This window comes from Neobacillus mesonae (assembly GCF_023715155.1).
Lineage (GTDB): Bacteria > Bacillota > Bacilli > Bacillales > Cytobacillaceae > Neobacillus > Neobacillus mesonae_A.
The window spans coordinates 230,686-346,028 of record NZ_JAMBNQ010000001.1; the positions used below are offsets into that span (position 1 = coordinate 230,686).

The window sequence follows — 115,343 nt, forward strand, 5'->3', positions numbered from 1 at the left end:
CCGGACCATGCAGGATTGCTCGATTTTTTCCCTGATTCGATGGAGGTGTATGGCCACCCATTAAACGAGCGCTGGATTCACCCTAAAGAAGAATTCATTCGTGAACTAGAAAGCTTTTATTTTAGGCTGCTTCAAAAGTCAGGTCTGCCTAAAGAGTATCTTCTGTCTGCTTCAGATGCCAAGAAAATGTTTCAATATGCTTGCAGACGCTCATTGACTGGGAACCTTCTTGAAGGTATGACACCGCCAGGACTTTCTGATTGGAAGGTGATTGAAACGCCGGGACATGCCCAAAGTCAAATTGCGCTTTTTCGCGAAAGAGACGGGGTATTGATTGGCGGGGATGTCATTTTAGCTCATATCTCACCGAATCCCCTGATTGAGCCGCCCGTACCTGGTCAAAAAGAAAGACCCAAATCACAGCTTCAGCATAATCAATCAATGATAAAACTATTGTCCTATCCGATACATATAGCTTATACAGGACATGGGGGAGATGTCTTTCAACTAAAAGAACTTGTTGAAAAAAGAATTTCCAGCCAGCATGATCGAGCGATGAAGGTTAATCATTGGCTGAAGGAAGAGAAGCTAACTGTTTTTGAAATCTGCAAGCGGCTATTTCCGACGGTCTATAAGCGTGAATTAATCTTTACCATTTCGGAAACAATTGCCCAGCTTGACTATTTAGCCTCTATTGGGGAAATTATTAGTGAGGGTAACCAGCCCGTTCTTTTTCAAGCAAAGTAATAAGAAGAGGTGAATAAATGGCCAGACAGCAATTGAAAGAAAGAACGATCGTGATTACCGGTGCTTCTGGAGGAATTGGGGCAGAGATTGCCAAGCTTTGTGCAGCGAGCGGGGCCAATCTTGTTCTTCTTGCCCGCAGTATTGAGAAATTAAAACAGCTGAAAGCTGAATTAGAATCTGATCATCAGGTGAGAGTGGATGTTTTTCATCTTGATGTTTCCGATACTGACGAAGTAAAGAAAGTGTTTCAGCAAATTTTTGATATGACCGAAGACATTGATATTCTCGTCAACAATGCCGGTTTTGGGATATTCCGCGAAGCCCATGAAGCTTCAATTGATGAAATCAAAGGGATGTTTGAGGTAAACGTCGTCGGCTTAATGGCATGCACCAGCATGGTCCTGCCGAAAATGCGTGAACGGCGATTTGGTCAAATTATCAACATCGCTTCTCAAGCAGGGAAAATTGCCACTCCCAAATCAAGCGTATATTCGGCCACGAAGCATGCTGTATTAGGCTATTCCAATGCACTGAGGATGGAATTATCGGACTATAATATTCAAGTGACAACAGTAAATCCTGGACCGATTGCTACAAATTTTTTTACTATAGCAGATGAACAAGGAACATATGTGAAAAATGTTCAGCGGTTTATGCTCCAGCCAGAATTTGTTGCTCGTAAAATTGTAGACAGTATGCTGACGAAGAAACGAGAGATTAATCTGCCTCGCTGGATGAATTTGGGCAGTGTTGCCTTTGTTCTTTTTCCGCGGACGTTTGAGAAGATTGGTAAACGTATGCTTGGCAAAAAATAATGTACAAACTAAAACCGCGGTTCGCGGTTTTTTAGTTGGAGTCGTTAAAGGTTCACTTTGTTAAAAATTCGTATACCACATCATTTACAACCTCGAATAAATCTTCTTCTGCTTCTTTCTCTTTTGCTTTTAAAATCCGAGTCGCCAGTTCCTCTAAATCACTGTTACTAATCGGTATTAAATCCGATTCATGGTATTGTTTAAAACAATTTCTAATCATTTTCACCACAAGCTTTTTTTCCAATGGAATGCACCTCACCCACATTATACCCTGTTAATGCTTGGTTGAAAGATGAAAAAGGGGGGACCTAACCTAACTGGTCTGGTCCTTTTTTAATTAAATACAAGCTTCATATTCTCTCATAATATTATCTATGATGGTTTGAACTGGCAGAATGTCCTTGATTTCATGCACTCTGGCACCAGCAAAAACAAGGCCATTCTCACAATCTCCGTTCATAGAAGTAATTAATGAATCAAGTGTACAAAAACGATAGGAACAATCCTTTAGACAATCAGTGCATTTCTTAATTTTTACCTTTTTGTCATCAGAAATAAGGTCAATGAAATGGTTCTTAATCGCACGGCCTTGAAGCCCAACCGTAGTTTTTACTAAGACCGTATCTTCCTGCCGGGCTTTGACATATTTCTCTTTAAATGTTGATGGTGCATCACATTCTTCACTGGCAACAAACCTTGTTCCCATCTGTACTCCAGAGGCCCCAATCCGTAGGGCGCGGGCTAAATCTTCTCCAGTCAGGATCCCTCCAGCAGCAATTACTGGAATTTTAACCGCTGCAACCACCTCCGGCAATATATCAAACAAAGGCCGTTCGGTACCAAGGTGTCCGCCTGCTTCGAAGCCTTCTACCACAACAGCAGCAGCTCCTAGGCGTTCGGACATCTTGGCTAGCCTTGCTGAAGATACAATCGAGATGACGGGGATTCCGGCTTCCCTTCCCCAAGCGTACATATCTCTGGAAATACCGGCACCTGATATAATGAAATCAACTTTTTCCTCAATAGCTGCTTTCATTTTTTCAGCAAAGTCATTCATAGCAAAAAGAACATTTACTCCAATATACCCTGAATTCGTTATCCTTTTCTTTGCCTCCCTTATATGCATTCTCATCTCCTTAATAGTTATTCCTGTTCCTGATATGATTCCGATCCCTCCTGCATTAGCAACAGCAGATGCCAGTCCGCTTAAAGAAATACCGACACCCATCCCTCCTTGCATGATTGGAACCTTTGGCATCATGTGTCCGACTTTTAATTGTGGGAAATCCAAGAAAAAACCCCATTTCACTTTTTATTTTTGAGAAAAATTAACACCTTTTCATTGTAGCAAGATGGTTTCAATAACAAAGTGAGTAAATTAACACCTGCTCCTAAAAGTTGATAATATTTTTATTGAGAGTGAAGTCTTTCTGAGTATCAAAAATTTTCCATTGAATACGAACGAATATTCGTATAAGATAAAGAATAGAATAAAGAACAAGTGTTCTATAAAATATTTGTGAGGGAAAAGCGATGATTGATTACAGCACATTGCCACATAATAAAATCTTATGTGTAGACATAAAGAGTTTCTATGCCAGCTGTTCTGCTGTGATGCTGGGTTTGGATCCTTTGGAGTGCTATATCGCCATTGTTGGTGACAAAGAGCGGCAGGGGAGTGTGGTGCTGGCGGCTTCACCTCGGCTAAAAAAAGAATTTGGAATCAAAACAGGATCGAGATTGTTTGAAATTCCCAAAGACCCAAGGATTCAACTTGTGGAGCCCAAGATGGCTGCCTATTTACGTATTTCCACCGAGATTACCCGCGTCTTTAACCGCTATGTTCCAAAAGAAGCCATTCATGTTTACAGTGTTGATGAAAGCTTTATCAAAGTAGATGAGGTTCTGCATTTATGGGGGGATGCCCGTACCATTGCTGAAAAAATCAAGAAGGATATTGAACGGGAGTTTCAGCTCCCATGCACAATTGGAATTGGCCCCAATATGCTGATGGCAAAGCTTTGCCTTGATCTGGAGGCCAAAAAGAAGTGGATTGCCGAGTGGACATATGAAGATGTACAAACAAAGCTTTGGAAAGTATCGCCTTTGAGAGAAATGTGGGGTATTGGCCGCCGGGTGGAAAAAACATTAAACGGTATGGGAATTTTCACAGTCGGCCAGCTGGCCCGCTATGATTTAGAAATACTGGAAAAGAAATTCGGTATCATGGGCAATCAGCTTTATCATCATGCCTGGGGAGTGGATCTCTCCGACTTGGGTGCACCGATTATCGAAGGACAGATCAGTTTTGGCAAAAGTCAAATTCTCTTAAGAGACTATAAAGACGAGGAAGAAATCAAACATGTCATTTTAGAAATGTGTGAGGAAGTGGCACTCCGGGCAAGAACCTGCCGGAAAGCCGGGAGAACAGTAAGCCTTGGGGTCGGCTACAGCCAGGATGAATTTGGCGGCGGTTTTCATCGTTCCAGAACGGTTCAGCAGCCGACAAATGTTACGATGGATCTTTACAGGATTTGTATTGAGTTGTTTCGAGAGCATTATAATGGCAAAACAGTCAGGCAGATTTCGATTTCCCTTGGCAATATTGTGGACGATGGTGAACTTCAGCTGGATCTTTTTGACACGGGGGCATATAAGAGAAGAGAACTTGGTTATGTTGTTGATTCTGTCCGCCGGCGCTTCGGGCCGGGTTCTTTATTAAGGGCTGTTTCCTATACATCAGGGGGAACGGCAAGGCGCCGGGTCACGCTTGTCGGCGGGCACAAAATGTAAAAAAGAACAGCAGAAGCGCTGGTGTTATCCCGCCTTAAGATTATGAGTAAACAAAGAGGACAGGTGGGAGATCAACTGCCCGTAAAGGTGTCCGATTGTTCAACTAACCATTAGCAGCGGGAGATGAAGAAGCCCCCACTGATGGAAGTTTCACTTTATTAGATATGGAAAGAAGGAGTACGCATGATTCGCGACCGCGGAAGAATCAAATGGACTTCCATGATGCTTCCTGAGCATGTAAAATTGCTTAGGGATTGGGTCAAGGAAGACCAGTACGAACAAAAAAAGGAAATGGATGAGCAGCAGCTGGAACGGATGGGTGAAACCTTAACTGAGGCCATCGAATTCAATCAAGATGTAACGATTACCTATTATAGGAACTACAATTATGAGATTGTTATTGGAAAAGTCCATTACTGGGATGAACTAGGGCATAAGCTCCATATTGTGGACCGCTTTGAAGAAGTGCACCGGATTTCAATGGATGCTATTGCAGATATTCGGCTGACAGCAATGTAAACAAACAAGAGCGGATTCAAAGATTTTGAATTCCGCTCTATTTATCTTACTCTGTTTTAGGCACCCGAACCTGGGACTCAAAGTGTCCTTTATGGGAACCGTCACAAAATGGTTTGGTATTTGATCTGCCGCAGCGGCAAAGGGAAAAGGAAGGCTTTGTTGTATAAACATTACCTTCGCCGTCCAGCAATTCTACATCACCAGTGACTCTCAATGATCCATTATCGTTTACCTTAATTTGTACTTTTGACATACGAACCAGCACCCCTCGTAAGAAATTTTTGTGTTTGTTAAATTGAGATTAACTGGAATTGGAGGAAAATGCAAACAATATCCTGCGAGCAAAAAAGATTCATTCTAAAGGTACATATGCTAATATCGTCATATGTTGAATAAGGAGTGATTTAAACTGTGGAAATCTTCATTACAGAAGCGGCAGCAGCTAAAATTAATGAAAAAACCGCCGGCCGCAAAGGTTATCTGAAACTGAAATACGATACAGACGGCTGCGGCTGAGCAGTCAACGGTGTTGCAGCCTTGTGGTTCACAGGCGAATTAGATGTAGATGATATCGAAATTGAAACAAATGACAGGTCCGTGTATGCTGAAAAATCAAAGCTCGTGTTCTTTGATGAACAAATGAAAATTGACTTTTCAATAAGTACAAATTGTTTTCAGCTTAAAAGTCCGCAGCAAATTCTAAATGCACGAATGGGATTCATTATAAAAAATAAAACAGACTGATCCCTAAAGGAAAGGGACAGTCTGTTTTAACCTGGTAAAGAAGCCTGATGAACATATCTTTGTAAGAATTCATCCACTACCCGCTCATAATCCTCACGATTTTCATTATAAGACTGGGCATGCCGGCCCTTCTCTGCAATATAAAGCATTTTAGGCCCCTTTTTATGTTCAAACAATTCTTTAGTCATTGAGGGTAAAATAAAATCATCTTTGCGGCTGTGGATAAATAGAACAGGATGCTTGATATTCTCAATCGCTGAAATAGGCGAAACATGGCGTATCGAATATTTATCACGAAAACGGAGAATTGCATCCCCAAGAGGAAGCAGAAGTGCTGGGGTAATTTTAAAATCCTTTTTGATGACATGGGAGAGCTGCTGTTTAAAATCGGAAAATGGACAATCTGCAATGTAAAAATCAGCACCATCCTCAAGCAGTCCGGCATATAAAAGCATTGTTGCTGCTCCCATTGATTCTCCGTGAATCCCTAAAAACAAATCCCCGCCTTTCTCATTTTTGAGCCAATCTACAACCGCTTTTAAATCGAATTTTTCATAATGTCCAAAACTTGTTGTTTTTCCCCCGGATTCCCCGTGCCGGCGATGGTCATAAATCAAGGTATTAAAACCGCGTTCAAGAAAAAGATTTGCATATTTGATGGAGTTAACTTTGGTTTCTGTTACACCGTGTGCAATAATCACATAGCGGTTCGTTTGATGCGGCTCAGCAAGCACTGCTTTAATCATATAACCGAAAGGGGAAGGAATATCGATATATCGCCTGGGCAGAGATTTTAATTGCTCTGGATTCAGTCTGCCGGCTTCTTTCTCGCGTCTTAAAATGAAATCCTCGTCCTTTTTTTTCATATACATGAGACGATTTGTAAAATAAATGCCAAGTATGAGCCAGAAAAATAAGACAATAAATAAGGTGCGAAATGCCTTTTTCAAAAAATGGGCGCCTCCAAACTTACAGATTTTAGCAAAATTAATTTTACCATAAAAAAAGCCGCTTATACTAATGAGCGGCCTCCTGAAGCTAATTATTGTTCAGAGTTCTGACGCTTTGTAGGATGAATAGCTTTTTCAACTTCTTCAGCAGAAATCATCCGCTTGCCGGTGCCTCCTGTTTCAGCATAATTTTTGCCTGCAGAACTGTATCCTTTTTCACGCTTTCGACTCATAAAAAAAATCCCCCTTCAAGATAGTATCATCTAATAAGATGCATAGATGAAAGAACGATTATTCATGGGGGCAGGTGTTTTTGCTTGCAAGCGGATATTATAAACAGCCTGCTTTTTACATGATTTTCATTGCCGGTGGTTGTATAATATGAACAAAATCTTCTTTAAAGGAGAGCAGCGATATGAAAAAAAAACAGCATAAACCAACAACTAAAAAAGATGATTCCTCTTTGACACTGAAGGATATGATTAATCCGGATTTGATAAAGAAATTAAAAGATCAGCAAAATGAGCTGAAAGTGGAGGAAGAAAAAAGGAAGGAGCAGGAAGAACAGAGAAAGCGTGAGGAGAGAAGATTAAAGGAAAAGAACAAATCGTTTGAAGAACTGTTAAATGAAAGCAGCATGAATTGGAAGGAATTTAAATAAAATGAAACTTCAATCAGTGGAGGGTTTTTCCCATCCACTGATTGTTAGTCCTGTTGTACTAACGCTATTATCGCTGCTATCGCACTGATAAAGAGTTAGCGCAAACCCGATTGGCTCAGGTTAAACTTCTCTTATACACGGTTAAGTCTCGCTGTATCTCACCAATCGGCCTTTTACCCGCTTCTTTCTGCTGGCTGCTAAGTCTTGAACAGAGGGGCTGCGGCCCGTTTAAAAAGGTGCTTGGCTCACCCTTTAACGATGGTCCTTATAAACGTTTGCTTTAGTTATTTTTTTTATGAAAGCCATTTCTTCTTCTGTTAAAGGGGTGCTCCTTACTGCTTCGGCATTTCGATGAACCTGCCCGGGACTGCTCGCACCAGCAACAATGGATGAAACTGCCGGATTTGCTAAGTTGAATTGCAATGCCGCTTCAGTAAATGAACGGGAGCCGGCAGCCTTTTCTTTTAAGGAAGGCAGTATTTCTTTTAATTCCTCTAAACTATAATCCAGATATCCTTTTTCAGAAGCTTTTTCTAACAGCTTATCACTCAACAGACCCTTAGCGAGCGGTCCGCGCGTAACCACGCTAATCCCATGCTTATGCAACAGCGGCATAGCTTCTTCCTCAGGACGCCGGTCCAGCATGCTGTACTGCATCATCACGGAAACGATATTAGATTTGTTAATATATTCTCTGATCACGTTTGGCCGGATGGAAGAAATTCCATAATAGCGGATGATTCCCTCTGCTTTTAATTCTTCAAATGCCTCGATCGTTTCTTCAATCGGATCATCAAGTGTGCCGCCGTGCAGCTGATATAAATCAATATAATCGGTGCCAAGGCGCTTAAGGCTGTTTTTCACTTCTTCCTTGATATAGTCTTTTGATGGATCCCATGTCCAGCCAGTCTTATCATCCTTCCAGCGATTACCCACCTTTGTGGCAATGACCACTTGTTCTCGGTACTCTTTTAATGCCTTTCCAATCAAGCGTTCATTTTCACCAAATTCATATAAGTCAGCTGTATCAAAATAATTAATCCCCTCTTCAAGGGCCGCTTCAATGATTCTAAAAGCAGTCTTTTCTTCCGTTCCGATGGACATACAGCCAAGTCCTAGTTCAGTCACATATAAATCAGAATTTCCTAATCTTCTTTTTTTCAAAAAATCACCCCGCACTTTTCTTACAATTTTAGTAAAGAACGGGGCAAACTACAAATATCAAGTATTATTTTGGGAGAGTCTTTTGAACCCAATCAGAAAGAAAAGTATGTTCTTTATTATATTCCTTTAACTTTTGTACCACTTCCCAGCCTTTGCCGACAAGGATAATTCCCTTCTCATGGACGTATACCTTCATCCATACCCCTCCAATTAAAGTATGGTAAAATGTATGACGTAAAGAACGGATTAGAACAGGAGTTGACAGTAATGAACAGTCTTGAAGAAAAAACGCTTCACAGCGAAGAAATATTTTCGGGAAAAGTTATTAACCTCCAGCTGCATGATGTTGAACTGCCAAACGGCAAAAAAGGAAAACGTGAAATTGTAAGACATCCTGGTGCCGTTGCTATTTTGGCTTTAACCAGCGACAAAAAAATAGTCATGGTCGAACAATTTCGAAAAGCTTTAGAAAAGACGATTGTCGAAATCCCTGCAGGTAAGCTTGAAAAAGGAGAGGAACCAGCAGGCTGCGCCCGCCGGGAATTGGAGGAAGAGACAGGTTATGTCTGTGATACTCTTGATCTGTTGACATCCTTTTATACTTCACCGGGATTTTCCGACGAAATCGTTCATGTTTTTTTAGCAAAAGGTCTGACCAAAAAGGAAGATTCTGCAGCATTGGATGAAGATGAATTTGTCAATTTAGAGGAGCTTACCTTAGAAGAAGCCCTTCAATATATAAAGGAACAAAAGATTTATGACGCGAAAACCATTTATGCGGTCCAATACTTACAATTACAAGAGGCGTTGACAACTAGATGAATCACTGCTACGTAGATTTACATATACACATTGGAAGGACATGGACAGGAAAGCCTGTTAAAATTACTGGAGCCAAATCACTTACCTTCACAAATATCATTGAACATGCCAGGCATATTAAAGGGCTCAATATGATTGGAATTATTGACAGCCATTCACCTGAAGTCATTCTTGAAATGGAAAGCCTGATTGAAAGCGGCGAAGTTTATGAGCATCCGGATGGCGGTCTTGTTTTTGGCGATTTGACCATCATCCCGGGTTCGGAGTTGGAAATCTATGATGAGGGGACGAAGGGTCCGATCCATTTACTTTGCTTTATGCCGAATCTATCAGCAATGAAGGAATTTTCGAATTTCCTTTCCGGACATTTAAAAAATATCCAGTTAAGCTCGCAGCGTATATATATAACGGGCCGTGTTTTACAAAAAAAGGTCAAAGATATGGGCGGTATTTTTATCCCAGCCCATGTGTTCACTCCATTTAAAAGTTTATACGGGAAAGGTGTAATGCGTTCCTTGACGGAAGTGCTTGATCCGGAGCTGATTGATGGGATTGAATTAGGATTGAGCTCTGATACGAAGATGGCTGACCAAATCGGTGAAATCCATAGATACCCCTTTGTAACGAATTCTGATGCCCACTCACTAGCCAAGATTGCCCGGGAATATCAAGTTATGGCAATGGAGGAACCAACATTTGCTGAACTGGGAAAAGCATTAAGAGGGGAAGATGGAAGAAAAATCATTGCTAATTATGGGCTGGATCCACTGCTTGGCAAATATCACAAAACGGTTTGTGCCAAATGTCTGCACCCTGCGCGTGTTGGGGATCAAATTTGTGAACAGTGCGGAAGCAAGAAAATTGTTAAAGGGGTGGCTGACCGCATCCTTGAGTTGAAAACCAAGGATTCAAGCCCTCCAGGACGCCCGCCATATGTTCATCAAGTGCCATTAGAATATATTCCCGGTCTTGGCCCGCGCCTGCTGGAAAAATTGGTGAATCATTTCGGAAGTGAAATGGCTATCCTCCATGAGGTACCATTTGAAGCATTAAAAGAAGTGGTGCCTGAGAGAATAGCTGTCCTGATTATAAAAGCAAGAGAAGGGACCGTGCATCTTGCAGCCGGCGGCGGCGGCAAGTACGGAAAAGTCGCAGAGCAATAAAATAGTAGAACCCGGCAGTTTAAAAAATCTGCCGGGTTTTGTTTTCTACTTTTTTTAATCATAGAATTACTAGACTGGCATAGAATGTAGTAATTGACCCGAAAGGCAGGAGGAATTAGAGATGAAAAAACGATTTTACCAGTCCGATGCAGCAAATCTATTCCGTGAACATTCCTCAATATTTTTATTTATTGTCGTTTTATTTTTAATGGGTGTGATCTTTGGCGCAATTGTTGTAAATAGTATGAGCTATACACAAAAAGAGGATCTTTTTTACTATTTATCCCAATTTTTTGGTCAAGTATCAGATGGGAAGGTTGCCGAGCAGGGTGATATGTTTATCCAAAGCTTTCTCCACAATAGCAAATTTATTGGCCTGATTTGGATTCTTGGAATTTCAATCATAGGTCTTCCGGTTATTCTTATTCTACTTTTTGTGAAGGGAATGGTTGTCGGTTTTACGGTCGGTTTTTTAGTCAGTCAAATGGGCTGGAAAGGGTTTATGCTTGCTTTTGTCTCAATCCTGCCGCAAAACATCATTACTATTCCAGTGTTTATCATTATGGCATCATTATCCGTTATTATTTCATTGAAAATGATAAAAAAGCAATTTATGAAAAAATTTGCCCAGCCAGTCATGCCGTTATTTAAGGGGTATATTATTGCTCTAATTGCAGCTGTCATTTGTATCTCGGCAGCATCGGGTGTTGAAGCTTATTTCTCACCGTGGTTTATGAAAACAGCTATTAGCACTATAGGTTTAAAATAATTATTATATAATAATGTTTATTGTCACTTATTTATAATAATTTTATTTTGACTCTCCTCCATCATCTGCTATAATGAGAATTAACAGTGGCGAGGGAGGGACAAAAGGCATGGAAACTAGACTAGAGAGAATCAAAAAGCAGTTGCACTCAGCCAGCTACAAACTCACACCTCAGCGCGAAGCAACCGTTCGAGTTTTACTAGAAAATGAAGAGGATCATTTAAGTGCAGAAGATGTGTACCTCCTCGTAAAAGAAAAATCGCCTGAAATTGGTTTAGCAACTGTTTATCGAACCTTGGAATTATTAACAGAGTTAAAGATTGTCGATAAGATAAATTTTGGCGACGGTGTATCACGCTACGATCTTCGGCAGGAAGGTGCAGCTCACTTCCATCACCATCTTGTTTGCATTGAATGTGGTGCTGTAGATGAGATACAAGAAGATTTACTTGAAGACGTTGAAGCAATTGTAGAACGCAGATGGAATTTTAAAATAAAAGATCACCGGCTTACATTCCATGGCATCTGCCACAGGTGTCAGGATAAAGTAAAAGACGAAGATACAGAAGATTCATAACCAAGGTCCTTTTTTAATGAAAGGACTTTTTTATTTTCCATCCTCTTATTCTCATTTAAATAGGTATAAAACTTGTCCGATTTGGCATACCTTTTACTAGGATATTCTTTCTAAAAGTGTAAGAAGGCAGGTAAAAGGGGATTACCTTAGCAAATTAGATTATGGGGGATGGAAAATGGTTTCATTCATAAAGTTGATCATGCAGACCTTGAAGGTATTTATCATATTCACCGGGTGCACAGTGCTCTTTTATTATGGTATTATGTGGATATCTGAAGAATATCAAAACTATCATCGCTATGATGAACCTGAAGGATCGGCATTGCGGGTTTCTAATCCGGTGAAAGAGGATAGCCCTGCCTGGCTGGATCGGCTAAAATTGTTTTATTTAAATGGGGAGTAAGGCGATGGAAGAACAAATACAACCGTTTTTGCATTTTTTAGCAGTGGAAAAAGGACTTGCGCAAAATACTATTAAGTCCTATGAACGTGATTTAAAAAGCTATATTCATTATTTAAAAGAAGTTGAATCAATTGAGGTTTTAAATTATATTCAGCGAACCCATATTGTTCATTTTCTAAAGTTTTTAAAAGACCAGGGGAAATCTCCGAAAACAGTGGCAAGGCATATTGCATCTGTAAGGTCATTTCATCAATTTTTATTAAGAGAAAAAGAAACAGAGCAGGATCCAACCGTTCATCTTGAGGCTCCTAAATTAGAAAGGACGCTGCCTAAAGTTTTAAGTTTACAGGAAGTGGAGACCCTTTTAGATGCTCCAAAACCTCATGATCATTATGGGCTGCGGGATAAAGCCATGCTTGAACTTCTGTATGCAACAGGAATCCGTGTAAGTGAATTAATCGGAATGGATGTTGAGCACATAAATATACCAATGGGTTTTATTCGTTGTTTTGGTAAGGGAAATAGGGAAAGAATCATACCAATTGGAAGGACAGCTGTGGGGGCTGTTCAGCAATATTTAGATGCAGGAAGGCCGTTATTTAATTCAAAAAATCAAAATGAACAGGCCTTGTTTTTGAATCATCAAGGTAAAAGATTAACAAGACAGGGCTTCTGGAAAATTTTAAAAAAATTAGCCCGTGAAGCAGGGATAAACAAAGAATTGACGCCTCATACGCTTAGACATTCATTTGCCACGCACTTATTGGAAAACGGTGCTGATTTGAAAGCTGTTCAGGAAATGCTGGGACATGCAGATATTTCGACCACACAAATTTATACAAATGTCACCAAAACAAAAATAACGGATGTATATCGAAAATTTCATCCGCGAGCATAATAGATTCATAGCTTTAAGAAAATTAAAAAGTTAAACAAACTGCCTAAATTAAAAAAATGTAAAGGCAGTTTTTTTTCTTGTAATTTAACATGTATTTAGTTAAATTAAAGATGTCAGACTTCTGACGAATGAAGCGAACTTTTTAGGCTAATCTTTCTTTATAGGGGAAACATATAATGGTATTGAAGACTAATGAAGGTAAGCCTTTAATCAGCTAATGGTCAGCAGGACAAAAAGGAGGAAGAAAAGATGTCTTTGCATACATACAAACGTATTTTTATTATTGTAATGGATTCAGTAGGGATTGGAGAAGCACCGGATGCTAAAGAATTTGGCGATAAAGGTGCAGATACACTCGGCCATATTGCGGAGCAGATGAATGGTCTCCATATGCCAAATATGGGTAAACTGGGCTTAAGTAATATTAGAGAATTAAAAGGAATTGAAAAGGCAGAAAAACCGCTGGCTTTTTATACAAAAATGATGGAGGCTTCAAATGGAAAGGATACGATGACGGGTCACTGGGAAATTATGGGACTTAACATTAAAACTCCGTTTCAGGTTTTTCCTGATGGATTTCCAGAGGAATTGATTTCTGAATTAGAAAAACGTACCGGCAGGAAGGTAATTGGGAACAAACCAGCCAGTGGTACAGCCATCATTGAAGAACTCGGTGAAGAGCAAATGAGAACTGGAGCAATAATCGTATACACCTCAGCCGATTCTGTATTGCAAATTGCCGCCCATGAAGAAATTATTCCGCTTGAAGAATTATATAATATTTGTAAAATTGCCCGCGAGCTGACTCTTGATGAGAAATATATGGTAGGACGCGTAATAGCTCGTCCTTTTATCGGAGAACCAGGCAGCTTTACACGAACACCAAACCGTCATGATTACGCATTAAAACCATTTGACAGGACTGTTATGAGTGAGTTGAAGGATAACGGTTTTGATGTTATTGCCATCGGAAAAATTTCTGATATCTATGACGGGGAAGGTGTGACAAAATCGCTAAGAACTGTTTCTAATATGGACGGGATGGATAAACTGGTTGAAACCCTTGATATGGACTTTACCGGAATCAGCTTTTTAAATTTGGTGGATTTTGATGCATTATACGGACATCGACGCGACCCTGAAGGATACGGAAAAGCGCTTGAAGAATATGATGCCCGCCTGCCTGAAGTATTTGCAAAAATGAAGACGGGAGATTTATTGGTTATTACAGCTGATCATGGAAATGACCCAATTGCACCTGGAACAGACCATACAAGGGAGTATGTACCATTACTCGTCTATTCAAAAGAGATGACGGAAGGCAAAGAACTTCCTCTTCGCAAAACATTTGCGGATGTTGGCGCAACAGTTGCGGAAAATTTTAAGGTAAAACTGCCGCAATACGGCCAAAGCTTTTTAGGTGAATTAAACTAATCATTAAACTTTAAAAGAAAAAAGTACTATTCAAAGGGAATAAAGTATTATACGTCTAAAATACGTCTAAATCGTTCGTAAAGTGGTGAAATGATAATGAGAATGGTCGATTTAATTGAGAAAAAACGTGATGGTCATGAACTTACGGCAGAAGAAATACATTTTATCATTCACGGTTATACGGAAGGTTCCATTCCTGACTATCAGGTTAGTGCTTTGATGATGGCTATCGTTTTTCGCGGTATGACAGAAAGGGAACGCGCAGATTTAACCAAGGCAATGGTGGAATCAGGAGATCAAATTGATTTATCACAAATTGAAGGTATAAAGGTAGATAAGCATTCGACAGGCGGTGTGGGGGATACAACTACACTTGTTCTTGGTCCCTTGGCAGCGGCTGCTGGAGTGCCAATTGCTAAAATGTCAGGGCGCGGCTTAGGACATACAGGTGGAACAATTGACAAATTAGAATCTATTAAAGGTTTTCATGTGGAAATCGATAATGAGGAATTCATTGACTTGGTGAATAAAAATAAAATTGCTGTGATAGGGCAAAGCGGTAACTTAACACCGGCAGACAAAAAGCTTTATGCACTTCGTGATGTAACAGGTACAGTGGAAAGTATACCACTGATTGCAAGCTCCATTATGAGTAAAAAAATTGCAGCAGGCGCTGATGCCATTGTCCTGGATGTTAAAACCGGTGCAGGTGCATTTATGAAGACACTTGAGGATTCGCGCGAACTGGCTCAGGCAATGGTACAGATTGGAAATAGTGTCGGCCGAAAAACGATGGCTGTCATTTCTGATATGAATCAGCCGCTCGGCTTTGCGATTGGAAATGCCCTTGAAGTAAAGGAAGCGATTGATACTTTAAAAGGAAGAGGGCCTCAGGATTTAACAGAATTATGCCTTACACTTGGAAGCCATATGGTATATTTGGCGGAAAAGGCGGATTCTTTAGATGAAGCTCGAACAATGCTTGAAAATGCTATTAAGAATGGAACAGCGCTTGAAAAATTTAAAGAATTTCTAAGCTCTCAAGGTGGAGATGCATCGATTGTTGATCATCCGGAAAAACTGCCGCAGGCAAATTATATCTTTGAACTTGAAGCAAAAGAAGACGGCTATATAGCTGAAATAACTGCTGACGAGGTAGGAACAGCCGCGATGCTGTTAGGAGCCGGAAGAGCAACAAAAGAATCCGTCATTGACCTTGCGGTCGGCCTTATCCTAAGAAAAAAAATTGGGGATAAAGTCAAAAAAGGAGAACCCCTTGTCACCATCTACAGCAATTTTGAAAATATAAATGAGGTTAAACAAATGCTGTACGAAAATATCAAAATTACTTCGGAAAAGGTAACTGCACCAACTCTCATCTATGAAGAAATAATGGAATAGGGTGCTGGAAGCCATGTGAATTTTTCATATGGCATCCGGCATCCTATTTTTTTTATTTATTTCGGTGGAAATAATTGTATAAAGTAATTTATTTTGGAAAAAATGGTGGCTATAAAGATTGGAGGGTTAATGTGAATGAAACGATTGGTTTCTGTTACAGCAATATTAGTTATGCTTATGGGTTTACCGATTACTTCTGCCTTTGCTGCTGAAGAGAAGAAGAGTTCAGAAATTGTCACCGATGTCAGCTCAGCTATTTTAATGGAAAGAGATACAGGGAAAATCCTCTATGAAAAAAATAGTAACGAAAAACTTCCGCCTGCTAGTATGACGAAAATTATGACAATGTTACTCATCATGGAAGCCATTGATAAAGGAAAACTGTCTTGGGATGAAAAAATTCGAGCCAGTGAGTATGCAAGTTCAATGGGCGGTTCACAAATATTTCTTGAACCAGGAGAAGAAATGACAACAAAAGAAATGCTAAAAGGCATTGCTATTGCATCGGGAAATGATGCCTCTGTAGCAATGGCAGAAAGAATTGCTGGTTCAGAAGAAGCTTTTGTAGATATGATGAATAAGAAGGCAAAAGAATTGGGATTAAAGCATACCTTCTTTAAAAACCCAACAGGCTTACCAGAAAGCGGTCATTATAGTTCTGCGTATGATATGGCAATAATGGCAAAAGAACTATTAAAATATGAGGACATTACAAAGTTTACGGGATCGTATGAGGGATATTTACGAGAAAATACAGACAAAAAGTTCTGGCTCGTCAATACTAATAAATTAGTGAAATTCTATCCTGGGGTAGATGGTCTAAAAACGGGTTTTACAGCGGAAGCAAAATACTGTTTAACTGCTACAGCCCAAAAGGATGGCATGCGTGTTATTGCGGTTGTTTTTGGTGCACCGACAGCTAAAGTGCGGAATGCTCAGGTAACAAAAATGCTTGACTATGCCTATAGTCAATTCCAAACACACCCAATGTATGAACGTAACCAAGTGATTAGTCAAGCAAAAGTAAGTAAAGGACAAGAAAAAACAGTGCAGGCTGTTACGAGTGAATCACTTTCCTTACTGACAAAAAAAGGCGAAAAAACAAAAGATGTTAAGCAGAAAGTGAGCATTCAAAAACATTTAAAAGCTCCAATTCAAAAAGGGGATAAGATTGGTACCATTAAACTGATCAAAGATGGCAAGGTAGTATTGGAAAGCCCGCTTGTAGCCAAGAAAAGTGTTAAGGAAGCCAGCTGGTGGACGCTTTATAAACGTGCATTTGGAATGTTTACAAAGGCGGGGGAATAAGACATAAAAGTGTCGAAAGCCGAGGTTTAGACACTTCTTTTAGCGAAAAACGACTAGTTTTGTATTTGAGGAAGGAAATTTAAACACAAAAGTAGAATTGACTCACTAACCCAGAAAAGCTAAAAGCTCCTAAAGAAGGGCTGGGCATTTTTAGCTGGACAAATGAAGGAGGACAATGGATAGTGAGTCTAACGATTGAGTTTGAAACCAAACATGATGTTTTATGTATTCGTTTAGGCGGGGAACTGGATCATCACACAGCAGATGAACTTCGAGAAAAAGTGACAGCTGTCATTGAAAGAGATGAAATTCGCCATATTGTCTTGAACTTAGAACAACTCACCTTTATGGATAGTTCAGGTCTAGGCGTTATTTTAGGAAGATATAAGCAAATCAAGCAGGTTCACGGTGAAATGGTGGTTTGTGCCATTACCCCGGCAATTCAGCGTTTATTCGATATGTCTGGTCTCTTTAAAATTGTCAAAATGGAACCGACTGAAGAATTTGCGCTGCAAAAATTGGGGGTGGCCTAAAATGAAAAATGAAATGAGCCTGCAGTTCAGTGCCCTGAGTCAAAATGAATCGTTTGCCCGTGTTACGGTTGCTGCATTTATAGCTCAATTAGATCCGACCATGGATGAGCTTACAGAAATTAAAACGGTGGTTTCAGAAGCCGTCACGAATGCAATTATCCACGGATATGAGAACGATCCAGAAGGCATTGTTTATATCACTGTGACCATTGAGGACAATACAATTGATATGACGATTAAAGATGTTGGCGTAGGAATTGTTGATGTGGAAGAAGCTCGCCAGCCATTATTTACAACAAAGCCGGACCTGGAACGCTCCGGTATGGGTTTTACCATCATGGAAAATTTCATGGATGAGGTTGAGGTTCTCACACAGCCAGGCAGCGGAACCGAAGTTAGACTACGAAAGCATTTACAATCACACAAAATGCTTTGCAATTAAGGAGACTTGCCAATGGATGTGGAGGTCAAGAACAACAAAAATCAGACGTATTTAAAGGATCATGAAGTCAAGGAGCTAATCAAGAGAAGTCAAGATGGAGATCAGGAAGCAAGAGATGTCATTGTAGAAAAAAACATGCGGCTTGTTTGGTCGGTCGTTCAACGGTTCCTTAACCGGGGATATGACCCTGATGATCTTTTTCAAATTGGCTGTATTGGGTTATTAAAATCAGTTGATAAGTTCGACCTTTCCTATGATGTGAAGTTTTCCACCTATGCAGTTCCAATGATCATCGGGGAAATCCAGCGATTTATCCGTGATGATGGAACTGTTAAGGTCAGCCGGTCACTGAAAGAAATGGGCAATAGAATTCGTAAAGCAAAAGATGAATTATCGAAAACACTTGGAAGAGTGCCTACTGTTAATGAAATATCTGAATATCTTGAGCTATCACCAGAGGATGTAATCCTTGCCCAGGAAGCCAGCCGTACACCTTCATCGATTCACGAGACGGTCTATGAAAATGATGGAGATCCCATTACATTACTTGATCAAATCGATGATGGCAATGAGGGAAAATGGTTTGATAAAATTGCCTTAAAAGAAGCAATCCGTGAACTGGATGAACGAGAGCGGTTAATCGTCTATTTAAGGTATTATAAGGATCAAACGCAATCGGAAGTTGCCGGGAGGCTGGGGATTTCTCAAGTACAAGTGTCAAGGCTGGAAAAAAAGATTTTACAGCAAATGAAGGACCGTATGGATGTTTAATTCCATACGGTCTTTTTGTATGCTGCAGCAGCTAAATTTTCTTATAAAAAACCATTTTTTACACATACTAGTTTTAAGAGAATTTTGCTTGTGGGAAGTGAGAAATTTGGAAAGAACCATCTACATCCGCATGCGGAATCGTGTTCAAACCCGCCCTAATAAAACGATTTATTTAAAAGATGCTGCCCAAATCATTGCCGATGAAAGATTGCTTCCAAAACTGCAGCAAATGATCATACACCAGTTAACTGAAAAAGAAGGAAATATAGTAATAATTGATGTTATGAAGGTGATACAGATTATTACCAGCCAATTTGCTGACCTGGAAGTTCAAACAATTGGCCCTGCTCAAACAATTATTGAGGTGGCAGCGAAAAAAAAGGGAGTTTCTATTCCTTTTTTTCTTTTAATATGGTTTCTATTGTTTTTTGGATCAGCCTTGACTCTTATGAATTTTCACGATGATGTCAGTATGAGAAGTGTGCAGGAGAAAATTTATACAATTATTACCGGCAAAAAGGACGCGAAGCCGCTGCTTTTCCAAATACCTTATTCTATTGGACTTGGTCTAGGCATGATTTTGTTTTTTAATCATGTATTTAAAAAGAGGATTAATGATGAACCAAGTCCACTAGAAGTTGAGATGTTTAATTATCAAATGGATTTGGATAATTACGTCATCATTAATGAAAATAAAGAAAGTATGAAACGAATCAATGACGATTAAAGTGATTATGATTGTTTTTTTAGGACTAGCCAGCGGGCTGTCTGTTGGAGCTGGTTTTGTTGCTTTCTTGACTGTTATGGGAATCATCCCAAGGCTGACGCAGCTTACGAAAACAATGAAAATGATTCATTCTTATGAATGGTCGGTTGTTATTGGAGCTCTAGCCGGTGTGGCTTCCAGTTTAAGAGACCCGGCATTAAATATTTCTCCCTTATTTTTAATTCCGTTAGGACTTACAGGCGGAATTTTTGTTGGAATGTTAGCGGCAGGTCTTACAGAGGCTTTAAATGTCTTCCCAATTTTAGCAAAGAGAATTCGCTTAGACGGTGAAATTGTCATTCTAATTATGGCAATTGTATTTGGTAAAATTTTTGGCTCCATTTTTCAATGGCTGTACTTTGTTCATCGTTAAAGACTTTGGAAAGGATAATCCATATGAACACACGAAGGCGTGTTATTTTAGTGACAGATGGAGATGAATATACGAAAAGGGCGCTTGAGCATGTTGCAAAAGAAATTGGTGCAAGATGTATTTCAAAATCTCAAGCGAACCCATCAAAGCTCACAGGGCCTGAATTAATCGAATTAATTAAGCAGGCCCCCCATGACCCTGTATTAGTTATGTTTGATGACAGCGGTATGGTGGGGGAGGGGGCTGGTGAGAGTGCGCTTAAACATGTAGCATTGCATCAAGATATTGAAGTGTTAGGTGCAATTGCGGTGGCAGCTAAATCAAAGCATGAAGAATGGACACGGATTGATGTAAGTATTGATCGAGAAGGGAAGTTAACCCCATACGGTGTTGATAAATATGGTATACCAGAACTGGAAATAGGAAGAATAAATGGGGATACTGTTTATTCTCTCGATACCTTAAATATCCCTATTATTGTGGGAATTGGCGATATTGGAAAAATGGCAAGACGAGATTCCTATAAACTTGGAGCGCCAATTACTAAAAAAGCTGTCGAACTAATACTTGAAAGGAGTGGTTTTTTTGACTCATAAGCAGGTTCAAAAATGGCCAATCCCGATATCGGTAAATGAAGTTGAACACTATATGAAACAGCGTGTAGGCCTTGGCGTGAGTTTTGACCTTGGGATAAGAAAGTTAAAAATATTGAAAAAAGACGTCCATATCTATTACGTTAATGGTCTATGCGATACGATGTTTATCATTCAATTAATTAAAGAACTAGTGGAGATCAATTATCATGAAAAACTTTCAGGTGATCTCTTTAACCGCATTGAAAATATGCTCCTTAATCAGTCTGTTGAAAAAACACAGGAACTTGATACATTAGTTACCGAGGTGCTTTCCGGTCTGATTGGTATAGTTGTAGAGGGCGAAGATACCGCGTTTATTATTGATGTAAGAAGCTATCCTGGACGTGCTCCAATGGAACCAGATACGGAAAAGGTTGTTAGAGGAGCGAGAGATGGTTTTGTTGAAAACATTGTTTTAAATACTGCCTTAACAAGAAGAAGAATCCGTGATGAACGGCTTCGGTTTGAAATGCATAAAGTAGGAAAACGTTCAAAAACAGATGTTGCTCTTTGTTATTTACAAGATGTCGCAGACCCTGATTTATTAAATATTCTTCGGAAAGAGTTACAATCGATTAACATAGATGGAATTCCAATGGCTGATAAAACGCTGGAAGAATTTATTGTTAACCAAGGGATGAATCCATATCCAATCGTCAGATATACAGAAAGGGCAGACGTTGCAGCAGCACATGTATTAGAAGGACATGTCGTCATCTTCTGTGATACATCGCCAAGTGTCATTATCACACCTACTACCTTTTTTCATCACGTCCAGCATGCCGAGGAATTTCGTGAATCACCAGCAATGGGGACATTTGTCCGGTGGACCAGATTTTTAGGAGTATTTACCTCAATATTTTTATTGCCATTATGGCTTTTACTTGTATTAGAACCATCGTTATTACCTGATAAACTGTCATTTATTGGACCAAATGATCAGACGAATATTCCGATTTTGATTCAATTGTTTTTGGCTGACTTTGGGATTGAATTCTTAAGAATTGCAGCCATTCATACACCTACTCCGCTTTCAACAGCAATGGGTTTAATTGCAGCAGTATTAATCGGTCAGATTGCAATTGATGTGGGTTTATTCGTTCCTGAGGTAATTCTATATGTTGCCGTCGCGGGTATTGGCACCTTTACAACCCCAAGTTATGAATTAAGTGTTGCCAATAAAATTGCGAGATTGCTGTTATTACTGTGTACGGCATTTTTTCACCTTCCTGGATTTGTCATTGGCTCGACCATATGGTTTATCTTTTTGGTACATATGCGTGCGCTTAATACACCATATTTCTGGCCTTTCTTGCCATTTGAACCAAAGGGCTTTTTACAGATTATTTTCCGAAGGGCTATTCCCGGATCACTGCTCAGACCAAGTATTGTCCATCCAAGGAACCGCTATCGTCAGCCCCCTGGAGAGGAATAGAAAAAAGAAAAAAATTGCAGAATGGAACAACTTATGCTACAGTAATTTTACTTAAATAAAGTATTAATTAAAAATAGGCAGCATCTTTAGCGGATTCTGTCTATTTGTTTATTATCATTTAGGATTGTCTACATAAACTGTAGTGAGACGTAACGGAGAGAGGGAAGGGAATGTATTTTTACGGAACAACTGGAGTAAATAAAAGCGGACATTTGGAAATAGGGGGAGTTGACAGTGTTGAATTAGCAAAAAATTTCGGGACTCCCTTGTACGTTTATGATGTGGCCCTAATTAGAGAAAGGGCACGTGGATTTAAACATGCATTTGATGAACAAAATATCAGAGCTCAAGTAGCTTATGCCAGTAAAGCATTTTCGACAATTGCCATGGTACAGCTCGCCGAGGAGGAAGGTTTATCACTTGATGTCGTCTCTGGCGGTGAATTATACACAGCTGCAGCGGCAGGTTTTCCTGTCGAAAGAATTCATTTTCATGGTAATAATAAAAGCCGGGAAGAATTAGAGATGGCATTAGATTATCAAATTGGATGTATAGTCATTGATAACTTTCATGAAATAGAATTATTAAAATCAATATGTAAAGAACAAACAAAAAAAGTAAATATTCTTTTAAGGGTGACGCCTGGGATTGAGGCTCATACCCATGATTATATTTTAACAGGACAAGAAGATTCAAAATTTGGTTTTGGTTTGCAAAATGGCCAAGCGGAAGAAGCTCTTGCACAAACTCTTCCATTTAAGTATTTTAATGTTCTTGGACTGCATTGTCATATTGGTTCTCAAATTTTTGAAACCACAGGCTTTTTGCTTGCGGCCAAAAAGATTGTGGAAAAGATGGCTGAGTGGAAAGAAACAATTTCCTTTGAAGCAGATGTATTAAATTTAGGCGGAGGTTTCGGAATTCGCTATACAAATGAGGATGAGCCGATCCCACCATCACAATATGTAAGTGAAATAATTAAAGAGGTAAAACAGCTTATTGACCATTACTCTCTTAAAATGCCGGAAATTTGGATTGAGCCGGGCCGCTCTCTTGTAGGAGATGCAGGAATTACATTATACAAAATCGGCTCTTCAAAAGATGTCCCTGAAGTAAGAAAATATTTAGCCGTCGATGGCGGTATGAGTGATAATATAAGACCAGCCCTTTATCAGGCAAAGTATGAAGCGGTCCTTGCAAATAGACCTTTAGCACAAACAACTGAGACCGTTTCAATCGCTGGAAAATGCTGTGAATCAGGTGATATGCTGATTTGGGATTTGCCACTCCCAGAAACAGAGGAAGACGACCTGCTGGCTGTTTTTTGTACAGGTGCATATGGCTATTCTATGGCTAATAATTATAATCGTTTACCAAGACCTGCTGTTGTATTTGTCGAAGATGGCAAAGAGGTTCTTGTTGTAAAAAGAGAATCCTATGAAGATTTAATTAAATTGGACTTACCATTAAAATAAAAAAATAGGCTGCCGCGATTTTTATTGCGGCAGCTCCTTTTTTTTTAGAAAAGGCTATGTTAAACTTGGCTGTTGATTTTCGCTCCACAAGGAAGTCTTCGTCAGCATGGGCATCGCACGACTAAAAGCGATAGCTTTTAGAAGGAGGCACAAGCTGTTCGCGGGCGTTCCGTGGATTGTCCTCCGCTAACGCCTGCGGGGTCTTCCCCCTGGCACGTACTACCGCAGGACACTGAATTGACATCTTCGAATCTTCCCACGGACGAAGGACATGCGTTAGCATTTACGAGGAGTCTTCGTGCTTTCCGCTGCAATTAACAGGGGTTTAAAAATCAACACCACTCTTTAACTGAGCCTAAGAAAAGAATGATTTGATTGTATCAATTAACCAAATAAAAAATTGTTTGACTTTTTCAAGAAATCCTTGTCCTTCTTCAGAGTGCAGGAATTTCGAAATGCGGTCTTTGGCTTTATTCAATTGGTCGCTGACTTGATTCCAATCAATATCCAGGCTTTTGAGTTTATTGAATAAATCTATCAGTCTTTGCATTTCTTTTTCACTAAGCGTCACATTTAATTCTTTTGCCGCCTGCTCAATAATTCTTCGAAGTTCCTCATCATTTTTGGGTTTATTTTTGGCAATTTCCTCTTTTACTTTGGCAATTAATGCTGCGGCATTTTTATCGCCAATAGAGTCACCAAGTTTAGCTGTTTCAACCATTTCCTGATTTGCAGCTTGTTTTACATCTTCTGGAATCGTTTTATCTGCAGATATTTCATACGCTTTAATAATCCCTGTCAATGCAGCGGTACCTGATACCGAAATCGGTGCAGTAATGTAAATATCCGCATCCTTAACACCCGCGGTGATAAGGGCGTTGACATACATTTCATCCGTGACCCAATTGATATTTTTGGTTTTTACCGAAATTCCTGAACCCTTTGGAGCGATCGTAATGGCGGATGATGAAATAGCCCTGGTACCAATCAAAGATTTGGCAATATATTTTCCTAAGTATTGATGTTCTTCTTGATTGGATACTGTAACAATTTGTACATCTTTAGGTGCACCCATTTCATTTAATAAACTGGTCTTTTGACCTTCGGTTAGATTTTCACCCAAAGTAACAATCATATCACCCTCAGCCAAATCCGCAAAACTTCTTAAAGGGTAAATAAATATAAATAGACTCAATAGCAGAATAATTGTTTTTTTCATTAAAATCCTCCTTGATAAGAAATGGGCAGTTCTTTAATAATATAACCGATTCCATTATATTTAACGAAAAAAACAAATTACAAGTTTCATAGTCATAATATTAATTTTTTAAATGGAAAATGGATTATTTTTATTTTTTGTTGTAGAATGTACCCAAGCAGGGATGTTGTGGAGGATAAACTTTTATGGGAAAAAGCAGATGGGTTGTACTGGGGATTCTTATTTCTGCTTCTTTAATATGGGGAGTAATCTACTGGATTTTTATTGTTCCAAAGTAATAAAGAGTTTGAACAAATAATATAATTATTCAAATTTACCATTGAAACATTATTTTTTTACCTACATATTATAAATAACTGGTTTATCAATTTGCTTATTTGGGAAAAATATACTATTGCTAAACCGAATGTTTAGTCGGTTTATTTAATTTAATGAGGGATTAAAATGTTAATTCGTTACAAGAAGACGTTAGAAAAAATTGCGATGGGGCTGCTGTCTTTTATGCCGAATGAAAAGGATTTAAAAAAACTCCAGCAAACAATGAAGGAGTATGAAGAAGAAGAAAATAGACAGCTGTTTTTATGGAAAGAAGAGGACATTATTGGACTTCTTGGAGTTGTTGAGCATTCCGGCCAAGATTCCATTGAAATTCAACATATATCCGTTAACCCCTCACATCGATTCCAAGGGGTTGGTAAAAGAATGGTGAAAGCACTTAAAGATATGTATCCGGATAAAGAAATCATCTCCAACAAAGACACCGCAGCATTTGTTGAAAAATGTGATGTATGTTAAAAGGAATTCATAATATCTGGTACAGCCCTAGTTTAGGAATTTGAGGGTTAGACTTTGGAGATGAACAATTCTCAAAGCAAGTAAAAAAAGGCAGCGAAAAAATTATTTTTTGCTGCCTTTTTTCATAATAAGCATCTTTTTTCTTTCTTCGATAACATCAGTTCTATCACGTAATTTATGGCGATGAACGAGTTGTTCGTTCGCTAAATCACTTTCTTTTCCCCATACCAAACCCCGCTCTCGGCAGGTTTGTGAACATATTTCCACTAATGAAGAATCATTAAAGGGGAAAGAAAAGCTTGTATAGGTTTGTTTGTGTTCTATCATCTCCAAACGTTCTGTCAATAATGGTAAAAAAACTGCTTCATTAAGACCGATTTTGGGCAGAAGAGCGGAATGATTTTTAAAAATCATTATTGCTTTTTCTAATGTTCTTTTTGCACCAATTAAATTTTTTCTGCGGTGATGATAAGTTGATACTGCAAGTAAGATGAGTCCAACCCAAAGGGAATCTTTGTTTCCAAAGTCAACTTTTTTCCAATAGTCTTCAAGTATTTCATGGCATTCGAAATAGTCCCGGTCTCCATGAAAATGAATTAAATATTCGATATACTCCTGTGGGTACAATGGTTTCCCCCCCGTTTTTTTACATCCAGTTTAACATATTAAAGCTTATTGCTCCCAAAAAATTCAAATAAAAGACCCGTCAAATAGACGGGTCCTTCAAACTCCCTTTTTAAGGGGATGTTCATTTTATTTATCCAAGCGCAAGCACATGATATAGGCGCTTGCGCTTTTTTTATGTTGGCAGCATATGCTTCAATTCGTTTTTACCAGACCCAAGCCGCACCAACAATAATTAATAAAATAAACAATACTACGATTAACGCAAATCCGGATCCAAATCCGCCTGCTACTACGCCATCAGCCATATCTAATACCTCCTAATATTGTTTTAATCTTCCACTAAAGATATGGATATTGTTGATCCCTTTTAGCGGACCGCCAATCGGCGTGTTTTCTTTACTATCATATGTAGTTGATTTGTCCAGTGTTAAGGGCAAATATCATGATTTTGATAAATTACAAAGCTGCAGTGATTTTTTTCTATTGGATAACTTAATCGAATCCTCTATACTATAATAGGTTAAATGAATTAATTTTAGAATTTTGGTGAGAAGATTTATGCCATATCAGGTGAAAATTGATGCCTTTGAAGGACCATTAGATTTACTGCTTCATTTAATTAATCGGCTGGAAATTGATATTTATGATATACCGGTTGCCCAGATCACTGAGCAATACCTGTTATATATTCATACGATGAAAGAGTTGAGGCTTGATATCGCCAGTGAATTTCTGGTGATGGCAGCAACCTTGCTTGCCATTAAGAGTAAAATGCTGCTGCCTAAGCATGAGGAAGATTTACAAGATGTGGATCAAGAATTTGCTTATGAAGAAGACCCAAGGGACGAACTTGTGGAGCGCTTGATTGAATATAGGAAATTTAAAGAAGCGGCCCAGGATTTAAAAACGATGGAAGAAGAGAGGGGGCTCATGTTTACGAAACCGCCTAGCGACCTTTCTGATTTTATCCAGGATTCCGAGCCCGCTAAGACTGAATTGGATGTCACTCTATATGACATGCTGGCAGCCATTCAAAAATTACTCCGCAGGAAGAAGCTTCAGCGCCCTATGTCGACGAAAATTACCCGCCAGGAAATATCGATTGAATCGAGAATGAACGAAATATTAGATGAATTAAAGCAGTTTAAAGGACGGAAGAATTTTAATGATTTATTTGCAACACCAACGAAGGAACATATTGTGGTAACATTTTTGGCCATCTTAGAACTAATGAAGCGGAAAAAAATAGATACCATGCAGCAGGAAAACTTTGGTGAAATTTATGTAGAAGCTGTTAAGGAAGGAGCCGATGTAATTGGAAATTATTAATTGGACAGGCATCCTGGAAAGCCTCTTATTTGCTGCAGGTGATGAAGGACTAACATTAAAACAAATTGTTGAAGTACTCCAAGTAAATGAACCAGAAGCAAACGAAATCATTGAGGAGCTCAAGCAAGAATATGCAAAAAATGATAATAGGGGTCTTGTATTAATTCAATTGGCAGGGACTTATCAATTGGCTACTAAGAAAGAAAATGCTGATTATTTAAAAAAGCTAGTGGACTCTCCCAATACCTCTGCCTTATCGCAAGCTGCATTAGAAACATTGGCTATTGTTGCTTATAAGCAGCCAATTACTCGTGCGGAAATTGAGGAGATCCGCGGGGTGAAAACGGAAAGACCGCTTCATACGCTTATGGCCAAAGCGTTAATCAAAGAAGCAGGCCGCGCTGAAGGAACCGGCAGAGCGTATTTATATGGAACGACAAAGGAATTTCTTGATTATTTCGGTTTGAAAAGTCTTGAGGAGCTTCCAAAGCTGCCTGACAAAGTAGAAGATGATTATGTTCAAGAAGAAGCAGATTTGTTTTTTGAGAAATTTCAAGAAACATTAAATTCTTAACCCTTAGGTTGTTGCTGATTTATGCTAAAATATAGGATGATTGTATAACATGCAATTATAAGGAGAGGGATTAAGTTGCTAATTAAAGAATGTAAAGGCTACGAATTAGAAAAAGAAAAATCAAATACATCCGAGGATTTTTTTAACAGAAGTGAATTAACTTTTGTAGAAGATGGAGTGGAAAAAACACTGCATGTCCTTTATGTTAGATATTTTGATGAAATTTTTCCCGAATTCACCCCTTTTCAGCAGGATCCGGTTTTTTCTGGAGATGGATATGAAGTGAACTTTAAGGATATTGTGGCACTTGTTTGTCTGCTTAAAAACCCTGAATTAAGGGAGCGCAAGCGTCTTTATATTAATTCAAAAAATGAATTTGCTTCCTATTTCAAAGAAATTAATTTTGACAGATTCTCTGAAATTTTTTCCGCTCTTCAACAAGGAAAAGGATATGAGCTGCGTTCTTCTTTAGAATTTATCACACAGCCAAAATAAAAATGAATAATATGCAACAAGGCTGCCAAATTGAAGTGAACCCCTTAGGCTGGATTAATAATCCGCTTAAGGGGTTTTTGCTGTTCTTAAGAAATAATGATGTTCATAACATTAATACTGGATTGGACCTGAATAGGGGAGTGGTAAATAATGAACCGCTTTAACCGTTATGTTGATCAATTGTTTAAATGGAATGGGCAAATGAGAGAATTTCTTCAATCGGAGCAGGTGGCCAGGGAGTCTGAATTATGGGAAAAGCTTGATCAGTTTGCTGAATTGATTGAAAGTACAGACCATGATTTATCAAACGAGGAATTGTTGAACCTGCAAGTAAAAGCAGAGCATATTCATGAGGAGCTTGAAAATTATTTTAATAGAAAACAAATACGTGAAATAGGGACGATCATGGTGGTTGAAAAGCATGTACCGCCTGGAGGACATACTCTTCCAAAGCTTCCTTACGAATATAATGCTCTGGAGCCATATATTTCAGAGGAAATCATGAGGCTCCACCATGAAAAACATCATCGTGCTTATGTGAATGGATTAAACAAAGCCGAGCTGGAATTGAAAAAAGCCAGAGAATCGAATGATTTTTCATTGATTAAACATTGGTCCCGCGAGCTTAGTTTCCATGGCTCCGGTCATTATCTTCACACCCTTTTTTGGAGAAATATGAGCCCAAATGGGGGCGGTTATCCTCAAGGTATAATAAAAATTGAAATTGAAAATTATTTTGGCAGTTTTAATGCTTTTCAAAAACAATTTTCCGAATGTGCAAAGCAAGTAGAAGGTGTCGGCTGGGCCTTGTTAGTCTGGTCGCCAAAGGCAAGACATTTAGAGGTTTTGCAGACAGAGAGGCATATGCTGTTTACTCAATGGGGTACGATTCCACTGCTAGTATTGGATGTATGGGAACACGCTTACTATCTTCAATATAAAAATCAACGGGATGATTATGTTGATAATTGGTGGAATATCGTCAATTGGCATGAAGTTGAAATGAGATTGGAAAAAGCTGCAGATATCAAATGGCCATCGGTATAAGAGTGGGAACGGCATCCAAGCATTGATGCCGTTTTCTTGTCATATCATAACTTGTCCTGCATAAGATTTAATAAAGTGAAACTTCAATCAGCGGGGGGGTTTCTTATCCACACTGATTGTTAGTCTCGTTGTACTGACGACTCTATTAACGAGCCTATCGAACCGATAGCAGAGTCAGTACGAACCCGATTAGCTCAACTAAACCTCTCTGCTTATGCATCGGTAAGTTTCGCTGAATCTCAACAATCGGGGCGGATACGGCAGTTATCCTCCGCTTAAACTACCTGCTTGCTCTAATCTTTAAAACAAAGGGATTTTACTTTCCAGTTAATGGAGGATAAAACTAAAGTGTAACAAAGTAAAAAGATTCTGGAGCGAAGCAATACTTAAAAAAAGGACGAGGGTTGCCAATGAAAACGATACGGAAGCTGATAATCTTTACCTTTATCATTACATTATTTATCGCAAATATTCCTAAAAAAGCGGAAGCTTCTTTTGGAGTAAGTGCGGCAAGTGCTGTGTTAATAGAACAAAAATCCGGACGCGTCCTTTATGAGAAAGAGGCATATACCAAGAGAAGAATTGCCAGCATTACAAAAATAATGACAGCCATTCTTGCTATTGAATCCGGAAAAATGGATCAAACTGTTACGGTAAGTGAAAATGCAGCCCGTACAGAGGGTTCGAGTGTCTATTTAAAGCCTGGACAAAAAATAAAACTAGAAGATTTAGTATATGGGTTAATGCTGAGATCTGGAAATGATACAGCAGTTGCTATTGCCGAATATGTCGGAGGAAGTGTTGAAGGCTTTGCATATTTAATGAATCAGAAGGCAAAAGAAATCGGTATGCTGAACACACATTTTGCCAACCCTCATGGACTTGATGATCATGAAAATCATTATTCAACTGCCTATGATATGGCAATTTTAACCCGTTATGCAATGCAAAACAAAACCTATCAAAAAATTGCAGGAACAAAGGTACATCGCGCACCAAACCCAAATGAAGATTGGGATTATGTATGGAAAAACAAAAACAGACTTTTGACTAAATATAAATATGCGACCGGCGGGAAAACAGGCTTTACCAAGAGGGCAAAAAGAACATTGGTTACTACAGCCTCAAAAGGTGATATGGACCTTATCGCTGTCACCTTAAATGCACCTGATGATTGGAACGACCACATTTCCATGTATGACTATGGTTTTAAAAATTATGACATGGCAGAAGTGATTGAAAAAGGAAACCTCGATATTGTAAAAAATAAATACTATAAAAAAAATCAATTATATATAAAAAAGGAAATCCTCTATCCGGTAACAAGTAAGGAAATGGGATTATTTACTGTTAAATATAAATTAAACAAGCCTGAGAAGAAGTGGATTCAATCGAAAAAGACAGAACATGTTGCAGGGCGTGCTATCGTTTTTTTAGACGACAGGGCAGTGGAGGAAACTCCCATTTTCTATCAAAATACTCCCGTTAAAAAGAAAGGTTTCATAGATTTTATGAAAGACATTTTTCTGTCAATTATGGGTGTGAAGTTAAATGGTTAATTATATTTGGGTAGGCATGACCATTATTGGCATTATCTTTGCACTGATTAATGGAACGATGGATGAAGTAAATAAAGCAGTTTTTGATGGTGCAAAAGAGGCAGTAACAATTTGCATTGGTCTAATCAGCGTTCTTGTCTTTTGGCTGGGGATGATGCGAATTGCGGAGGAATCAGGACTATTAGAAAAATTGTCCAAACTATTCCGGCCCCTGGTGAAATTCATTTTCCCTGAGGTGCCTGTTAATCATCCTGCAATGGGGTATATATTATCCAATATGATTTCTAATATGTTTGGCCTGGGAAATGCAGCAACTCCTCTCGGAATCAAAGCAATGGAACAGCTGAAAAAATTAAATGGCCGCAAAAATTCAGCCAGCAGGTCCATGGTTACTTTCCTTGCCATTAATACTGCCAGTATCACCATTATACCAACAACTGTTATCGCCATTCGGATGAATTATAATTCCGCATCTCCCACAGAAATTGTGGTACCAACCATTATTACTACTTTTTTATCTGCAGTTGCAGCAATTCTTATCGATCGTTTTTTCTATTACCGCAAAAAGCCTAAAGGATGATGATATATGGCATTGCTTTCGACCATCTCAATAACATTTATACCACTTTTAATTGGCTTTATTTTGCTATACGGTACGTTTAAACAAGTGCCAACATATGAAAGCTTTGTAGAAGGTGGAAAGGAAGGGATAAAAATCGCGGTTCAAATTATTCCTTTTTTGGTAGGAATGCTTGTCGCGATATCTATTTTCAGGGCATCAGGGGCGTTAGATGCCTTAATGAACCTGCTTAGGCCGCTTATGAATTCTATCGGTGTCCCGGCGGAAATTGTACCATTATTGTTTATACGGCCAATTTCAGGAACTGCGGCGCTGGGGATGACTAGTGATTTAATAGCTGTTCATGGACCAGATTCTTTTATAGGCAGACTTGCATCTATCCTTCAAGGAAGTACAGATACGACTTTTTATGTTTTAACGGTTTATTTCGGTGCTGTTGGAATTAAAAAGATGGGTGATGCTTTAAAGGTCGGATTGTTAGCAGATGTAGCAGGAATTATTATATCCATCATAGTTGTAACATTGATATTTGGAGCAAAATAATGAATAAAAATAGTTTAAATGCGGGTCCAATCATTTGGAGCCGCTGTTTTTATTTTTTTTCGATAATAGTCTGTACTTTGAAAAGTGGGCAATTTATGTCATAATTCAGTAGGATGAGTGATTAAACCCCATTAAACGAATGAAGCTTACAGTGGCTTAGATTGTCATTGATCTTAATCGGTTTAAAAATTTATGAGGTGAATAATATGGAACGACTGCAAAAGGTCATAGCCCGTGCAGGCATTGCTTCAAGAAGAAAAGCAGAAGAGTTAATTAAAGAAGGCAGGGTAAAGGTAAACGGAATAATTGTCACAGAGCTTGGGGTTAAGGTAACTTCCTCCGACCGGATAGAGGTAAACGAAATACCGATTGAACGAGAGGAATCTGTTTATTTTCTTCTATATAAGCCAAGAGGAGTTATTTCCAGTGTCAGCGATGATAAAGGAAGAAAGGTCGTGACAGACTTCTTTGTTGGGTTAAAAGAAAGAATTTTTCCAGTTGGAAGACTTGATTACGATACTTCTGGTTTATTGTTGTTAACCAATGATGGAGAATTTGCGAATTTACTTATGCATCCGAGCAGCGAAATTGAAAAGGTTTATGTTGCCAAGGTAAAAGGAGTTCCCTTAAAGGAAAAACTGAAGAAATTAGAAAAGGGAGTTCGTCTTGAAGATGGAAAAACTGCTCCTGCAAGGATTAAAATGCTTTCATTTGATAAGAAAAAGCAAACGGCCATTATTGAAATCTCCATTCATGAAGGCCGAAATCGTCAAGTAAGAAGAATGTTTGAAGCAATCGGACACGAAGTACTGAAATTAAAGCGGGAGCGCTATGGTTTCTTAACATTAAGCGGTTTAAAAGCTGGAGAGGCAAGAGAACTTACCCCTCATGAAGTAAAACAATTAAGAGCTGCTGCCATGGAAACCAAAAAAAATCAAAAACGGTGATGATTTTTTGAATTGGAAAGTTTATCAAAAAGTTCATAGAAACTTCACAAATACTATATGTGGTAAACACTACCTAAATAATGAAAAATGATATAATTTAGCTTAACTGTGATAAGTTGTAACGGAGGGGTGAAAATGAAAAAACGACGGTTAATCATGCGTTCAATCATTCTTGCTGTGCTTGTGGCGGCTGTAGCTTATACACTATATGCAAATTTTATGAAAGACCATGCACAAAAAGTGTCTGTAGGGAAACAAGCACCTGATTTTGTTCTTACTGATATGCAGGGAAACAAGCATCGCTTATCTGATTATAAAGGCCAGGGTGTATTTTTGAATTTCTGGGGAACTTGGTGTCCGCCATGTAAAAAAGAAATGCCTTATATTAATAACCAATATCACCAATTCAAAGACCAGGGTGTTCAAGTCCTGTCTGTTGATATCCAGGAATCTGAACTTGCAGTGAATCAATTTATTGAACGTTACAAGCTTGATTTTCCAGTTATGATTGATACCAATAAAGAAGTTATGACTGCATATGGTATTGACCAGCTTCCAGCTACTTTCCTGATTGATAAGGATGGGAAAGTGGTGAAGTATACTACCGGCGAGATGACAGAGAATATGGTTAGGCAATATATGGAGAAAATAAAACCATAACGGTTTATAGGGAGTTTTTCAATCATGAAGGATGTAAAATGTGAATGTGGGCACGTTAATCCCCATGGAACCGTGCTGTGTGAAGCGTGCGGGAAAATTCTTGTTGAGGAAGAGAACGAGAAACAGCTCCTGGATATGCGGTATGAAGGGAGTGCCCGCCGTTCACAAATATATCAAAAAACGGTTGTTGATAAAGTATGGAACTTTTTTTCATCTGTCAAAGTTGGGGTTTGGCTGATTATCATTACTTTAATTGCTTCTATACTAGGAACGATTCTTCCACAGAAAATGTACATAAATCTCCCTCCAGAAGTTTATTATGAAAAAGAATACGGCTGGTTTGGGAAATTATACTACCAATTGGGTTTCCATGATTTATATGGTTCTTGGTGGTATTTACTGTTGATTGCAATGATAGGTATATCTTTAGTTATATGTAGTCTTGATAGGGTAGTGCCGCTCTATAAAGCATTAAAGGCGCAAAGGGTAACACGGCATGAAGGCTTTTTAAAGCGGCAGCGTGTTTTTGGGGCTAGTCATAATGTGGATCAAAGGGATATTGAGACAGTAAAACAGCATTTGATACAAAAACACTACAAGGTCCGTGAAGAAAATGGAGACCTGTTAGCGGAAAAGGGACGATTTTCCCGATGGGGTCCATATGTTAACCATGTGGGATTAATTATTTTTCTTTTTGGTGCCATGCTTCGTTTCATACCAGGTATGTATGTGAATGAAAATCTTTGGGTCCGGGAAGGGGAAACAGCCTTGGTTCCCGAAACAGGAGAAAAATTCTATGTGCATAATAATAAATTTATCTTAGAGCATTATGATAAAGAGAAAAATAAGACATTTGAAAAAGCACTTGATAGAGCCGGTAATGTCGTAAAAAACTATCAGTCTAATGTTGTGCTCTATCAGCGTTCAGGTGAAAAAATTCCAGGTGAAAAGCCAAAGCTTGAAAAGGTAAAAGAATATAAAATTCGAGTCAATCACCCATTAGAATTTGAAGGCTATTCAATATACCAGTCTTCGTTTAGAAGTGAAATGGATTCTATGACTTTTGCGTTAATAAATAAAAAGACTGAAAAATCTTTTGGGGAACTTACGATTAATCTTAGGACTCCAAAGGAAAAGTATGATTTAGGAAATGGCTACTCCGTGAAAATTCTAAACTACTTTCCAGACTTTGAATTTGCCGAAAATGGTGAACCGAGTACGAAATCCCGTGTGCCAAATAATCCTGCATTTATTTTTCGGATGACCGCACCGGACAAACCTAAGGGAGAAACCAGCTTTGTTGCTATTAGGCAGACAATTGAACCCTTTGGAAATAATACCTATAAAATGGCATTTAAACGAATTGGCACAACAAATGTTTCTGGATTTACAGTTCGTAAAGATTCATCGATTTGGGTCATTATTTTTGGAGGAATATTATTCATGATTGGTGTTATTCAAGGTGCTTATTGGAATCATCGCAGGATATGGGTACAAAATAAAAATGGTGATGTTTGGATTGCCGCACATACAAACAAGAATTGGTATGGATTAAAGCGGGAAATTGAAAAGGTGCTGGAAGATACAAAATTAAAGATGCCAGAGGATCAGCTTCAGCGTGAACAAAAGGATAAGGAGGGAGTTTAGTTGGTAGAGCTAAGTGGTAATTTATTGTTTATTGCTTTTATTCTATATTTAGTGGCTACTCTTTTTTTTGGCGGATCAATTAAACAAAAGAAAGACTTAAATGATACAAAGACGACCAACAAATGGGGGAAAATTGCTGTATTTTTAACCATTATTGGTTTTATCTCACAACTTGGTTATTTTATTATCAGATGGATTGTTGCCGGACATGCACCGGTTAGTAATATGTTTGAGTTTACGACGTTTTTTGGTATGGCTTTAGTTGGTGCATTTATCGTTATTTATTTTATTTATCGTACTACACTCTTAGGATTATTCACTATGCCTGTAGCCATTTTGGTCATTGCATATGCTAGCATGTTTCCTAGAGATATTTCACCATTAATTCCGTCTTTGCAAAGCTATTGGCTTTATATTCATGTTACAACTGCAGCGATTGGAGAGGCCATCTTAGCCATTAGTTTTGCTGCTGGATTAATATATCTGGTGAAGGCTATTGATCAAACGAAATCGACCAAGAAAACTTTTTGGCTGGAATTCGTTATGTTTTGTTTAGTTACGGTTATTGGGTTTGTTGTGGTTTCTTCCGTTTTTGCCGGAATGGGGTATCATGAGAAATTTAATTGGGTTGATAAAAGCGGAAACCAAGCTCAAATTGAATATACGATGCCGGCATTAACGGGACCGCATGAAGGAAAATTACTGACAAAAGACGGATTTAAGCCATGGGCAGAAATGCCTGCATTTATCAATGCGAAAAAGTTAAATACCGTCATTTGGTCTGTTGCGGCTGGTATTGTGCTCTATGGATTGATTCGATTAATTATAAGAAAACGGATTGGATCGATGCTTAAACCGCTTGTGAAAAATATAAAACTTGATTTTGTGGATGAAATCAGTTATCGTTCTGTTTTAATTGGATTCCCTGTATTTACTTTAGGAGCGTTAATTTTCGCTATGATTTGGGCACAGGTTGCTTGGTCACGTTTCTGGGGCTGGGATCCAAAAGAGGTATGGGCCTTAATTACTTGGCTATTCTATGCTGCCTTTATGCACTTAAGGCTGTCGAAAGGATGGCACGGAGAAAAATCAGCATGGCTTGCTGTCATTGGCTTTGCCATTATTATGTTTAACTTGGTAGCAGTTAATCTCGTCATTGCGGGCCTTCATTCTTATGCTGGTTCATAATGAATAATATAAAAGCCTTCACTTGCGAAAAGTGAAGGCTTTTTACAAACACTCGTTTACACTGTTCTATATTTGTCATATTATTGACACTTTTAAAGGCATTTATTAACCCTGAACATATAGCAAAATTGGAAACCATTTTGTAAAATAAACACCATGGGGGGATTATTAATGGAAAAAGAAGTGAAAATTTTAGTAGTAGATGATGAAGAAAGAATCCGCCGCCTTTTAAAAATGTATTTAGAGCGGGAAGATTATATTATAGATGAAGCTGAAGATGGAAATGTGGCTTTATCAAAAGCATTGGAGAATGATTATGATATTATTCTTCTTGACCTTATGATGCCTGGAAAAGATGGAATTGAAGTCTGCAGGGAGCTTCGGGAAAAAAAATCCACACCCGTTATCATGTTGACAGCAAAAGGGGAGGAAGTAAACCGGGTTCAGGGTTTTGAGGTGGGTACAGATGACTACATTGTCAAACCATTCAGCCCAAGAGAAGTTGTTTTAAGAGTAAAAGCCATTTTAAGAAGATCATCACAAACAAGCTTTTTACAAACAGAAACTACAACGAAAGATGTCATCGTTTTTCCTCATTTAACGATTGATAATGATGCGCACAGAGTGACTGCTGAAGGCAGAGAGGTCAGCCTGACGCCTAAAGAATACGAGTTGCTTTATTTCCTGGCAAAAGCGCCAGACAGAGTATTTGACCGCGAACAGCTTTTAAAAGAGGTTTGGCATTACGAATTTTTTGGTGATTTGCGAACAGTCGATACACATGTTAAACGGCTTCGTGAAAAACTAAATAAAGTATCCGAGCCTGCCGCAAGAATGATTGTAACCGTTTGGGGTGTCGGCTACAAGTTTGAGGTAACCAATGAATGACCTTTTTACGAAGTGTTGTAGGTAAGCTTTGGTTTACCATCCTTTTATTAGTCTCATTTGTTCTTTTTATTTTGACGGTTATGCTTCTTGAGTTTTTTCAAAATTATACAATTGAAGAAACAAAGAATGATTTAACCAATACAGCAGAAAAAATTGCCCGGATCTTAGAAGAACATCCTAATGAAAAACAGTCAATTGGATTAGAAATATCCTGGGAAGTAATAGACAAAGTTACGAAAGTAGTGATCATAAAAAATAATCATGAAGTCTATTACTCCCCTAACACGGAAAATGAACAAAAGTTAACGATTAACGATATTTTAAATGATCCGGAATTATCAAAAGTGTTTCATGAAAATAAAACCGTTGAAAAGGTATCTAACTTATCAACAAGTAATTCGGTTAATGATGAAAATGCCAATTATTCTATCATAGGTGTACCTTTGCATCTTTCAGGTGATAATGGTGCTGTTTTTATTTATCAGTCGCTTGAAGTAATGAGGGACACATCGCGCTCGACAACCAAGTTTATCTTATTGGTTGCTGGTGTTGCTATTGTTTTGACAACCATTTTTGCTTTCTTTTTATCAACAAGAATTACCGCACCGCTTCGAAAAATGAGGGAGGCAGCTTTTGAGGTTGCAAAAGGAAAATTTGATACGAAAGTCCCGATTCTTACACACGATGAAATTGGAGAATTGGCAACGGCTTTTAATCAAATGGGCAGACAGTTAAAGTTCAACATAAATGCCCTTAACCAGGAGAAGGAACAACTGTCAAGTATTTTAAGCAGCATGGCAGATGGAGTGATTACATTTAACCGTGATGGAACCATCCTAATTACCAATCCTCCAGGTGAACGTTTTCTTCAATACTGGTATTATGAAAAAGAAGATCATACTGCTTCTGAAGCACTGCCTTCACAGGTAATGGAGCTTTTCCAGAAAGCAGTAGAAACTGAAAAAGAACAAATGGGTGAGATTTCACTCCAAGGCCGTCATTGGGTAATTTTGGTGACGCCTCTTTATAGTAATCGATTTATTCGCGGTGCAGTTGCTGTATTAAGGGATATGACAGAGGAAAGAAAATTAGATAAAATGAGGAAAGATTTCATTGCCAATGTTTCACATGAGCTGAGGACCCCTATTTCAATGCTGCAAGGATATAGTGAAGCTATTGTTGATGATATTGCCCAATCACAGGAAGAGAAAAAAGAAATGGCCCAAGTTATTTATGATGAATCTCTTAGAATGGGCCGTCTTGTTAATGAACTGTTGGATCTTGCGAGAATGGAAGCAGGGCATATTCAATTAACAAAAGAAGAAATTGACCTTAACACTTTTATTAATCGTATTATTCATAAATTCCAAGGACTTGCTAAAGATAATGAAATTTATCTGAATACTGAAATAGAAAATGGTATTCATTCTATCTATCTTGACCCTGATCGGATTGAACAGGTTCTAACCAATTTAATTGATAACGCCATTAGGCATACTCCAAAAGGGGGTTCAGTTAAATTAACGGTTTCATTAGAAGATAAAGGAATTAGGATGAATGTTATTGATTCAGGTTCAGGCATTCCAGAGGAAGATTTGCCATTTATTTTTGAACGTTTCTATAAGGCAGACAAAGCGAGGACGAGAGGAAAATCGGGCACAGGACTTGGACTTGCTATTGTTAAACATATTATAGATGCCCACCAAGGGGCTATTTCAGTTCATAGCAAACTTGGTCAAGGGACGACATTTTCCTTCTTTTTGCCTCGAAAATAGGTAAAAACAATCAAAATTTGCCGATTGTTCTTGATTCACGGGAAACATTTAAGAACCCCGCCCATTTTAAAATGGAGTATGGTTTTTAAATGTTTTTTTGTTTTGATTTCTAAAAAACACCTTCCTTTTTTTAGTAATACAGTCTATATTTAAGAGATGAAACCAATCATACATAAATAACGACTAATTTAATGAACGGGGAGGAGAATTAATGGACTCCGTTTTCGATGAACTTTATAACAAATACCACCAAGATGTATTTCAATTTTTGTTTTATATGGTAAGAAACAGAGAGCAGGCAGAAGACCTTGTTCAAGAGGTCTATATTAGAGTATTTAAGTCTTATGATCGTTTTGAAGGGAAAAGCAGTGAAAAAACATGGCTTTTTTCAATTGCCAGGAATGTGGCCATTGATTATTTTCGTAAACAAAAGGGCTGGAAAGATAAATTAATGGAAAAGTTCGATTGGTCCGCCAGTCAAGTAAAAGATTCGGACCCTATTCCAGAAGAGATTGCAGTCCAAAAAGAAGAAATACAATGGGTTTATAAGTCAATGGAACATTGTACAATGGATCAGCGGGCTGTCATTACTTTGCGTTTTATCCATGATTTATCAATAGCTGAAACAGCACAAACTTTAGGGTGGACGGAAAGTAAAGTAAAAACAACGCAGCACCGTTCATTAAAGTTAATAAAGAGACATATGGAGACCTTTTATGTAAAGGAGGGATCAAATAGTGATGAAAAAGTCAGAGTGGAGCGATAGAGAAATTGAAGAACTATTAAGACAAATGCCGAAAGTCAAAGATCATCGTAATCCCATTGACATGAATCAAAATTTCCCCTTCAAAAAAAGAAATGCTTTTCCATGGCTTGTGCCAAGTATTGCAACAGCAGCTGCAGTATTCCTATGTATTATTTTAGGTACAAAATTTATAGGTGGTCCAACATCTCAGTTATTCCAAGAAAAGTCCCTGAATGAGAAATCTCTCAATCAGCAAATAACATTGAAAAAAGAAAATATTCAGCCGAAGGACCAAACGTTTTCGGGTTCCGATAATCGAGAGCCATTGAAATCATCTATATACGAAAATGAAGTAAGAAAAGGGAAGGTCATTACCTATTGGATTCCGGATGAACAAGCACAAAATATTATTCCCATATCTACAATTGTTCATAATATAAAAAATAAATCGCGGCTGGATGTATTTAATGAAAAAATGGCCCAGTTGAATGAAAATGAATGGGGATTGGATGATTTTTACCCGATCAATGCAGATTTTAATTTTAATGAAAAAAGCGGGACCGTTGATGTTAACGTACCAGCAGACCATGAATATGGTAAAGGGTCGAGCAATGAGTTAATGTTTATTAATATTATAAAAAAAGATATCTCATCAAACAGTAATGTGAAAAAGGCAAGATTATTCACGGATGGAAAACCGGGAATTGAATTTGGAAATACGGGTATAAAAAATGAAATTATGATACAGCCCGAAAGGCATCATGCATATTTATTTTATTATCCAAATCGACATGAATCCCCCTATCTTGTACCAAGTATAGAGCCCTTTGAAAATATTAGAGATGCATTCAAAGCGATGAAGAAAGACCGAAATGGGTTAAAAAAATCGATGCATCTTAAGATAAAAGAAAACGAATTATCGATACGAAATAAAGTATTATATCTGCCTGTAGAAAGGGATTCGAAGATTAAAAATGACCAGCTAACCGTATTTTCTTACGAAGCCTTATTACTAACCGCTAAAGAATTTGGGATGGAAAAGGTGGTTATTACAGATGCTCCGATTAAACAGATTGGTCCTTTTGATTTAACTAAAGAAAACAAAGTACCAATAGCACCCAATATGCGTAATATTGAATAAATTAAAACTTTAGCGGGGATTTTTTATCATCCGCCCATACTTTCAGGCTTGCATTATGCTTTAAAGCCGGTTTTTACTGCCAGTTAATCTGTTTTTTTTCAATCAACCGTTTCGGTTGATTTTCTTTTTGTCTATTTTTTTGTATAAAATGACTGAAGTCTCCAAAATATAACAAATATGTTTGACCCAGCCCCATGATTTGTTCTAAAGATGAATATAAAAACATATCGTGAGGAAGAGAGTTAGATTTTAAGGAGGAAAAGGGAAAGTGCGTGATTACATAAGGAGATTTTTGATTGCCATACTGATGGCGCTTTGTGTAAGTTTATTATTCTTAGGAGGAAGACATTCAGAAGCAGCTGGTTTGACTGAAAGTAATGGTCATAAACATTGGATTTGGCCGTCAGATGGCATTATTTCTGACACATATGGGACCAGAAATGGTAAACATAAGGGAATTGATATTGCAGGTAAAAAGGATGCCCCCATTCTATCCGTTGAGGATGGAGTGGTGGAGAAATCCTATTTCTCCGATACATATGGAAATGTAGTATTTATTAAACATCCTAAAAATTTGGTAACAGTTTATGCCCATTTGAATAAACGGGAAGTTTTTGAAGGGCAGAAAATAAAACAAGGTCAAATTATTGGTAAAATGGGTCAAACTGGACAAGCTACCGGTACCCATTTACATTTTGAAGCACATCAGCTGGAATGGAGATATGATAAGAAATATGCCATTGACCCGGAAAAGCTTCTGGGCAGTACGAGTGTGGGTGAATTTGTCCAAGGCGGGGTGGCTAGCAACGAAGTCATTACCGTAAGCATTCCTTATCAAGAACACATCAATTCAAATGTACCTGCAGGAAAACAAAAGAATACTTATATAGTCCGTCAGGGGGATACACTATATTCGATTGCAAAAAGGAAGAATATGACGATTGCAAGAATTAAAGAGTTAAATCACCTGAAATCCGACATTATTATGCCAAATCAGATTTTAACTGTAAAATAAAATGAATAATATCTTGATTTTGAACCCGCAGTGAATTTAGCTGCGGGTAAATTTATGTTTGTTAAAAATTAATAAAGTTTAGATAGATGGTTTAAATACTTAACAAAGCTGCTTTTTTTCAGTATAATAAAGTTGTAATTTCATATCGATCTATCTTCGGGGCAGGGTGAAATTCCCGATCGGCGGTATTAGAGAAAATCTTAAGCCCGCGAGCCTTCTAAAGGCAGGATTTGGTGAGATTCCAAAGCCGACAGTATAGTCTGGATGGGAGAAGATGGAGGTTCTGCAGACGTTCAAAAATTTTCTATGGATTGAATGTTTATTTAGTGTGCCTAACCTTCTCCCTCAAGCATATTTCTTGAGGGAGTTTTATTTTGGGTGCCTAAATGCTGAATCTCTCTTCCTAACATGATGGATCAAAAAAGGGGAGAGGAAAATGAAAATGAAAATCACAAAGGTCAAAGCAATGGTATCAATTGCGATGTTGAGCAGTATAGCTTATTTAATTATGCTGCTAAATTTCCCGATGCCGCCATTTCAGAATTTCTTACTGGTTGATTTTAGTGACATCCCGGCACTAATTGCTGCATTAATATTTGGACCAATGGCCGGTATATTAGTTGAGTTTTTAAAAAATTTGCTTGACTTTGTTATGATTGGAAGTCCGACAGGGGTACCGGTAGGACATATTGCTAATTTTCTGGCGGGAGTTTTATTTATATTGCCTACTTATTATGTTTACAGCAAGCTTAAAACAAGAAGAGGCATGACAATTGGTTTAATTGCTGGAACAGTTATAATGTCTATAATGATGAGTGTATTGAATTACTATTTCATTTTACCGGCATATACTAAACTGATGGGTTTTCCAGATTTACGTAATTACGTTGTACCGGGCATTCTGCCTTTTAATATACTGAAAGGTGTTTTAATGTCAATTGTATTTATGTTATTATTCACCCGGATGCGGTCGTGGATTAATAAACATTCAATTGTCAAACATGCTTAATGTTCCAAAAAGCAGCCTTGATGGCTGCTTTTTCTATTCCATGATAATAATAAAACCCCTCATCATAATGGATGAGGGGTTAGCAGCTTAATAATATCTAATGGTAAAAATATTATTCGAATTTAGTTGGATTGCCATCAAATGGCTCGTCAGCAACCTTAATGGAATCGGTAGGGCAGCCTTCAAAAGCATCCATCATGTCATCGATTAGTACATCTGGAATTTCAACAATTCCTTCGTTATCGTCAAGGGTTACAAATGCAATCCCGTCATCATCGTAATCATAGATATCTGGTGCTGCTGCACCACATGCACCGCATGCAATACAAGTTTCCTTATCAACAATAGTGTACTTAGCCATGTAAAAAACCTCCCAGTGATTATCAAAAAGAATACTTTGTTTTGTTTAACCAGCAAAAATACTGGTAAACGCTTTTCTCACTCTATTGTAAGACTGTATCGACAACTTTTCAATAGAAAAATAATTATTCATAGAGGGCTTTGGATATTTTCGCAGCATCACTATTTTTAATCAGTAAGATTTTCTGTTTCATGTTAAAATATATAAAGGTTTTAAACGAATCATGTCGAATAAACGAGAGTGGTGATTCAAAATGGCGCAGTTGGAATCCATTATTCTATATTGTTTAAAGCAGTTGAATAAAGAGAGAACTGTTTATTCCATTTATCACCTTTTAAATGGGAAAAAATCTTCGCAAACGATACAAGATGCACACTTATTTAATTTAAAAAAGTTCTTTGGAATTATGGATGTATTAACCAGAGAAACGTTTAATCAGCGAATTGAAACACTTCTAAATCAGAAATTGATATACAAAGTAAAAGATCAAACTTTTTTTCCAACTCCATCTGGAGACTTATTTTTAAAAAACAACCCTTTATTAAGGGAATTAAATGGCTGGGAATTTCATCAGCTCTCTACCTTGTTTTGGGAAAGGCTATCTTTATTGATACAAGTAGCATCGAATTTTGAATACCATGAAACAAACTACGTTCCAATTCAAAAAAACAAGGATGTTCATATTTGGTTAAAATCAACTTTAAAGGATATGAAAGTCTCTAAAAATAAGATGGCCAGCCAAATTTATGCTGAACTTCTTGATTGCTTTTCAGAAAATAAAGGACTTGATCCGTCTGTTTTAGTCTATCGGTTAACCGGATATCAGCAAATTGGCTTAACAGGAACGCAATTGGCCCAAAAACTGTCCATGAGCTATTATGATTATTATCTCCAATTTGTTCATATCATTCATTTCATGATGGAAACGTTACGGGTAAATCCTGACAGGTTTCCGGTGTTATCATTTCTTTATAATGGATTAATAAAATCAAATGAATTAACACAATCCTCAAAAAAGACATGGCAGCTATTAACGAAAGGTTATTCTCTAGAACATATTGCTCAAATTCGTCAATTAAAATTAAGTACGATTGAAGACCATCTTGTAGAGATTGCCCTTAATATCGATCGTTTTTCAATTCATGAATATGTGGATCCCAATCTCCAGGATGAAATTTTACGTTCTTCAAAGAGTGCAGGCTCAAGACAATTAAAGTTAATCAAAGCAATGGTAACAAGGGCAAGTTATTTTCAAATTAGGCTTGTATTGGCAAAGTTTGGTGATAAGGCATGGAGTTAGAACTTTTATTAAAAAAATATTTTGGATTCTCTTTTTTTAAAATAGGGCAGAAGGAAGTTATTTCTTCACTACTAAACGGGGAACACACTTTAGCAATGCTGCCGACAGGAACAGGCAAATCACTTTGCTATCAACTGCCAGGTTATATATTAGAAGGGCAGATTTTAATTATTTCACCACTTTTATCGCTTATGCAAGATCAAGTGGAGCAAATGAAACGATTTGGTGAAAAGAGGGTTGTTGCCCTTAATTCATTTTTAAGCGTGGAAGAAAAGGATTACGCTCTAAAGTTTTTAACCAAATATAAATTTATTTTTATTTCGCCGGAAATGCTGCGAATTCCATACATCATCAAAAGATTACAAAGTTTATCCATTTCATTATTTGTTGTAGATGAAGCCCATTGTATTTCTCAATGGGGGTATGACTTTCGTCCCGATTATTCGAAATTAGGTGAAATTCGAAATGCTCTGGGAAACCCTCTTACTTTAGCATTAACCGCAACAGCAACGGCAAAAGTTCGTCAAGATATTGTTCAGTCACTTAGACTAAATAAAGTGAAAAAAATTGAATCCTCAATCGACCGTCCTAATATTGGGTTATATGTGGAAAAAGTTCCGGATTATCGTGAGAAAGAAGAGCGTGTCCTCGAACTTGCTGCCAAACTTAAAAAACCGGGAATTATTTATTTTTCCAGTAAAAAGGCTGCTGAACATATGGCTGAAATGCTTATAAACAAACAGATTTGCCGGGCGAGTGCTTATCATGGGGGAATGGAACAAGATGCGAGAATATTGATTCAACAGCAATTTATCCATGATCAGCTTGATATCATTTGTGCAACAAGTGCTTTTGGTATGGGGGTTAATAAAGAAAACATCCGCTTTGTTATTCATTATCATATGCCGATGCAAATCGAATCCTATTTACAAGAAATAGGCAGGGCGGGGCGTGATGGTAAACCAAGTATTGCCATCCTTCTTTACTCGCCTGGAGATGAACAGCTGCCCATACAGCTTTCTGAAAGTGAACTTCCATCGAATCAACAAATAGATTGGTTATTTAATAAAACAGACCTTTATATAGGAAGAAATTTTGGTGAAGGCCAATTAGCAGAAACATTAAAGGAGCTTGGCGGATTTTCAGAAGTACAATGGCGTATAGTAGAAGAACTGGTTAATCGCCCGCCGCAAGACGTGAAAAGTCCTCAGCATTTAAAAGAAATGATTCAGGATTTTGTGGAACATCGTCTGCAGGCAAAGAAAGCAAATATCTTCCGAATGAAACAATGGATTGATGCAAAAACATGCAGGCGTAAATTTATGATGGAATACTTTGATGACAGATCAAATACGGTGGTTACTCCATGCTGTGATCAATGTGGATTAGTAATAGAGCCATATTATCAGTCAGTAAGCCGGCGGCATTTTAGTACAAGTGAAAGCAGCTGGAAGGACTATTTAATCAAACTTTTAAATAATAGCGGGTTGAGTAAATGAATAATAACAATAAATACAATGAAATGATTGCAGGTTTAACAGATAAAGAATTACTTTTTCACTTGTATCTAACACAGATTATCATTCTTATTATATCGGCTATTTTAAGCTGGTTATTATTCGATGATCTTTCTTATTTGGACCATTTTTCGATAAAGGACCCTGATATTTATAAGATTGGAATATTATCAGGGCTGGCAGTGGTTGTTTTAGATATAGCCTTAATGAAAAGTCTGCCGTCTCATTTTTATAATGATGGCGGTTTGAATGAAAGGATATTTAGGAAACGAAATGTCCTTCATATTTTCTTTATTGCAGCTATTGTTGCCTTTAGTGAAGAATTGCTGTTTCGCGGTATTATCCAAACAAAAGTGGGACTTATTTTTGCAAGTATTATTTTTGCTATTATCCACTACCGTTACCTGTTTAATTGGTATTTATTCATTAATATTGTTTCCCTTAGTTTTATCATAGGTTTTATTTATCAATGGACGAATAATTTTGCTGTAACAATTATAATGCATTTTGTCATAGATTTTTTATTAGGAATATATATAAAGTTTAAAAGACCTTTGAACGTTGATGAAGTGAAAGAAGGAACGGGGGACTGCTATGATGAATAAAGAAGAGCCATTTAGGGAACAGGCTGAACGGACAAAACAGCGTATTGATAGAATCGTTGAGACAACAGATGCTGGAGGCAGCCTGCCGCCCCGTTCTAAACTTCATACCCGAAAAAGAAAGAGAAGAAAATGGAAGTTTAAATATCCGCTTATTCGAATCCTAGTCATATTTTTCATCTTACTGCCTATTATTATTTTCAGTACTATTTCTTATTTTGACGGTAAAAGAGTGATTCATGTAAAAAAAAGCACGGGCAGTTCCAATTACTATGAAACCATTCATTTGGACCAATCAAATAATGAGTAGACGCCCTGGCCAATCCGTTTTGGATTGGTTTTTTTGTTAAATAAACATAAACAAAAGGACAAGTTCATACATATATTTCTAGGATGAAGGGGGGATAAAATGGATACTCCGATTCAATTGTTAGACCATACAGATCCAGCAACAAAACAAATGCTGGAAAACTTAAGAAAAAGAAAGGCCAAATTTGATATTGCTGAAAAACGTCATTTTTATTCTATTTACGGTACACTTGGATTTGCATTCTTATTCTGCTGCTATTTTTACTTTAACATTGCCGAGCACAATTCTTATTCTTTTTTTGCCATGTTCTCTGCCGCATTAAAGGATGGGTTAAACCTGATTCTCTTTTCTATCACCTTAATTAGTTACGGTGCTATGAATGTATTTAGAAAGCAGAAAGATAAAAAAGAAAAGGAATACCAAGAATTAAGGTGTGAGATTGTTGACAGGAGTAAAGACTTATGGAAAAAAGAAGAGGAATGGAAAAACCGTCATCTAATATTTGAAGTGATGAAAAAACATTATGATATTAACCTATATCATGAGAAAAAATGAGAAGTTAAAACTTTATTATATGCAAGGATATTTACCCATCATCTAGAAATATAATAAGATGAAAGAACTATACTCCTTGAGGTGATGGAATATGTTTGTGAAACATATGATGATACCAAAACATGAATGTATCACGGCACAAGAAAATGATACATTAAAGGATGCATTGGAAAAGCTGGAACAGAATCAAATTGACGGGCTGCCAATTTTGCAGGGGGAACGTTATCTGGGGGTTGTGACAAGGGTTGGAATTTACGCGAATTTTTTTCATACTGATAAAACAAGGGAGGAATATCTTAAGACAATACGTGTAAAAGATATTGCCAGCCACCAGGAAAAGTATTTAACAGGTTCAGAGTTATTTGAAAAGACGATGTTGGATTTAAAGGATTTTCCACTGCTTGCAGTAGTGGATGAAAAAAACCATAAATTTTTGGGAGTAGTAACACGTTCAGATGTACTTGGTTTTTTTGAAAGTGCTTTTGGTGTTAACCGGCCTGGTATCAGAATTGCTTTCACATCGGTAGAAACAGAAGGAAGGATTGCCCGTCTGTCTGAAATAGCCCATCACTTCCACGAACACATTATTTCACTCGTTACATTTGATGAAACTGATAAACTTGTCCGCAGAATTGTTATGAAGATTGAAAAGAAGAACAATATCGATAAATTTGTAAAAAAGCTCGAAGAACATGGATTCCGTATTTTAAACATCCAAGAAATATAACGATTTCATAAAGAAAGGTTTACAATCCCTCTCATATATTTTTATGGAGGGTTTTTTTATGAATAGATTTTGTTTTATCTGTACAAATTTCTATTTATCTCCATTAAGTTTCTTGTCCTTGTTTTGTTTATGATATGATTTTATTTAGAAATTGGCTGTGTTAAATAACGGTGTGATTTTTTTAAACCCTGTTGATTGCGGCAACGGCTCCCTGGAAACTTGTGTCTCCTTCTTGTAAAAGTTATCGCCTTTTAGTCGTGCGCTGCCTATGCTGCCAAGTATGGAGCGAAAATCAACAGCTGAATTTAACACATCCTAAAATTAAAAATAGAAACGGGGAAATAGGACTATGGTGAGTTATATAGTAATCCTATTCATTTTTGCAGTTTGCCTTTTACTATACATGCTGCGAGAAGCTTTTCTTAATAATGTCGTCCGCCATGAATTTTGTTTTAATAACTTTCCATCATCTTTCAACAAGGTAACCATCTTTTTTATTTCTGATATCCATCGAAGAACGATTTCTGACAAAATCATTAATGAGGTACAAGGTAAGACAGATATCGTTATCATTGGAGGAGACTTGATGGAAAAAGGTGTTTCCTTTAAAAAAGCAAAAACAAATTTACGTAAATTAAGGGAAATCGGACCTGTATATTTTGTTTGGGGAAATAATGATTATGAAATTGATAATCAAAGATTAGAAAAAATCATGAATTCAATGGAAATAAAAGTATTAAGAAATACGGCTGTTACATTTGAGTCAGAAATGGGGGAAAAGTGGGCTCTCCTAGGTGTGGATGAAGTAGGAAATGAGCGTGATCGTCTTGATTTAGCACTTAAAGATGCAGAAGAGTCTAATTTTAAAATTTTAGCAAGCCACTATCCAGATATAGTTGAAAAAATCAAACCTGAAAATGGAATTCGTTTGGTTTTAAGCGGACATACACATGGGGGACAGATTCATATACTTGGATACAGCCCCCAAAAAAGAGGCTGCGTCAAACAATTGAATAATGCAACATTGCTTATAAGCAATGGTTATGGGACAACTGCAGTTCCTTTAAGATTGGGCGCACCAGCTGAATGTCACTTAATTTCTATTTCAAGATGTTAGTGACGGTTTAGTAAGACAATTCACCAACCCCTTCTCAAGGCATACATTAAAAACAAGAGTAGTTATGAGCAGGGGGCTAAAACATGCGCTTAGAACGCTTAACGGCAAATAAGATTAAAATTTTTTTAACCTCTGATGATTTAATGGATAGGGGGCTCACCAAAGAGGATATTTGGAAAGATGCCGGTAAATGGAATCAGCTTTTTCACGACATGCTTGAAGAAGCAAGTATGGAATTAGATGTAGATATACAAGGTTCTGTAGCAGTTGAAGTGTTTTCTCTTCAGGCTCAAGGCATGATTATGATTATCACGGTTGAGGAATTTAAAGAATATGATGAGATGCTAAATGATGGTTTTATTGAAATGCAAGTAAGAGCTTGCGGCTTTGAAAAGCTCTTATTCGAGTTCGATGATTTCGAGAATCTTATAAGTGTTTCAAAAAGGCTTTCTACAGCAGCCCTGTTTGGCGGAAGTTTATTTTCTATGAATGGACGCTATTATTTATTAATGGATCAATTAGAGACAAAGAAAAATGAAATGGCTGCATGTATTCTTTCAGAATTTGGGAATGCCTCCATACTTAGTCCGCATATTCTAGCTGAATATGGCAAAGTAATAATGAAAGACAAGACAGTAGAGACCATCATTAAATATTTTAAATAATCATAAAATGAATAATATTTTTGTCGAAGGGATTTGGGGGAAAAACCCCCCGTGGCCTTATCCCTTCTCTTTTATATTTATTGTTTTTGCACGGTTATTCACCAAAAATACTATTCAAGAAAAACATAGAATGGAGCCGATTACATAATCGTAAAATAATAAATAGAAAGCTCATTTTTGTTCTTGCATAAAAATATTAAAGGTGTATACTTGTGTCTGAAAGCGGACAACATTCGTAAAAGTGATTTCTTAGGAGGTTTACAAATGGTAGCCGAAAAAGGTATTGATAAGACTAATCAAGCGGAACAGCATGATGTGTTAAAATCAACGCAGACTGTTATTCATAAAGCCCTTGAAAAGTTAGGTTATCCTGAAGAAGTATACGAGCTGTTAAAAGAACCATTACGTATGATGACAGTTAAAATCCCAGTAAGAATGGACGATGGGTCCGTTAAAATATTTACGGGTTACAGAGCACAGCATAATGATGCTGTTGGACCTACCAAAGGTGGAATTCGATTCCATCCAGGTGTGACAGAGACTGAAGTGAAAGCCTTATCAATTTGGATGAGCTTAAAATGTGGTATTGTCGATCTTCCTTATGGAGGCGGTAAAGGCGGTATAATTTGTGATCCGCGTGATATGTCATTTAGAGAGCTTGAAAGGTTAAGCCGCGGGTATGTCCGTGCCATCAGCCAGATTGTGGGACCTACAAAAGATATTCCTGCTCCGGATGTATTCACAAACTCCCAGATCATGGCATGGATGATGGATGAGTACAGTCGAATTGATGAATTTAATTCACCTGGATTTATTACAGGCAAACCGCTTGTTCTTGGCGGTTCCCATGGACGTGAATCAGCCACTGCAAAAGGAGTTACCATTTGTATCGGTGAAGCGGCTAAAAAAAGAGGTATTGACATTAAAGGTGCAAAAGTGGTCATTCAAGGTTTTGGGAATGCCGGAAGCTATTTATCAAAATTCATGCATGATGCTGGTGCAAAAGTAGTCGGAATTTCTGATGCTTACGGTGCACTTTATGATCCTAATGGTCTTGACATTGATTATCTTCTTGATAGAAGGGACAGCTTTGGTACTGTAACTAAGTTATTTGACAATACCATTACAAATAAGGAATTGCTTGAATTGGATTGTGATATCCTTGTTCCTGCAGCAATTGAAAATCAAATTACAGAGGAAAATGCCCATAATATTCGTGCGAATATTGTTGTGGAAGCAGCTAATGGACCTACAACCCTGGAGGCAACACAAATCTTAACAGAACGCGGCATTCTTTTGGTACCTGATGTTCTCGCATCAGCAGGAGGAGTGACTGTATCATACTTTGAATGGGTTCAAAATAACCAAGGTTATTATTGGACAGAAGAAGAAGTAGAGGAGAAACTGGAAAAGATTTTAGTAAAGTCTTTTAATAATATTTATGACACTGCTCAAACACGCCGAGTTGATATGCGTCTTGCTGCATATATGGTTGGTGTAAGGAAAATGGCAGAGGCAAGCCGCTTTAGAGGATGGATTTAAGATTGAAATATAACAGGAAAACTCCTATCATTATCTGGTAGGAGTTTTTTTATAGTATAATTTTTAAGTCATTGTCTTTACAGAATTGTCTAGCTCCATAAGGAAAGCTTATTTAGCTTAGTCTTGCACAAAGGAAAAGCGTCAGCTTTTTAAGGAGCGCCTAGCCGTTTTTTGCCCTTAAATAAGGCTGCTTTGAGCATCTTGCGTAAAGCACAAGCTTAAAGCAGCTAAAGGTCAAATACCTTCGGCTCTAAAAGTCCAAAAGCGATTTTGGGGACCGAAGAACATTTGCTATGCCTTTAGGGTGACTGTTAAGTAAAGATAGCGAAAATATTCATCACAGGAACAAGATGTGCTTGGTCATGGCGCTTGTGCTTTTTTAAATTATATGTTTTTTTATAAGGAGTGTATTTGTAGTGCACAACGAAGATATCACCATTATTGGGGCTGGCCCCTGCGGCATGGCAGCAGCAATTGCCCTGCAGGATATGGGGAAAAAACCGCTTATTATTGAAAAAGGAAATGTAGTTAATTCTATTTATAAATATCCGACACATCAAACCTTCTTCAGCACAAGTGAAAAGCTGGAAATCGGTGACATGCCATTTGTCACTGACACCTATAAACCTAAAAGAAATCAAGCCCTTGTCTATTATAGGGAAGTGGCTAAACGAAAAAATTTGCGAATTAATGCTTTTGAAGAAGTATTAAAGGTGGAGAAATTGTCTCAAGGCTTTACAATTCAAACCTCTAAAGACACCTATCATTCTAGATATATCGTGATTGCCACTGGGTATTATGACAACCCGAATTATATGAATGTGCCCGGCGAAAATTTACCAAAGGTATTTCATTATTTTAAAGAGGCACATCCTTATTTCGACAAAGATGTATGTGTTATCGGTGGAAAAAACTCCAGTGTTGATGCAGCAATCGAATTGGTCAAAGCAGGGGCAAGAGTAACGGTTCTATATCGTGGAAAAGAATATTCTCCGAGCATTAAACCTTGGATTTTACCAGAATTCGAATCATTGGTTAGAAACGGTATCGTTCAAATGCATTTCAATACGAATGTAAAGGAGATAACAGAAGATAAAGTCATTTTTATAAAAGATGAAGAAGAGCTGGAAATTCAAAATGATTTTGTCTTTGCTATGACGGGTTATCACCCTGACCATCAATTATTACAATCTATCGGTGTAAGTATTGATGAAGAAACAGGCAGGCCGATGATCAATGCTGAAACGATGGAGACGAACATCAAGAATGTTTATATAGCAGGGGTTATCGCTGCCGGTAATAATGCAAACGAAATATTTATTGAAAATGGCCGGTTTCATGGCAGCCTAATTGCAAATGACATCTTAGAAAAAGAACAAAAGGGTGAATAGTTTTGGAAAAAGTGGTTTTGTTAACTACAGGGGGAACAATAGCAAGCAAGCCAAACAAGGAATCTGGAAAATTAGCATCAGGTGCTTTAACGGGAGAAGAGTTAGCTTCAATGTGTCAGCTTCCCGATAATATCGAGGTGATTGTTGAATCTGTATTTCAAAAGGCCAGCATTCATATTACTTTTGATGATTTACTTGTTTTAAAAGATAAAATTGAACACTATTTTCATGACGAATCAGTTTCAGGAGTTGTTGTTACTCATGGAACAGATTCGATGGAAGAGACGGCTTATTTCCTTGATTTAACGATAAATGATCCCCGTCCTGTTGTGGTAACAGGTTCTCAACGTTCTCCGGAGGATTTGGGAAGTGATGTCTATATTAATTTACGGCATGCTATATATACCGCATGTTCAAAAGATTTATACAATGCAGGGGCTGTCGTCGTTTTTAATGAACGCATTTTTGCTGCCCGGTATGTGAAAAAGGAACATGCTTCCAATATTCAGGGATTTAATGTGTTCGGTTTTGGTTATTTAGGTATCATTGATAATGATCAGGTACAAGTATATCAAAAACCACTGAAAAGAGAATTTTTTGCTGTCAAATCACCCATACCGGAAGTGGAGATTATCAAATGTTATCTTGGGGCAGACGGCAAATTTATTAAAGCGGCAAGAGAAGCGGGAGTGAAAGGGATTGTCCTGGAAGGTGTGGGCAGAGGACAGGTTGCTCCAAATATGATGGAAGAAATTGAATTGGCTATAAAAGAAGGGGTCAAATTAGTCATTACGACAAGCGCAGAAGAAGGGGCAGTTTATACTACCTATGATTACAAGGGAAGTGCTTATGATTTATATAAAAAGGGAGTAATTCTTGGGAGTGATAATGACTCGAAGAAGGCCAGAATTAAACTGGCTGCTGCCTTGGCCAGTGGTTTGGAAGATATTGAATTTTAAACAAATTATCCCAAATTGGTGAAACTTTCATTTTATTGAACCTGATATTCATGGTACGATTATACAAAATGGATTTTTGAAAAGAGGTTCATCATGCTCGGAATCTTATCTGCAGGAATTGCTCCTGGGCTTGCTTTGCTTAGCTATTTTTATTTAAAAGACGAATACGAGCCAGAGCCCGTTTCTTTAGTCTTACGGACATTTCTATATGGGGCTCTGCTTGTGTTCCCAATCATGTTTATTCAGCATGTTTTCGAGACGGAGAATTTGGTTAAATCTGACCTTTTTGATGCATTCTTCAGTACAGGCTTTTTAGAAGAATTTTTTAAATGGTTTCTTCTTTTCTATGCTATATATCAACATGTTGAATTTGATGAACCATTTGACGGAATTGTATATGGAGTGGCAGTTTCACTAGGATTTGCCACAGTGGAGAATATCTTTTATTTAGTTGCTAATGGTGTGGAACATGCTATGTCCCGGGCGCTTTTACCCGTATCAAGTCATGCTCTATTTGGTGTTATTATGGGTTTTTATCTTGGAAAAGCAAAGTTTACAGAAGGATCTAAAATAAAGTGGTTACTGCTTTCGCTTATCCTTCCTTTCGTTCTTCATGGTTTTTATGATTTCATTCTTCTTTCCTTAAAAAATTGGATTTATATCATTTTTCCTTTTATGATTTTTCTATGGTGGTTTGGCTTAACCAAGGTGAAAAAAGCGAAGATATTAAGTGCAAATCACTTCAAAAAACAATATGCAGCAAAAAAAACCCTTCACTCGTAATGAAGGGTTTTTGTATTTAATGGAATAAAAACACCAATATAACAGAAAATAGGGTTACTGTAAAAAGATTTACAATGGGGGTTCATATTCCATGAATAAAAAAATCAAGTTAATAAAATTCATTTTGATGATTGCATTGGTCAGTACTGCACTTCCTTTTTCTCAGGCAGATCGGGTTCACGCATTTTCAAATCAAGTAATTCAGCAGGGGGCAGTTGGCAATGATGTCATTGAACTTCAATCCAGGCTAAATTATATTGGATTCTATCACGGGAAAATAGATGGAGTATTTGGTTGGGGAACATACTGGGCGCTGCGTAATTTTCAATATGAATTTGGGCTGCCAATTGATGGGTTAGTGGGTGAAAGTACTAAAGCTAAGTTATTAAAAACAACAAAATATAATAAAGGAAATACCGCAGGAGCAAATGGAACTGCTAATAAGACGGCAAAAAAAGCAACTGCTGTAAATATTCCAAAAGGTTTTTCACAAAATGATATACAATTGATAGCAAATGCTGTTCATGGTGAGTCAAGAGGAGAGCCCTATATTGGGCAAGTAGCGGTGGCAGCAGTGATTTTAAACCGGGTTAATAGTTCCTCCTTTCCCAACACTGTTTCTGGTGTTATTTTTGAGCCTGGTGCGTTTACAGCTGTTGCAGACGGACAAATATGGCTTACACCTAATGAGACTTCAAAAAAGGCAGTTATTGATGCGATAAATGGCTGGGACCCTACAGGAGAAGCACTTTATTATTTTAATCCTGCTACAGCAACAAGCTCCTGGATTTGGTCAAGACCGCAGATTAAAAAAATTGGCAAACATATTTTCTGCAAGTAGAGGTGAACGAAATTGATTAGAGGTTTATTAATTGGAGTACTCGCACTTGGTGTCATCGGCACCGGCTATTGGGGTTATCAAGAACATCAAGAAAAGAATGCAATTCTCTTAAATGCTGAAAATAACTATCAACGTGCCTTTCATGGACTTTCCTATCAAATGGATTTATTGCACGACAAAATTGGGACAACTATTGCAATGAATTCCAGACAATCATTGTCGCCTTCTTTGGCAGAAGTCTGGAGGATTACTTCAGAGGCACATAATGATGTAGGACAGCTTCCGCTTACATTGCTGCCATTTAATAAGACCGAAGAATTTCTTTCAAACATCGGAAATTTCAGCTATCGTACTGCAATAAGAGATTTAGATAAAGAGCCATTAACAGATAAAGAATACAATACCTTAAAAGTTCTTTATAAGCAGTCTGGAGACATCCAAAATGAACTTCGTAAAGTTCAGCATATGGTTTTAAAAAATAATCTCCGCTGGATGGATGTAGAAATGGCACTCGCCTCTGGTAAAGAGACGACTGATAATACCATAATAGATGGTTTTAAAACAGTGGAAAAAACAGTGACTGGTTTTGACGAAACTGACTTTGGACCAACTTTTTCCAATATGCAGAAAAAGGATGAAAACTTCAAAAATGTATCAGGAAAGACGATTTCAAAAAGTGAAGCTGCTGCAATTGCAAAAAAATACATGAATATGAAGGGAAATCTAAATGTAAAGGTAACGGAAAATGGAAAAGGCTCTGATTACGGTTTTTACAGTGTAGCAGTTAAAAATGAGAAAACTGGACAAGAATCCAGTATGGATCTAACGAAAAAGGGCGGACATCCTATTTGGTTTATTAACCATCGGGATGTAAAAAAGCAAAAATTAAGTTTGAATGATGGCATGATAAAGGCACAAGCCTTTTTAAAAGATACTGGATACCCAGATTTAGAGTTATTCGAAAGTACTCAATATGATAATGTGGGTGTATTCAATTTTGTAACGAACAAAAACGGGGTAAGAATATATCCCGAAGCTATAAAGCTAAAAGTTGCCTTGGATAATGGCGATATTCTTGGAGTATCAGCAGAAGAATATTTAAAATCAGTTCAAAAAAGAAATATAGGTAAACCGGCCATAACTCTTGAGCAAGCACGTGGTAAAGTTAATCCTAATTTAAAGGTAATGGAGGACAGGAAGGCAATAATAGTGAATGATTTAAATAAAGAAGTATTATGTTATGAATTCCTAGGCACCATTAAAAATGACACGTATCGAATTTTTATTAATGCAGAAAATGGAAGAGAAGAGGAAGTTGAAAAATTAAAGGATTCAGAGGCCGTATACGAGGACGTGTTATAAGGAAAAGCAGATGCTTTTCCTTTCTTTAAATGGATAAATTAACATTTCCTCTCCGATACTAGGAGTATCTGGAATTGGAGTGGATCCTATTTGGAAAAATTCGAGAGATTATTAATTAAATTAATTATCGTTCAATTTATATTTCTTTGTTTGGCACAATTTTTATTCCATCAGCTCGATTTATTGCCCTCAATAAAAGAATTAACTAAATATGAGGGAGTAAATGAAAATACCATTACCGATATTCTTCAAACCTTAAAGGAAAAATAAAGCAGGACAGCCTGCTTTATTTTTATGAAATTATATGCAAAATTTAGAGGCATTTCTTAGAGTTATGGTAAAATAGATAGTAGACAGCTTAGAGATGAACTTGTTTTATTTAGGAGGATTTATGAAGAAAAAAATATCTATTGCCATTGATGGACCGGCAGCAGCCGGTAAAAGCACGGTTGCAAAAATTGTGGCTGAAAAATTATCTTATCTGTATATTGATACAGGGGCAATGTACAGGGCCTTAACGTTTAAGGCAATTGCAGAACACCTTAACCTTGAAGATGAGGAAGTATTATTAGATACTCTTTTAAGAACTAAAATAGAATTGCTTCCTTCAGATAATGGGCAATTAGTATTTCTTGATCACGAAGAAGTAACAAATGAAATTCGCACCTCTGATGTAACAAATTCGGTTTCTATTGTTTCTAAACATCCAAAGGTGCGGGAAGAAATGGTAAGAAGACAGCAAAACTTCGCTGCAGGCGGCGGGGTGGTAATGGATGGCCGTGATATTGGCACCTATGTACTGCCTGAAGCGGAAGTAAAAATTTTTTTACTTGCCAGCGTTGAGGAACGAGCCTTGAGACGTCATTCTGAAAATCTGCAAAAAGGCTTCACTTCTGATCTTGAAAAATTAAAACAAGAAATTGCCCTCAGGGATAAGATTGATTCAGAACGAGAAGCAGCACCATTAAAGAAAGCCGAGGATGCAATTGAAATCGACACAACCTCTTTGACGATTCCAGAAGTAGTCGATAAGATAATGACTCTGGTGGATGAAAGGATTGGATAGAATTGACTTTCTATGCATTTGCTAGATCAGTGGTGAAATCGATTTTTAAACCATTGTATCGGGTTCAGGTAATTGGGAGGGGGAATCTTCCAAAAGATGGCGGAATCCTTTTATGCTCTAATCATATCCATAACTTTGATCCGATTATTGTGGGAATTTCAGCACCAAGGCCGATTTATTATATGGCAAAAGAAGAAATTTTCCGTGTCCCAGTATTGGGGGGGATTGTAAGAAAATGCAATGCCTTTCCTGTAAAACGGGGAATGAGTGATCGTGAGGCACTTAGGAAGGGATTAAGTGTTTTAAAAGAAGGACATGTTTTGGGACTTTTCCCTGAGGGGACCAGGAGCAAGACAGGAGAACTGGGAAAAGGGCTTGCTGGAGCAGGATTCTTTGCCTTAAAGACGAATGCTAAGGTTGTTCCATGTGCCGTGATAGGTCCATATAGAAGCTTTCATAAAGTGAAGGTAGCTTTTGGAAAGCCAATTGACATGGAAAAAATGAGAAAAGAAAAAGCATCTGCAGAACTGGCGACTGAATTAATTATGGATGAAATTCATAAACTTATTAAAGAGCATTGGTAGGTTCTGCTTGACAAAATAGCCTATTTATAAGAAGTTATTAATTGAGATTCTTTTTCGAATATTCTTAGTTTAACTAGAATAAATTCCCTATTAAGTTCCGAAATGTTCAAATTGTATTAAAAGAATTTATATATTTTGCAGCCGATAGGTTTAAGGAGGATTACATATGTCTGAAGAGTTAAATCAAGTAGAGGTAAAAAGCTTTGAAATTGGTGACAAAGTATCTGGACAAGTTACAAAAGTGGAAGAAAAACAGGTTTTAGTTGATATCCAAGGAAGCAAACTTGATGGAATTATTCCAATAAGTGAACTTTCAAGCCTGCATATTGAAAAAGCATCAGACGCAGTTCAAGAAAATGAAGAATTGGAATTAGAAGTACTTAAAGTGGAAGAAGAGGCATTAATTCTTTCAAAAAGAAAAGTTGATGCTGAAAAAGCATGGGATCGTTTAGAGCAGAAGTTTCAAGCTGGTGAAGTGATTGAAACCGAAGTTAAAGATGTTGTAAAAGGCGGACTTGTGGTTGATTTAGGAGTACGCGGTTTTGTTCCAGCTTCATTAGTTGAAACTTATTTTGTTGAAGACTTTAGTGATTACAAAGGACGGACAATGACCTTTAAAATTGTCGAACTAGATAAAGAAAAAAATCGCTTAATTCTTTCTCATCGTGCGGTAGCGGAAGAAGAAAAGGGCAGACAAAAACAAAACCGCCTGGATGAGCTTGAAGCTGGTCAAGTAATTGAAGGAACAGTACAAAGAATTACTGATTTTGGAGCCTTCGTTGATATCGGCGGTATTGATGGACTTGTCCATATTTCCCAATTATCACATGAACATGTTGACAAGCCTTCTGATGTAGTAAATGAGGGACAAAAAGTACAAGTGAAAGTTTTAAGTGTTGACCGAGATAATGAAAGAATTTCTTTATCGATTAAAGAAACTTTACCAGGACCATGGACAAATATATCTGAAAAAGCTCCAAAAGGCAGTGTACTAACTGGAACTGTAAAAAGACTAGTATCATATGGTGCTTTCGTTGAAGTTTTCCCTGGAGTTGAAGGACTAGTTCATATTTCTCAAATTGCCCATAAACATATTGGTACACCACACGAGGTATTAAAAGAGGGTCAGGAAGTTCAAGTCAAAGTATTAGATGTTAATGAAGAAGATCAGCGTTTATCATTAAGCATTAAAGAACTTCTGGAGAAAGAAGCCGAAGAGAAGTTTGATTATGAACTTCCAGAGGAAACAAAAGGTTTCCAATTAGGAGAAGTTATCGGCGATCAACTAAAGAATTTAAAAAAATAATGGTGATAATCAGTGTCGAGATCTGAAAGAAAATGGGACCATATCCGTTTTGCCCTGAAAAATCAAGAAGAGGCTAAGTTCTCTTCATCGTTTGATGAAATTAAATTTATTCATCAAAGTCTGCCAAATATCAGTACGCTCGATGTTCGATTGGATCATAGAATTGGCGAACTTTATTTAAGTTCGCCAATTTTTATCAATGCGATGACAGGCGGCGGCGGGGACAAAACCTACCGAATTAATGCAGAACTTGCTCAGGCTGCAAATGCTTGCGGGCTTGCTATGGCTGTTGGCTCGCAAATGGCTGCAATCAAGGATAATTCGGAAAAGTATACTTTTGAAGTGGTTAGGAAAGAAAATCCTAACGGAATATTAATTGCCAATCTTGGAAGTGAAGCAACTATTGATCAGGCCAAAGAGGCAGTTGATATGATTGAAGCAAATGCACTACAAATTCATCTAAATGTCATTCAAGAATTAACGATGCCTGAAGGAGATAGAGATTTTACTGGGGCTTTAAAAAAAATTGAAGCTATTGTCCGTTCAGTGGAAGTTCCTGTTATCGTAAAGGAAGTCGGCTTTGGAATGTCTCGTGAGACCGTCAAGTCACTTTCCTCAGTTGGAGTATCAATTATTGACGTTGGCGGATTTGGCGGAACAAATTTTGCCGAAATAGAAAATAATCGCAGGAATAAACCTTTCTCCTTCTTTTCTGACTGGGGCATCCCAACACCTATTTCTATCATCGAAGCTTCTTCGGTAATAGGGCAGCAAACTGCCATTTTTGGCTCCGGAGGTTTTAAAGGTGCCTTGGATATTGTCAAAGGGTTAGCAATTGGGGCAGAAGCAATTGGAATGGCTGGGTATTTCTTACGAATACTTGTTGAAAAGGGAATCGAACCATTGATGGAAGAAATTGAAACTCTTCATCGAGAAATAACTTTCATTATGACAGCCTTAGGGGCCTCTTCTTTGGCGGAATTAAAACGAGTTCCGCTAATGATCTCAGGAGAAACACATCATTGGTTATATCAACGAGGAATTGATACATCTAAGTATAGCAGACGCCAGATAAAATGAGATTTATACAATCATCAGTAATAAAAGCGGCTGAACCAAAAGGCGGTTAAAAACGACTTTTCGGTTCAGCCCTTTTCTTTAAAATAATTTATTGGATATTATTGGATAGAATATTTCTTCCTGTTTATTTCTCCGCTTTTTGTTGTTTTTCATTGGATGTTGTCCTTTTTTTAAATTATGGGCAACATAAATAAGCTCCCATTCCGCGGTTGTTTTGGAAGTCCTCTTAATGTAAATCGTTGGAAGTGGCTGTTTACTTATTTGACTAATACTGGCCTTATTTCTATTCTCCGTTGTCTTTGTCTATATTTCTTTTCACTTCCTCCGAGGTTAATCTTTCACGGACTTCTTGTCGTTGATTCTGATTCTTCATGTCTGGTGTTGTGGTGTGTGGTAACTTCATGATATTAATAGAATGATTTTCTTACTTCTTTTCGCAGACATTACTATTTCGTCTTTGCTGGTTGAAGTGGAAGGCGCGCAGACTCCTCTTAAATGCTAACGCATTTCCTTCGTACGTGGGCGGATTCACCCTGCGGGAGTACGGGGCAGGGGAAAAACCCCACAGGAGCGTTTGCGACGAGGAGGCTCGCTGGCACGCCCGCGGAAAGCGAAGCGTCTGGAACGAAAATTCAACAGACCAGATTCAGAACAGTAAAAATAAAAGGAGGGCTGTCCCCTAAATTTTATACTTTTGGGACACCCTCCTTTATTTTTTTATTATCTTTTACCGTCATTTAATCCTCTTGCTTCCTCAGGACTAGATAATTTAGATGCACCAGGATAATGAAGTGCTTGATCACGATCTGATTCAACTCTTCTGCTTGCTTTTAATTTTTTCTCTTGGCGGTCTTTTCCCAAAATCCACACCTCCTCTTTATCCCGCTTTAACGGGCAGTAAGACCCTTGCTTCCACTGTTTGCGGGGGATCGACTGCCCAATAAATGACTTGCCACCGTGATTTTTGGCGGCTTAGTTGAACCAATCGGGTTCGTACTGTCTCTTTTTTAAAGCATTAGGCTTGATAGTAGAGACAATTGAAGGGACTAATAATCAGTGGGGGGAAGAAAAAAACTCCCACTAATTATTTATAAGATGAGTCACTCCTGAAAATATTATTCAATAGGGTATGAAAGTACATAATTGATACCAATAATGGGGATAATAGGAGGTGAGTATTATGGAAGGTTCCCTGTTTTTGTGGTTTTTTTGGAGTGTTTGGGTGTTTGTCACTTTTTTAGTAGACAAGAAAAATCCTTATCGTTTGAAACTTGCGGCCATTTTGTTGATTGTCATTTTTTTATCCAATAGCTATTTTTCAATTGGAACCATTGAAATTACATGGAGCGGCCTATTTTTATTACTATGTTCTTATTTCTTTATATCAAATGAAAAAGTTATCATTATCATTTATCATTCTATTTGTTCATTGATCATTTCCATTGCTTACGTTTCCTTTCATTTATTTGAGATTTTTGATCCCGTATGGTTGATTTTTAAACCGGAATGGATGATTAGTATTTGCATGTGGTGTTTAGCGGTTCTATTACAAAAGAACCTAAAAAGCAGAATAATTATTGCTGTCAGCGGGACTTTACAAGGGGATTTTTTAACTGCATTTATTTTGGGCAAACTTCAAATTCCATATTCAGTTGCAGCTTTTGCTTATCTAGATGTTTGTTCAATTATTGCAGCTTTACTAATTTGCTGGAGTATAATCGAAAATGCGGGAGCATTTCTTCAAAACCATATACCCTTTTTGGAAAAAGCAAAACAAAAATCGTCATAGAACTGCAGCTTTTTACAAAAAAATCGTTCATCCAGCGTTTTTGCTTTTCTTTTCATTGCGGGAAAGGATTAACATTTGCTACACTATAAAAGTTGGCCCTTCAAGCATCAGAAGGGTTTCTTTTCATTCACTAACATTATGACAGTTTTTTACTTATGACATAGAAAGGATGGCGATTTATTTGGTTAAACCTGTTATTGCCATTGTTGGGAGACCAAACGTTGGAAAATCCACTATTTTCAACAGAATTGTTGGAGAAAGGATTTCTATTGTTGAAGATGTACCAGGTGTAACTCGTGACCGGATTTACAGTTCCGGGGAGTGGCTGACACATGAATTTAATATTATTGATACAGGCGGTATCGATATTGGTGATGAGCCTTTTTTAGAACAAATTCGGCAGCAGGCTGAAGTTGCTATGGATGAAGCTGATGTAATCATTTTTTTAACAAATGGCCGTGAAGGTGTAACAGCTGCTGATGAAGAAGTAGCTAAAATTTTGTATAAAACAAAAAAACCAGTAGTGTTAGGGGTAAATAAGATTGATAACCCGGAAATGCGGGAGCAGATTTATGATTTTTATGCCCTTGGATTTGGTGAACCCATTCCTATATCTGGTTCACATGGACTGGGACTTGGAGACTTATTAGATGAGGCTGCAAAACATTTTCCGAAAAACGAACAATTGGATTATGATGATGATGTAATTAAATTTTCGTTAATCGGAAGGCCGAATGTAGGGAAATCCTCTTTAGTAAATGCTATTTTAGGTGAAGACCGTGTTATCGTCAGCAATATTGCTGGTACTACCAGGGATGCTATCGATTCTCCATATACATATAATGGACAGAAATATGTCATTATTGATACAGCTGGTATTAGAAAAAAAGGGAAGGTTTATGAGACAACTGAAAAGTATAGTGTTTTACGGGCGCTTAGGGCAATAGAACGTTCAGATGTTGTTCTTGTGGTGATAAATGCGGAAGAAGGAATCATTGAACAAGATAAAAAAATTGCCGGATATGCTCATGAGGCGGGAAGAGCAGTTGTAATTGTCGTCAATAAATGGGACGCTATTGAAAAAGATGAAAAGACGATGAAGGAATTCGAGCAAAAAATAAGAGATCATTTCTTATTTCTTGATTATGCGCCCCTTGTATTTTTATCTGCTAAGACGAAAAAACGAATTCACACTCTGCTGCCAATGATTGATTTGGCAAGTGAGAATCATTCGATGAGGGTTGAAACCAGTGTCTTAAATGATATTATTATGGACGCTGTTGCGATGAATCCGACACCGACAGATAAAGGAAAACGATTAAAAATTTATTATGCAACACAGGTTGGTGTTAAACCGCCTACCTTTGTCATTTTCGTAAATGAACCTGAACTGCTGCACTTCTCCTATGAGCGATTTCTTGAAAATCGTATTAGGGATGCTTTTGGCTTTGAAGGAACTCCAATTAAAATTTTTGCCAGGGAAAGAAAATAAGGTTAGGCAGGTGTAATCATGAATACAAAACAGGAAACAATTACTGTTCTTGGAGCAGGAAGCTGGGGAACAGCTTTAGCAATGGTTCTTGCAGATAATCACCATGAAGTACGGTTATGGAGTCATAATGATCATCAGGTGAGAGAAATCAATGAAACACTTATGAATAAAAAATACCTGCCAGAGATTTCTCTATCAGAATTAATAACTGCTTATGCATCGCTCAAAGAAGCTTTGGCGGGTATCGAAACAGTCATTTTAGCTGTTCCGACAAAGGCGATTCGTGAGGTAGTCGGGAAAATGAGGGAAGTGTTGACAAAGCCAATCATGATTGCACATGTAAGTAAAGGGATTGAGCCGGATACACTTCTGCGGATTTCCGAAATCATTAAAGAAGAGATGCCTGAAGATTTATTGCAGGATATTGTAGTCCTTTCAGGTCCAAGCCATGCTGAGGAGGTTAGTCTTAGACATCCAACAACTGTAACAGTATCCTCAGAAAATATGGCTGCAGCTGAAAAAATTCAAGATTTATTTATTAACCATAATTTTCGAGTATACACAAATTCAGATGTGATTGGTGTAGAAATTGGCGGAGCATTAAAAAATATAATAGCCTTAGCAGCTGGAATAACAGATGGCCTTGGTTATGGTGATAATGCGAAAGCTGCATTAATAACAAGAGGACTTGCGGAAATTTCCCGTCTGGGAACTAAGATGGGAGCAAATCCATTGACTTTTGCTGGCTTAGCAGGAATTGGTGATTTAATCGTTACCTGTACAAGCGTACATTCAAGAAACTGGAGAGCAGGTAATATGCTGGGGAAAGGAAAATCGCTGGACGAGGTTCTAAACAGTATGGGAATGGTTGTAGAAGGGGTAAGGACTACAAAGGCTGCTTACCAGCTTGCAAGCAAATATGATGTAAATATGCCTATTACCACCGCTCTTTATAATGTATTGTTTAATGGTAAAAATGCAAAAGATGCGGCAGATGTGTTAATGTCTAGAGGGAAGACACATGAAATGGAAGAATTAGTGAATATCTTAGAGGAAAGAAATGAGTAAAGTAAAAATACCTGCACTCATTTCAAGAAATTAGGCGTTCGTTGATACGTTTGTAACTGTAGATGCATACAATGCAACGAAGTCAAATGGTAGTATGACGCCTGGTGAATGGGTAATTTAGTCTTAATCAGCTGAAGTAAAGAAATCGCCCCCCTTTACTTCAGTTTTTTTGTGTCCAGCTTTTTGCAGCGTTGAGACGAAACTGGTAAAATCCCTTTCCTCTTTTCAGTGCTTATTTAGTCCACATTATGCTATAATAACAATCGATTAAAGGGGGAATGAAATTGTCGCCAGGTATGATAAAAATGTGGATATCAATTGCGGGAATGGGTTTAATGTTCCTTGCTATTATTACGATTTATTTAAGCCGTTATAAACTTAAAGGTTTCTTGCGGATGATTACAGCCGTCCTTGCTTATTTATTTATGATTGGTGCAGGTATTACACTGCTGATTGTATTCCTCGCTTAATTTACGCAAATTACATAATAAAGGTGATTATATGAAGTGGAAAATGCTTGCCCTGCTTTTTGCTCTAACTGCTTTGCTTTTATCAGGATGTATGTTTCCGAAGGAGGAGCTGGCCCAGAATCAGGTCCCATATAAAGATCAAATCCAGGCAGTTCAACAGGCAGTGAATGACTTTAAAAAGGATAAAGGGGGAATTCTCCCAATAAAAACGAAAGAAGCAGATACTCCTATTTACCAGAAATATCCGATTGATTTTAAAAAAATTACCCCGCAATATATGGCTGAGCCTCCTGGAAACGCATTTGAGAGCGGAGGGATTTTTCAGTACGTACTTGTAGATGCGGAAACAAATCCAACAGTTAAATTACTTGATTTGAGGACTGCTGAAGCGATTCGTGATATTAACTTGAGAATTAAAACAAAGGGATACCCGCCATTTGGCAAAGAAATTTCAAAAAATGTGTATTCTATTGATTTTAAAAAATTGGGCTATCAGGAACCACCGTATGCTATCAGCCCTTTTACAAATAAAAATCTTACTTTTGTTGTAACTTCGAAAGCGGAAGTTTTTGTGGATTATCGTCCTGATCTGTTTGAAGTACTAAAAAATACAAAGAGAGAAATTAAGCCTGGTGAAGATATACGCTCCATTTTAGTGGATAATTCGATGTTTGTTCCGGCATATTCATTACCTTATACAATTGATCCAAAAACAAATGAACCGATATTCTTACAGAAGTAGCTTTACTCTTAACAAGTTTTGGATACTTTTTCGTTTGCTGATTTTAGTCATAACCCTTTTCCTGCGAAATATATTGTAGGAGAAGGGTTTTTTTGTGAAAAATAACTGATTATTCACCAATGCTAATAATCATGAAATTTAAATAGAAACCCTCCATTTATTTGAATCTTAACCACCAAGGAAAATAAAACATATTTTTATGATTTCCAGAGAAGGGGGTAAAAATTTTTTCAAAAAGAGTCATAACACGATAGGACAACATCATAAACATATACTGTCCTAAAATACCTAAATGGATGAAACTATCCCACTTTAGTCTATGATCAGGAGGGGATCACTTGGAAAAGGTCGATATTTTTAAAGATATTGCCGAAAGAACTGGCGGCGATATTTATTTAGGAGTAGTAGGAGCAGTACGAACTGGAAAATCTACGTTTATTAAAAAATTTATGGAGCTTGTCGTGTTACCGAATATACACAGTGAAGCGGATAGATCCCGTGCACAAGATGAGCTGCCACAAAGTGCTGCTGGAAAAACAATTATGACGACGGAACCGAAATTTGTACCGAATCAGGCAGCATCTGTTCACGTTGACGAGGGTTTAGATGTTAATATAAGACTTGTTGATTGTGTAGGGTACACTGTTCCTGGAGCAAAAGGGTATGAGGATGAAAATGGGCCAAGAATGATTAATACACCATGGTATGAAGAACCTATTCCATTTCACGAAGCAGCAGAGATTGGCACAAGAAAAGTCATTCAGGAACACTCTACAATCGGGGTTGTCGTCACAACGGACGGAACGATTGGAGAAATTCCAAGAAGCAACTATATTGAAGCAGAAGAAAGAGTAATTGAGGAACTGAAAGAAGTAGGCAAACCATTTATCATGGTGGTAAACAGTGCACAGCCATATCATCCGAGCACTGAGACCCTAAGAAACAATTTAGCTGAAAAATATGATATACCTGTCCTTGCCATGAGTGTGGAGAGTATGCGTGAAAGTGATGTGTTAAATGTCCTTCGTGAAGCCTTGTATGAATTCCCAGTACTTGAAGTCAATGTAAATCTTCCAAGCTGGGTGATGGTATTAAAAGAAAATCATTGGCTCCGGGAAAGCTATCAAGAAGCTGTAAAAGAAACAGTAAAAGATATTAAAAGATTACGAGATGTAGATCAGGTTGTCCAGCATTTCAGTGAATTTGAATTTATTGATAGGGCAGGACTTGCCGGAGTTGAGATGGGTTCAGGGGTAGCAGAAATTGATTTATTTGCGCCTGATGAACTGTATGATGATATTTTAAAAGAAATTGTCGGGGTAGAAATAAGAGGGAAAGACCATTTGCTAGAACTGATGCAGGACTTTGCACATGCCAAGGCGGAATATGACCACATTTCAGATGCTTTAAAAATGGTAAAACAAACTGGATATGGGATTGCATCGCCATCTCTTGCAGACATGAGTTTGGAAGAGCCGGAGATAATCCGGCAGGGTTCCCGATTCGGTGTAAGATTAAAGGCCGTAGCTCCTTCCATTCATATGATTAAAGTCGATGTTGAATCGGAATTTGCACCGATTATCGGGACGGAGAAACAAAGTGAGGAGCTCGTCCGTTATTTAATGCAAGATTTTGAGGAAGACCCGCTGTCAATCTGGAATTCAGATATTTTTGGACGGTCTTTAAGTTCAATAGTCCGCGAAGGAATCCAGGCAAAGATTTCCTTAATGCCCGAGAATGCCAGATACAAATTAAAAGAAACACTGGAAAGAATCATAAACGAAGGATCAGGCGGTCTAATAGCCATTATTCTCTAATTATGGACTCCAAATGGGGGTCCTTTTTTTTGATTAAATCGAAATCTATGTGAACAAATGAAAAGTTTACCATTATTTCATGAATTTTTCTTGAAAGCTTGAATTGATTGTGATAATCTTTTAACAGATTACGTTATAGTGCTGAAAACCTTAATATAATAGGGTTTTAGCTGGAAATTAGATGAAAAAGGATAAACTTTCCTGCTTTTACAATAAAACTGCACTTTGACGTATAGAAATTCAAAAAATTGTTTAGAAATGTAGATAAGTCATCTCATTAATCTGGATAATTCTTTGGGAGGAGGTGAAAGGCATGAACAAGACAGAACTTATTAATGCAGTAGCAGAGGCTGGAGAACTTTCTAAAAAGGACGCTACAAAAGCGGTAGATGCTGTATTTGATACTATTTTAGATGCTTTGAAAAACGGTGATAAGGTCCAACTTATCGGTTTTGGTAACTTTGAAGTACGTGAGCGTGCTGCACGTAAAGGTCGTAACCCGCAAACAGGTGAAGAGATCGAAATCAGTGCAAGTAAAGTTCCTGCTTTCAAACCAGGTAAAGCGCTTAAAGATGCTGTAAAATAATTACATAAATATTGCTTTGAGCGGATGCTTAAGCAAAAAGGTCATGACTCAATCATGGCCTTTTTCTTTTATTTATTTTTAAATTCCTTCCCCTGTTCTAAAAACGGTTCCCCGCTGATTTCTATTTTTTTGCCTGCATAGAAAGGATTATGCTAATATGTATTATGTATTTGTCATTTTAGAAGACAAACGTAGGAGGAATTAGAATGTCAGAAGTGAATCGTGCCCAAATAGAAGAGGCGGTACGTTTAATATTAGAAGCAATAGGCGAAGATCCAAACCGGGAAGGTTTGTTAGATACACCAAAACGAGTGGCAAAAATGTATGAAGAAGTTTTTAGCGGTTTAAATGAAGATCCGAAACACCATTTTGATACGATTTTCAGTGAAGATCATGAGGAATTAGTTCTAGTAAAGGATATCCCTTTTTATTCTATGTGTGAGCATCATCTTGTTCCATTCTTTGGAAAAGCACATGTAGCATATATTCCGCAAAATGGTCGTGTTACCGGTTTGAGCAAGCTGGCCAGGGCGGTTGAGGCCATTGCACGGAGACCGCAGCTTCAAGAACGGATTACGTCAACACTTGCGGACAGCATCATGGAAAAATTAGAACCACATGGTGTAATGATTGTAGTAGAAGCAGAACACATGTGCATGACCATGAGAGGTGTCAAAAAGCCAGGATCCAAGACTGTTACAACTGCGGTCAGAGGAACACTTGCTAATGATGGAACTGCTAGGTCCGAGATTCTATCTTTAATTAAAAATTAATAAAGATTCAGGGGTGCCGACATTGGAAAAAAAGCAATTACCAAATAACGATTATGTTGTTATTAAAGCAAATGATGATGGTGTTAGTGTGATCGGTTTAACACGGGGTTCAGACACAAAATTCCATCATTCTGAAAAGCTTGATAAGGGAGAAGTACTAATTGCCCAATTTACCGAACACACATCGGCTATTAAAATTAGGGGTAATGCAAAAATTCTCACTCAATTTGGCGAGGTTGACAGTGAAGTAAAGAAATAAAAACCAATGTATTAATCTGTTATTCTTCTGCCAATTAAAGATGTAGAAATATATTTATTTTATGAATTCTGGCCCACGAGAAAATCTTTTATGATATAATGGTGTCTGCCTTGTGTTTACAATAAAATAATCTTGGGCTTGAATTTTTCTCTTATTTTAGGTTAAACAATACATAAAGAAAATTACTTCGGGGAAGCAAGGGTGATATGCGTGCAGGATATTTGGCAAAAATTCACGAACATTAAGGGAAAACTTGATACATATGTTTTAGACAAATATTTGCTAACAACGATAGATACTCCTGTTATAGATGATGATAAGCTTTTAATCCTTGTTTCTATAATGGAATTTCTTGAATTGCCCTATAATAAACTTGAGAATCTCGCGCTATCAACGATGCTGATTCAGACTGCCCTTGATACCCATGAACATATTTCCAGAACGTCAGAAGACGAGAAAAAACGTCAGTTAACTGTATTAGCAGGTGATTATTATAGTGGTTTATACTATAAATTACTTGCAGATTCGGAAGAAATTTTCATGATTGATTCCCTTTCAAACGGCGTAAAAGAAGTGAATGAATATAAAGTTTCCGTTTATCATAAAGAATCAGATAGTGTTGAAACATTAATTAAAAATGTAAAGATGCTTGAAAGTGCATTACTAGAAAGATTCACCAGCTATTTTAAGGCCGATTTATGGAGTGAGTCCGCAGCGAATCTATTACTATTTAAACGATTACTAAATGAAAAGAAACTGTATTTGCAAAAAGAAGGCTCGATAGTTTTCGATGCCATTATGAATTTATCTAATTTCTCTAGCAGCAATGATAAGGAGCCAAAAAAACAGCAGCTGATAAAAATCTGTGATCACTATCTTGACTGTTCAAAACAAATTGTTGAGAATGGAATGAATAAGATTCCGTTTCTAAATGAGTTGCTTCGGAGCAGAATAAGTTCTTTGTTAAAACAACACCAGCCATATGCAGAAACTTTTATGGAAGAAGGGTAAGAAGATGCAGCAATCGAAAGAAGAAAGAGTTCATCATGTGTTTGAAAAAATATCTGAAGACTACGATAAAATGAACTCTGTCATCAGTTTTCAGCAGCATATTAAGTGGCGGACAGATACGATGAATAGAATGAATGTGCAGCCTGGTTCAAAAGCCCTTGACGTTTGCTGCGGCACAGCTGATTGGACGATTGCACTAGCAGAAGCAGTTGGACCATCTGGAGAAGTAACAGGTATAGATTTCAGCCAAAATATGCTGAATGTTGGCAAAGAGAAAATTGAACATCTAGGCTTAAAACAGGTGAAGTTAATTCATGGTAATGCAATGGAACTTCCTTTTTCTGATAATAGTTTTGATTATGTAACTATTGGTTTTGGGTTGAGAAATGTGCCAGATTACTTACAAGTATTGAAAGAAATGCATCGGGTTGTAAAACCAGGCGGAAAGGTAGTATGCCTTGAAACTTCCCAGCCGACAATGTTTGGATATAGGCAGCTCTTTTTCTTTTATTTCCGCTTTATCATGCCCTTGTTTGGGAAAATGTTTGCGAAAAGTTATGCAGAATATTCTTGGCTCCAGGAATCTGCCCGTGAATTCCCCGGTATGAAAGAATTAGCACGATTGTTTGAGCAGGCTGGATTGAAAAATGTGAAATATAAGCCTTATAACGGCGGTGCGGCGGCTGTGCATATAGGAATTAAATAATAATTACTTTCCGCATGATGAAAATGGGTTAGAAAAAAGGAATTAACAGAAACAGGATGAAAAGCTGGGTGAATACGAATGAAATTAAAAATGATGTATTCATTTTTGACTTCGGATATAAATATAATTGAAAAAGCATTAGAAGAGACCATTGAAGCAGAATCTCCACTCTTGAGACAAGCTTCATTACATACACTGCAGGCTGGAGGGAAAAGAATTCGTCCTGTTTTTGTTTTGCTGGCTGGTAAGTTTGGTCAATATGATATTAATGTAATGAAAAATGCAGCTGTTGCACTTGAACTTATCCATATGGGGTCACTGGTCCATGATGATGTAATTGATGATGCAGATTTACGCAGAGGGCAGCCGACTGTGAAAGCAAAGTGGGACAGTCAAACAGCCATGTATACGGGAGATTTTGTCTTTGCCCTTGCTCTTAGATTGATGGCTAAAATTGAAAAAACGGCTGCACATAAGATTTTAGCTAACACAATGGTGGAAGTGACTATTGGAGAAATCCAACAAATTAAGGATAAATATCGGTATAATCAGAACTTGCGCGATTATCTTCGAAGAATTAAACGAAAAACCGCACTACTCATTGCAGCAAGCTGTCAATTAGGTGCCATTGCTGCAGACGTGGAAGAATCAATACATAAAAAGCTTTATCTTTTTGGTTATTTTGTGGGTATGTCTTTTCAAATTACAGATGATATATTAGACTTTACTGCAACTGAAAAGGAGCTTGGAAAACCTGCCGGCAGTGACCTTCTGCAAGGAAACATTACTGCACCTGTGCTTTTTGCGATGGAAAATAAAGCAATTCGTCAAGAAATTGAAAAGGTTCATGAGAATATGCCAGCTTCAGAAATGGCCAATATCATTTCAATGATTAAACAATCAGGGGCAATTGAAAAATCAGTCGCTTTAAGCGATCGGTACTTAGAAAAAGCTTTAATGATTTTAGAATCCCTGCCACAACATAAAGCGAAAAAAGCTTTGCGGGACATTGCTAAATTTATCGGCAGAAGGAAATTTTAAGATATCACTAATTGAAAAAGTTTTCAATTAATGGTACGATTTTCATGGATTGTTTTGGAAACAGTCATTATACATATTTTTAGGAGTGGAATGGATGGAAAAGACATTTTTAATGGTGAAACCTGACGGTGTACAGCGCAATTTAATTGGTGAAATTGTTGCTCGTTTTGAAAAGAAAGGTTTTCAGCTTGCTGGTGCAAAATTAATGAGTATTCCAACTGAATTAGCGGAAGAACATTATGGTGAGCATAAGGAGCGTCCGTTTTTTGGCGAATTAGTTGACTTTATTACCTCAGGACCAGTATTTGCTATGGTGTGGCAAGGAGAAAATGTGATTGCGACAGCACGTCAAATGATGGGTTCAACTAACCCTAAAGACGCTGCGCCAGGAACAATCCGTGGTGATTTTGGTCTTACTGTAGGGAAGAATGTAATTCACGGCTCTGATTCACCTGCAAGTGCAGAACGTGAAATTGGTTTATTCTTTAAAAACGAAGAATTAGTTGATTACTCAAAACTAATTAATGATTGGATTTATTAAAGCAAGCATTAAAGCACCTGTTGTTTACAGGTGCTTTAATTTTTGTAAGCGGATTTAAAAAAATCCCCTTTTATTCTGAATTATTCTACTAGAGTAATTTCTTCTAATATGATATATTGATACATAATTCTTTAATGAGTTGAAGGGAGAAAGAGTATGGGAATGAGATATTTAACAGCGGGTGAATCCCATGGACCACAATTAACTACCATATTAGAAGGACTGCCTTCCGGGATGCCGCTTATTGCAGAAGACATAAATGCAGAACTATCTAGAAGACAAAAGGGATACGGCCGCGGCAGAAGAATGCAGATTGAAAAGGATACTGTCGAAATCATGTCAGGTATTAGACATGGAAAAACGCTGGGATCTCCCATTGCATTAGTTGTAAAAAATAATGATTGGAAACATTGGACAAAAATTATGGGTGCAGAGCCTCTAGAAGAGGGGCAGGAGGACGAAATTAAACGTAAGGTTACACGCCCTCGCCCAGGACATGCTGATTTAAATGGTGCAATTAAATATGGCCATAGGGATATGAGAAATGTCCTAGAAAGATCTTCTGCTCGGGAAACAACTGTAAGAGTAGCTGCAGGTGCAGTCGCAAAAAAACTGTTATCTTTAGTTGGAGTAGAGATTGTAGGACATGTAATCGAAATTGCTGGAATTAAGGCAAAGGTGGACAGTTCTTTATCAATTACCGAATTAAAGGAACGGACTGAGAATTCACCTGTCAGGGTCGCAGATCCAAGTGTGGAACAGGAAATGATGGATGCGATTGACGAAGCGAAAAAAAACGGCGACTCTATTGGCGGTGTTGTTGAGGTGATTGCTTCCGGGATGCCTTCGGGAGTAGGCAGTTATGTCCACTATGATCGCAAATTAGATGCAAAATTAGCTGCGGCTATTGTCAGCATCAATGCTTTTAAAGGTGCTGAAATTGGCATCGGTTTTGAAGCCGCTAGAAAACCAGGAAGCGAAGTTCACGATGAGATTGCATGGGATCCAAAAGAAGGCTATTACCGGAAGACAAACCGTTTAGGGGGCTTTGAAGGCGGTATGACTACTGGAATGCCTGTTGTAGTCCGCGGCGTTATGAAACCTATTCCGACCCTTTATAAGCCGCTAATGAGCGTCGATATTGAAACAAAAGAGCCATTTGCTGCAAGTGTAGAACGTTCCGACAGCTGTGCGGTTCCAGCATCTGCCGTAGTGGCTGAACATGCCGTTGCATGGGAACTTGCAAGCGCCTTAGTGGAGCAATTCTATAGTGACCGCTTTGACACTTTTGTTGAAGAAATTAACAAGCAGCGTTCTTTTGCGAGGGAATTTTAATGGAAACAATTCAAATTGACACAAATTCTAAGCAATATAATGTTTTTGTTGGTGAAGGTGCAAGTAAAGAGATTGCAAATTTTTTAACGATGAATTTCCCAAAGTTAACAAAAGTGTTAATCATCACTGATGAAACAGTTGCAAGACTCCATCTAGAAGAGCTGATGCCGCAGCTCCAAAAGTGGAAACCAGCTGTTTTTACTGCGCCAAGCGGTGAAAAGGCGAAAACGTTTGATATATATTATCAGGCTTTAACTGCAGCACTTGAAAACCATCTTGATCGGAAATCGTTAATTTTGTCACTTGGAGGAGGAGCAGCAGGGGATTTGTCAGGTTTTGTCGCATCTTCTTTTATGAGAGGAATCCCCTTTATTCAAGTCCCAACGACAATTTTAGCGCATGATAGCGCAGTTGGCGGAAAGGTAGCAATCAATCATCCTCTTGGAAAAAATATGATAGGTGCCTTTTATCAGCCTGAAGCAGTTTTTTACGACTTGGATTTTCTTAAGACATTGCCTGAAAAAGAAATACGTTCCGGGTTTGCAGAAGTGGTTAAACATGCAATTATTCATGATGGGCAGTTTTATGAATGGCTTTTAACCAATATCAATGATTTAAACTCACTTACATTAGAACAATTAACTTATTCGTTAATCAAAGGAATTCGTGTAAAAAATCACTTTGTCAGCCAAGATGAAAAAGAAATGGGGATTCGTGCCTTTTTAAACTTTGGCCACACACTTGGTCATGCTATAGAGGCTGAAATGGGATATGGTAATTTTACTCATGGAGAATCCGTCATGATCGGGATGATATTTGCTTTAAAACTGAGCAAAGAATCAGTAGAACTTCATTTCAATCTTGAAGAATTTGTTGATTGGGTTGAAAAGCTGGGATATCAAACCACTATACCTGCTCATTTATCGAATGACAAACTGCTGGAGAAAATGAGACAGGACAAAAAGACTATCGGCGAATCAATCCGCTTTGTATTGCTTGAAGAACTTGGAAAACCTGTATTAATGGAAATAAGTGATACTAAATTAGCAGATGAATTACAGAAATTTAGAAATTAGGGGGGAATTTCATGATAAGAGGGGTAAGAGGAGCAACCACGGTTTCCAGTAATTCAGCAGAAGAAATTCTTCATGCTACTGAAGAGTTAGTGGCTAAAATGATTGAATTAAACAAGATTCAGCCTGAATTAGTTGGATCTGTTTTTATTTCGACAACTGAAGATGTCAATGCAGTTTTCCCTGCAAAAGTTTTGAGGAATTTCGATGGATGGAAGTATGTACCTGTAATGTGTATGCGTGAAATTCCGGTTCCCAATTCTTTAGTTAAATGCATTAGGGTAATGATGCATGTCAATACAGAAATACCACAGAAAGAAATTAATCACGTTTACTTAAATGATGCCATAGTGCTGCGCCCAGACTTGGATGCAAGGTGATAATTAAAGAATAGTAATTTGTTGAACGGAGTGAACAAATATGAGATTTAAAGAACAATTATTAACACTGACTCCTTATCAGCCAGGAAAATCCATTGAATCAGTAAAACGAGAGTATAATTTGGAACATATTGTAAAGCTTGCTTCCAATGAAAATCCTTTTGGATGTTCGGAAAAGGCTATGAACGCAATTAAAAAACATGCAGTTAGCCTAGCTATTTATCCTGATGGATATGCAACATTGTTAAGAGAAAAAGTCGCATCTTTTTTAAATGTTGAAGGAAATGAATTGATTTTTGGAAATGGATCGGACAACCTTATCCAAATTATTTCACGTGCCTTATTACATCCAAACGCCAGCACCATTATGGCTGATCATACCTTCTCGCAATATAAACACAATGCTATTATCGAAGGAGCAATCATTAAGGAGGTTCCGACAATTGATGGTGAGCATGATCTTGATGGTATGCTTGCTGCGATTGACGAGCAAACAAACGTAATATGGATTTGCAGTCCAAATAATCCGACAGGTACATATATTCCTGAACAAAAAATTACAGCATTTTTAGATAAGGTTCCGAAAAATATTCTTGTGGTTTTAGATGAGGCGTATTTTGAATATGTCGTGGCAGAGGATTATTATGATTCAATCCGTTTAACCCGCAAATATCAAAATTTAATTGTATTAAGAACATTTTCAAAAATTTATGGCCTTGCAGCTTTAAGGATTGGATATGGGGTTGCCAATACAGAAATTATTAAGGCACTAGAACCTGCCAGGGAGCCATTTAATGTTAATACTTTAGGCTTAATTGCTGCAGCTGCGTCAATTGAAGACAGGGATTTTGTAGAAACTTGCAGAGAAAAAAATAGACAGGGTTTAGAACAATACTATCGTTTTTGTGAAGAACATAAACTGGAGTTTTATCCTACTCAAACCAATTTTATTTTAATTGACTTTAAAGTAGATGCAAATCTTGTATTTCAATACTTATTAGAAAGAGGATTTATTGTCCGCTCCGGCAAACCGCTTGGATACCCGAGCAGTGTTAGAATTACTGTTGGCTCATATGAACAGAACAAAGGACTGTTAAAGGTTTTAGGGGAATTCTTAGCGGAAAACAAAAAATAGGGAGTTCTTTTCTTTTTGGGGGGATTTTGATTGAATGGCCGGGTATTTGTGATTGGCTTAGGGTTAATCGGCGGATCGCTTGCACTTTGTATCAAAAAACAGCATAAAGAAGCAATCATAAAAGGATTTGATATAAATAGGGAACAGGCGAGACTTGCTAAAATGCTGGGAGTAATCGATGATGCAGCAGAAAATATTCCTGAAGGGGCAAAAGATGCCGATTTAATTATTATTTCCGCCCCTGTAAATGATACAAAATCTATCATTCGGGCACTTTCCAATTTACCTTTAAAGCCGAATGTCATTGTGACAGATACAGGAAGTACGAAGAAAACGATTGTAGAAGCGGCGGAAAGCTTAAAGCAGCAGGGTGTTACGTTTATTGGGGGACATCCAATGGCAGGTTCCCATAAAAGCGGTATTTCTGCCGCAAAAGAAATATTATTTGAAAATGCCTTTTATTTGTTAACACCTGATGAAGATGTAAAAACATCAGAAATTGAAGATTTAAAAGAATGGCTAAATGGCACAAACGCAAAATTTTTAACAATCTCTCCTAATAACCATGATTATCTGACAGGAATCGTCAGTCATTTTCCGCATATCATTGCTGCATCCATTGTCAGGCAGACAGAAAAATTATCTGAAACAGAGCAATTGATTCCTAGACTTGCAGCAGGCGGATTCAGGGATATAACCCGTATTGCTTCAAGCAGTCCAAAAATGTGGAAAGATATTTTGCTTCATAATCGAGAGGTTTTAATTGAACTTCTTAATCAATGGCAAAAAGAAATGGACGGGGTGAAGGGACTACTTGAAAGTGGAAAAGGAGAAGAGATATTTGACTATTTCCTGCAGGCAAAACAATTCCGTGACGGGCTGCCGCTGAAGGAAAAAGGAGCTATTCCATCCTTTTATGATTTATATGTAGATGTCCCTGACTATCCCGGGGTTGTTTCAGAGGTTACCGGATATCTTGCACGGGAAAACATCAGCATTACAAATATCCGGATTCTTGAAACACGCGAAGATATTATTGGTGTTCTGGTGATAAGCTTTCAAACGGAAGAGGATCGTGAGCGTGCAGAAAAATGTATTCTTTCCTATACAAGTTTTAGCACTTCATATGGTGCTTAATATGATTGAAAAGGTGATGAAATGACGGCAATTAAACTTAAATCTCAGATAAATAGGTTAAATGGAGAGGTTGTAATTCCCGGGGATAAATCAATTTCCCATCGTTCCGTTATGTTCGGGGCCATTGCACACGGAGAAACGACGGTTACAAATTTTCTCCCAGGTGAGGACTGTTTAAGTACGATTTCCTGTTTTCGAAAGCTGGGGGTTCAGATTGAAGAGGAAAATGGCAAACTGCGGATATTTGGTAATGGATTTGAAGGATTAAAAGAACCTAGTGAAGTATTGGATGTAGGTAATTCCGGAACCACAATTCGATTACTTATGGGGATTTTAGCAGGCCGGCCGTTCTTCTCAACCCTTGCAGGTGATCAGTCGATTGCTAAAAGGCCAATGACCAGGGTGACTGGACCATTAAAAAAAATGGGGACGTTCATTGATGCTAGAGAAAATGGTGCCTATACTCCAATAGCAATTCGCGGCGGGAATTTAAGACCCATTCATTATCAGCTGCCTGTGGCCAGTGCTCAGGTGAAATCCTCCATTCTCCTTGCAGGTCTTCAGGCAAATGGGGAGACAACAATTGTTGAACCCTCTGAAACAAGGGACCATACAGAAAGAATGATTCAGCAATTTGGCGGAGAAATCTACAAAGATAATCGGACAATTACAGTCAAAGGCGGTCAAAAACTGCAATCAGCAACTGTTCACGTTCCTGGGGATATCTCCTCAGCAGCCTTTTTCCTTGTCGCTGGGGCGGTTGTTCCTGGAAGTGAGATTTTGTTGAAAAATGTCGGTTTAAATCCAACAAGAACTGGAATTCTTGAGGTTCTAAAAAATATGGGTGCCAATATAGAAATATTACATCAGGATACGGATTCATTTGAACCATCAGGAGATATCATTATAAAATCCTCCAGCTTAACCGGAACAGTGGTTGAAGGAGATCTGATTCCAAAATTAATTGATGAAATTCCAATTATCGCCCTTATGGCCACACAGGCAGAAGGTAAAACTGTAATCAAAGATGCTGAGGAATTAAAAGTAAAAGAAACCAATCGGATAGATACTGTTGTAAATGAATTAAAAAAACTTGGTGCGTCCATCGAAGCTACTGCGGATGGTATGATCATTTATGGTCAAACTAGACTGACAGGAGGCACTGTGTCAAGCCACGGAGATCACCGCATTGGGATGATGCTGGCAATTGCTGCACTGTTAAGTGATGATGAGGTTATATTGGAAAATCCAGAATCTATTTCAGTTTCATATCCAAATTTCTTTGAACATCTTAATAACCTTACTAATTAGGCCGCCTTCATAAAGCGGCTCTTTCTTTTTGAATGGACGTGTTAAAAATATATTTTTAAAGAGCCAAATTTAACAACCTGGTATACATCCATCCTCATGAAAAATTCGTCCCTGTTGACATAGTTTATGGAAATGCCGCATAGCTTGTCTTAAAAAGCAGAAAGGGTGGCGGGATGGCGTATATTATCGAAAATGCCAATATACTTAAAGACAATGAGCTGAGCGTTCAATCATTAATGGTAGAAGAAGACAAAATATCAGCAATCTTAACCCATTCCAGAAAATACCGGCTATTTAGGATGAATTATGAACCCTATATTATGGCCCCATCTTTTGTCCTTTTAAATTCATCAATCTCATTAACGCAGTCCTTTCAAGAATTAAAACAAGTAATAAAAGACAAGTTTCTATTAAAGGGATGTACCACCATATTTACGTATATACCTGTTTCCTACGAAAATGAATTAGGTGAAAAAGTAAAGAAAGTAAATACAGTATTGATGAACAGTCCTCTCGATTATATTATTGGAATAAAAATTCCCTTACGGCTTATTACTCCTTCGTTTATCAGAAAATGTAAAAGGGAAAAAATCCCTGCTATATTTGTAGAGCTTGAGGAACCAGAATCTTTAAAGAATATTCCATGGGGATGGATTAGAGAAGCGTTGTTTCCATTCAATTGTCCATTTATCCCAATAATTTCTTCCGCCAAAAAGAAGGAAGCTAAACCAACCTTGTCGAATTGGAAAAATACGATGGTAAAAGAGAAAATTCCCGCATTATATGAGGAAATTGAAGAAAATACCCCTATTTCAAAATATGTTTTAAATAAAATAGGCCTTTATCCGCAGAAGTCGAGCCTTATGAATGGAACAGAATTAAGCTATAATTTATATTTAAAGTCACGGGAAATCAAGAATGTTGATGAGTCAGATTTATTTCATTATCATAATGGTAGACTTGTTATTACAGTACACAAGGGGAAGATTGTCCGGTCGTTAAATGAGATTTTATTTAGACCAGGTTTTGGAGAACCTGTAATAGTGCGGACACCAGCTTTTTTCTCCTTGTAATTTTAGTTAAAGAGGTAAAAATTCTATGGATCGAGTCAATAAAATTATTCAATTATTAGAAAACGGCCAACATAAAGAAGCCTTAGATGAATATAATGTTGTATTAAACAGAGGCAGTCATGAGGAGAAATTCCTTTTAGGGGAAGAATTATTTCAGTATGGGTTTCTTGATGAGGCCAAGGCATTAATTGAAAAGCTCCTAAGCGTTTTTCCTGAGGAAGGCGAGCTTCTTATTCTATTAGCTGAAATTTTGGTTGAAGCTGGTCAAGAAGAAGAGGCGATTCTTGAATTAGAAAAGATTTCAACCGGGGATGCGAATTACGGACAATCATTATTACTGCTAGCAGATCTTTACCAAATGGAAGGATTATATGAAGTCTCTGAAAATAAGATTTTGCAGGCAAAGGAACTATTGCCAAATGAAGTTATTATTGATTTTGCCCTTGGTGAACTATATAGTGAGCAAGGCGAGATTTTAAAGGCTAAGAATGCCTATGAAGCAGTGCTGAAGGAAACGAATGAAATTGCAGGAATTAATATCCATGCCCGGCTGGCTGATTTACTTAGTTCATCAGGTGCTTTTGAAGATGCTTTAATCTATTATGATAAAGCACTTGATGAGAAACTGGAGATTAATACATTATTTGGCTACGCTTTTACAGCCTTGCAAGCAGGCTATAATCGAACAGCAATTGAAAAGTTCACAGAGCTAAAAGGCCTTGATCCTGAATATCACTCGCTTTATTTACCGCTCTCTTCAGCGTATGAGAGAGAAGAAGAACTTGAAAACAGCCTGCAAACTGTCAAAGAAGGAATAAAACAGGATGAATTTAATAAGGAGTTATTTTTTAAAGGCGGAAAAATTGCATTAAAACTGGGGATGGAAGAAGAAGCAGAAAATTACCTGCGAGAATCAATTGTACTAGATCCAGAATATTTGGATGCAATTCTAACTTTGAACAAACTCTTTTTACAACAGGAACGTTTTGAGGAAGTTCTAAATTTAATAACAGAACTTAATTTAATGAGTGAAGACGAGCCTCAGCTTTTATGGGATGCTGCCGCAGCTTACGCAGGAATAGAGGAATTTTCACGCGCATTAGACAAATATGAGAGCGCATATACTTATTTCAAGAATAACGAAACGTTTTTACTTGATTACGGATATTTTTTAATTGAGGAAGGAAAAAACGACCTGGCTGCCGAAATTTTTAAACAGGTACTCATTAAAGACCCAACCAATACTGAGGTGCTTGATTTACTTGAAAGACTGACTGATTCCGAAAATGAAAACTAAAGCTGAATATGCAGAGGAGGGAAACGACGATGGCAACCCCTGTTTCTGTCAACGAGAAGAAGGATTTTATTCGCTGGTTTTTAAATCATTATCAATTAAAGAGAAGAGAATGTGTTTGGATTTTAAACTACTTAATGAGCCATGATCAGCTAATGGAAAAGGTTCATTTTGTTGAGCAGGCACAGTATTGTCCACGCGGTCTAATCATGTCGACGCATTGTGTAGATAAAGTGCCGTTTCGCTTTTACAAGGAAAACGTAATGACAACAGATGCTGAAAAATCTTTTCATGATATTCGCCTGAATCGGGACGAGGATATTTATATCCAGCTAAACTTCAATGCTTCAAATCAGGCACATCAATATGTGGCAGTCCTAGAAGAAAATCCATATGTCCCTAAACATCTGCAGGTGAATGAAAAAGACGGTATGATTGCAGAGCAGATGCTTAAAGAAAGCATCGAACGGTTTCAAAGGGAAAAACTTCTCCAGCTGATTGATGATGCACTAGACAGACAGGATCGGGAAGCTTTCCTTTCCCTAACAGAAAAATTAAATCAACTATCACAAAATGAACAAGAGGGGAGTTTGCGATAAGCAAACCTCTTTTTTTTATTTAGAAAAAATTAAATAAATTTTTCTGTGAATCATCTCGAACTAGTAATCTGGATGTGGGTCCAGCACTCAGCGCCTCAGGGCCTTATGGTTGTCGGGGCTTTCCACTAAGGAAAGCATCAAAGAGAATCTGCGTCTGCAAAACAAGCTGTGCTTGTTCCGCAGAGGCAAACACTTTTTTTCTTTGCTTGATAATTTTTCATATTCTTCAATATGTTTAAATGTTTAGGGAATAATGGTACTATTGGGGTAGTGAATTTTAAAGGTTGGTGCAAAAAATGAAATGGTTACCTCAAGATGTTGAGACGTACTCTGCTGCTAAAGAATATGTTGATACGGCTGTTGTGCCGTTATATTCCATCACTATAGGAAAAGGGGTAAAGCAATCCGCTGCGGCATCTGAATTTATTACATTATTAACAAATTATTTAGAAAGACAATTTACCGGCAGAATTCTATTGTTTCCACCCTTCACCTATCTTGGAAATGAGCAGGATGAAAAAGTATTGACTGATCTCAAGAAATGGGAGGAAAGTATCCTTGATGCTGGATTTAAACATGTTTTCTATGTAACTTCTGATTTTGAGTGGCGAAGCAGGGAAGGTGAACTGAATGGTACGTTAATTTGGCTGCCGGCTATTCCGCTTGAGCAGATGAATGATACACAAAAATTAACGATGATTGACAGCCAAGTTCAGCAGCTTTTAACGATTTTTACACAAAAGTGGCAAAAAAGTGACTAATTCACTGTTTATTACCTTTTTTAAAATAGTATGATATTGACCTTGTCCGAAGATTGATATATCATTGTTATGTCCTAGTTTTATTGTGTTTAATTTAGTCCCGTGGACTTAACTTCATGAATGGAGGGGGGATAAGCATGAGTAAAGATCGCGTTTCAAGACGTCAATTCTTGAGCTACACACTAACTGGTGTAGGTGGATTCATGGCAGCAGGGATGTTAATGCCAATGGTCAGATTTGCTGTTGATCCTGTATTAAAGGCAGAAGCGGCAGGGGATTTTGTTGCAACAAAGCAGAAGGTTGCTGATTTAACAAATGAGCCTGTTCGTGTTGACTTTTCCTATAAGCAGAAAGATGCATGGTATGAATCTGATGTAACAGAATCTGCTTGGGTTTACAAGGATGATGCAGGTAAAATTATGGCTCTGTCACCTGTATGTAAGCATTTAGGCTGTACCGTTAACTGGAATTCCGACAAGGAACACCCAGAACAATTCTTCTGTCCATGTCACTATGGCCGTTATACAAAAGATGGAACGAACATTCCTGGTACACCACCGCTGGCACCGCTGGATGTGTACCCATACAAAGAAAAAGACGGATATCTTTATTTAGGAAAAGCTAAACCACGGAAGGAGGCGTAATCATTGTTAAACAAGATTTACGATTGGGTAGATGAGCGTTTAGATATTACGCCTTTGTGGCGCGATATCGCGGATCATGAAGTACCAGAGCATGTAAACCCTGCGCATCACTTTTCTGCGTTTGTTTATTGCTTCGGCGGTATGACATTTTTCGTTACAGTTATTCAAATTCTTTCCGGTATGTTCTTAACAATGTACTATGTACCGGATATTAAAAATGCATGGGAATCTGTATATTATCTTCAAAATGAAGTGGCTTTTGGACAAATCGTACGTGGAATGCATCACTGGGGAGCAAGTTTAGTGCTTGTAATGATGTTTTTACATACCCTGCGCGTATTCTTCCAAGGTGCTTATAAAAAGCCCCGCGAACTTAACTGGGTTGTCGGAGTACTTATTTTCTTCGTTATGCTTGGATTAGGTTTTACAGGCTATCTGTTACCATGGGATATGAAAGCGCTGTTTGCAACAAAAGTAGGCTTGCAGATAGCTGAGGCTACACCGTTCATTGGTTCGTACGTCAAAGTACTGCTTGCCGGACATGAACATATCGTAGGAGCGCAAACATTAACACGCTTCTTTGCGATTCACGTATTCTTCCTGCCTGCTGTATTATTTGGATTATTGGCAGCACACTTCATTATGATTCGGAGACAAGGTATTTCTGGACCACTATGATTTTTTGAATAATAAACAACTAACTATTTTTATTGATCTTAATAGAAAAAGGAGGGGATTGCTCGATGCATCGCGGTAAAGGTTTAAAGTTTGTAGGTGACTCTCGTGTTGTTGCACGTGAATCACGCACACCGAAGCTTCCGAAGGATTATTCAGAATACCCTGGTAAAACAGAAGCGTTCTGGCCTAACTTCCTTTTGAAAGAATGGATGATTGGAGCAGTATTCCTTGTCGGAATTTTATGTTTAACCGTTGCTCATCCAGCTCCGCTTGAAAGAATTGCGGATCCTACAGATACAGGCTATATCCCATTACCGGACTGGTATTTCTTATTCTTGTATCAATTGCTTAAATATACTTATGCATCTGGTCCTTATACGGTTATTGGAGCAATGATTATTCCTGGATTAGTTTTTGGCGGACTATTATTGGCACCATTTATTGACCGCGGACCGGAACGCCGTGCAAGCAAACGTCCATTAGCCACTGGATTTATGTTTCTTGCATTGGCAGGCATTACATTTTTAACTTGGCAGTCTGTTGCAACTCACGACTGGGCAGCAGCGGAACGTCAAGGTAAGATTGTTCAAAAAGTTGAGATTGATAAGTCGAGCGACGGCTATCAAATCGCTAGTAAAAATACTTGTATTACTTGCCATGGTGATGACCTTCAAGGAGGAGCTGCTGCACCTTCATTAGCAAATACCGGCCTTTCTGCAGAAGAAGTGGCAAAGATTGCAAAACAAGGTTATAAAAACATGCCTCCTGGAGTATTTAAAGGGAATGATGATGAGTTGAAGAAACTTTCTGAGTTCATCTCTGGACTTGGTAAGTAATATAATCGTAAAGCTGACGAGATTCGTCAGCTTTTTTTTAAGAAATGATAAAGGAGGAGCTGTTGTGCGCTGGGTTTATCCTCTCTTGGCTGCTCGGCCAACGTTAGTGTTATTGCTGATTGTAAATATATTAGGAACTATTTATGGATATTATTGGTATGGGTGGCAGCTAAAAGATACTCCTGCTATTTTTCTTCCATTTGTACCGGATAGCCCGACTGCCAGCCTCTTTTTTGTGTTTGTTCTAATTGCCTTTTTATTTAAAGGAAACTGGCCATTATTGGAGGCTTTAGCCATTGTCACGTTATTCAAATATGGTATTTGGGCAGTGGTGATGAACATTTTGGTTTATTTTGTTCAGGGAGGATTGGACTGGACAAGTTATATGCTAATTATTTCGCATTTTGCCATGGCGGTTGAAGGTATTTTATTCGCGCCATTTTATCGGTTTAATTGGAGGCATTTAGCTTTTGCTGCCATCTGGACATTACATAATGATGTAATTGATTATGTGTTTTTTATGATGCCAAGGTATCAAATGCTTGATCAATTCATGCCGGAAATCGGTTATTTTACATTCTGGCTTTCCGTTTTATCGATTGGAATAGCCTATTTTACAGTCATTCGTCCTGGACGCTTTAAGTTGGAAATTAAATAATTTCCGCTTCTGCTTTTCTTTTAAAATATTGGTCTAACCTTGTCCACCCTTTCATACATATTATTAGTAGCGAAAGGGGGGACTATTGTGAAATTAAAATGGCTTCTTTTAGCAGCAATGATTCTTATGCTTACTCCCATATCAGTAAATGCTGAGGTTCAAACACCAATGGAGAAACTAGATGATATTTCTGATGAAGCACTCCAGATGGTGAAGTTTTATAGATATGATGATGCAAAGAAACTACTGGATTATTTTTCGGACCAATTGCCCTATGCTTCTGGCACAAAGCAGCCGTTATCTATGGATGAGGTTAGAATTATTCATATCTCTCATGATGAGGCAATGGAGGCTGCTGTTAGTCCCACCATGAATCATGAAGAACGAATTAATAAACTAACGAAATTCCGACTTGTTATGGATGCAATCGTCTCGAGCCACCAGCCATTATGGACCGAAATGGAAAATCAAATCATGACTGCCTTTTCACATGCTAAAGAAGCAGCTGTAAATGGTGATACCGCCCAATTTCATACAAGCTTTAACAATTTTTTATCCTTGTATAACGTTATTTATCCTAGTATGAAAATTGATGTTCCTGCAGAAAATATACAAAGATTAGATGCACGGATAAAGTTTATTGATGAATACCGTACAGATATGATAAAAAATAAAGACAGCCAGCAAGAACTTGAGAAATTGGATACAGATTTAAAAAATCTTTTTGCCAATTTGGAAGATGATGAAGCAGATCCATCATTATGGTGGGTTATTATTTCCACTGGCAGTATTATTATTATGACACTGTCATATGTTGGATGGAGAAAGTATCAAGGAGAGAAAGAACTAAAGAAAAATGCTCGGGGAGAGCATAAAGATTGACGCGTCTAATCGGCTTAACTAAAATAATCTAAATAAAGCTGGTTAGGAGTGTAAAAATTGTACCTAATATATTTTGCTATCATTGTTTTGATTCCCATATGGGCACAAATGAGAGTGAAAAGTACATTTACTAAATATTCAAGAGTTCCATCTTCAACTTTAAGAAGCGGTGCTGAGGTTGCTAGGGGAATTTTAAATGCTAATGGATTATATGATGTTGGTGTAGAAGAGGGACAGGGATTTTTAAGCGATCACTATGATCCCCGCTCAAAGACGGTAAGATTGTCACCGGAAAACTTTCGGGGCCATTCTATTGCATCTGCTGCCGTTGCGGCTCATGAATGCGGGCATGCAATTCAGGATTCTGAAGGGTATGCCTTCTTACGTTTCCGCTCCGCTTTAGTACCTGTTGCTAACTTTGGGTCGAATGTTTCTTGGATTTTGATTATGATTGGGTTATTAGCTCATTTTTCAGGGCTTCTTTTACTAGGTATAGTATGTATGGCGGCGGCTGTTCTATTTCAGGTTATTACGCTGCCAGTTGAGTTTAATGCTTCCAGCCGCGCGATGAATCAGGTCGTATCTCTTGGTTTAATTTCAAACCGGGAAGAAAGGGAGGCAAAGAAAGTTTTAAATGCCGCTGCACTAACATATGTTGCTGCCGCAGCTGTCGCAATCCTTGAACTATTGAGGCTTGTACTTATTTTCACGGGTATGAATCGAAATGATGATTAAGAACAGTGCAAACGCTCGCTCATTTTCACTAGCAAAAGGCAATGTCTCTGATGACATTGCCTTTAGTCATTTAGAGGCATTTTGTTTTCATCAAGTGTGAACCCTTCGCCGGCCACATCATGAACAATAGAAATAGATACAAAGGCATGCGGGTCAATAGAGGTAATAATATTTTTTAACCTGATGATTTCATTTTTAGCAACAACACAATATAAAACCTCACGTTCGTTTTTTGTATAGGAACCGTATCCCCTTAGTACTGTAACACCACGATCCATTTTTTCCATGATTTTCTCAGCAATTTTTTCGTTTTGTTCCGAAATAATCATTGCTCCCCGCGCTGAATATGCCCCTTCTAACATAAAATCAATTACTCTTGCACTGACAAAAACAGCTACAAGTGTATACATTGCTTGAGTGTATTTTAGGTAGGTCATTAATGATAGTATGATTACACAGGCATCAAACATAAACATCGTTCTTCCCATATTCCAGCCGAAGTATTTCTGGACAAGTCTAGCAATAATATCCACCCCTCCGGTAGTACCGCCAAATCGAAAAATAATCCCAAGGCCAATTCCAGAGAATACTCCTGCAAAAAGTGCTGCTAATGTTAAATCATGCTCAAGTGACATATTAAGGGAAATCCGCTGGAAAACCCACAAAAAGATAGAAACGCCAACAGTACCTAAAATTGTATATAAAAAAGTATTTTTTCCTAGTATTTTCCATCCGATGAAAAATAAAGGAACATTTAATAACAGGTTAGTATAGGATGGATCCCAGTGAAACAAGAAATAAAGTAAGAGAGTAATGCCGGTAAAACCACCCTCCGCTAATTTATTTTGCATGTTGAAATTAACGAGTCCAAATGACATAATTGCTGTTCCTAATAAGATAAAAATAATATTCTTTATTTTAAGTCCAAATAGCATAGAACATTCCTCCTTTACCATATTTTAACACCGGTGGCGAATTTAATTATAGCGAATATGGTATATAAGAGCAATTAGACGCCAGAAAAATACAGTTTAGGCGAAAACATTTGTAAAACAGGATTAATTTAGCTAACATAAAATAGAAGTAAAAGAGGAAATCAAAAACTATTCTCTGCAATGTAATGAAATGAGGGTGTAATCTGTATGACAGCTGGAAAAACGGTAAGAGACCTTCAAGGTGAAGTTGATGCATATATCGGTCAATTTAAGGAAGGCTATTTTAGCCCGCTGGCCATGCTTGCAAGATTGACTGAAGAACTTGGTGAGCTTGCAAGAGAAGTTAACCATTATTATGGTGAAAAACCGAAAAAATCAACAGAAACTGAGAAAGCAATTGAAGAAGAACTAGGAGATCTTCTATTTGTGCTAATCTGCTTAGCTAATTCGTTACATATTGATTTAGAAGATGCTCATGATTTAGTCATGAAAAAATTTAATACGAGAGATAAAAATCGTTGGACAAGGATAGAAAAAGAGTAACAAAACTAATGGGAGTGAAGAAAATGGATACAATTAAAATTATCATTGCAGGGCCGCGCGGAAGAATGGGACGTGAAGCCGTTGATTTAGTGATGAACACTGAACATTTTGAATTAACCGCAGTGCTCGACCATAAAAATGATGGCATGATGTTAAGTGATGTACAAGGCTTTCAGGGAGTCACCAATGTACCGGTTTATACAGATATTGAAAAATGTCTGCAAAATACGGAGGCCGATGTCCTAATTGATTTAACCACCCCTGAAGCTGGTCCATATCATGTAAGAACTGCTTTAAACTATAATGTACGTCCCGTTGTCGGAACAACCGGGTTCACTAAAGAAGAATTACAAGAATTCGAAGAAACATGTAAGGAAAAAGAATTGGGCTGTATCATTGCACCAAACTTTGCGATAGGTGCGGTATTAATGATGAAATTTTCACAAATGGCAGCTAAATATTTTCAAGATGTAGAAATCATAGAAATGCACCATGATAGAAAGCTTGATGCGCCATCTGGAACTGCAGTTAAAACAGCTGAAATGATATCTGCTGTTAGAGAGGCTAAGAAGCAGGGGCACCCAAATGAAAAGGAAACAATAGAAGGAGCGCGCGGGGCAGATTATAATGGAATGCATATTCATTCAGTAAGACTGCCTGGCTTAATCGCACATCAGCAAGTGATGTTCGGTTCAGATGGTCAAACTATTACCATCCGTCATGATTCTTATAATCGGGCATCCTTTATGTCAGGCGTAAAAGTTGCAGTTGAAACAGTCATGAAGCAGAATACTTTCGTCTATGGTTTAGAAAATATTTTAGATTAGGAGTAATGACTATGAATATTGCTTTAATCGCTCATGATCAAAAAAAGAAGGATTTAGTACAATTTGTAACAGCCTACCAATCCATTTTTGCCAAACATAATTTACATGCTACGGGTACGACAGGGTTACGGATACAGGAAGCAACTGGTTTAAATATAACACGGTATCAGTCGGGTCCTCTTGGAGGAGATCAGGAAATAGGAGCAATGGTTGCCAAAAATCAAATGGATGCGATTTTCTTTTTTCGTGATCCGTTAACGGCACAGCCGCATGAGCCAGACGTTTCGGCACTTGTCCGTCTTTGTGATGTCTACTCTATTCCTCTTGCAACCAATATGGGTACGGCAGAATTGCTAATCAGGGGATTAGATGAGGGATTGTTAGACTGGAGAAATATCGCCAGGGAGAATAATAAAAAAAATGGAAAATAACTTTTTACATATTATGGCTTTTGGAGCTCATGCCGATGATGTAGAAATTGGCATGGGCGGTACAATTGCCCAATTGGCTTCTGAAGGAAAAAAAATTGGTATTTGTGATTTAACTGATGCCGACCTCTCTTCAAATGGTACTGTAGCTTTAAGAAAAATAGAAGCTGAACAGGCAGCAAAAACCTTAGGAGTTGTATTGCGAACTTCGCTTGGATTTCCAGATCGTGGTCTGTATTTAAAAGAAGAATACATAAATAGGATTGCTCAAATGATTCGGATTCATAAACCGAAAATCGTGTTTGCTCCATATCCGGCAGACAGGCATCCAGACCATGGGAATTGTTCCCGGCTAGTAGAAGAGGCTGTATTTTCTGCTGGCATTAAAAAATATCAAACGGAAGGATGCAATGAGCCGCATAAGGTTGAGCGATTATATTTTTATATGATTAATGGCTTTCATGAGCCGGACTTTACAATTGATATCACATCTTTCATCAATCAAAAGCTTTCCGCACTCAGGGCATATAAAAGCCAGTTTGAAAGGTCCTCTGAAAGCTTTAATACTCCGCTGGTCAATGGATATATCGAAACTGTTGAAGCGAGGGAAAGAATGTTTGGGAAACTGGTAAATGTGACTTATGCTGAAGGCTTTAAAACAAAAGTTCCGATTCTTATAAAGCATGACCTGTTAGGAGAAGAATGAATGAAGAAACTTAAGATAGGGATTACCTGTTACCCGACTGTTGGCGGTTCAGGTGTAGTCGCAACAGAACTGGGAAAATTACTTGCTGAGAAGGGACATGAGATTCATTTTATCTCTTCCAATGTTCCTTTTCGCCTGAAAAAGATTTACCATAATATTTATTATCATCAGGTAGAGGTTAACCAGTATTCTCTGTTTCAATACCCGCCATACGATATTGCCTTAGCAAGTAAAATGGCTGAGGTTGCAAAGCGAGAGAAATTGGATATCCTGCATGTTCATTATGCAATACCTCATGCGGTTTGCGCTATCCTCGCAAAACAAATGTTAGGAAGAAATATTAAAATTGTGACGACATTACATGGGACCGATATTACAGTGCTGGGTAATGATCCGTCATTGACAGATGCAATAAAATTTGGGATTGAAAAATCAGATATTGTTACCGCAGTATCTACTGCATTAGTGAATCAAACATATGAACTAATCAATCCTGATAAACACATTGAAACGGTTTATAATTTCATTGATGACCGGGTCTATCAAAAAACCGATGCACTTCATTTAAAAAGTGAATTTGGAATCAATGAAGAAGATAAAGTAATTATCCATGTATCTAATTTTCGAGCAGTAAAGCGGGTTCAGGATGTAGTAAAAACTTTTGCGAAAATTTCAGCAATTATGCCTGCAAAATTACTGCTTGTTGGTGATGGGCCAGAGATGACAATTATATCTAAACTGGTTCGACAGCTGGCACTAGAGGATCAGGTTATTTTTCTTGGGAAACAGGAAAACCTCGAAGAACTCTACTCTATTAGTGATTTAATGCTTCTGCTTTCGGAAAAGGAAAGCTTTGGTCTTGTTGTGTTGGAAGCAATGGCCTGCGGTGTTCCAAGTATAGGAACAAATATCGGCGGAATTCCGGAAGTAATTGATGACGGGGTAACAGGATATATTTGTGAAGTTGGTAACATTGAGGAGATCTCAAATAAAGCGATTAAATTATTAGAAGACACGAAACTGCATCAGCAATTTTCTCGAAGTGCAGTGGAACAGGTGAAAACGAAATTTAAGGCTGACGAGATTGTCAAACAATATGAAGAGCTATATTACCGTTTAGTGAATTAAGGTGAAGCAAATGAAAGAACCATTTTTATCAGCTGTCCCGGTTTTAAAACAGCTTGAGGATGCTGGCTTTGAGGCTTACTTTGTCGGAGGGTCTGTTAGAGATTATCTATTAAATAAAAAAATAAGTGATGTTGACATTGCGACTTCCGCAACACCAATGGAAGTAAAATCCATTTTTTCAAAAACGGTTGATATTGGGATTGAACACGGGACTGTTCTTGTCCTCACTGGCGGAAATTCATACGAAATTACCACATTTAGATCAGAAGGAAAATACGAGGATTTTCGAAGACCGACAGAAGTTTCTTTTATCCGCAGTTTAACAGAGGATCTCAGGCGCCGTGATTTTACGATTAATGCTATCGCGATGGATCGAACAGGTAAATTGGCCGATCCATTTGATGGACAATTGGCGTTAAAAGAAAGATTAATTCAATCAGTAGGTAATGCTGAAGAGAGATTTAGTGAAGATGCCCTTAGAATGATGAGAGCGGTACGGTTTGTCAGCCAGCTCTCTTTTCATATAGAAGAGAATACCCAAGCGGCATTAAAAGAACTGGCTCCACTGCTTGAAAATATTGCTGTTGAGCGAAAAAGAGCAGAATTTGAAAAGCTTATAACCGGCAGAGATTGGAAAGCGGCAATTAAAATAATCTTAGAAACGAAAATTTATTCCTATTTGCCAGGGTTGAACAATCGTAAAGCACAAATTGAAAGTTTATTATCCTACGATTGTGAGAATCTCACCAAGATTGAAATGTGGGCATTATTAATTTTCAGTCTAAAACTAAGCCAGCAGGATATAGAAAGCTTTTTAAGAGATTGGCGCCTTCCTGTTAAAGAAATAAAACTGATTCAAAAGATATTATCCCATTTAGAAATAAGGCTGCAAAGGGATTGGTCAGTTTATGATTTGTATTTGGCTGGAAATGAGGTAATTGCCTCAGTAGAAAAGCTATTTTTGGTGATTAAAGGAGTACATGAGCCAGAAAGGATCAGCGGGCTCATGAACCGATATGACAGCCTTCCTATTAAAGACAGCAGGGAGGCTGCCGTTAAGGGCAGTGATTTGATTGAATGGTTCAATCTAAGCGGCGGCCCTTGGCTAAAAGATACTTTAATGAAAATTGAACAAGCTATTTTGGAACGGAAAGTACTAAACGATAAACAAAAGATTAAGGAGTGGCTGAAAGAATGCAGTCAGAACTAAGAAAACAGCTGCTAGATGCTTTCACAAATGCCGGTGAATCCTATTTATCGGGACAATATTTAGCCGAATTAATAGGCTGTTCAAGAACAGCTGTATGGAAACACATTGAAGAATTAAGAAAAGAAGGATTTGAATTAGAGGCGGTTAGAAAAAAGGGCTATCGGATTATAAAAACACCTGAAAAAGTAACCGCAGACGAGGTGCTGCTTGGATTGACCACCAGTTTTATTGGAAGAAACATCCATTATGAAGAAAGTGTTGAATCAACTCAAAAAATTGCACACAATCTTGCATCCCAGGATGTTCCTGAAGGGACTGTGGTCATTGCGGATGAGCAAAAATCAGGAAAAGGGAGAATGAACCGTAATTGGTATTCTCCCAAATATACCGGTGTTTGGATGAGCCTGATTCTAAAGCCTAATATCCCGTTGACAAATGCTCCACAATTAACACTTTTGACAGCAGTTGCCGTTGCCAAGGGAATAGAAGAAGTTACTGAAGTCATTCCTGAAATAAAATGGCCGAACGATATTCTGATAGGTGGAAAGAAAGTAACAGGTATTTTAACAGAATTACAGGCCGAAGCTGATCAGATTCACTCTATAATTGTTGGAATTGGTATTAATGTAAATCAAAAGATCGAGGACTTTTCATCAGAGATTAAGGAGAAAGCAACCTCACTTTTTATTGAAAAAGGGGAAATAATTTCACGTGCTGCATTAATTCGCAGTATCTTTAAACATTTTGAAAAATATTATTTACTATATTTAGACCAAGGATTTTTACCAATCAAGCTTTTATGGGAAAGTTATGCTGTCAGCATTGGAAAAACCATAAAAGCTAGAACTTTAACAGATGTGATTGAAGGAAAAGCTCTAGGAATTACCAATGAGGGTGTATTAAAAATAGAAGATATGTCTGGTTCCATTCACCATGTCTATTCTGCTGATATCGAATTATAGTTATAGAAATAATTGTTGCGTGAATCTTGCAAATTTTGTACAATTTTAATGGGCAGTATCCAAAAAGTGAACTGCACCTTTTTGTATAACTATAAAAATTAAAAGGTTTCTGCCTAGATCCGTCAGCGGACAGGGACAGAGGGATGGAACAAGCAAAAGAGTACGGAATCCTTCTGCCTTCAGAAGGATTTTTTTATTATCTAGCGGAAGCAGCCCAGCCCCTTGATGCCACAAGACAAGCCGTCCAAAATAAAAGCTTGTATGTATTGTACTGGCTGGGGCTGACTGAGGGCTTACGCTTTTCTAATTTGCTCTTCAAACTGTTTTGTCACCTCTCCCATTAAAAAGGAGGGAATATGATGAAGCAAACGACAGATTTTTTAAAAATGAAAGAAGCTGGTGAAAAAATCGTTATGCTGACAGCTTACGATTATCCATCAGCAAAACAAGCTGAACAAGGCGGAGTGGATCTTATTTTAGTTGGGGATTCACTTGGCATGGTCGTTTTAGGTTATGATTCCACAGTTTCAGTCACAATGGAAGACATGATTCATCATGCAAAAGCAGTCAAACGAGGAGCAAAAAACACATTTATAGTTGTTGATATGCCGTTTCTTTCCTATCATTTATCAGTAAAAGACACTTTACTCAATGCTGGAAGACTAATTCAGGAAACAAACGCAAATGCCGTAAAATTAGAAGGAGCAGATGAGGTCATTGAGAAAATTTCTGCTCTTACGAAAGCAGGAATTCCAGTTTGTTCTCATTTAGGTTTAACACCGCAATCAGTGGGTGTACTAGGTGGATACAAGGTACAGGGAAAGGATGCCGGCGCTGCCAAGAAACTTTTAGAAGACGCTAAAAAATGTGAGGCAGCAGGGGCGTTCGCTATTGTTTTGGAATGTGTCCCAAAACAGCTGGCAGGTGAAGCGGCTAAATTACTTTCCATTCCGGTAATTGGAATCGGGGCAGGAATTGATGTTGATGGACAGGTTCTTGTTTATCATGATATTTTGGGTTACGGGGTTGACAGGGTACCTAAGTTTGTTAAACAATACCATTCTGTCCAACCATTTATGGTTGAATCAATCCAAGCCTATGCAGCTGATGTAAGAAATAAACAATTTCCTGAAGAAAAGCATTCTTTTACAATGAAAGAACAAGAATTAAAGGCTCTTTATGGAGGTTTACGATGAAAGTTGTAACAACAATCAAGGAAATGCAGGAAGAAATCGCTTTACAAAAGAAATGCGGGCAGACCGTTGGTTATGTCCCGACAATGGGATACCTCCATGAAGGCCATTTAACTCTGCTAAAACAGGCTGGAAAGGAAAATGATCTTGTAGTACTAAGTATTTTTGTTAATCCAATACAGTTTGGACCAGAGGAGGATTTAGCTTCATATCCGCGGGATTTCGAACGGGACCGTGCTTTGGCAGAATCTGAACATGTAGACTACATCTTTTATCCATCGGTTGATGAAATGTACCCAAACAAATTAACGGTTAGAGCAATTGTACAAGAGCGGACTGAAGTATTATGTGGAAAATTACGCCCTGGACATTTTGACGGTGTAGCAACTGTCATTACAAAATTATTTAATATTGTGATGCCGACACGAGCTTATTTTGGCAGGAAGGATGCTCAGCAGGCGGCAGTAATAGAAGGATTAATTGCTGATTTTAATTTTCCAATCACTTTAGTTGTGGTGGACACTGTTCGTGAAACTGACGGGCTGGCTAGAAGTTCACGAAATGTTAATCTCCTGCCAGAAGAAAGAAGGCAGGCACCTGCCTTGTATAAAAGCCTGAAAGCCGCAAAATCTTTAATTGAACAAGGGGAAAAAAATCCGCCAAGAATTGTTGAAGAGGTCACAAGGATCATTCAAACTGAGACAAGCGGGAAAATAGACTATGTTGAAGTTTACTCATACCCTGAACTTAAGCCGTTAAATTTTTTGGCCGGCAGGATTATTATTGCACTAGCAGTTAAATTTACACATGCTCGATTAATCGATAATTTAATGATAGAAATCGACTAGACAGGGGAGGAAACATTGAAATGTTTCGCACCATGATGAATGGCAAAATCCATCGCGCTACAGTCACGGAAGCTAATCTAAACTATGTAGGCAGTATAACTATTGATCAAGATCTTTTAGATGCTGCTGGAATGATGGCGAATGAAAAGGTACAAATTGTTAATAACAATAATGGAGCACGACTTGAGACATACATCATTCCAGGGGAAAGAGGAAGCGGGGTTGTATGTTTAAATGGCGCTGCAGCCCGGCTTGTCCAGCCGGGAGATATTGTAATTATTATTTCTTACGTGTTGGTGCCTGAGGAAAAGGCGGCGGCACATAAGCCTAAAGTGGCGATTTTGGATGAAAATAACCATATCAAGGAGCTTATTTACGCTGAACCAGCACATACAATTATGTAAAAATCCCCGTTTTAACGGGGATTTTCTTTTTATCATTTTTATGGTACCGTTTAAGGAACGAAGGTTTGGGGTGTAATTAAAATGTTAAATAAATTTGTTGTCATAGATTTAGAAACTACCGGAAACATACCAAAAAAAGGTGATAAAATTATTCAATTTGCAGCAGTAGTAGTTGAAGATGGAATGATTACGGAACAATTTTCGTCATTGATTAACCCCCAAAAGCCGATTCCAATGTTTATTGAAGAATTAACTGGTATCAATGATGAAATGGTGAAGAATGCACCTTTATTTTCAGAAATCGCTTCAAAAGTAGAATCATTGCTGGAGAGTGCCTATTTTGTCGCTCATAATGTATTATTTGATTTATCCTTTATTCAAGAGGAATTACTTCAAGCAGGTTATGAAGGATTTTATGGTTCTGTACTGGATACTGTCGAGCTGGCGAGAATTTTATACCCGACAGCTGATGGGTATAAGCTTTCTGACTTAGCCGAAAAAGAAAACCTGCAGCATGATCGTCCACATCAGGCTGACAGTGATGCTGAGGTAACTGCAGAGCTTTTACTAATTTTTTTAAAACGATTGAGCTCTCTGCCCCGTATTACGCTTGAGCAGCTTTTCCCCCTTTCAGGAGGTTTAAAAAGTGATCTCCATCAGCTGCTGGATGAAATGCTGGAAACATTGGATGAACAAGGGCAAAAGCTATCGAAGGGCATTGAAATATTTAATAATCTCGCACTAAAAAAGTCTCTTTCTCATAATGTTGAGAGTTTGGAAGATGAAAATTATTTTTATCCAAAAAATAATCAGGACAAAGTGAACATTTTAAAAAAGGGATATGAGTTGTTTGAGAACCGGACTGGTCAATTAAAGATGATGGATACGGTTTTTCATGCCTTTCAAAGGGAAAAACACGTCTTGATTGAAGCTGGGACAGGTGTTGGTAAATCACTTGGATATTTGTTTCCAGCTGCTTATTTTTCAAGGCAGGAACACAAGAAACCAATTGTCATCAGTACATATACCATCCAGCTCCAGGAGCAGCTCTTAAAAAAAGAAATCCCTTTATTGGCTAAACTTCTGCCCTTTAACGTTGATGCTGTCCTATTAAAAGGCAGAAGCCACTATATAGATCTTGAAAAATTTTATCAGACACTTTTCGATGAGGAAGATAATTATGATACGACTTTGACAAAAATGCAAATTCTTGTATGGCTTACTGAAACTGAAACCGGTGAGAAAGACGAATTGAATTTATCGAGCGGAGGGCTTATTTTTTGGGAAAAAATCCGAAGCGGCCCTGCGGTATTTTCAAAGAAACATGATTGGCTTGAAAAGGATTTTTACCTTAAAGCGAAAAAAAAGGCAGAAAATGCTGATATTATTATTACTAATCATCCTTTATTGCTGACAGATTTAAAAGAAAACGGTTCGGTTTTGCCAGAATATAATTTTGTTATTCTAGATGAGGGCCATCATTTTGAGAAAACCGCTTCACAATTTTTTGGTGCTTCTTTAGATTATTTTGCTATTCGTCTGCTAATGGGGAAATTTGGATTAGTGGATCAGCCGCATCTTTTTTATGAACTTGAAGAAGTCATCAAAACCATTTCTGACCGAATGAATGGACCTTTTGATTCAATTAAGCTTAATCAATTAATCTTGGATTTAACCTATGAAATAGATGAATTTTTTAAGCTGGTTGTTTTATTTGCGAAAAGAAACCTGGGTGCTGCAGAACGATATTATCGTGCTAAGGTTCGATTTTCCAAGTCGGCTGGGGGAAAAGAAGGAAGAGCATTATTTATTAGTGCGGAGAGAATTTCCTTCTTGTTAAAGGACATACAGACAGCTATAAAGGAACGGCTTGACTGGATTACAAATGAAAAAAAATCATTGTCTACTATTCAAGAAAACAAATTAGAAGAAATTCACTTGTTTTTAAGTGAATTGGAAGAACTTAGGAAGACCGTGATAGATTGTTTTATAAAGGACTCAAATGATGTAAAATGGATTGAAATTGATCTGCGCTCACCTCAAAATGTTACTACTTTTGTTACTCGGCCATTGGTGGTTGCTGATAAATTAAAGGAATTATTTTTTTCGATTAAAAAATCAGTGGTCATAACGTCTGCGTCGTTAACGGTAAATCAATCATTCGGTTACATATTAAAGGAACTGGGTCTTAACTCTGAAACAACTGAGCAATTGATGATTACATCGCCTTTTGATTATAAAAATCAGGTAAAACTTTTGATTCCTAAAGATATGCCAGAAATTAATGCTGTCCCTTTGGATGAATTTGTGATTACCTTAACGGAACATATTATCTCGCTTGCTGAAGCTGCAAAAGGAAGGATGCTTCTTCTTTTTACCGCCTACGATATGCTAAAAAAAACGTACGAACTGATTAAAGAAAGCGGCTTTTTACATGATTATGTCATCATGGCCCAAGGCATTTCCAGCGGAAGCCCGGCAAGGCTGACAAGAAACTTTAAACGCTATGAAAAAGCAATTCTTCTTGGAACCAGCAGTTTTTGGGAAGGCGTAGATATTCCAGGAGAGGATCTGTCAATTCTTTGTATCGTAAGACTTCCATTTAGTCCTCCAGATGAGCCTCTAACGGAGGCAAAAAGTAAATTGATTTCGATGAGGGGCGGCAATCCTTTCACCGAATATTCACTGCCTGAAGCCGTTCTTCGCTTTAAACAAGGTTTTGGCAGGTTAATACGAACAGAGAGAGACAAAGGAATCGTTGTCGTTTTGGACAAAAGAATAATAACTACTAAATATGGATCCAGCTTTTTGGCATCCATTCCACCTGTTTCAGTACAAAAGGGTCCAATTGATGAATTAGTCAATATCATTAAAACCTGGGTGTAAGAAAGGATTATGTATAACTTCAATGTGCGGGGGATTGCTGACGTAAATGCGGGATAAAATTGGAAAAATTGTACACCCTAGAAGTATATAGGAGGTGTCAATTTGAGAATAATTTTTATTCTATTGAACCTGTTTTTTACATTTTCATTAATTGTGAATGCAGCACCGCCTGTTTTAAGTCAGGTTGAAAAAATTCATTTAAATATCAAGGATCATGAAATGGCTGTAACCTTTTTAGGACTTTCTGAAGGTGAAGCAACACTTATTCAAGGTCCTAATGACGAAAACATATTGGTTAATACCGGTGGTAAAGATACGGAAGCAGAACTTGAGGAATGGCTTGGAATTTATCATGTAAAAAAGGTGAAATCTTTAATTTTGACAAAAGAATTAGCTGATATTAATCAAATCAATAGACTTGTTTCGAAATATAACATTAAGGAAATTATCACTACTGCAAAAATAAAAGAGCAGCTTCAAAGTGAGCTGCTTCCGGTGAAGATGGTTGTTACAGATTGGAAGGAAGGCACAAAGGAAGAAATCATTCCAAATGCAACAGCCATAGTTCAATATGCTGGAAATCAAAAGCAAGAAGGTATGGACTTTAAGCTGCAGTTTTTTGACCATAGTATTTTTTTCATGTCTTCCACCAGTCAAAGTGCTGAAAAGGTTTTATTAAAAAAGAACTTGGAAAATGTAAATGTATTTAAACTTCCAAATTATACAACTGACGACGTATTATCCGGATCTTTAATCCAATTTCTTAATCCTGAAATTGCTGTATTATTTTCTATTGCTGAACAACATCAGCCCAATTCAGCTGTACTAGAGGATTTACATGAAACATGGTCAGAAATTTATTACACTAAAAAGCATGGCACGATAACAATTAAATTTACGGAAACAAAATATGAGGTTATTACAATTCCAGCTGCTGAAGAATAATCACTTGAATCCATCAAAAAAATTCATCCAAAACATACTTGATTTAACGCATTTTTGTGATAACCTGTTATAATAATGAAGTAAATTAAAGAAGTGATAAAATTGAAAAAATGGATTCTTTCAATCTCAATCATATTAGCTGTTATTATTGTTGGGACTGCCATAAAGATATACTTTAGCTCCATGCAGCCCGTTAAGGCTGCCGAAGCAAAAGCGCTTAAACAGGCAGCAGATAAAGTAAAAGAGATCGATGATTTCCACATTTATAATGGACAAGAACAGGTAAATGTGATTGAAGGAAAAAATAAGCGGGGACAAAAAGTAATTGTTTGGATTCCTAACAAAAGTAAAAAAGTAATTGTAAGAAAAGCCAAAGATGGACTTACAAAAGAGGATGCTGTCAACAAACTGTTAAAAGAAAAAAGTCCCAAAAAAATTATTTCAGTACGCCTAGGAATGGAGAAAAATATTCCTTTATGGGAAATTTATTACCGTTCTGAAAATAACCTAATGAATTATTACTATATTGATTTTGAAACAGGGGATTGGCTGAAAAAAATTGAAAATCTATAGCTTTGATGGAGAATGGAGGAACTAGGAATGGTGTTGGAATTAGCTAACAGGGTGTTGTCACTGACACCGTCAACAACTTTAGCAATTACTGCTAAGGCAAAAGAATTAAAGGCAAAAGGGGAAGATGTAATTGGTTTAGGGGCAGGCGAGCCAGACTTTAACACACCACAGCATATCTTGGATGCAGCGGCTAAATCAATGAATGAAGGTTATACCAAATATACCCCTTCAGCTGGTTTACCAGCTTTAAAGGAAGCGATCATTAAGAAATTTGAAGCTGATCAACATTTGACATATACACCTGGTCAAATAATCGTTGGTAATGGTGCAAAGCATATTCTATATACTTTATTTCAAGTGCTTCTTAATGATGGGGATGAGGTAATTATTCCTACTCCATATTGGGTAAGTTACCCAGAGCAAGTTAAACTGGCTGGTGGTGTGCCTATTCATATTGAAGGCCAAGAGCAAAATCAATTTAAAATTACTCCTGAACAACTGGCCGAAGCCATTTCTGACAAAACAAAGGCAGTCATAATCAATTCACCTAGCAATCCAACTGGTATTTTATACACCCAGGAGGAACTTGAGAAATTAGGAAAAGTTTGCTTAGAAAAAGATGTTCTTATTGTATCCGATGAAATTTATGAAAAGCTTATCTATGGCGGTGCTAAGCATGTTTCAATTGCCCAGCTTTCACCTGAATTAAATGAGCAAACAATTATTGTAAACGGTGTTTCTAAGTCCCATTCAATGACAGGATGGAGAATTGGCTATGCTGCCGGAAACGAAAAGATAATTAAGGCAATGACCAATTTGGCCAGCCATAGTACCTCTAATCCAACGACAACTGCCCAATATGCTGCAATAGCAGCTTATAATGGGCCACAAGAGCCGGTAGAGGTAATGCGAAAGGCGTTTGAAGAAAGATTGGAAATTATTTTTGATAAATTAATCTCCATTCCTGGGTTCACATGCGTAAAACCACAAGGAGCATTTTATTTATTCCCAAACGTAAAGGATGCTGCTAAAATGACTGGTTTTAATACTGTCGATGATTTTGCTTCTGCTTTATTAGAAGATGCAAAAGTGGCCGTTATTCCAGGATCAGGCTTTGGAGCTCCAAATAATATCCGTCTATCTTATGCTACATCACTAGACCAGTTAGAAAAGGCAGTTTCCAGAATGAAGGAATTTGTTGAATCAAAGTCAAATGTATAAAAATTTTTAGCGAAAAGTCTGCGGATAGCAGACTTTTTGCATTCCTTTTCCAAAGCTGGATGCCTTAATGTCTTACTGGGAATAATCGTTCATGTTATACTGTTTAAGAGGTGTCCAAAGATGAAATCAAATGTATTAGCATGGCTTGAGGAAGGTAATATTACCATCCCTAGTTTGTTATTTTCTGAATATCGTAATCTTAATTTAAATGAAACGGAACTTGTTCTTTTATTAAATATTTTAACCTTCTTAGAAAAAGGAAACTATTTTCCGACCCCGGAAGAACTATCAGAAAGAATGACCATTACAACTGCAGAGTGTAATGCAACGCTTAGAAGCCTGCTGCAAAGAGGCTTTCTTGAGATTATTGACCATACTTCTAATGAGGGAATCCGCTTTGAAAAATACTCCATTAAACCATTATGGGAAAGACTAATTGATCAATTTTTAATGATTCATCAAAATAGTACTCGAGAAAATACGAAAAAAACAGATGAAACGGATCTATATACTTGCTTTGAAAAGGAATTCGGCCGCCCGTTGTCCCCATTTGAATGTGAATCACTTGCCATGTGGATGGACGATGATCACCATGATCCTGTTATTATTAAAGCGGCTTTGAGAGAAGCTGTAATGTCCGGAAAAATGAATTTTCGTTATATTGACAGAATTCTATTTGAGTGGAAGAAAAACGGAATAAAAACAATTGAACAAGCAAAAAATCAAGGTCAAAAATTTCGCCAAAAGCAAATGCAAAAACATAATCTCAGGGAAGAAACTCATAATCCTTCAGTTCCTTTTTATAATTGGCTGGAGAATTGACGGAGGTGAACTTTGTTGCTGAATAATAGTCAAATACGTTATTGTCTTGATAAAATTGGTGAAATGTTTCCTGACGCTCATTGTGAATTAAATCATTCAAATCCATTTGAATTGGTAATTGCTGTATCTCTTTCCGCTCAATGTACAGACGCATTGGTTAATAAGGTCACAAAGGAACTGTTTAAGAAATATAAAACACCGGAAGATTATTTAAGTGTCCCGCTTGAAGAATTGCAAAATGATATTCGTTCCATTGGACTTTATCGTAATAAGGCAAAAAATATTCAAAGCCTTTGCAGAATGGTTTTGGAAAACTATGGGGGAGAGCTGCCGGAGGATCGGGATGAACTGACAAAGCTTCCGGGTGTCGGGCGGAAAACGGCGAATGTGGTTGTATCAGTCGCTTTTAATATACCAGCAATTGCAGTAGATACACATGTAGAACGAGTAAGTAAACGTTTAGGGATTTGCCGCTGGAAAGATTCTGTTCTTGAAGTAGAGAAGACATTAATGAAAAAAATCCCCAAAGAAGAATGGTCTGTTTCCCATCATCGATTAATTTTTTTCGGGAGATACCATTGTAAAGCCCAAAATCCCCATTGTCCAAGCTGTCCATTATTAGAGTTGTGCCGGGAAGGTAAAAAAAGAATGAAATCAAAGGCGGCTGCAGTCAATGAATAATGAGATGACAAGCAACAGCATACTTGAAAAATGGAACAGCATCAAAACACAGCTTGAGTATTTCTTTCGTAAACGGGATCAAGAAAATACAGAAATTCTAATGAAACAGGGAATATCCTTGTTTATTCAATTTTTATCTTCAGTTAATGAAATGGTATTTCAGGAAGGGCAGGAAATACCCTATCAAAATATGAGTTTTAAACCGGTTAATCTTGAGGAAAGACTTGGTTTTATTATTTCCAGACCTAAGCTTTATCATTCTTACCGTCAGCTGTCAGAACTAATGGTTGAGTTAGAAAAATTATCAGCTAAAAAAGAGATTAAAAAAAAATCGTCCAGCTATAAAAGCTAGACGATTCTTTTTATGTTCCGCTTGAGCTTGAATCTTGTTGATTCACAGGGGGTTCAGTTGGACTTTGGTCTGTACTTTGATTATTGCCCTGACCCTGATCAGGGTTCTGATCCTGGCCGTTAACATTGCCTTGCCCCGTGCCATTACCTTGACCGCTTCCATTGCCTTGGCCTTTGTCATTACTTTGGCCGCTGCCATCATTTTGGCCTTTGTCATTACTTTGACCATTGCCATTGCCTTGATCTTGATCACTGCCATTACCCTGACCATTTTCATTCCCATTCTCAGTTCCAGGTACATTTGGATTTTCCTGAAGCGGGACTTCAAGAGATGTAGTAACCGGATCACTCTTTTTGCTGTCTTGGATAGCTGTTATAGTAAAGTTGTATTTTGTTCCCGGCACAGCAGGAATTGTTAATGTTTTATCATTAACGGAATAATGTTTCGTACCATCTGATACATCAAATGTAACAGGTCCGCTGGAATTTTTGTAATCCCACGTTAAAGTGATTTTTTCATTGGTCTCATCCAGCTTTGCATTAAAATTAGATGGAGCAGCTAATTTATAATATTTCTTAGAGACAGTTTTAGGTGCATGTCCTTTAACAGCATACTCAATCGATACTTGGCTGCTAGGAGTATACTGACTTGCAAGAACCGGAGGCATTGAACCTCTCTCAATTCGAACCTTTTGAACACTGCTGGGCATTGTAAAGTCAGGTGTATCCATGTCCTTAGAAACATAAGCCATTAAATCTTTAAAAATTAACTGTGCAATTCTTTGGTTGCTGCCTTCCGCCGTAATTGGAGTACTGCGGTCTTTATAGCCTGTCCAGATTGAAGCTGTATAATTGGTCGTATAACCTGTAAACCAGGAATCTGGTACGGCTTTACTGTTAGGGATATTCCATTTTTTTATTTCGTCGTCTGTATAGTTTGTTGTCCCTGTTTTACCGGCAATTGGGAGACCAGGAACTTTTGCTCTAACACCAGTACCAGGATATTCCAGGACACTTTTTAGCATATCCGTAATCATGAACGCCGTAGAGTCCTTCATCGCTACCTTTGGTTCCGGTGCGGTGCTGATCATTGTTCCATCCCGGAGCTTAATTTTATTTACAGCATGTGGTTTTGTATAGATGCCATTGTTTCCAAAAGCACTATATGCACCAGCCATTTCAAGAGGGGAAACCCCGATGGTTTTACCTCCAAATCCGCCAATTGCATAAGACTCAAAAATCTCTTTTAGCGGGATGCCAATGCCAATAGCAAAATCCTTCGCCTTATCAAGTCCTACCTCTTGTAAGGTTTGGACAGCAGGACTATTCCTTGATAACTGCAGTGCTGTCCTGATTGTCATCGCACCTTTATAAGATTGGTCCCAGTTTCCAAATTTTTTCCCTGTTGAATAGGTTATTGGTTTATCCTCAATCATTTGGTATGTGCCCCAATTTAAATATTCAATTGCAGGCCCGTAATCCAGTACAGGTTTTATTGTAGAACCTGGCTGCCTCTGTGTATCAATGGCGTAATTAAATCCGCGTTTTACCGTTTGATTTCTGCCGCCGCCAATTGCCCGAATTTCACCAGTCTTTGTATCAAGAAGTGCAATTCCGGCTTGGAAGTTTTCGTCCGGATACGGCATTTCTTTTGAATTTAAAATTTCTTCTACATGTGTTTGGGCATTCTGATCTAATGTCGTATAAATCGTTAAACCGTCTGTGAAAATATCAAAGTCCGTATTTTGGTCTACTTCATCTATAACGGCATCAACGAAGGAGTCGAAAGGTTTATCCTTTACTTTTCGTTTTTCAGGTTTCAGAACTGTATCTTTTACAGCTGTTTTCATTGCATCATCCATTTGTTTTTTTGTTATGAATCCATGCTGATGCATTAAGCTTAGAACAATGTTTCGCCTTTTTTCAGCTAAATCAGGATGTGTAAAAGGGTTGTAATTGTTTGGACTTTGCGGCATCCCGGCAATTTGGGCTGCTTCAGCCAAGGTTAATTCCTTTAATGTTTTTCCATAATAAATTTTAGCTGCTGTTGCAATACCATGACTATTTTCTGATACAAATACTTTATTAACATACATTTCAAAAATTTGATGTTTTGTATATTTCTGTTCAAGCTGATAAGCAAGCCAAGCTTCCTGTACCTTACGCTTTAATGTTTTTTCATGGGTTAAAAATGAGTTCTTGACTACCTGCTGGGTAATCGTACTCCCGCCTTCCGCACCGAACCCATGTTGAAAATTGGCTAAGACCGCGCCGCCGAGTCGGATAGGATCAATTCCATGATGTTTATAAAAACGATAATCTTCAGTGGCTAAAATGGCATTTTCAACTACTTTTGGTATATCTTTATAATTTACATATTCCCTGTTAACGGCTCCTACCTCTGTTACAAGTTCTCCGTTCTTATCTAATATTTTTGAAGGGATTGGATCTTTTAATAATTTGGGATCAAGAGGAGGTGTATCCTTTACTAAATAAGCGAAGGTTCCTACTCCAGCAATAATACAAACAATTCCAAGAATAACGAGAGACAGCAAGATTTTCTTAAATAGTCCTCGTGATTTTTTTTGAGGCTTTTGTTTTGTTTTTCCCTGGAGTTTTTTTCGCCGCTCTTCCCTTGATTGATATTGTTCAGCCATTTTGCTTTTCCTTCCTTTCTAACCTTTCAACTGGGCTTTTAACATAGGTTGAGTGCATCTAATATTTTAATATAGTCGATTCTAGGTTGAAATCCAAGCGGAATGAAATGGCCATTTTGCTCGATTTCTTCTTTAGTAATGGACTTTCTGCCCCCATTCACCATTCTATCCCAAAATATCAGCAAATGCTGGGCACTAAGAAAATAGATGTGATCATATTTTGTAAACATCAAAATAACAAAGCAAATACCTCCCTGATCCATCACTTCTTTCATATGGGAAATTTGATGCTGATGGAAATTTTTCAAGGGAAAAGAGGCAGGGCTTTTCGTTTCCTTTGCTTCAAAATCAATATACTTTCCTTTATATACCCCATTATAATCTGTAGTTGACGCAATTTTAAAATACGCCTCTTTTATGACAGCAGCACTTCGTTTCGGATAATCAACCTGAACGATTTGAACTGGGGTCGGTTTTTTGTGAACAACGGCGATTTTTCGATCGCGGTAATATTGATTTGTTTCATTCAAATATTCCTCTAGTGTCATCCCGCGGTTTCCATATGATTCATTTTTTGTCTTTTTAACGGCTTCATTTTTGGGGAGCAATTTGCGTTCATATTTTTTGCCGTTTGGATAATTAATTTCCATGTTTCACACCCTTTAAACTTACCTTATCATATCAAATCTTGGGACAAATCGGATGCATAAAATAGCATGTCCAGTATAAATCTAATAATAATTGTATCGTCATTGTCCCGTTTTTTCATGAATCTTTTTTCATACAAAACATTCAGGGTACAACAGACCGTAATTTTTAAAAAATTTTCCTATGTAACTAAAAAACTATGGAAAATAATAAAGGGAAGTAAGCCTATATGAATCTTCTTACAATACAGGAACAGCACCTAGTTCGTCAAATACAAGCAGAGACAGACAAGAAAAATATGGATAATATATCTCGTACGAATGCTTATCTTTCTTATTTTAAAAGAAATCCAGATATTCTTTGGTCTTTTCTTGCCCATATGGTTTCCCGAAATGGTGGCTGGAACATGTGTGATTTAGCCGGGCATATATTTACAGAGCTTATACCGCCTCAAACCAGGAAACAGCTTTTTTTGACCTATGAGAGAGCCAATTGGCTCATTTTCCATGATGCTTTTCCACAACTGCTGCTCTACCAATATTCGACGAAATTCAACCAGCCTTTGTTTCACTTACTTCCTTATTTTAATGTATCATTATTTATTCAAAAAGAATGGATAAGGTTTTGGAAAAAGAAAGATAAACAACGGTTGACAACCGCCTTAATTATTAACGAACAGAATCTTATTCAAACACCGGTAATTGAACATCCAATTTATAAGAAAAGAGTTTTTCGAACACTTTTATTTAATTTTCAAGATTGGCTGCATTTTAGCAGTGTTTTATTTCCAACGTGTGGAGGGGAAGTATATGGTGCGAGTGTAAATGGTTTTCGGCACCTTTCAAAGCGGATTGATCTTGGAAAAAGATTAGCCAATATTTTGTTTACAAAAAGGTTGTTTCCTCATTTTTATGAATTCGCCGAGAAAACACCCCATACAGGTTCAAGATATGATTACGAGCAATATTTTAAACAGCAAACAGGGAGGAAAACTCCTATGCTCCGAACCAGTTTTCCGATTATCCGTCATAACCATTTTTCATACGAGGACTGGAGCTGTAATCGTATCATTTCTCCTGATTGGCTTTATGTTCCTTCAAGACATAAACATCCAATACATCTAACAGATTGGTATTTCACGAAAACGAATCAACTGGAACTTATGCTTTCACTTTATAAGGTTTTAAACTTAAAAAACTAAAAATAGAAAAAGCAAGGGGGATTCCCCTTGCTTAAAAGAAAACATTTTAGGTAGAAGGTCTGTCTGGTCCTTCAAGTTTTTTGTCACCATATCCGGCTCTTTTTTCAGTTTCAGCCTGCATAGTTTGTTTTTTATTTTCGTTTTTCTTTTTGGCCATTATGAAACACCTCCAATATTTAGCTTGTGCTTTTTCAATTTTTTCATGCGGATTCAGGATTTTGTCGAAAATAAAAAAGCAGCATGATGGATTGACACTTTCTTTGACGAATAGCTTCTAGTTTTGTCAAGCAGGAAGGAAGCAGAATCCTTCAAAGAGAATATAAGTGATTAAGAAACCATGAGGAGGATAATAAATGACTGATTCATCAACTGAAAAGGTAAAGGTTCTATCCATGCTGGAGGAGATTCAAGGCCAATTAGAAGAGTTAGAGTCGGTTCTGGAAAGTTCTTTCTCCAATCATCGAAATAAATTAAGAGGTAATGAACGGGAAAGATTATCCAATACAGCAATTAGACTATCCGTCATGGAACACAAATTTGCTCAATTAAATCATCTTTCCCCAGAAGAAGAGCTTGTCTATAACACTTCCCAAAGAATCCAAAACTTGAAATTAGCTTTTAAGTAATAGTAAGCTAAAGGTAATAAAGGACTAGGGGTTTTAGAAAATGGACATGAAAACCATTGAATTAACGGAAAAACTGTTACACTATAATAACTTATTTTTGTACCATTATAACGAGGTTCGTGAAAATGGTATAAAACAGGATTTTTATCATACAATTAAGCCTTTTGTGGATGAAGTAGAAGCATTAAATAATGAATGGAAAATATCCATGGAAAAGTGGCTTGGTAAAAATGATCCAAAACACATTCATCTAAAACAGGTGGAGACAACGGCTGAACACATAAAAAATTTAGCCATTCAATGTTTTTTTCCTGAAACCAGTAAGTCCAGATTTTTAAATTCGCAGAGGACCGTTGAGTTTTTCCTGGAAGACGTATTAATAGAAATGAAAAAAGATGCTTAACAGCAACTCAGATTTTCGGGAAAGGGTATAGTTCTCGGCAATTTTTCATCTTATCTGAACATAATACCGATATTTATTAAAAAATTTGTCCCTGCAGCCCAGCCTGATGATTTTCGCTCTGGGCATTCGCTTTCCACGGGGAGAGGTCTCAGCTTCCTCGGCACTTTGGGTGCTTGCGGGGGCCTCCAGTGACCTCCCAATCCTGCAAGAGTCGAGTACACTCCGCACCAATCAACAGGTGCGAATCAATCTAAAGATTGCAACACACCTTTTCAACCCAGCTAATGTGTTGCAATCTTTTTTAGATGTTGGCAGGCTGCGGTAAGAGGGGACTGTTCACTTGCTTTCTTCAATCCCCGTAACCAGCAGTATCCAACCATGCAGTACATTTGATTCTGCAAAGCTTCGCTCAACTTTTCCCATTCTAAATTTATAAAGCAGTTTACCTGATTTTGATAAAGATTTAACCTTACTATTTTTTTTGCTGTTTTCCGTGTTTCATTCTGTCCTCTTTTATTGCCTTGTTTAAGTCATCAAAATATTCTCGAGTATCAACTTCCACTTCTTGTTTTGTCAACTTGTTATATTTGCGTTTGCTTTTAAGTGTGTTGCAGCCGTAAATAAAACACGTCCGCCGACCATCTTATGAATCATGGCTAAAAGGATAATCTCATCCTAGGTATTAATATTATTATATAAATTAACGCGGTGAATTATTAAAGAACCCGTATAAAACAAAAGACCATCGAAAGTTTTTCGACAGCCTGAGATGATTAACAGCATCTTTTTCATTTTTTTAATTTCTGTTTTCGATGAGGGAGTTTTCAAGATCTATATCAGGCAGTACAGCCCCTTGACCTTCAAGTTCACGAACTAGCAAGCGATATTCTTTAATGCTGATTTCATTATGAATATAACTTTTTTTTGCAAAATCCATTAATGCATTAACGTCATCAGTGCTGAAATTTCTAGTTTGACTAAATTTTTCTTTTAATTCGTGAATTATCATTATGTTTCCTCCTTCATCCTTTTATTTATCGTACCATGAAATAAAGCGGTTTCTTAGTTTTTAAAAAATTTAAACTTTAGACAAAATCATTGTAATTTTGACATATATATTTCTAATTTGATGAATTCACCATTCATTTTTGTCCGTCATAAAGTGTAATAGTGATAAATGCGGAGGAGATGTTTGCCCATGTTTGCTAAAAAGAAAGCAATCAAAAATGTTAATAATGGGTTCCAGCGGCAAATGATGTACCAGGGCCCATTTGGCCGGCAGCAGAATCAGCAGCCCTTTTATCAGAATAAGCCCTTTTCAATGCCTTCACCTATGCAAAACCGGGAATGGAATCCATATCAACAGCAAAACCTTTATTATCCACAAGGCTATCAGCCATATGGAAATACTTATCAGGCCACACCTGTACATCCAAATATGTCAATTCCTAATCAATATTATTCACAAAAGGACTCTCAATTTTTATTCCAAAATCCTTTGCAGCCAAAAGAAGAAATGATGCCTAAACCATATATGCCAATGAATGGGCACCCAATTATGAACCCTTATCCTAAACAAAGTTTTATTCCGAAGCAGCCAAGCGGAGTGCAGTCAATCATGAATTCATTTAAATCACAGGATGGTTCAGTTGACTTTAATAAAATGATGAATACAGCAGGCCAAATGATGAATGCAGTAACACAGGTCTCATCGCTTGTTAAAGGAATTGGCGGTATATTTAAAGCATAAAAAGACGGCTCCTGAAGCCGTCTTTTTATCATTATGAGAGGATAAGAACATTTGCAAGCGGGGGATGCCCCTGTGCCTGCGTTTTTCTATTAATTAATCTATTTCAATGATTTTTCCTTTTTCACGGGGAATGCGAACCTGTAACAAACCATCACGGTACGATGCTTTAATCATTTTCTCATTGATTGCATGGGGGAGAGAGACGGTTCTGGAAGAGGCTTGACGGACAAATTTTCGACTGTATACATGGTTAATGTTATCCTCAGCTGTCTCCAGCTCATTATTCTCTACAGAAATGGTTAAGTAATTTCCAGTAATATTTAAGTTAATTTGTTCACGCTTTATACCTGGAAGTTCTGCAGTCACAATATATTCATTTTCTGTTTCTGTTGTTTCCAAATGAAATCCACTCTCAAATGGAAAAGGCGTTTTGAAAAAATCATCAATTGACTGTAAAAATCCTCTAATTGGCTTGTCGTTAAATAACTCATTCATTGCTTTTCTTAATTCGCCAAATGAATCGGCAGGCTTTTTGGAGTTATTCTTATCACTTGGAAGATTAGAAGACATCTAAATCCCCTCTCTTTCGCATTTTTCACACGATATCATATGCATGACAAATTAGGTATGTGCCAAAATTCGAGTGAGAGGGCAGAATGGAAAAGGATTGCTTAATCTAGGTACTGAGAATCATTTTTAAATTAGATGAATTTCTTCCATCAGAATTTCAATATCAATGATCATATTTCCATCTTCATCCACTTCAATTAAATCATCTTTTTTCATTTTGGTGAGCGTTCTGCTGATAGTTTCTCTAGTTGTGCCGATCATGTTAGCAAGGTCCTTATTTGTAAATTCCGATTTTAACAGAATCGTACCATCGTCTTGTTTCTTACCATGACTTTTGGCCAGACGAATTAACAATTTTACAATTTGTTCATAGGTATTATTGAGAATTTGCTCTTCCAGCCTGTTTTGCAAATCGACAATCTTTTCACCTAATACTTTAAAGACTTTAATACTGAGCTCAGGGTTTTCAATTAAGACGTGTTCAAATTTAGAAATAGGAATAGCAATAAGGGTTGATGGTTCCAGAACTTCAGAATAAGCTGGATAATCACCTTTTCTGAAGAAACCGACGTGAGGAAACATATCACCTTTTTTCATGATGGCAACGATTTGTTCTTTACCGCTGACATCACTTTTATAAATTTTAATTTTCCCATCGAATATAAAATAAACATTCTCAAGCGGGTCACCTTGAAGGAAAACGTGGCTGTGCTTTTTCCAATCCCTAACGATAGCAATGTCGGTAATTTTTGTTAGTTCATAATCATTTAAATCGCGGAATAGTGTGAACCCGGAAAGAAGTTTTTTTATTTCTTCTACTTTCATTCAATCACCTTCATCATAAAATCAATTATCTCTATTTTAACAAATAATGTTCCAATAGTTTAATTTTCAAATAAAAACTTTTTCTTCTGGATTAACAAAAACATGGGTAGAAAAAAGTACCATGTCATTCATAAACGTAAAATATGATTTTTCACTTTAACAACGAACGTTTATTCGCTAAAATAGAAGTAATGAGGTGAGTCGTTTGAAGTTGAAGAAAAGTTTGTCTGAAATCCTTACAGACTTAAAAATAAATGATGATTTTAAAGAAAATATTGTTACATGGCATACTATTCCTGAAAAACAGGCGCAGACTGTTCCATTGCCTGAGGACCTCCATCCAGCGTTAGTACAGGCCCTTCATTCAAAAGGGATTGATAAGCTGTATACCCATCAAAAGTCAGCTTATGAAGAAGTCAGTGCAGGCGGAAGCTTTGTCGCGGTTACACCAACTGCCTCAGGCAAAACGTTATGTTATAATCTCCCTGTATTACAAACAATTCTTACGAATTCAAATGCACGAGCACTATATATGTTTCCGACAAAAGCACTAGCTCAAGATCAAAAAAGTGAAATCAATGAAGTAATTCAAGCGGCAGGGGTTGACATCAATAGTTACACATATGATGGGGATACACCTGCAAATATCCGTCAGCGGGTAAGAAAAGCAGGACATGTGGTAATTACCAATCCAGATATGCTTCATTCTGCCATTCTGCCACATCACACAAAATGGGTCTCATTATTTGAAAACCTTAAATTTGTTGTAATTGATGAATTGCATACATATCGTGGTGTTTTTGGAAGTCACGTAGCAAATGTCATCAGAAGATTAAAACGGATTTGCCGCTACTATGGGAGCCATCCTGTTTTTATTTGTACTTCTGCTACCATAGCCAACCCTTTGGAATTAGCTGAGGCGCTGACAGAAGAAAAGATGGTATTAATTGATAATAATGGTGCACCCAGCGGCAGGAAGCATTTTGTTTTTTATAATCCGCCGATTGTCAATAAACCGTTAAATATAAGAAGAAGTGCGACACTTGAGGTGCGTAAAATTGCTGGAGAGCTTTTGAAAAATAAAATCCAGACCATTGTGTTTGCCAGAAGCAGAGTGCGGGTTGAAATTATACTGACATATTTACAGGAACTGGTGAAACATCAGCTGGGACCAAAGACCATCATGGGATACCGCGGCGGATACCTGCCGGCTGAACGGAGAAAAATTGAGAAGGGACTTCGGTCAGGGGAAATTTATGGGGTTGTCAGTACAAATGCTCTTGAGCTTGGTGTTGACATTGGACAGCTGCAAGTCTGTATTATGACTGGATATCCAGGAACTATTTCAAGTGCATGGCAGCAGGCTGGCAGAGCGGGCAGACGACATGGAGAGGCTTTGGTTATAATGGTGGCGAGTTCAAGCCCCCTTGACCAATATATCATTCAGAACCCGGACTACTTCTTTACAAAAAGTCCAGAGACAGCAAGGATTAATCCTGATAATCTCATTATTTTAATCGACCATATGAAATGCGCCGCTTATGAGCTTCCTTTCAAATCAGGGGAAGAATTCGGCTGTGCAGGCACTGAAGAATTGCTGGAATATTTGACAGAGGAACGGGTCTTATATCGCAATGGTGATAAATGGTATTGGATGAATGATTCTTTCCCTGCCCACAATATTAGTCTAAGGTCTGCATCACAAGAAAATGTTGTTATTATTGA

The 115,343-nt window shown here is 37.6% G+C and carries 129 protein-coding genes, 2 pseudogenes and 1 riboswitch (2 of these 132 only partly in view); of the genes and pseudogenes, 112 read left to right on the top strand and 19 right to left on the bottom strand.

Going from position 1 to position 115,343, the window contains the following annotated elements:
• Positions 1 to 747, top strand: the 3' portion of a protein-coding gene (locus M3183_RS01220) for an MBL fold metallo-hydrolase (protein WP_251465606.1). 213 nt of this gene lie to the left of the window's left edge; the window shows 747 of its 960 coding nt (coding positions 214-960); its start codon lies beyond the left edge, outside the window; it ends in the stop codon at positions 745 to 747.
• A 17-nt stretch (positions 748 to 764) separates the two neighbouring features.
• Complete coding sequence (locus tag M3183_RS01225; RefSeq protein ID WP_251465608.1) at positions 765 to 1,562, top strand: SDR family NAD(P)-dependent oxidoreductase; 798 nt, start codon at positions 765 to 767, stop codon at positions 1,560 to 1,562.
• A 52-nt stretch (positions 1,563 to 1,614) separates the two neighbouring features.
• Here the strand turns inward: M3183_RS01225 and M3183_RS01230 are convergent, their stop codons facing one another.
• Together M3183_RS01230 and M3183_RS01235 are read right to left on the bottom strand one after the other, a co-directional pair.
• Positions 1,615 to 1,806, bottom strand: coding sequence for a YqzH family protein (locus M3183_RS01230; RefSeq protein ID WP_251465609.1), 192 nt, complete (start codon positions 1,804 to 1,806; stop codon positions 1,615 to 1,617).
• Between the two features lie 93 nt (positions 1,807 to 1,899).
• A complete protein-coding gene (locus M3183_RS01235) occupies positions 1,900 to 2,871 on the bottom strand; it encodes an NAD(P)H-dependent flavin oxidoreductase (RefSeq protein ID WP_251465610.1) in 972 nt (323 codons plus the stop codon).
• A gap of 224 nt (positions 2,872 to 3,095) precedes the next feature.
• Here M3183_RS01235 and M3183_RS01240 point away from each other — a divergent pair, with 224 nt between their 5' ends.
• Together M3183_RS01240 and M3183_RS01245 are read left to right on the top strand one after the other, a co-directional pair.
• A complete protein-coding gene (locus tag M3183_RS01240) occupies positions 3,096 to 4,355 on the top strand; it encodes a Y-family DNA polymerase (RefSeq protein WP_251465611.1) in 1,260 nt (419 codons plus the stop codon).
• A 183-nt stretch (positions 4,356 to 4,538) separates the two neighbouring features.
• The gene (locus M3183_RS01245; protein WP_251465612.1) at positions 4,539 to 4,874 is read left to right on the top strand and encodes a YolD-like family protein; all 336 of its coding nucleotides are present in this window, start codon (positions 4,539 to 4,541) and stop codon (positions 4,872 to 4,874) included.
• 46 nt (positions 4,875 to 4,920) lie between these two features.
• Here the strand turns inward: M3183_RS01245 and M3183_RS01250 are convergent, their stop codons facing one another.
• Positions 4,921 to 5,127 carry a CDGSH iron-sulfur domain-containing protein gene (locus M3183_RS01250; RefSeq protein WP_251465613.1) on the bottom strand — a complete coding sequence of 69 codons (207 nt, stop codon included), beginning with the start codon at positions 5,125 to 5,127 and terminating at the stop codon, positions 4,921 to 4,923.
• 158 nt (positions 5,128 to 5,285) lie between these two features.
• On the opposite strand from M3183_RS01250, the pseudogene M3183_RS01255 reads away from it, so the two are divergent.
• Positions 5,286 to 5,618, top strand: a pseudogene (locus tag M3183_RS01255) (iron-sulfur cluster biosynthesis family protein).
• A gap of 26 nt (positions 5,619 to 5,644) precedes the next feature.
• Here M3183_RS01255 and M3183_RS01260 read toward each other — a convergent pair.
• Positions 5,645 to 6,568 carry an alpha/beta hydrolase gene (locus M3183_RS01260; RefSeq protein WP_251465614.1) on the bottom strand — a complete coding sequence of 308 codons (924 nt, stop codon included), beginning with the start codon at positions 6,566 to 6,568 and terminating at the stop codon, positions 5,645 to 5,647.
• A gap of 92 nt (positions 6,569 to 6,660) precedes the next feature.
• Entirely contained in the window at positions 6,661 to 6,801 is a 141-nt protein-coding gene (locus M3183_RS01265; protein WP_251465615.1) for a hypothetical protein, read from the bottom strand.
• A gap of 182 nt (positions 6,802 to 6,983) precedes the next feature.
• Here M3183_RS01265 and M3183_RS01270 point away from each other — a divergent pair, with 182 nt between their 5' ends.
• Positions 6,984 to 7,229 (top strand): YqkE family protein, encoded by a 246-nt coding sequence (locus tag M3183_RS01270; RefSeq protein WP_251465616.1) that lies wholly within the window; start codon positions 6,984 to 6,986, stop codon positions 7,227 to 7,229.
• 252 nt (positions 7,230 to 7,481) lie between these two features.
• On the opposite strand, the gene M3183_RS01275 is transcribed toward M3183_RS01270, so the two are convergent.
• On the bottom strand, positions 7,482 to 8,393 hold the full coding sequence (locus tag M3183_RS01275; protein ID WP_251465617.1) for an aldo/keto reductase: 912 nt from the start codon (positions 8,391 to 8,393) through the stop codon (positions 7,482 to 7,484).
• Between the two features lie 64 nt (positions 8,394 to 8,457).
• The gene (gene mciZ, locus M3183_RS01280) at positions 8,458 to 8,589 is read right to left on the bottom strand and encodes a Z-ring formation inhibitor MciZ (RefSeq protein ID WP_251465618.1); all 132 of its coding nucleotides are present in this window, start codon (positions 8,587 to 8,589) and stop codon (positions 8,458 to 8,460) included.
• 71 nt (positions 8,590 to 8,660) lie between these two features.
• Here mciZ and M3183_RS01285 point away from each other — a divergent pair, with 71 nt between their 5' ends.
• The 17 genes from M3183_RS01285 (at position 8,661) to lysA (ending at position 23,598) form a co-directional block, all read left to right on the top strand.
• Positions 8,661 to 9,215, top strand: a complete 555-nt coding sequence (locus tag M3183_RS01285) for an NUDIX hydrolase (RefSeq protein ID WP_251465620.1) — start codon at positions 8,661 to 8,663, stop codon at positions 9,213 to 9,215.
• Positions 9,212 to 10,378 (top strand): endonuclease Q family protein, encoded by a 1,167-nt coding sequence (locus tag M3183_RS01290; RefSeq protein ID WP_251465621.1) that lies wholly within the window; start codon positions 9,212 to 9,214, stop codon positions 10,376 to 10,378. The genes M3183_RS01285 and M3183_RS01290 overlap by 4 nt, the downstream gene beginning before the upstream one ends.
• 121 nt (positions 10,379 to 10,499) lie before the next feature.
• The gene (spoIIM, locus tag M3183_RS01295; RefSeq protein WP_251465622.1) at positions 10,500 to 11,147 is read left to right on the top strand and encodes a stage II sporulation protein M; all 648 of its coding nucleotides are present in this window, start codon (positions 10,500 to 10,502) and stop codon (positions 11,145 to 11,147) included.
• 109 nt (positions 11,148 to 11,256) lie between these two features.
• Positions 11,257 to 11,724 (top strand): ferric iron uptake transcriptional regulator, encoded by a 468-nt coding sequence (gene fur / locus M3183_RS01300; protein WP_251465623.1) that lies wholly within the window; start codon positions 11,257 to 11,259, stop codon positions 11,722 to 11,724.
• A 175-nt stretch (positions 11,725 to 11,899) separates the two neighbouring features.
• Positions 11,900 to 12,127, top strand: a complete 228-nt coding sequence (locus tag M3183_RS01305; RefSeq protein ID WP_251465625.1) for a YqzK family protein — start codon at positions 11,900 to 11,902, stop codon at positions 12,125 to 12,127.
• A 4-nt stretch (positions 12,128 to 12,131) separates the two neighbouring features.
• The gene (xerD, locus tag M3183_RS01310; RefSeq protein WP_251465626.1) at positions 12,132 to 13,025 is read left to right on the top strand and encodes a site-specific tyrosine recombinase XerD; all 894 of its coding nucleotides are present in this window, start codon (positions 12,132 to 12,134) and stop codon (positions 13,023 to 13,025) included.
• Positions 13,026 to 13,274: 249 nt separating this feature from the next.
• On the top strand, positions 13,275 to 14,459 hold the full coding sequence (gene deoB, locus M3183_RS01315) for a phosphopentomutase (protein ID WP_251465627.1): 1,185 nt from the start codon (positions 13,275 to 13,277) through the stop codon (positions 14,457 to 14,459).
• A gap of 96 nt (positions 14,460 to 14,555) precedes the next feature.
• On the top strand, positions 14,556 to 15,860 hold the full coding sequence (locus M3183_RS01320) for a pyrimidine-nucleoside phosphorylase (RefSeq protein ID WP_251465629.1): 1,305 nt from the start codon (positions 14,556 to 14,558) through the stop codon (positions 15,858 to 15,860).
• Positions 15,861 to 15,995: 135 nt separating this feature from the next.
• Positions 15,996 to 17,168 carry a D-alanyl-D-alanine carboxypeptidase family protein gene (locus M3183_RS01325; RefSeq protein ID WP_251465631.1) on the top strand — a complete coding sequence of 391 codons (1,173 nt, stop codon included), beginning with the start codon at positions 15,996 to 15,998 and terminating at the stop codon, positions 17,166 to 17,168.
• Between the two features lie 182 nt (positions 17,169 to 17,350).
• A complete protein-coding gene (gene spoIIAA / locus M3183_RS01330; RefSeq protein WP_251465633.1) occupies positions 17,351 to 17,701 on the top strand; it encodes an anti-sigma F factor antagonist in 351 nt (116 codons plus the stop codon).
• 1 nt (position 17,702) lies between these two features.
• The gene (spoIIAB, locus tag M3183_RS01335) at positions 17,703 to 18,143 is read left to right on the top strand and encodes an anti-sigma F factor (protein ID WP_251465641.1); all 441 of its coding nucleotides are present in this window, start codon (positions 17,703 to 17,705) and stop codon (positions 18,141 to 18,143) included.
• Between the two features lie 12 nt (positions 18,144 to 18,155).
• Positions 18,156 to 18,914: an RNA polymerase sporulation sigma factor SigF gene (gene sigF / locus M3183_RS01340; protein WP_251465643.1), complete on the top strand. Its 759-nt coding sequence runs from the start codon at positions 18,156 to 18,158 to the stop codon at positions 18,912 to 18,914.
• 106 nt (positions 18,915 to 19,020) lie between these two features.
• The gene (locus tag M3183_RS01345; protein WP_251465645.1) at positions 19,021 to 19,641 is read left to right on the top strand and encodes a stage V sporulation protein AA; all 621 of its coding nucleotides are present in this window, start codon (positions 19,021 to 19,023) and stop codon (positions 19,639 to 19,641) included.
• On the top strand, positions 19,631 to 20,053 hold the full coding sequence (locus M3183_RS01350; protein WP_251465647.1) for a stage V sporulation protein AB: 423 nt from the start codon (positions 19,631 to 19,633) through the stop codon (positions 20,051 to 20,053). The genes M3183_RS01345 and M3183_RS01350 overlap by 11 nt, the downstream gene beginning before the upstream one ends.
• Positions 20,054 to 20,076: 23 nt before the next feature.
• Complete coding sequence (spoVAEA, locus tag M3183_RS01355; protein WP_251465649.1) at positions 20,077 to 20,649, top strand: stage V sporulation protein SpoVABEA; 573 nt, start codon at positions 20,077 to 20,079, stop codon at positions 20,647 to 20,649.
• Complete coding sequence (locus M3183_RS01360) at positions 20,639 to 22,123, top strand: spore germination protein (protein ID WP_285878301.1); 1,485 nt, start codon at positions 20,639 to 20,641, stop codon at positions 22,121 to 22,123. Before spoVAEA ends, M3183_RS01360 begins: the two co-directional genes overlap by 11 nt.
• A gap of 170 nt (positions 22,124 to 22,293) precedes the next feature.
• The gene (lysA, locus tag M3183_RS01365) at positions 22,294 to 23,598 is read left to right on the top strand and encodes a diaminopimelate decarboxylase (protein ID WP_251465651.1); all 1,305 of its coding nucleotides are present in this window, start codon (positions 22,294 to 22,296) and stop codon (positions 23,596 to 23,598) included.
• 355 nt (positions 23,599 to 23,953) lie between these two features.
• On the opposite strand, the gene M3183_RS01370 is transcribed toward lysA, so the two are convergent.
• Entirely contained in the window at positions 23,954 to 24,817 is an 864-nt protein-coding gene (locus M3183_RS01370; RefSeq protein WP_251465653.1) for a DUF1002 domain-containing protein, read from the bottom strand.
• 444 nt (positions 24,818 to 25,261) lie between these two features.
• Between M3183_RS01370 and M3183_RS01375 the strand changes: the two genes are divergently transcribed.
• Entirely contained in the window at positions 25,262 to 25,612 is a 351-nt protein-coding gene (locus M3183_RS01375; RefSeq protein WP_251465656.1) for a GNAT family N-acetyltransferase, read from the top strand.
• A 102-nt stretch (positions 25,613 to 25,714) separates the two neighbouring features.
• On the opposite strand, the gene M3183_RS01380 is transcribed toward M3183_RS01375, so the two are convergent.
• Together M3183_RS01380 and M3183_RS01385 are read right to left on the bottom strand one after the other, a co-directional pair.
• The gene (locus tag M3183_RS01380) at positions 25,715 to 26,239 is read right to left on the bottom strand and encodes a DUF309 domain-containing protein (protein ID WP_251465658.1); all 525 of its coding nucleotides are present in this window, start codon (positions 26,237 to 26,239) and stop codon (positions 25,715 to 25,717) included.
• Between the two features lie 203 nt (positions 26,240 to 26,442).
• Positions 26,443 to 26,544, bottom strand: coding sequence for a YjcZ family sporulation protein (locus M3183_RS01385; protein ID WP_251465672.1), 102 nt, complete (start codon positions 26,542 to 26,544; stop codon positions 26,443 to 26,445).
• Between the two features lie 253 nt (positions 26,545 to 26,797).
• Between M3183_RS01385 and M3183_RS01390 the strand changes: the two genes are divergently transcribed.
• From M3183_RS01390 to M3183_RS01470, 17 genes are all read left to right on the top strand, one after another.
• Positions 26,798 to 27,568 carry a segregation/condensation protein A gene (locus tag M3183_RS01390; RefSeq protein ID WP_251465674.1) on the top strand — a complete coding sequence of 257 codons (771 nt, stop codon included), beginning with the start codon at positions 26,798 to 26,800 and terminating at the stop codon, positions 27,566 to 27,568.
• Complete coding sequence (scpB, locus tag M3183_RS01395; RefSeq protein ID WP_251465685.1) at positions 27,555 to 28,142, top strand: SMC-Scp complex subunit ScpB; 588 nt, start codon at positions 27,555 to 27,557, stop codon at positions 28,140 to 28,142. The genes M3183_RS01390 and scpB overlap by 14 nt, the downstream gene beginning before the upstream one ends.
• Positions 28,143 to 28,217: 75 nt before the next feature.
• Complete coding sequence (locus M3183_RS01400; RefSeq protein WP_251465687.1) at positions 28,218 to 28,637, top strand: hypothetical protein; 420 nt, start codon at positions 28,218 to 28,220, stop codon at positions 28,635 to 28,637.
• 150 nt (positions 28,638 to 28,787) lie between these two features.
• Entirely contained in the window at positions 28,788 to 29,684 is an 897-nt protein-coding gene (locus M3183_RS01405; RefSeq protein WP_251465690.1) for a superoxide dismutase, read from the top strand.
• Between the two features lie 410 nt (positions 29,685 to 30,094).
• Positions 30,095 to 31,243 (top strand): D-alanyl-D-alanine carboxypeptidase family protein, encoded by a 1,149-nt coding sequence (locus M3183_RS01410; protein ID WP_251465693.1) that lies wholly within the window; start codon positions 30,095 to 30,097, stop codon positions 31,241 to 31,243.
• Complete coding sequence (locus M3183_RS01415; RefSeq protein ID WP_251465696.1) at positions 31,236 to 31,823, top strand: nucleoside recognition domain-containing protein; 588 nt, start codon at positions 31,236 to 31,238, stop codon at positions 31,821 to 31,823. Before M3183_RS01410 ends, M3183_RS01415 begins: the two co-directional genes overlap by 8 nt.
• Before the next feature lie 6 nt (positions 31,824 to 31,829).
• On the top strand, positions 31,830 to 32,366 hold the full coding sequence (locus tag M3183_RS01420) for a spore maturation protein (protein ID WP_251465698.1): 537 nt from the start codon (positions 31,830 to 31,832) through the stop codon (positions 32,364 to 32,366).
• A 206-nt stretch (positions 32,367 to 32,572) separates the two neighbouring features.
• A complete protein-coding gene (gene rluB, locus M3183_RS01425; RefSeq protein WP_251465702.1) occupies positions 32,573 to 33,313 on the top strand; it encodes a 23S rRNA pseudouridine(2605) synthase RluB in 741 nt (246 codons plus the stop codon).
• A gap of 135 nt (positions 33,314 to 33,448) precedes the next feature.
• Positions 33,449 to 33,973, top strand: a complete 525-nt coding sequence (gene resA, locus M3183_RS01430; RefSeq protein WP_251465705.1) for a thiol-disulfide oxidoreductase ResA — start codon at positions 33,449 to 33,451, stop codon at positions 33,971 to 33,973.
• A 24-nt stretch (positions 33,974 to 33,997) separates the two neighbouring features.
• Positions 33,998 to 35,620, top strand: coding sequence for a cytochrome c biogenesis protein ResB (gene resB / locus M3183_RS01435; protein ID WP_251465708.1), 1,623 nt, complete (start codon positions 33,998 to 34,000; stop codon positions 35,618 to 35,620).
• Positions 35,621 to 36,808: a c-type cytochrome biogenesis protein CcsB gene (ccsB, locus tag M3183_RS01440; RefSeq protein WP_251465711.1), complete on the top strand. Its 1,188-nt coding sequence runs from the start codon at positions 35,621 to 35,623 to the stop codon at positions 36,806 to 36,808. It abuts the gene before it with no gap.
• Between the two features lie 171 nt (positions 36,809 to 36,979).
• The gene (locus M3183_RS01445) at positions 36,980 to 37,696 is read left to right on the top strand and encodes a response regulator transcription factor (protein ID WP_251465714.1); all 717 of its coding nucleotides are present in this window, start codon (positions 36,980 to 36,982) and stop codon (positions 37,694 to 37,696) included.
• The gene (locus M3183_RS01450) at positions 37,693 to 39,471 is read left to right on the top strand and encodes an ATP-binding protein (protein WP_251465718.1); all 1,779 of its coding nucleotides are present in this window, start codon (positions 37,693 to 37,695) and stop codon (positions 39,469 to 39,471) included. Before M3183_RS01445 ends, M3183_RS01450 begins: the two co-directional genes overlap by 4 nt.
• Before the next feature lie 211 nt (positions 39,472 to 39,682).
• Positions 39,683 to 40,237: an RNA polymerase sigma factor SigX gene (gene sigX / locus M3183_RS01455; protein ID WP_251465721.1), complete on the top strand. Its 555-nt coding sequence runs from the start codon at positions 39,683 to 39,685 to the stop codon at positions 40,235 to 40,237.
• Positions 40,209 to 41,357, top strand: coding sequence for a hypothetical protein (locus M3183_RS01460; protein ID WP_251465723.1), 1,149 nt, complete (start codon positions 40,209 to 40,211; stop codon positions 41,355 to 41,357). Before sigX ends, M3183_RS01460 begins: the two co-directional genes overlap by 29 nt.
• 307 nt (positions 41,358 to 41,664) lie before the next feature.
• A complete protein-coding gene (locus tag M3183_RS01465; protein ID WP_285878433.1) occupies positions 41,665 to 42,372 on the top strand; it encodes a peptidoglycan DD-metalloendopeptidase family protein in 708 nt (235 codons plus the stop codon).
• 148 nt (positions 42,373 to 42,520) lie between these two features.
• Positions 42,521 to 42,652, top strand: a riboswitch (FMN riboswitch).
• Positions 42,653 to 42,814: 162 nt separating this feature from the next.
• Complete coding sequence (locus tag M3183_RS01470; protein WP_251466250.1) at positions 42,815 to 43,381, top strand: ECF transporter S component; 567 nt, start codon at positions 42,815 to 42,817, stop codon at positions 43,379 to 43,381.
• Positions 43,382 to 43,493: 112 nt separating this feature from the next.
• Here M3183_RS01470 and M3183_RS01475 read toward each other — a convergent pair whose 3' ends face one another.
• Positions 43,494 to 43,742 carry a 4Fe-4S domain-containing protein gene (locus M3183_RS01475; protein WP_251465729.1) on the bottom strand — a complete coding sequence of 83 codons (249 nt, stop codon included), beginning with the start codon at positions 43,740 to 43,742 and terminating at the stop codon, positions 43,494 to 43,496.
• 253 nt (positions 43,743 to 43,995) lie between these two features.
• Between M3183_RS01475 and M3183_RS01480 the strand changes: the two genes are divergently transcribed.
• From M3183_RS01480 to fni, 19 genes are all read left to right on the top strand, one after another.
• Positions 43,996 to 45,042, top strand: coding sequence for a YpbB family protein (locus M3183_RS01480; protein ID WP_251465733.1), 1,047 nt, complete (start codon positions 43,996 to 43,998; stop codon positions 45,040 to 45,042).
• Positions 45,033 to 46,541, top strand: coding sequence for a RecQ family ATP-dependent DNA helicase (locus tag M3183_RS01485; RefSeq protein ID WP_251465734.1), 1,509 nt, complete (start codon positions 45,033 to 45,035; stop codon positions 46,539 to 46,541). The genes M3183_RS01480 and M3183_RS01485 overlap by 10 nt, the downstream gene beginning before the upstream one ends.
• Positions 46,538 to 47,164, top strand: a complete 627-nt coding sequence (locus tag M3183_RS01490) for a CPBP family intramembrane glutamic endopeptidase (RefSeq protein ID WP_251465735.1) — start codon at positions 46,538 to 46,540, stop codon at positions 47,162 to 47,164. Before M3183_RS01485 ends, M3183_RS01490 begins: the two co-directional genes overlap by 4 nt.
• The gene (locus tag M3183_RS01495) at positions 47,154 to 47,471 is read left to right on the top strand and encodes a hypothetical protein (RefSeq protein WP_251465736.1); all 318 of its coding nucleotides are present in this window, start codon (positions 47,154 to 47,156) and stop codon (positions 47,469 to 47,471) included. Before M3183_RS01490 ends, M3183_RS01495 begins: the two co-directional genes overlap by 11 nt.
• A 99-nt stretch (positions 47,472 to 47,570) precedes the next feature.
• Positions 47,571 to 48,026 (top strand): YpbF family protein, encoded by a 456-nt coding sequence (locus tag M3183_RS01500; protein ID WP_251465737.1) that lies wholly within the window; start codon positions 47,571 to 47,573, stop codon positions 48,024 to 48,026.
• A 91-nt stretch (positions 48,027 to 48,117) separates the two neighbouring features.
• Positions 48,118 to 48,753 (top strand): CBS domain-containing protein, encoded by a 636-nt coding sequence (locus M3183_RS01505; protein WP_251465747.1) that lies wholly within the window; start codon positions 48,118 to 48,120, stop codon positions 48,751 to 48,753.
• Between the two features lie 349 nt (positions 48,754 to 49,102).
• Positions 49,103 to 49,870, top strand: coding sequence for a metallophosphoesterase (locus M3183_RS01510; protein ID WP_251465752.1), 768 nt, complete (start codon positions 49,103 to 49,105; stop codon positions 49,868 to 49,870).
• 83 nt (positions 49,871 to 49,953) lie between these two features.
• A complete protein-coding gene (locus M3183_RS01515; protein WP_251465754.1) occupies positions 49,954 to 50,535 on the top strand; it encodes a genetic competence negative regulator in 582 nt (193 codons plus the stop codon).
• A gap of 264 nt (positions 50,536 to 50,799) precedes the next feature.
• Positions 50,800 to 52,077 (top strand): Glu/Leu/Phe/Val family dehydrogenase, encoded by a 1,278-nt coding sequence (locus M3183_RS01520; protein WP_251465757.1) that lies wholly within the window; start codon positions 50,800 to 50,802, stop codon positions 52,075 to 52,077.
• A 461-nt stretch (positions 52,078 to 52,538) separates the two neighbouring features.
• Positions 52,539 to 53,468 (top strand): YpdA family putative bacillithiol disulfide reductase, encoded by a 930-nt coding sequence (locus M3183_RS01525; protein WP_251466252.1) that lies wholly within the window; start codon positions 52,539 to 52,541, stop codon positions 53,466 to 53,468.
• Positions 53,465 to 54,427, top strand: coding sequence for an asparaginase (locus M3183_RS01530; RefSeq protein ID WP_251466254.1), 963 nt, complete (start codon positions 53,465 to 53,467; stop codon positions 54,425 to 54,427). Before M3183_RS01525 ends, M3183_RS01530 begins: the two co-directional genes overlap by 4 nt.
• Positions 54,428 to 54,520: 93 nt before the next feature.
• The gene (gene prsW, locus M3183_RS01535; RefSeq protein ID WP_251465760.1) at positions 54,521 to 55,210 is read left to right on the top strand and encodes a glutamic-type intramembrane protease PrsW; all 690 of its coding nucleotides are present in this window, start codon (positions 54,521 to 54,523) and stop codon (positions 55,208 to 55,210) included.
• Between the two features lie 91 nt (positions 55,211 to 55,301).
• A complete protein-coding gene (gene sleB / locus M3183_RS01540; RefSeq protein WP_396953685.1) occupies positions 55,302 to 56,051 on the top strand; it encodes a spore cortex-lytic enzyme in 750 nt (249 codons plus the stop codon).
• A gap of 12 nt (positions 56,052 to 56,063) precedes the next feature.
• Positions 56,064 to 57,413 carry a germination protein YpeB gene (gene ypeB / locus M3183_RS01545; RefSeq protein WP_251465784.1) on the top strand — a complete coding sequence of 450 codons (1,350 nt, stop codon included), beginning with the start codon at positions 56,064 to 56,066 and terminating at the stop codon, positions 57,411 to 57,413.
• Between the two features lie 90 nt (positions 57,414 to 57,503).
• The gene (locus M3183_RS01550) at positions 57,504 to 57,683 is read left to right on the top strand and encodes a YpfB family protein (RefSeq protein ID WP_251465786.1); all 180 of its coding nucleotides are present in this window, start codon (positions 57,504 to 57,506) and stop codon (positions 57,681 to 57,683) included.
• Between the two features lie 121 nt (positions 57,684 to 57,804).
• Complete coding sequence (cmk, locus tag M3183_RS01555) at positions 57,805 to 58,479, top strand: (d)CMP kinase (protein ID WP_251465797.1); 675 nt, start codon at positions 57,805 to 57,807, stop codon at positions 58,477 to 58,479.
• A gap of 2 nt (positions 58,480 to 58,481) precedes the next feature.
• Positions 58,482 to 59,063: a lysophospholipid acyltransferase family protein gene (locus M3183_RS01560; protein WP_251465800.1), complete on the top strand. Its 582-nt coding sequence runs from the start codon at positions 58,482 to 58,484 to the stop codon at positions 59,061 to 59,063.
• Between the two features lie 166 nt (positions 59,064 to 59,229).
• The gene (rpsA, locus tag M3183_RS01565; RefSeq protein ID WP_251465803.1) at positions 59,230 to 60,369 is read left to right on the top strand and encodes a 30S ribosomal protein S1; all 1,140 of its coding nucleotides are present in this window, start codon (positions 59,230 to 59,232) and stop codon (positions 60,367 to 60,369) included.
• Positions 60,370 to 60,381: 12 nt separating this feature from the next.
• Positions 60,382 to 61,449: a type 2 isopentenyl-diphosphate Delta-isomerase gene (gene fni / locus M3183_RS01570; protein ID WP_251465817.1), complete on the top strand. Its 1,068-nt coding sequence runs from the start codon at positions 60,382 to 60,384 to the stop codon at positions 61,447 to 61,449.
• 720 nt (positions 61,450 to 62,169) lie between these two features.
• Here the strand turns inward: fni and M3183_RS01575 are convergent.
• Positions 62,170 to 62,310 carry a YpzI family protein gene (locus M3183_RS01575; protein ID WP_251465818.1) on the bottom strand — a complete coding sequence of 47 codons (141 nt, stop codon included), beginning with the start codon at positions 62,308 to 62,310 and terminating at the stop codon, positions 62,170 to 62,172.
• Positions 62,311 to 62,629: 319 nt separating this feature from the next.
• Here M3183_RS01575 and M3183_RS01580 point away from each other — a divergent pair, with 319 nt between their 5' ends.
• From M3183_RS01580 to M3183_RS01720, 29 genes are all read left to right on the top strand, one after another.
• Positions 62,630 to 63,238, top strand: coding sequence for a YphA family membrane protein (locus M3183_RS01580; RefSeq protein WP_251465820.1), 609 nt, complete (start codon positions 62,630 to 62,632; stop codon positions 63,236 to 63,238).
• Positions 63,239 to 63,419: 181 nt separating this feature from the next.
• Complete coding sequence (gene der, locus M3183_RS01585; RefSeq protein WP_251465821.1) at positions 63,420 to 64,730, top strand: ribosome biogenesis GTPase Der; 1,311 nt, start codon at positions 63,420 to 63,422, stop codon at positions 64,728 to 64,730.
• Between the two features lie 18 nt (positions 64,731 to 64,748).
• Positions 64,749 to 65,798: an NAD(P)H-dependent glycerol-3-phosphate dehydrogenase gene (locus tag M3183_RS01590; RefSeq protein ID WP_251465823.1), complete on the top strand. Its 1,050-nt coding sequence runs from the start codon at positions 64,749 to 64,751 to the stop codon at positions 65,796 to 65,798.
• Positions 65,799 to 66,082: 284 nt separating this feature from the next.
• Positions 66,083 to 66,268 (top strand): DUF2768 domain-containing protein, encoded by a 186-nt coding sequence (locus M3183_RS01595; RefSeq protein WP_251465824.1) that lies wholly within the window; start codon positions 66,083 to 66,085, stop codon positions 66,266 to 66,268.
• Positions 66,269 to 66,299: 31 nt separating this feature from the next.
• The gene (locus tag M3183_RS01600) at positions 66,300 to 67,010 is read left to right on the top strand and encodes a hypothetical protein (RefSeq protein WP_251465825.1); all 711 of its coding nucleotides are present in this window, start codon (positions 66,300 to 66,302) and stop codon (positions 67,008 to 67,010) included.
• Positions 67,011 to 67,348: 338 nt separating this feature from the next.
• Complete coding sequence (gene spoIVA / locus M3183_RS01605) at positions 67,349 to 68,827, top strand: stage IV sporulation protein A (RefSeq protein ID WP_251465827.1); 1,479 nt, start codon at positions 67,349 to 67,351, stop codon at positions 68,825 to 68,827.
• Between the two features lie 313 nt (positions 68,828 to 69,140).
• Positions 69,141 to 69,413: a non-specific DNA-binding protein Hbs gene (hbs, locus tag M3183_RS01610; RefSeq protein WP_251465828.1), complete on the top strand. Its 273-nt coding sequence runs from the start codon at positions 69,141 to 69,143 to the stop codon at positions 69,411 to 69,413.
• A gap of 206 nt (positions 69,414 to 69,619) precedes the next feature.
• Complete coding sequence (folE, locus tag M3183_RS01615) at positions 69,620 to 70,186, top strand: GTP cyclohydrolase I FolE (protein ID WP_251465829.1); 567 nt, start codon at positions 69,620 to 69,622, stop codon at positions 70,184 to 70,186.
• Positions 70,187 to 70,208: 22 nt separating this feature from the next.
• On the top strand, positions 70,209 to 70,445 hold the full coding sequence (gene mtrB / locus M3183_RS01620) for a trp RNA-binding attenuation protein MtrB (RefSeq protein ID WP_251465830.1): 237 nt from the start codon (positions 70,209 to 70,211) through the stop codon (positions 70,443 to 70,445).
• A gap of 210 nt (positions 70,446 to 70,655) precedes the next feature.
• Positions 70,656 to 71,456 carry a heptaprenyl diphosphate synthase component 1 gene (locus M3183_RS01625; RefSeq protein ID WP_251465831.1) on the top strand — a complete coding sequence of 267 codons (801 nt, stop codon included), beginning with the start codon at positions 70,656 to 70,658 and terminating at the stop codon, positions 71,454 to 71,456.
• Between the two features lie 4 nt (positions 71,457 to 71,460).
• Positions 71,461 to 72,162 carry a demethylmenaquinone methyltransferase gene (locus M3183_RS01630; RefSeq protein ID WP_251465832.1) on the top strand — a complete coding sequence of 234 codons (702 nt, stop codon included), beginning with the start codon at positions 71,461 to 71,463 and terminating at the stop codon, positions 72,160 to 72,162.
• A gap of 78 nt (positions 72,163 to 72,240) precedes the next feature.
• Entirely contained in the window at positions 72,241 to 73,203 is a 963-nt protein-coding gene (gene hepT / locus M3183_RS01635) for a heptaprenyl diphosphate synthase component II (RefSeq protein ID WP_251465833.1), read from the top strand.
• Positions 73,204 to 73,297: 94 nt separating this feature from the next.
• The gene (gene ndk / locus M3183_RS01640) at positions 73,298 to 73,744 is read left to right on the top strand and encodes a nucleoside-diphosphate kinase (protein WP_251465834.1); all 447 of its coding nucleotides are present in this window, start codon (positions 73,298 to 73,300) and stop codon (positions 73,742 to 73,744) included.
• Between the two features lie 162 nt (positions 73,745 to 73,906).
• On the top strand, positions 73,907 to 75,079 hold the full coding sequence (gene aroC / locus M3183_RS01645) for a chorismate synthase (protein WP_251466259.1): 1,173 nt from the start codon (positions 73,907 to 73,909) through the stop codon (positions 75,077 to 75,079).
• On the top strand, positions 75,079 to 76,155 hold the full coding sequence (gene aroB / locus M3183_RS01650; RefSeq protein ID WP_251465836.1) for a 3-dehydroquinate synthase: 1,077 nt from the start codon (positions 75,079 to 75,081) through the stop codon (positions 76,153 to 76,155). The genes aroC and aroB overlap by 1 nt, the downstream gene beginning before the upstream one ends.
• Before the next feature lie 11 nt (positions 76,156 to 76,166).
• Positions 76,167 to 76,532 (top strand): chorismate mutase, encoded by a 366-nt coding sequence (gene aroH / locus M3183_RS01655; RefSeq protein ID WP_251465837.1) that lies wholly within the window; start codon positions 76,167 to 76,169, stop codon positions 76,530 to 76,532.
• Positions 76,533 to 76,572: 40 nt separating this feature from the next.
• On the top strand, positions 76,573 to 77,667 hold the full coding sequence (gene hisC, locus M3183_RS01660) for a histidinol-phosphate transaminase (RefSeq protein ID WP_251465839.1): 1,095 nt from the start codon (positions 76,573 to 76,575) through the stop codon (positions 77,665 to 77,667).
• Positions 77,668 to 77,697: 30 nt separating this feature from the next.
• Entirely contained in the window at positions 77,698 to 78,804 is a 1,107-nt protein-coding gene (locus tag M3183_RS01665; protein ID WP_251465840.1) for a prephenate dehydrogenase, read from the top strand.
• Between the two features lie 21 nt (positions 78,805 to 78,825).
• Complete coding sequence (aroA, locus tag M3183_RS01670; RefSeq protein WP_251465841.1) at positions 78,826 to 80,115, top strand: 3-phosphoshikimate 1-carboxyvinyltransferase; 1,290 nt, start codon at positions 78,826 to 78,828, stop codon at positions 80,113 to 80,115.
• Positions 80,116 to 80,288: 173 nt separating this feature from the next.
• Positions 80,289 to 81,188: a hypothetical protein gene (locus M3183_RS01675; RefSeq protein WP_251465842.1), complete on the top strand. Its 900-nt coding sequence runs from the start codon at positions 80,289 to 80,291 to the stop codon at positions 81,186 to 81,188.
• 25 nt (positions 81,189 to 81,213) lie between these two features.
• The gene (locus M3183_RS01680; protein WP_251465843.1) at positions 81,214 to 82,485 is read left to right on the top strand and encodes a tetratricopeptide repeat protein; all 1,272 of its coding nucleotides are present in this window, start codon (positions 81,214 to 81,216) and stop codon (positions 82,483 to 82,485) included.
• 29 nt (positions 82,486 to 82,514) lie between these two features.
• The gene (locus M3183_RS01685; protein ID WP_251465845.1) at positions 82,515 to 83,081 is read left to right on the top strand and encodes a ReoY family proteolytic degradation factor; all 567 of its coding nucleotides are present in this window, start codon (positions 82,515 to 82,517) and stop codon (positions 83,079 to 83,081) included.
• 296 nt (positions 83,082 to 83,377) lie between these two features.
• Positions 83,378 to 83,842, top strand: coding sequence for a YpiF family protein (locus tag M3183_RS01690; RefSeq protein WP_251465846.1), 465 nt, complete (start codon positions 83,378 to 83,380; stop codon positions 83,840 to 83,842).
• 137 nt (positions 83,843 to 83,979) lie between these two features.
• On the top strand, positions 83,980 to 84,486 hold the full coding sequence (locus M3183_RS01695; protein ID WP_285878325.1) for a QcrA and Rieske domain-containing protein: 507 nt from the start codon (positions 83,980 to 83,982) through the stop codon (positions 84,484 to 84,486).
• Positions 84,487 to 84,489: 3 nt separating this feature from the next.
• The gene (gene qcrB, locus M3183_RS01700; protein ID WP_127487940.1) at positions 84,490 to 85,164 is read left to right on the top strand and encodes a menaquinol-cytochrome c reductase cytochrome b subunit; all 675 of its coding nucleotides are present in this window, start codon (positions 84,490 to 84,492) and stop codon (positions 85,162 to 85,164) included.
• Between the two features lie 65 nt (positions 85,165 to 85,229).
• Positions 85,230 to 86,000: a menaquinol-cytochrome c reductase cytochrome b/c subunit gene (locus tag M3183_RS01705; protein WP_251465851.1), complete on the top strand. Its 771-nt coding sequence runs from the start codon at positions 85,230 to 85,232 to the stop codon at positions 85,998 to 86,000.
• Between the two features lie 64 nt (positions 86,001 to 86,064).
• Positions 86,065 to 86,658, top strand: coding sequence for a lipoprotein heptaprenylglyceryl N-acetyltransferase LhaT (lhaT, locus tag M3183_RS01710; protein WP_251465853.1), 594 nt, complete (start codon positions 86,065 to 86,067; stop codon positions 86,656 to 86,658).
• A gap of 87 nt (positions 86,659 to 86,745) precedes the next feature.
• A complete protein-coding gene (gene ypjB, locus M3183_RS01715) occupies positions 86,746 to 87,540 on the top strand; it encodes a sporulation protein YpjB (RefSeq protein ID WP_251465855.1) in 795 nt (264 codons plus the stop codon).
• 57 nt (positions 87,541 to 87,597) lie between these two features.
• Positions 87,598 to 88,275 (top strand): zinc metallopeptidase, encoded by a 678-nt coding sequence (locus M3183_RS01720; RefSeq protein WP_251465857.1) that lies wholly within the window; start codon positions 87,598 to 87,600, stop codon positions 88,273 to 88,275.
• Between the two features lie 62 nt (positions 88,276 to 88,337).
• Here the strand turns inward: M3183_RS01720 and M3183_RS01725 are convergent, their stop codons facing one another.
• The gene (locus M3183_RS01725) at positions 88,338 to 89,210 is read right to left on the bottom strand and encodes a YitT family protein (RefSeq protein ID WP_251465859.1); all 873 of its coding nucleotides are present in this window, start codon (positions 89,208 to 89,210) and stop codon (positions 88,338 to 88,340) included.
• Between the two features lie 207 nt (positions 89,211 to 89,417).
• On the opposite strand from M3183_RS01725, the gene M3183_RS01730 reads away from it, so the two are divergent.
• The 18 genes from M3183_RS01730 to M3183_RS01815 all read left to right on the top strand — a co-directional run bounded on the left by M3183_RS01730 (position 89,418) and on the right by M3183_RS01815 (position 104,939).
• Positions 89,418 to 89,753, top strand: a complete 336-nt coding sequence (locus tag M3183_RS01730) for a nucleotide pyrophosphohydrolase (RefSeq protein ID WP_251465861.1) — start codon at positions 89,418 to 89,420, stop codon at positions 89,751 to 89,753.
• 23 nt (positions 89,754 to 89,776) lie between these two features.
• The gene (gene dapB / locus M3183_RS01735) at positions 89,777 to 90,580 is read left to right on the top strand and encodes a 4-hydroxy-tetrahydrodipicolinate reductase (protein ID WP_251465870.1); all 804 of its coding nucleotides are present in this window, start codon (positions 89,777 to 89,779) and stop codon (positions 90,578 to 90,580) included.
• Positions 90,581 to 90,591: 11 nt separating this feature from the next.
• Positions 90,592 to 91,011 carry a methylglyoxal synthase gene (gene mgsA / locus M3183_RS01740; protein ID WP_251465873.1) on the top strand — a complete coding sequence of 140 codons (420 nt, stop codon included), beginning with the start codon at positions 90,592 to 90,594 and terminating at the stop codon, positions 91,009 to 91,011.
• Positions 91,001 to 91,714 carry a bacillithiol biosynthesis deacetylase BshB1 gene (bshB1, locus tag M3183_RS01745; RefSeq protein ID WP_251465881.1) on the top strand — a complete coding sequence of 238 codons (714 nt, stop codon included), beginning with the start codon at positions 91,001 to 91,003 and terminating at the stop codon, positions 91,712 to 91,714. The genes mgsA and bshB1 overlap by 11 nt, the downstream gene beginning before the upstream one ends.
• Complete coding sequence (gene bshA / locus M3183_RS01750; protein WP_251465883.1) at positions 91,715 to 92,842, top strand: N-acetyl-alpha-D-glucosaminyl L-malate synthase BshA; 1,128 nt, start codon at positions 91,715 to 91,717, stop codon at positions 92,840 to 92,842. It begins immediately after the preceding gene.
• A 10-nt stretch (positions 92,843 to 92,852) separates the two neighbouring features.
• Positions 92,853 to 94,052: a CCA tRNA nucleotidyltransferase gene (locus tag M3183_RS01755; protein WP_251465885.1), complete on the top strand. Its 1,200-nt coding sequence runs from the start codon at positions 92,853 to 92,855 to the stop codon at positions 94,050 to 94,052.
• Complete coding sequence (locus M3183_RS01760; protein ID WP_251465887.1) at positions 94,037 to 95,014, top strand: biotin--[acetyl-CoA-carboxylase] ligase; 978 nt, start codon at positions 94,037 to 94,039, stop codon at positions 95,012 to 95,014. The genes M3183_RS01755 and M3183_RS01760 overlap by 16 nt, the downstream gene beginning before the upstream one ends.
• A 143-nt stretch (positions 95,015 to 95,157) precedes the next feature.
• The gene (locus M3183_RS01765) at positions 95,158 to 95,358 is read left to right on the top strand and encodes a hypothetical protein (protein WP_251465888.1); all 201 of its coding nucleotides are present in this window, start codon (positions 95,158 to 95,160) and stop codon (positions 95,356 to 95,358) included.
• A gap of 15 nt (positions 95,359 to 95,373) precedes the next feature.
• The gene (panB, locus tag M3183_RS01770) at positions 95,374 to 96,210 is read left to right on the top strand and encodes a 3-methyl-2-oxobutanoate hydroxymethyltransferase (protein WP_251465890.1); all 837 of its coding nucleotides are present in this window, start codon (positions 95,374 to 95,376) and stop codon (positions 96,208 to 96,210) included.
• A complete protein-coding gene (gene panC / locus M3183_RS01775) occupies positions 96,207 to 97,055 on the top strand; it encodes a pantoate--beta-alanine ligase (protein ID WP_251465893.1) in 849 nt (282 codons plus the stop codon). The genes panB and panC overlap by 4 nt, the downstream gene beginning before the upstream one ends.
• 20 nt (positions 97,056 to 97,075) lie before the next feature.
• Complete coding sequence (gene panD / locus M3183_RS01780) at positions 97,076 to 97,459, top strand: aspartate 1-decarboxylase (RefSeq protein WP_251465894.1); 384 nt, start codon at positions 97,076 to 97,078, stop codon at positions 97,457 to 97,459.
• A gap of 81 nt (positions 97,460 to 97,540) precedes the next feature.
• Positions 97,541 to 100,345 carry an ATP-dependent DNA helicase DinG gene (gene dinG / locus M3183_RS01785; protein WP_251465895.1) on the top strand — a complete coding sequence of 935 codons (2,805 nt, stop codon included), beginning with the start codon at positions 97,541 to 97,543 and terminating at the stop codon, positions 100,343 to 100,345.
• 102 nt (positions 100,346 to 100,447) lie between these two features.
• Complete coding sequence (locus tag M3183_RS01790; RefSeq protein ID WP_251465897.1) at positions 100,448 to 101,290, top strand: ComEC/Rec2 family competence protein; 843 nt, start codon at positions 100,448 to 100,450, stop codon at positions 101,288 to 101,290.
• 93 nt (positions 101,291 to 101,383) lie between these two features.
• Entirely contained in the window at positions 101,384 to 101,863 is a 480-nt protein-coding gene (locus M3183_RS01795) for a cell wall elongation regulator TseB-like domain-containing protein (RefSeq protein WP_311315339.1), read from the top strand.
• Positions 101,864 to 101,896: 33 nt separating this feature from the next.
• The gene (locus M3183_RS01800) at positions 101,897 to 103,084 is read left to right on the top strand and encodes a pyridoxal phosphate-dependent aminotransferase (RefSeq protein ID WP_251466263.1); all 1,188 of its coding nucleotides are present in this window, start codon (positions 101,897 to 101,899) and stop codon (positions 103,082 to 103,084) included.
• A 120-nt stretch (positions 103,085 to 103,204) separates the two neighbouring features.
• Positions 103,205 to 103,906, top strand: a complete 702-nt coding sequence (locus M3183_RS01805) for a DnaD domain-containing protein (protein ID WP_251465902.1) — start codon at positions 103,205 to 103,207, stop codon at positions 103,904 to 103,906.
• 15 nt (positions 103,907 to 103,921) lie between these two features.
• On the top strand, positions 103,922 to 104,587 hold the full coding sequence (gene nth, locus M3183_RS01810) for an endonuclease III (RefSeq protein WP_251465904.1): 666 nt from the start codon (positions 103,922 to 103,924) through the stop codon (positions 104,585 to 104,587).
• On the top strand, positions 104,580 to 104,939 hold the full coding sequence (locus M3183_RS01815; protein WP_251465906.1) for a YpoC family protein: 360 nt from the start codon (positions 104,580 to 104,582) through the stop codon (positions 104,937 to 104,939). The genes nth and M3183_RS01815 overlap by 8 nt, the downstream gene beginning before the upstream one ends.
• A gap of 10 nt (positions 104,940 to 104,949) precedes the next feature.
• On the opposite strand, the gene M3183_RS01820 is transcribed toward M3183_RS01815, so the two are convergent.
• Both M3183_RS01820 and recU read right to left on the bottom strand, forming a co-directional pair.
• Positions 104,950 to 107,595, bottom strand: coding sequence for a transglycosylase domain-containing protein (locus M3183_RS01820; RefSeq protein ID WP_251465908.1), 2,646 nt, complete (start codon positions 107,593 to 107,595; stop codon positions 104,950 to 104,952).
• Positions 107,596 to 107,633: 38 nt separating this feature from the next.
• Positions 107,634 to 108,245 carry a Holliday junction resolvase RecU gene (gene recU / locus M3183_RS01825; protein WP_251465910.1) on the bottom strand — a complete coding sequence of 204 codons (612 nt, stop codon included), beginning with the start codon at positions 108,243 to 108,245 and terminating at the stop codon, positions 107,634 to 107,636.
• Between the two features lie 227 nt (positions 108,246 to 108,472).
• Here recU and M3183_RS01830 point away from each other — a divergent pair, with 227 nt between their 5' ends.
• From M3183_RS01830 to M3183_RS01840, 3 genes are all read left to right on the top strand, one after another.
• Positions 108,473 to 109,444: a DUF2515 domain-containing protein gene (locus tag M3183_RS01830; RefSeq protein WP_251465912.1), complete on the top strand. Its 972-nt coding sequence runs from the start codon at positions 108,473 to 108,475 to the stop codon at positions 109,442 to 109,444.
• Between the two features lie 353 nt (positions 109,445 to 109,797).
• Positions 109,798 to 110,070, top strand: coding sequence for a hypothetical protein (locus tag M3183_RS01835; protein ID WP_251465913.1), 273 nt, complete (start codon positions 109,798 to 109,800; stop codon positions 110,068 to 110,070).
• 40 nt (positions 110,071 to 110,110) lie between these two features.
• Entirely contained in the window at positions 110,111 to 110,473 is a 363-nt protein-coding gene (locus tag M3183_RS01840; protein WP_251465915.1) for a DUF1798 family protein, read from the top strand.
• A 484-nt stretch (positions 110,474 to 110,957) separates the two neighbouring features.
• Here M3183_RS01840 and M3183_RS27405 read toward each other — a convergent pair.
• Both M3183_RS27405 and yppF read right to left on the bottom strand, forming a co-directional pair.
• Positions 110,958 to 111,148, bottom strand: a pseudogene (locus tag M3183_RS27405) (IS5/IS1182 family transposase); the annotation flags it as partial.
• Between the two features lie 121 nt (positions 111,149 to 111,269).
• Positions 111,270 to 111,482: a YppF family protein gene (gene yppF, locus M3183_RS01845; RefSeq protein WP_251465917.1), complete on the bottom strand. Its 213-nt coding sequence runs from the start codon at positions 111,480 to 111,482 to the stop codon at positions 111,270 to 111,272.
• A 189-nt stretch (positions 111,483 to 111,671) separates the two neighbouring features.
• On the opposite strand from yppF, the gene M3183_RS01850 reads away from it, so the two are divergent.
• Complete coding sequence (locus M3183_RS01850) at positions 111,672 to 112,223, top strand: YppG family protein (RefSeq protein WP_251465918.1); 552 nt, start codon at positions 111,672 to 111,674, stop codon at positions 112,221 to 112,223.
• A 93-nt stretch (positions 112,224 to 112,316) separates the two neighbouring features.
• On the opposite strand, the gene M3183_RS01855 is transcribed toward M3183_RS01850, so the two are convergent.
• Together M3183_RS01855 and M3183_RS01860 are read right to left on the bottom strand one after the other, a co-directional pair.
• Positions 112,317 to 112,793 carry an Hsp20/alpha crystallin family protein gene (locus tag M3183_RS01855; protein ID WP_251465920.1) on the bottom strand — a complete coding sequence of 159 codons (477 nt, stop codon included), beginning with the start codon at positions 112,791 to 112,793 and terminating at the stop codon, positions 112,317 to 112,319.
• Between the two features lie 126 nt (positions 112,794 to 112,919).
• Positions 112,920 to 113,618: a Crp/Fnr family transcriptional regulator gene (locus M3183_RS01860; RefSeq protein ID WP_251465922.1), complete on the bottom strand. Its 699-nt coding sequence runs from the start codon at positions 113,616 to 113,618 to the stop codon at positions 112,920 to 112,922.
• Between the two features lie 205 nt (positions 113,619 to 113,823).
• Between M3183_RS01860 and M3183_RS01865 the strand changes: the two genes are divergently transcribed.
• Positions 113,824 to 115,343, top strand: partial view of a DEAD/DEAH box helicase gene (locus M3183_RS01865; RefSeq protein ID WP_251465923.1) — the 5' portion only. Its footprint extends 784 nt past the window's final position; 1,520 of the gene's 2,304 nt are visible here — the first part of the coding sequence; it begins with the start codon at positions 113,824 to 113,826; its stop codon lies beyond the right edge, outside the window.

Bases quoted from the DNA above. Each gene is read 5' to 3' on its own strand.
- M3183_RS01225 (WP_251465608.1), top strand. From the start codon at position 765: ATGGCCAGACAGCAATTGAAAGAAAGAACGATCGTGATTACCGGTGCT.
- M3183_RS01240 (WP_251465611.1), top strand. From the start codon at position 3,096: ATGATTGATTACAGCACATTGCCACATAATAAAATCTTATGTGTAGAC.
- M3183_RS01245 (WP_251465612.1), top strand. From the start codon at position 4,539: ATGATTCGCGACCGCGGAAGAATCAAATGGACTTCCATGATGCTTCCT.
- M3183_RS01250 (WP_251465613.1), bottom strand. From the start codon at position 5,127: ATGTCAAAAGTACAAATTAAGGTAAACGATAATGGATCATTGAGAGTC.
- M3183_RS01265 (WP_251465615.1), bottom strand. From the start codon at position 6,801: ATGAGTCGAAAGCGTGAAAAAGGATACAGTTCTGCAGGCAAAAATTAT.
- M3183_RS01270 (WP_251465616.1), top strand. From the start codon at position 6,984: ATGAAAAAAAAACAGCATAAACCAACAACTAAAAAAGATGATTCCTCT.
- mciZ (WP_251465618.1), bottom strand. From the start codon at position 8,589: ATGAAGGTATACGTCCATGAGAAGGGAATTATCCTTGTCGGCAAAGGC.
- M3183_RS01285 (WP_251465620.1), top strand. From the start codon at position 8,661: ATGAACAGTCTTGAAGAAAAAACGCTTCACAGCGAAGAAATATTTTCG.
- M3183_RS01290 (WP_251465621.1), top strand. From the start codon at position 9,212: ATGAATCACTGCTACGTAGATTTACATATACACATTGGAAGGACATGG.
- spoIIM (WP_251465622.1), top strand. From the start codon at position 10,500: ATGAAAAAACGATTTTACCAGTCCGATGCAGCAAATCTATTCCGTGAA.
- fur (WP_251465623.1), top strand. From the start codon at position 11,257: ATGGAAACTAGACTAGAGAGAATCAAAAAGCAGTTGCACTCAGCCAGC.
- M3183_RS01305 (WP_251465625.1), top strand. From the start codon at position 11,900: ATGGTTTCATTCATAAAGTTGATCATGCAGACCTTGAAGGTATTTATC.
- xerD (WP_251465626.1), top strand. From the start codon at position 12,132: ATGGAAGAACAAATACAACCGTTTTTGCATTTTTTAGCAGTGGAAAAA.
- deoB (WP_251465627.1), top strand. From the start codon at position 13,275: ATGTCTTTGCATACATACAAACGTATTTTTATTATTGTAATGGATTCA.
- M3183_RS01320 (WP_251465629.1), top strand. From the start codon at position 14,556: ATGAGAATGGTCGATTTAATTGAGAAAAAACGTGATGGTCATGAACTT.
- M3183_RS01325 (WP_251465631.1), top strand. From the start codon at position 15,996: ATGAAACGATTGGTTTCTGTTACAGCAATATTAGTTATGCTTATGGGT.
- spoIIAB (WP_251465641.1), top strand. From the start codon at position 17,703: ATGAAAAATGAAATGAGCCTGCAGTTCAGTGCCCTGAGTCAAAATGAA.
- sigF (WP_251465643.1), top strand. From the start codon at position 18,156: ATGGATGTGGAGGTCAAGAACAACAAAAATCAGACGTATTTAAAGGAT.
- M3183_RS01350 (WP_251465647.1), top strand. From the start codon at position 19,631: ATGACGATTAAAGTGATTATGATTGTTTTTTTAGGACTAGCCAGCGGG.
- spoVAEA (WP_251465649.1), top strand. From the start codon at position 20,077: ATGAACACACGAAGGCGTGTTATTTTAGTGACAGATGGAGATGAATAT.
- lysA (WP_251465651.1), top strand. From the start codon at position 22,294: ATGTATTTTTACGGAACAACTGGAGTAAATAAAAGCGGACATTTGGAA.
- M3183_RS01370 (WP_251465653.1), bottom strand. From the start codon at position 24,817: ATGAAAAAAACAATTATTCTGCTATTGAGTCTATTTATATTTATTTAC.
- M3183_RS01375 (WP_251465656.1), top strand. From the start codon at position 25,262: ATGTTAATTCGTTACAAGAAGACGTTAGAAAAAATTGCGATGGGGCTG.
- M3183_RS01385 (WP_251465672.1), bottom strand. From the start codon at position 26,544: ATGGCTGATGGCGTAGTAGCAGGCGGATTTGGATCCGGATTTGCGTTA.
- M3183_RS01390 (WP_251465674.1), top strand. From the start codon at position 26,798: ATGCCATATCAGGTGAAAATTGATGCCTTTGAAGGACCATTAGATTTA.
- M3183_RS01405 (WP_251465690.1), top strand. From the start codon at position 28,788: ATGAACCGCTTTAACCGTTATGTTGATCAATTGTTTAAATGGAATGGG.
- M3183_RS01410 (WP_251465693.1), top strand. From the start codon at position 30,095: ATGAAAACGATACGGAAGCTGATAATCTTTACCTTTATCATTACATTA.
- M3183_RS01415 (WP_251465696.1), top strand. From the start codon at position 31,236: ATGGTTAATTATATTTGGGTAGGCATGACCATTATTGGCATTATCTTT.
- M3183_RS01420 (WP_251465698.1), top strand. From the start codon at position 31,830: ATGGCATTGCTTTCGACCATCTCAATAACATTTATACCACTTTTAATT.
- rluB (WP_251465702.1), top strand. From the start codon at position 32,573: ATGGAACGACTGCAAAAGGTCATAGCCCGTGCAGGCATTGCTTCAAGA.
- resA (WP_251465705.1), top strand. From the start codon at position 33,449: ATGAAAAAACGACGGTTAATCATGCGTTCAATCATTCTTGCTGTGCTT.
- resB (WP_251465708.1), top strand. From the start codon at position 33,998: ATGAAGGATGTAAAATGTGAATGTGGGCACGTTAATCCCCATGGAACC.
- M3183_RS01445 (WP_251465714.1), top strand. From the start codon at position 36,980: ATGGAAAAAGAAGTGAAAATTTTAGTAGTAGATGATGAAGAAAGAATC.
- M3183_RS01450 (WP_251465718.1), top strand. From the start codon at position 37,693: ATGACCTTTTTACGAAGTGTTGTAGGTAAGCTTTGGTTTACCATCCTT.
- sigX (WP_251465721.1), top strand. From the start codon at position 39,683: ATGGACTCCGTTTTCGATGAACTTTATAACAAATACCACCAAGATGTA.
- M3183_RS01465 (WP_285878433.1), top strand. From the start codon at position 41,665: ATGGCGCTTTGTGTAAGTTTATTATTCTTAGGAGGAAGACATTCAGAA.
- M3183_RS01470 (WP_251466250.1), top strand. From the start codon at position 42,815: ATGAAAATCACAAAGGTCAAAGCAATGGTATCAATTGCGATGTTGAGC.
- M3183_RS01475 (WP_251465729.1), bottom strand. From the start codon at position 43,742: ATGGCTAAGTACACTATTGTTGATAAGGAAACTTGTATTGCATGCGGT.
- M3183_RS01480 (WP_251465733.1), top strand. From the start codon at position 43,996: ATGGCGCAGTTGGAATCCATTATTCTATATTGTTTAAAGCAGTTGAAT.
- M3183_RS01485 (WP_251465734.1), top strand. From the start codon at position 45,033: ATGGAGTTAGAACTTTTATTAAAAAAATATTTTGGATTCTCTTTTTTT.
- M3183_RS01490 (WP_251465735.1), top strand. From the start codon at position 46,538: ATGAATAATAACAATAAATACAATGAAATGATTGCAGGTTTAACAGAT.
- M3183_RS01495 (WP_251465736.1), top strand. From the start codon at position 47,154: ATGATGAATAAAGAAGAGCCATTTAGGGAACAGGCTGAACGGACAAAA.
- M3183_RS01500 (WP_251465737.1), top strand. From the start codon at position 47,571: ATGGATACTCCGATTCAATTGTTAGACCATACAGATCCAGCAACAAAA.
- M3183_RS01505 (WP_251465747.1), top strand. From the start codon at position 48,118: ATGTTTGTGAAACATATGATGATACCAAAACATGAATGTATCACGGCA.
- M3183_RS01510 (WP_251465752.1), top strand. From the start codon at position 49,103: ATGGTGAGTTATATAGTAATCCTATTCATTTTTGCAGTTTGCCTTTTA.
- M3183_RS01515 (WP_251465754.1), top strand. From the start codon at position 49,954: ATGCGCTTAGAACGCTTAACGGCAAATAAGATTAAAATTTTTTTAACC.
- M3183_RS01520 (WP_251465757.1), top strand. From the start codon at position 50,800: ATGGTAGCCGAAAAAGGTATTGATAAGACTAATCAAGCGGAACAGCAT.
- M3183_RS01525 (WP_251466252.1), top strand. From the start codon at position 52,539: ATGGCAGCAGCAATTGCCCTGCAGGATATGGGGAAAAAACCGCTTATT.
- prsW (WP_251465760.1), top strand. From the start codon at position 54,521: ATGCTCGGAATCTTATCTGCAGGAATTGCTCCTGGGCTTGCTTTGCTT.
- sleB (WP_396953685.1), top strand. From the start codon at position 55,302: ATGAATAAAAAAATCAAGTTAATAAAATTCATTTTGATGATTGCATTG.
- cmk (WP_251465797.1), top strand. From the start codon at position 57,805: ATGAAGAAAAAAATATCTATTGCCATTGATGGACCGGCAGCAGCCGGT.
- rpsA (WP_251465803.1), top strand. From the start codon at position 59,230: ATGTCTGAAGAGTTAAATCAAGTAGAGGTAAAAAGCTTTGAAATTGGT.
- M3183_RS01580 (WP_251465820.1), top strand. From the start codon at position 62,630: ATGGAAGGTTCCCTGTTTTTGTGGTTTTTTTGGAGTGTTTGGGTGTTT.
- M3183_RS01590 (WP_251465823.1), top strand. From the start codon at position 64,749: ATGAATACAAAACAGGAAACAATTACTGTTCTTGGAGCAGGAAGCTGG.
- M3183_RS01600 (WP_251465825.1), top strand. From the start codon at position 66,300: ATGAAGTGGAAAATGCTTGCCCTGCTTTTTGCTCTAACTGCTTTGCTT.
- hbs (WP_251465828.1), top strand. From the start codon at position 69,141: ATGAACAAGACAGAACTTATTAATGCAGTAGCAGAGGCTGGAGAACTT.
- folE (WP_251465829.1), top strand. From the start codon at position 69,620: ATGTCAGAAGTGAATCGTGCCCAAATAGAAGAGGCGGTACGTTTAATA.
- M3183_RS01630 (WP_251465832.1), top strand. From the start codon at position 71,461: ATGCAGCAATCGAAAGAAGAAAGAGTTCATCATGTGTTTGAAAAAATA.
- hepT (WP_251465833.1), top strand. From the start codon at position 72,241: ATGAAATTAAAAATGATGTATTCATTTTTGACTTCGGATATAAATATA.
- ndk (WP_251465834.1), top strand. From the start codon at position 73,298: ATGGAAAAGACATTTTTAATGGTGAAACCTGACGGTGTACAGCGCAAT.
- aroC (WP_251466259.1), top strand. From the start codon at position 73,907: ATGAGATATTTAACAGCGGGTGAATCCCATGGACCACAATTAACTACC.
- aroB (WP_251465836.1), top strand. From the start codon at position 75,079: ATGGAAACAATTCAAATTGACACAAATTCTAAGCAATATAATGTTTTT.
- aroH (WP_251465837.1), top strand. From the start codon at position 76,167: ATGATAAGAGGGGTAAGAGGAGCAACCACGGTTTCCAGTAATTCAGCA.
- hisC (WP_251465839.1), top strand. From the start codon at position 76,573: ATGAGATTTAAAGAACAATTATTAACACTGACTCCTTATCAGCCAGGA.
- aroA (WP_251465841.1), top strand. From the start codon at position 78,826: ATGACGGCAATTAAACTTAAATCTCAGATAAATAGGTTAAATGGAGAG.
- M3183_RS01675 (WP_251465842.1), top strand. From the start codon at position 80,289: ATGGCGTATATTATCGAAAATGCCAATATACTTAAAGACAATGAGCTG.
- M3183_RS01680 (WP_251465843.1), top strand. From the start codon at position 81,214: ATGGATCGAGTCAATAAAATTATTCAATTATTAGAAAACGGCCAACAT.
- M3183_RS01685 (WP_251465845.1), top strand. From the start codon at position 82,515: ATGGCAACCCCTGTTTCTGTCAACGAGAAGAAGGATTTTATTCGCTGG.
- M3183_RS01690 (WP_251465846.1), top strand. From the start codon at position 83,378: ATGAAATGGTTACCTCAAGATGTTGAGACGTACTCTGCTGCTAAAGAA.
- M3183_RS01695 (WP_285878325.1), top strand. From the start codon at position 83,980: ATGAGTAAAGATCGCGTTTCAAGACGTCAATTCTTGAGCTACACACTA.
- M3183_RS01705 (WP_251465851.1), top strand. From the start codon at position 85,230: ATGCATCGCGGTAAAGGTTTAAAGTTTGTAGGTGACTCTCGTGTTGTT.
- M3183_RS01725 (WP_251465859.1), bottom strand. From the start codon at position 89,210: ATGCTATTTGGACTTAAAATAAAGAATATTATTTTTATCTTATTAGGA.
- M3183_RS01730 (WP_251465861.1), top strand. From the start codon at position 89,418: ATGACAGCTGGAAAAACGGTAAGAGACCTTCAAGGTGAAGTTGATGCA.
- dapB (WP_251465870.1), top strand. From the start codon at position 89,777: ATGGATACAATTAAAATTATCATTGCAGGGCCGCGCGGAAGAATGGGA.
- mgsA (WP_251465873.1), top strand. From the start codon at position 90,592: ATGAATATTGCTTTAATCGCTCATGATCAAAAAAAGAAGGATTTAGTA.
- bshB1 (WP_251465881.1), top strand. From the start codon at position 91,001: ATGGAAAATAACTTTTTACATATTATGGCTTTTGGAGCTCATGCCGAT.
- bshA (WP_251465883.1), top strand. From the start codon at position 91,715: ATGAAGAAACTTAAGATAGGGATTACCTGTTACCCGACTGTTGGCGGT.
- M3183_RS01755 (WP_251465885.1), top strand. From the start codon at position 92,853: ATGAAAGAACCATTTTTATCAGCTGTCCCGGTTTTAAAACAGCTTGAG.
- M3183_RS01760 (WP_251465887.1), top strand. From the start codon at position 94,037: ATGCAGTCAGAACTAAGAAAACAGCTGCTAGATGCTTTCACAAATGCC.
- M3183_RS01765 (WP_251465888.1), top strand. From the start codon at position 95,158: ATGGAACAAGCAAAAGAGTACGGAATCCTTCTGCCTTCAGAAGGATTT.
- panB (WP_251465890.1), top strand. From the start codon at position 95,374: ATGAAGCAAACGACAGATTTTTTAAAAATGAAAGAAGCTGGTGAAAAA.
- panC (WP_251465893.1), top strand. From the start codon at position 96,207: ATGAAAGTTGTAACAACAATCAAGGAAATGCAGGAAGAAATCGCTTTA.
- panD (WP_251465894.1), top strand. From the start codon at position 97,076: ATGTTTCGCACCATGATGAATGGCAAAATCCATCGCGCTACAGTCACG.
- dinG (WP_251465895.1), top strand. From the start codon at position 97,541: ATGTTAAATAAATTTGTTGTCATAGATTTAGAAACTACCGGAAACATA.
- M3183_RS01805 (WP_251465902.1), top strand. From the start codon at position 103,205: ATGAAATCAAATGTATTAGCATGGCTTGAGGAAGGTAATATTACCATC.
- M3183_RS01815 (WP_251465906.1), top strand. From the start codon at position 104,580: ATGAATAATGAGATGACAAGCAACAGCATACTTGAAAAATGGAACAGC.
- M3183_RS01820 (WP_251465908.1), bottom strand. From the start codon at position 107,595: ATGGCTGAACAATATCAATCAAGGGAAGAGCGGCGAAAAAAACTCCAG.
- recU (WP_251465910.1), bottom strand. From the start codon at position 108,245: ATGGAAATTAATTATCCAAACGGCAAAAAATATGAACGCAAATTGCTC.
- M3183_RS01830 (WP_251465912.1), top strand. From the start codon at position 108,473: ATGAATCTTCTTACAATACAGGAACAGCACCTAGTTCGTCAAATACAA.
- M3183_RS01835 (WP_251465913.1), top strand. From the start codon at position 109,798: ATGACTGATTCATCAACTGAAAAGGTAAAGGTTCTATCCATGCTGGAG.
- M3183_RS01840 (WP_251465915.1), top strand. From the start codon at position 110,111: ATGGACATGAAAACCATTGAATTAACGGAAAAACTGTTACACTATAAT.
- yppF (WP_251465917.1), bottom strand. From the start codon at position 111,482: ATGATAATTCACGAATTAAAAGAAAAATTTAGTCAAACTAGAAATTTC.
- M3183_RS01850 (WP_251465918.1), top strand. From the start codon at position 111,672: ATGTTTGCTAAAAAGAAAGCAATCAAAAATGTTAATAATGGGTTCCAG.
- M3183_RS01855 (WP_251465920.1), bottom strand. From the start codon at position 112,793: ATGTCTTCTAATCTTCCAAGTGATAAGAATAACTCCAAAAAGCCTGCC.
- M3183_RS01860 (WP_251465922.1), bottom strand. From the start codon at position 113,618: ATGAAAGTAGAAGAAATAAAAAAACTTCTTTCCGGGTTCACACTATTC.